This window comes from Nostoc sp. 'Peltigera membranacea cyanobiont' 210A (assembly GCF_002246015.1).
In the GTDB taxonomy this organism is placed as follows: domain Bacteria; phylum Cyanobacteriota; class Cyanobacteriia; order Cyanobacteriales; family Nostocaceae; genus Nostoc.
In genome coordinates this window covers 1,023,998-1,120,392 of the sequence record NZ_NOLJ01000001.1, presented here as the reverse complement: position 1 = coordinate 1,120,392, position 96,395 = coordinate 1,023,998, and the positions used below count along the sequence as shown (strand labels likewise).

Annotated in this window: 88 protein-coding genes and 4 pseudogenes (1 of these 92 cut by a window edge); 42 read left to right on the top strand and 50 right to left on the bottom strand. The window is 42.0% G+C overall.

Annotated features, from left to right (window positions below; all coding sequences use genetic code 11):
• Positions 1-98: 98 nt before the first annotated feature.
• The 3 genes from CDG76_RS04650 to CDG76_RS04640 all read right to left on the bottom strand — a co-directional run bounded on the left by CDG76_RS04650 (position 99) and on the right by CDG76_RS04640 (position 3,912).
• Positions 99-1,268: a sugar phosphate nucleotidyltransferase gene (locus CDG76_RS04650; protein WP_094347853.1), complete on the bottom strand. Its 1,170-nt coding sequence runs from the start codon at positions 1,266-1,268 to the stop codon at positions 99-101.
• Positions 1,269-1,670: 402 nt separating this feature from the next.
• Positions 1,671-2,501: a segregation/condensation protein A gene (locus CDG76_RS04645; RefSeq protein WP_094347852.1), complete on the bottom strand. Its 831-nt coding sequence runs from the start codon at positions 2,499-2,501 to the stop codon at positions 1,671-1,673.
• Positions 2,502-2,817: 316 nt separating this feature from the next.
• Complete coding sequence (locus CDG76_RS04640) at positions 2,818-3,912, bottom strand: AI-2E family transporter (RefSeq protein WP_094347851.1); 1,095 nt, start codon at positions 3,910-3,912, stop codon at positions 2,818-2,820.
• Positions 3,913-4,039: 127 nt separating this feature from the next.
• Here CDG76_RS04640 and pdxH point away from each other — a divergent pair, with 127 nt between their 5' ends.
• On the top strand, positions 4,040-4,684 hold the full coding sequence (gene pdxH / locus CDG76_RS04635; protein ID WP_094347850.1) for a pyridoxamine 5'-phosphate oxidase: 645 nt from the start codon (positions 4,040-4,042) through the stop codon (positions 4,682-4,684).
• Between the two features lie 155 nt (positions 4,685-4,839).
• Here pdxH and CDG76_RS04630 read toward each other — a convergent pair whose 3' ends face one another.
• The 3 genes from CDG76_RS04630 to CDG76_RS04620 form a co-directional block, all read right to left on the bottom strand.
• Complete coding sequence (locus CDG76_RS04630) at positions 4,840-5,457, bottom strand: FMN-dependent NADH-azoreductase (RefSeq protein ID WP_094347849.1); 618 nt, start codon at positions 5,455-5,457, stop codon at positions 4,840-4,842.
• A gap of 396 nt (positions 5,458-5,853) precedes the next feature.
• A complete protein-coding gene (locus CDG76_RS04625) occupies positions 5,854-6,756 on the bottom strand; it encodes a DUF3153 domain-containing protein (RefSeq protein ID WP_094347848.1) in 903 nt (300 codons plus the stop codon).
• A 375-nt stretch (positions 6,757-7,131) separates the two neighbouring features.
• Positions 7,132-7,674, bottom strand: a complete 543-nt coding sequence (locus CDG76_RS04620; protein WP_094347847.1) for a tetratricopeptide repeat protein — start codon at positions 7,672-7,674, stop codon at positions 7,132-7,134.
• A gap of 170 nt (positions 7,675-7,844) precedes the next feature.
• On the opposite strand from CDG76_RS04620, the gene CDG76_RS04615 reads away from it, so the two are divergent.
• Positions 7,845-8,243: a hypothetical protein gene (locus tag CDG76_RS04615; protein ID WP_094347846.1), complete on the top strand. Its 399-nt coding sequence runs from the start codon at positions 7,845-7,847 to the stop codon at positions 8,241-8,243.
• 119 nt (positions 8,244-8,362) lie between these two features.
• Here the strand turns inward: CDG76_RS04615 and argB are convergent, their stop codons facing one another.
• Positions 8,363-9,259 (bottom strand): acetylglutamate kinase, encoded by an 897-nt coding sequence (gene argB / locus CDG76_RS04610; protein WP_094347845.1) that lies wholly within the window; start codon positions 9,257-9,259, stop codon positions 8,363-8,365.
• Positions 9,260-9,448: 189 nt separating this feature from the next.
• Between argB and CDG76_RS04605 the strand changes: the two genes are divergently transcribed.
• Positions 9,449-10,231, top strand: a complete 783-nt coding sequence (locus tag CDG76_RS04605) for a pentapeptide repeat-containing protein (RefSeq protein WP_094347844.1) — start codon at positions 9,449-9,451, stop codon at positions 10,229-10,231.
• 104 nt (positions 10,232-10,335) lie between these two features.
• Positions 10,336-10,938: a Uma2 family endonuclease gene (locus CDG76_RS04600; RefSeq protein WP_094347957.1), complete on the top strand. Its 603-nt coding sequence runs from the start codon at positions 10,336-10,338 to the stop codon at positions 10,936-10,938.
• Positions 10,939-11,041: 103 nt separating this feature from the next.
• Here the strand turns inward: CDG76_RS04600 and CDG76_RS04595 are convergent.
• The 6 genes and pseudogenes from CDG76_RS04595 to CDG76_RS04570 form a co-directional block, all read right to left on the bottom strand.
• Positions 11,042-11,164 (bottom strand): annotated as a pseudogene (locus CDG76_RS04595) (element excision factor XisI family protein); the annotation flags it as partial.
• Positions 11,165-11,205: 41 nt separating this feature from the next.
• Positions 11,206-12,951 carry a sensor histidine kinase gene (locus CDG76_RS04590; RefSeq protein ID WP_094347843.1) on the bottom strand — a complete coding sequence of 582 codons (1,746 nt, stop codon included), beginning with the start codon at positions 12,949-12,951 and terminating at the stop codon, positions 11,206-11,208.
• Positions 12,948-14,006: an ABC transporter substrate-binding protein gene (locus CDG76_RS04585; protein WP_094347842.1), complete on the bottom strand. Its 1,059-nt coding sequence runs from the start codon at positions 14,004-14,006 to the stop codon at positions 12,948-12,950. The genes CDG76_RS04590 and CDG76_RS04585 overlap by 4 nt, the downstream gene beginning before the upstream one ends.
• Before the next feature lie 296 nt (positions 14,007-14,302).
• A pseudogene (locus tag CDG76_RS04580) lies at positions 14,303-14,449 on the bottom strand (shikimate kinase); the annotation flags it as partial.
• Complete coding sequence (locus CDG76_RS04575) at positions 14,449-14,784, bottom strand: XisI protein (RefSeq protein ID WP_094347841.1); 336 nt, start codon at positions 14,782-14,784, stop codon at positions 14,449-14,451. The gene CDG76_RS04575 and the pseudogene CDG76_RS04580, both read right to left, overlap by 1 nt.
• 90 nt (positions 14,785-14,874) lie before the next feature.
• Complete coding sequence (locus tag CDG76_RS04570; protein WP_094347840.1) at positions 14,875-15,420, bottom strand: shikimate kinase; 546 nt, start codon at positions 15,418-15,420, stop codon at positions 14,875-14,877.
• Between the two features lie 196 nt (positions 15,421-15,616).
• On the opposite strand from CDG76_RS04570, the gene CDG76_RS04565 reads away from it, so the two are divergent.
• Together CDG76_RS04565 and CDG76_RS04560 are read left to right on the top strand one after the other, a co-directional pair.
• On the top strand, positions 15,617-15,958 hold the full coding sequence (locus CDG76_RS04565) for a DUF433 domain-containing protein (RefSeq protein WP_094347839.1): 342 nt from the start codon (positions 15,617-15,619) through the stop codon (positions 15,956-15,958).
• Positions 15,927-16,265: a DUF5615 family PIN-like protein gene (locus tag CDG76_RS04560; protein WP_094347838.1), complete on the top strand. Its 339-nt coding sequence runs from the start codon at positions 15,927-15,929 to the stop codon at positions 16,263-16,265. Before CDG76_RS04565 ends, CDG76_RS04560 begins: the two co-directional genes overlap by 32 nt.
• A gap of 157 nt (positions 16,266-16,422) precedes the next feature.
• Here CDG76_RS04560 and CDG76_RS39550 read toward each other — a convergent pair.
• A pseudogene (locus CDG76_RS39550) lies at positions 16,423-16,578 on the bottom strand (NB-ARC domain-containing protein); the annotation flags it as partial.
• Between the two features lie 563 nt (positions 16,579-17,141).
• On the opposite strand from CDG76_RS39550, the gene CDG76_RS04555 reads away from it, so the two are divergent.
• Positions 17,142-17,336 (top strand): hypothetical protein, encoded by a 195-nt coding sequence (locus CDG76_RS04555; protein ID WP_094347837.1) that lies wholly within the window; start codon positions 17,142-17,144, stop codon positions 17,334-17,336.
• 19 nt (positions 17,337-17,355) lie between these two features.
• On the opposite strand, the gene CDG76_RS04550 is transcribed toward CDG76_RS04555, so the two are convergent.
• The 3 genes from CDG76_RS04550 to CDG76_RS04540 all read right to left on the bottom strand — a co-directional run bounded on the left by CDG76_RS04550 (position 17,356) and on the right by CDG76_RS04540 (position 21,745).
• Positions 17,356-18,054, bottom strand: a complete 699-nt coding sequence (locus CDG76_RS04550) for a hypothetical protein (protein ID WP_094347836.1) — start codon at positions 18,052-18,054, stop codon at positions 17,356-17,358.
• Positions 18,055-18,595: 541 nt separating this feature from the next.
• The gene (locus tag CDG76_RS04545) at positions 18,596-19,216 is read right to left on the bottom strand and encodes a flavin prenyltransferase UbiX (protein WP_094347835.1); all 621 of its coding nucleotides are present in this window, start codon (positions 19,214-19,216) and stop codon (positions 18,596-18,598) included.
• 174 nt (positions 19,217-19,390) lie between these two features.
• Positions 19,391-21,745, bottom strand: coding sequence for a ribonuclease R family protein (locus CDG76_RS04540; protein WP_094347834.1), 2,355 nt, complete (start codon positions 21,743-21,745; stop codon positions 19,391-19,393).
• Positions 21,746-22,720: 975 nt separating this feature from the next.
• Here CDG76_RS04540 and CDG76_RS04535 point away from each other — a divergent pair.
• Positions 22,721-23,605 (top strand): hypothetical protein, encoded by an 885-nt coding sequence (locus CDG76_RS04535; protein ID WP_094347833.1) that lies wholly within the window; start codon positions 22,721-22,723, stop codon positions 23,603-23,605.
• A 421-nt stretch (positions 23,606-24,026) separates the two neighbouring features.
• Here CDG76_RS04535 and CDG76_RS04530 read toward each other — a convergent pair whose 3' ends face one another.
• Together CDG76_RS04530 and clpP are read right to left on the bottom strand one after the other, a co-directional pair.
• Complete coding sequence (locus CDG76_RS04530) at positions 24,027-24,500, bottom strand: hypothetical protein (RefSeq protein ID WP_094347832.1); 474 nt, start codon at positions 24,498-24,500, stop codon at positions 24,027-24,029.
• 620 nt (positions 24,501-25,120) lie between these two features.
• Positions 25,121-25,732, bottom strand: coding sequence for an ATP-dependent Clp endopeptidase proteolytic subunit ClpP (clpP, locus tag CDG76_RS04525; protein WP_094347831.1), 612 nt, complete (start codon positions 25,730-25,732; stop codon positions 25,121-25,123).
• Between the two features lie 478 nt (positions 25,733-26,210).
• Between clpP and CDG76_RS37035 the strand changes: the two genes are divergently transcribed.
• The 5 genes from CDG76_RS37035 to CDG76_RS04510 all read left to right on the top strand — a co-directional run bounded on the left by CDG76_RS37035 (position 26,211) and on the right by CDG76_RS04510 (position 30,304).
• Positions 26,211-26,366 (top strand): hypothetical protein, encoded by a 156-nt coding sequence (locus CDG76_RS37035; RefSeq protein ID WP_179065022.1) that lies wholly within the window; start codon positions 26,211-26,213, stop codon positions 26,364-26,366.
• Positions 26,367-26,612: 246 nt separating this feature from the next.
• Positions 26,613-28,670, top strand: coding sequence for a thioredoxin domain-containing protein (locus CDG76_RS04520; RefSeq protein ID WP_094347830.1), 2,058 nt, complete (start codon positions 26,613-26,615; stop codon positions 28,668-28,670).
• A gap of 109 nt (positions 28,671-28,779) precedes the next feature.
• Complete coding sequence (locus CDG76_RS04515; RefSeq protein ID WP_094347829.1) at positions 28,780-29,376, top strand: molybdenum cofactor guanylyltransferase; 597 nt, start codon at positions 28,780-28,782, stop codon at positions 29,374-29,376.
• Between the two features lie 231 nt (positions 29,377-29,607).
• Positions 29,608-29,775: a hypothetical protein gene (locus CDG76_RS38140; RefSeq protein ID WP_223265134.1), complete on the top strand. Its 168-nt coding sequence runs from the start codon at positions 29,608-29,610 to the stop codon at positions 29,773-29,775.
• Positions 29,756-30,304 carry a chloramphenicol phosphotransferase CPT family protein gene (locus CDG76_RS04510; RefSeq protein ID WP_262984303.1) on the top strand — a complete coding sequence of 183 codons (549 nt, stop codon included), beginning with the start codon at positions 29,756-29,758 and terminating at the stop codon, positions 30,302-30,304. Before CDG76_RS38140 ends, CDG76_RS04510 begins: the two co-directional genes overlap by 20 nt.
• Positions 30,305-30,411: 107 nt before the next feature.
• On the opposite strand, the gene CDG76_RS04505 is transcribed toward CDG76_RS04510, so the two are convergent.
• From CDG76_RS04505 to CDG76_RS04485, 5 genes are all read right to left on the bottom strand, one after another.
• Positions 30,412-31,911: a family 10 glycosylhydrolase gene (locus CDG76_RS04505; protein WP_094347827.1), complete on the bottom strand. Its 1,500-nt coding sequence runs from the start codon at positions 31,909-31,911 to the stop codon at positions 30,412-30,414.
• Between the two features lie 584 nt (positions 31,912-32,495).
• The gene (gene psb27 / locus CDG76_RS04500; RefSeq protein WP_190240755.1) at positions 32,496-32,900 is read right to left on the bottom strand and encodes a photosystem II protein Psb27; all 405 of its coding nucleotides are present in this window, start codon (positions 32,898-32,900) and stop codon (positions 32,496-32,498) included.
• A 247-nt stretch (positions 32,901-33,147) separates the two neighbouring features.
• Positions 33,148-33,828 (bottom strand): phosphatase PAP2 family protein, encoded by a 681-nt coding sequence (locus tag CDG76_RS04495; protein ID WP_094347825.1) that lies wholly within the window; start codon positions 33,826-33,828, stop codon positions 33,148-33,150.
• 9 nt (positions 33,829-33,837) lie between these two features.
• A complete protein-coding gene (locus CDG76_RS04490; protein WP_094347824.1) occupies positions 33,838-34,593 on the bottom strand; it encodes a COG4705 family protein in 756 nt (251 codons plus the stop codon).
• Between the two features lie 135 nt (positions 34,594-34,728).
• Complete coding sequence (locus CDG76_RS04485) at positions 34,729-35,496, bottom strand: COG4705 family protein (protein ID WP_094347823.1); 768 nt, start codon at positions 35,494-35,496, stop codon at positions 34,729-34,731.
• A gap of 303 nt (positions 35,497-35,799) precedes the next feature.
• Here CDG76_RS04485 and CDG76_RS04480 point away from each other — a divergent pair, with 303 nt between their 5' ends.
• A complete protein-coding gene (locus CDG76_RS04480) occupies positions 35,800-36,285 on the top strand; it encodes a PepSY domain-containing protein (protein ID WP_094347822.1) in 486 nt (161 codons plus the stop codon).
• A gap of 23 nt (positions 36,286-36,308) precedes the next feature.
• Here CDG76_RS04480 and CDG76_RS04475 read toward each other — a convergent pair whose 3' ends face one another.
• Together CDG76_RS04475 and CDG76_RS04470 are read right to left on the bottom strand one after the other, a co-directional pair.
• Complete coding sequence (locus tag CDG76_RS04475) at positions 36,309-37,541, bottom strand: sensor histidine kinase (protein WP_094347821.1); 1,233 nt, start codon at positions 37,539-37,541, stop codon at positions 36,309-36,311.
• Positions 37,542-37,599: 58 nt separating this feature from the next.
• Positions 37,600-38,274: a response regulator transcription factor gene (locus tag CDG76_RS04470; protein WP_094347820.1), complete on the bottom strand. Its 675-nt coding sequence runs from the start codon at positions 38,272-38,274 to the stop codon at positions 37,600-37,602.
• A gap of 403 nt (positions 38,275-38,677) precedes the next feature.
• Here CDG76_RS04470 and CDG76_RS04465 point away from each other — a divergent pair, with 403 nt between their 5' ends.
• Positions 38,678-40,363 (top strand): alkaline phosphatase family protein, encoded by a 1,686-nt coding sequence (locus CDG76_RS04465; protein WP_094347819.1) that lies wholly within the window; start codon positions 38,678-38,680, stop codon positions 40,361-40,363.
• Positions 40,364-40,507: 144 nt separating this feature from the next.
• On the opposite strand, the gene cofH is transcribed toward CDG76_RS04465, so the two are convergent.
• The 3 genes from cofH to CDG76_RS04450 all read right to left on the bottom strand — a co-directional run bounded on the left by cofH (position 40,508) and on the right by CDG76_RS04450 (position 43,555).
• A complete protein-coding gene (gene cofH / locus CDG76_RS04460) occupies positions 40,508-41,650 on the bottom strand; it encodes a 7,8-didemethyl-8-hydroxy-5-deazariboflavin synthase subunit CofH (RefSeq protein WP_094347818.1) in 1,143 nt (380 codons plus the stop codon).
• Positions 41,651-41,922: 272 nt separating this feature from the next.
• Complete coding sequence (locus CDG76_RS04455) at positions 41,923-43,092, bottom strand: hypothetical protein (protein ID WP_094347817.1); 1,170 nt, start codon at positions 43,090-43,092, stop codon at positions 41,923-41,925.
• A gap of 271 nt (positions 43,093-43,363) precedes the next feature.
• Positions 43,364-43,555 (bottom strand): CbtB domain-containing protein, encoded by a 192-nt coding sequence (locus CDG76_RS04450; RefSeq protein ID WP_094347816.1) that lies wholly within the window; start codon positions 43,553-43,555, stop codon positions 43,364-43,366.
• Between the two features lie 695 nt (positions 43,556-44,250).
• On the opposite strand from CDG76_RS04450, the gene CDG76_RS04445 reads away from it, so the two are divergent.
• The 5 genes from CDG76_RS04445 (at position 44,251) to CDG76_RS04425 (ending at position 48,882) form a co-directional block, all read left to right on the top strand.
• The gene (locus tag CDG76_RS04445) at positions 44,251-45,276 is read left to right on the top strand and encodes a multicopper oxidase domain-containing protein (RefSeq protein WP_094347815.1); all 1,026 of its coding nucleotides are present in this window, start codon (positions 44,251-44,253) and stop codon (positions 45,274-45,276) included.
• 161 nt (positions 45,277-45,437) lie between these two features.
• Positions 45,438-46,475 carry a helix-hairpin-helix domain-containing protein gene (locus CDG76_RS04440; protein ID WP_094347814.1) on the top strand — a complete coding sequence of 346 codons (1,038 nt, stop codon included), beginning with the start codon at positions 45,438-45,440 and terminating at the stop codon, positions 46,473-46,475.
• A 165-nt stretch (positions 46,476-46,640) separates the two neighbouring features.
• On the top strand, positions 46,641-47,075 hold the full coding sequence (locus tag CDG76_RS04435; RefSeq protein ID WP_094347813.1) for a ferritin-like domain-containing protein: 435 nt from the start codon (positions 46,641-46,643) through the stop codon (positions 47,073-47,075).
• A 118-nt stretch (positions 47,076-47,193) separates the two neighbouring features.
• Positions 47,194-48,162: an FTR1 family iron permease gene (locus tag CDG76_RS04430; protein WP_094347812.1), complete on the top strand. Its 969-nt coding sequence runs from the start codon at positions 47,194-47,196 to the stop codon at positions 48,160-48,162.
• 282 nt (positions 48,163-48,444) lie between these two features.
• A complete protein-coding gene (locus CDG76_RS04425; protein ID WP_094347811.1) occupies positions 48,445-48,882 on the top strand; it encodes a hypothetical protein in 438 nt (145 codons plus the stop codon).
• A 12-nt stretch (positions 48,883-48,894) separates the two neighbouring features.
• Here CDG76_RS04425 and CDG76_RS04420 read toward each other — a convergent pair whose 3' ends face one another.
• Both CDG76_RS04420 and polA read right to left on the bottom strand, forming a co-directional pair.
• Complete coding sequence (locus CDG76_RS04420; protein WP_094347810.1) at positions 48,895-49,821, bottom strand: ABC transporter substrate-binding protein; 927 nt, start codon at positions 49,819-49,821, stop codon at positions 48,895-48,897.
• Between the two features lie 385 nt (positions 49,822-50,206).
• The gene (gene polA / locus CDG76_RS04415) at positions 50,207-53,149 is read right to left on the bottom strand and encodes a DNA polymerase I (protein ID WP_094347809.1); all 2,943 of its coding nucleotides are present in this window, start codon (positions 53,147-53,149) and stop codon (positions 50,207-50,209) included.
• Between the two features lie 552 nt (positions 53,150-53,701).
• On the opposite strand from polA, the gene CDG76_RS04410 reads away from it, so the two are divergent.
• Positions 53,702-54,403, top strand: a complete 702-nt coding sequence (locus tag CDG76_RS04410; protein ID WP_094347808.1) for a choice-of-anchor E domain-containing protein — start codon at positions 53,702-53,704, stop codon at positions 54,401-54,403.
• A 320-nt stretch (positions 54,404-54,723) separates the two neighbouring features.
• Complete coding sequence (locus CDG76_RS04405; RefSeq protein ID WP_094347807.1) at positions 54,724-55,575, top strand: Cof-type HAD-IIB family hydrolase; 852 nt, start codon at positions 54,724-54,726, stop codon at positions 55,573-55,575.
• Between the two features lie 180 nt (positions 55,576-55,755).
• Here the strand turns inward: CDG76_RS04405 and CDG76_RS04400 are convergent, their stop codons facing one another.
• On the bottom strand, positions 55,756-56,610 hold the full coding sequence (locus CDG76_RS04400) for a DALR anticodon-binding domain-containing protein (RefSeq protein ID WP_190240754.1): 855 nt from the start codon (positions 56,608-56,610) through the stop codon (positions 55,756-55,758).
• Between the two features lie 525 nt (positions 56,611-57,135).
• Here CDG76_RS04400 and CDG76_RS04395 point away from each other — a divergent pair.
• Positions 57,136-57,855 (top strand): Crp/Fnr family transcriptional regulator, encoded by a 720-nt coding sequence (locus tag CDG76_RS04395; RefSeq protein WP_012412419.1) that lies wholly within the window; start codon positions 57,136-57,138, stop codon positions 57,853-57,855.
• A 56-nt stretch (positions 57,856-57,911) separates the two neighbouring features.
• Here CDG76_RS04395 and CDG76_RS04390 read toward each other — a convergent pair whose 3' ends face one another.
• Together CDG76_RS04390 and CDG76_RS04385 are read right to left on the bottom strand one after the other, a co-directional pair.
• Positions 57,912-58,958 carry a PstS family phosphate ABC transporter substrate-binding protein gene (locus CDG76_RS04390; RefSeq protein WP_094347806.1) on the bottom strand — a complete coding sequence of 349 codons (1,047 nt, stop codon included), beginning with the start codon at positions 58,956-58,958 and terminating at the stop codon, positions 57,912-57,914.
• Positions 58,959-59,248: 290 nt separating this feature from the next.
• Positions 59,249-59,764 (bottom strand): annotated as a pseudogene (locus CDG76_RS04385) (ABC transporter substrate-binding protein); the annotation flags it as partial.
• On the opposite strand from CDG76_RS04385, the gene CDG76_RS37030 reads away from it, so the two are divergent.
• Complete coding sequence (locus CDG76_RS37030; RefSeq protein WP_190240766.1) at positions 59,715-59,879, top strand: hypothetical protein; 165 nt, start codon at positions 59,715-59,717, stop codon at positions 59,877-59,879. The pseudogene CDG76_RS04385 and the gene CDG76_RS37030 sit on opposite strands and share 50 nt — an antisense overlap.
• Before the next feature lie 92 nt (positions 59,880-59,971).
• Here CDG76_RS37030 and CDG76_RS04380 read toward each other — a convergent pair whose 3' ends face one another.
• From CDG76_RS04380 to CDG76_RS04370, 3 genes are all read right to left on the bottom strand, one after another.
• On the bottom strand, positions 59,972-61,018 hold the full coding sequence (locus CDG76_RS04380; protein ID WP_094347805.1) for a PstS family phosphate ABC transporter substrate-binding protein: 1,047 nt from the start codon (positions 61,016-61,018) through the stop codon (positions 59,972-59,974).
• A gap of 28 nt (positions 61,019-61,046) precedes the next feature.
• Positions 61,047-62,450, bottom strand: coding sequence for a serine/threonine-protein kinase (locus tag CDG76_RS04375; protein WP_094347804.1), 1,404 nt, complete (start codon positions 62,448-62,450; stop codon positions 61,047-61,049).
• Positions 62,451-62,755: 305 nt separating this feature from the next.
• Complete coding sequence (locus CDG76_RS04370; RefSeq protein WP_094347803.1) at positions 62,756-63,769, bottom strand: LysR family transcriptional regulator; 1,014 nt, start codon at positions 63,767-63,769, stop codon at positions 62,756-62,758.
• Positions 63,770-63,981: 212 nt separating this feature from the next.
• Here CDG76_RS04370 and CDG76_RS04365 point away from each other — a divergent pair, with 212 nt between their 5' ends.
• From CDG76_RS04365 to CDG76_RS04355, 3 genes are all read left to right on the top strand, one after another.
• Positions 63,982-64,698: an NnrU family protein gene (locus CDG76_RS04365; RefSeq protein ID WP_190240753.1), complete on the top strand. Its 717-nt coding sequence runs from the start codon at positions 63,982-63,984 to the stop codon at positions 64,696-64,698.
• A 606-nt stretch (positions 64,699-65,304) separates the two neighbouring features.
• Positions 65,305-65,691 carry a thioredoxin family protein gene (locus tag CDG76_RS04360; RefSeq protein ID WP_094347802.1) on the top strand — a complete coding sequence of 129 codons (387 nt, stop codon included), beginning with the start codon at positions 65,305-65,307 and terminating at the stop codon, positions 65,689-65,691.
• 198 nt (positions 65,692-65,889) lie between these two features.
• Positions 65,890-67,998, top strand: a complete 2,109-nt coding sequence (locus tag CDG76_RS04355; RefSeq protein WP_094347801.1) for an NAD(P)H-quinone oxidoreductase subunit 5 — start codon at positions 65,890-65,892, stop codon at positions 67,996-67,998.
• A gap of 113 nt (positions 67,999-68,111) precedes the next feature.
• Here the strand turns inward: CDG76_RS04355 and CDG76_RS04350 are convergent, their stop codons facing one another.
• Both CDG76_RS04350 and CDG76_RS04345 read right to left on the bottom strand, forming a co-directional pair.
• The gene (locus CDG76_RS04350) at positions 68,112-68,981 is read right to left on the bottom strand and encodes a hypothetical protein (protein WP_094347800.1); all 870 of its coding nucleotides are present in this window, start codon (positions 68,979-68,981) and stop codon (positions 68,112-68,114) included.
• Positions 68,982-69,047: 66 nt separating this feature from the next.
• Entirely contained in the window at positions 69,048-69,314 is a 267-nt protein-coding gene (locus CDG76_RS04345; protein ID WP_094347799.1) for an addiction module antitoxin, read from the bottom strand.
• A 601-nt stretch (positions 69,315-69,915) separates the two neighbouring features.
• Between CDG76_RS04345 and CDG76_RS04335 the strand changes: the two genes are divergently transcribed.
• Positions 69,916-71,493, top strand: a complete 1,578-nt coding sequence (locus tag CDG76_RS04335; RefSeq protein WP_094347798.1) for an NAD(P)H-quinone oxidoreductase subunit 4 — start codon at positions 69,916-69,918, stop codon at positions 71,491-71,493.
• A 149-nt stretch (positions 71,494-71,642) separates the two neighbouring features.
• Here CDG76_RS04335 and CDG76_RS04330 read toward each other — a convergent pair whose 3' ends face one another.
• Positions 71,643-72,632 carry a DUF4351 domain-containing protein gene (locus tag CDG76_RS04330; protein WP_094347797.1) on the bottom strand — a complete coding sequence of 330 codons (990 nt, stop codon included), beginning with the start codon at positions 72,630-72,632 and terminating at the stop codon, positions 71,643-71,645.
• A 27-nt stretch (positions 72,633-72,659) separates the two neighbouring features.
• A complete protein-coding gene (locus CDG76_RS04325) occupies positions 72,660-75,263 on the bottom strand; it encodes an ATP-binding protein (RefSeq protein WP_094347796.1) in 2,604 nt (867 codons plus the stop codon).
• A gap of 412 nt (positions 75,264-75,675) precedes the next feature.
• Here CDG76_RS04325 and CDG76_RS04320 point away from each other — a divergent pair, with 412 nt between their 5' ends.
• The 4 genes from CDG76_RS04320 to CDG76_RS04305 all read left to right on the top strand — a co-directional run bounded on the left by CDG76_RS04320 (position 75,676) and on the right by CDG76_RS04305 (position 77,975).
• Complete coding sequence (locus tag CDG76_RS04320; protein ID WP_094347795.1) at positions 75,676-76,398, top strand: Uma2 family endonuclease; 723 nt, start codon at positions 75,676-75,678, stop codon at positions 76,396-76,398.
• Positions 76,399-76,549: 151 nt separating this feature from the next.
• On the top strand, positions 76,550-77,260 hold the full coding sequence (locus CDG76_RS04315) for a hypothetical protein (RefSeq protein ID WP_094347794.1): 711 nt from the start codon (positions 76,550-76,552) through the stop codon (positions 77,258-77,260).
• A 143-nt stretch (positions 77,261-77,403) separates the two neighbouring features.
• On the top strand, positions 77,404-77,637 hold the full coding sequence (locus CDG76_RS04310; protein ID WP_094347793.1) for a DUF433 domain-containing protein: 234 nt from the start codon (positions 77,404-77,406) through the stop codon (positions 77,635-77,637).
• The gene (locus tag CDG76_RS04305) at positions 77,634-77,975 is read left to right on the top strand and encodes a DUF5615 family PIN-like protein (RefSeq protein WP_094347792.1); all 342 of its coding nucleotides are present in this window, start codon (positions 77,634-77,636) and stop codon (positions 77,973-77,975) included. The genes CDG76_RS04310 and CDG76_RS04305 overlap by 4 nt, the downstream gene beginning before the upstream one ends.
• Before the next feature lie 71 nt (positions 77,976-78,046).
• Here the strand turns inward: CDG76_RS04305 and CDG76_RS04300 are convergent, their stop codons facing one another.
• Positions 78,047-78,280 (bottom strand): type II toxin-antitoxin system HicB family antitoxin, encoded by a 234-nt coding sequence (locus tag CDG76_RS04300; RefSeq protein ID WP_094347791.1) that lies wholly within the window; start codon positions 78,278-78,280, stop codon positions 78,047-78,049.
• A gap of 293 nt (positions 78,281-78,573) precedes the next feature.
• Between CDG76_RS04300 and CDG76_RS04295 the strand changes: the two genes are divergently transcribed.
• Together CDG76_RS04295 and CDG76_RS04290 are read left to right on the top strand one after the other, a co-directional pair.
• Positions 78,574-79,548: a hypothetical protein gene (locus tag CDG76_RS04295; protein ID WP_094347790.1), complete on the top strand. Its 975-nt coding sequence runs from the start codon at positions 78,574-78,576 to the stop codon at positions 79,546-79,548.
• 2 nt (positions 79,549-79,550) lie between these two features.
• Entirely contained in the window at positions 79,551-79,955 is a 405-nt protein-coding gene (locus CDG76_RS04290; RefSeq protein ID WP_094347789.1) for a hypothetical protein, read from the top strand.
• Positions 79,956-80,093: 138 nt separating this feature from the next.
• On the opposite strand, the gene CDG76_RS04285 is transcribed toward CDG76_RS04290, so the two are convergent.
• The 6 genes from CDG76_RS04285 to CDG76_RS04260 all read right to left on the bottom strand — a co-directional run bounded on the left by CDG76_RS04285 (position 80,094) and on the right by CDG76_RS04260 (position 83,169).
• Entirely contained in the window at positions 80,094-80,537 is a 444-nt protein-coding gene (locus tag CDG76_RS04285; protein WP_094347788.1) for a DUF29 domain-containing protein, read from the bottom strand.
• Between the two features lie 34 nt (positions 80,538-80,571).
• Entirely contained in the window at positions 80,572-80,829 is a 258-nt protein-coding gene (locus CDG76_RS04280; protein WP_094347787.1) for a BrnA antitoxin family protein, read from the bottom strand.
• Positions 80,830-80,906: 77 nt separating this feature from the next.
• Positions 80,907-81,173 carry a DUF5615 family PIN-like protein gene (locus tag CDG76_RS04275; RefSeq protein ID WP_223265129.1) on the bottom strand — a complete coding sequence of 89 codons (267 nt, stop codon included), beginning with the start codon at positions 81,171-81,173 and terminating at the stop codon, positions 80,907-80,909.
• Positions 81,170-81,394 carry a DUF433 domain-containing protein gene (locus CDG76_RS04270; RefSeq protein ID WP_094347786.1) on the bottom strand — a complete coding sequence of 75 codons (225 nt, stop codon included), beginning with the start codon at positions 81,392-81,394 and terminating at the stop codon, positions 81,170-81,172. Before CDG76_RS04270 ends, CDG76_RS04275 begins: the two co-directional genes overlap by 4 nt.
• 13 nt (positions 81,395-81,407) lie before the next feature.
• Complete coding sequence (locus CDG76_RS04265; RefSeq protein WP_094347785.1) at positions 81,408-81,686, bottom strand: LapA family protein; 279 nt, start codon at positions 81,684-81,686, stop codon at positions 81,408-81,410.
• Positions 81,687-81,744: 58 nt separating this feature from the next.
• Positions 81,745-83,169, bottom strand: coding sequence for a phosphoglucomutase/phosphomannomutase family protein (locus tag CDG76_RS04260; RefSeq protein ID WP_094347784.1), 1,425 nt, complete (start codon positions 83,167-83,169; stop codon positions 81,745-81,747).
• A gap of 146 nt (positions 83,170-83,315) precedes the next feature.
• Between CDG76_RS04260 and CDG76_RS04255 the strand changes: the two genes are divergently transcribed.
• From CDG76_RS04255 to CDG76_RS04240, 5 genes are all read left to right on the top strand, one after another.
• The gene (locus CDG76_RS04255; RefSeq protein WP_094347783.1) at positions 83,316-84,179 is read left to right on the top strand and encodes a PD-(D/E)XK nuclease family protein; all 864 of its coding nucleotides are present in this window, start codon (positions 83,316-83,318) and stop codon (positions 84,177-84,179) included.
• Positions 84,180-84,276: 97 nt separating this feature from the next.
• On the top strand, positions 84,277-84,996 hold the full coding sequence (locus CDG76_RS04250; RefSeq protein ID WP_094347782.1) for a hypothetical protein: 720 nt from the start codon (positions 84,277-84,279) through the stop codon (positions 84,994-84,996).
• A 64-nt stretch (positions 84,997-85,060) separates the two neighbouring features.
• Positions 85,061-85,267: a hypothetical protein gene (locus CDG76_RS38135; RefSeq protein WP_223265128.1), complete on the top strand. Its 207-nt coding sequence runs from the start codon at positions 85,061-85,063 to the stop codon at positions 85,265-85,267.
• A 141-nt stretch (positions 85,268-85,408) separates the two neighbouring features.
• Complete coding sequence (locus CDG76_RS38130) at positions 85,409-85,753, top strand: hypothetical protein (protein ID WP_223265127.1); 345 nt, start codon at positions 85,409-85,411, stop codon at positions 85,751-85,753.
• A gap of 76 nt (positions 85,754-85,829) precedes the next feature.
• Positions 85,830-86,522, top strand: a complete 693-nt coding sequence (locus CDG76_RS04240; RefSeq protein ID WP_094347781.1) for a hypothetical protein — start codon at positions 85,830-85,832, stop codon at positions 86,520-86,522.
• A 347-nt stretch (positions 86,523-86,869) separates the two neighbouring features.
• Here CDG76_RS04240 and CDG76_RS04235 read toward each other — a convergent pair whose 3' ends face one another.
• Positions 86,870-88,540 (bottom strand): transglutaminase-like domain-containing protein, encoded by a 1,671-nt coding sequence (locus tag CDG76_RS04235; RefSeq protein ID WP_094347954.1) that lies wholly within the window; start codon positions 88,538-88,540, stop codon positions 86,870-86,872.
• A 435-nt stretch (positions 88,541-88,975) separates the two neighbouring features.
• On the opposite strand from CDG76_RS04235, the gene CDG76_RS04230 reads away from it, so the two are divergent.
• Together CDG76_RS04230 and recF are read left to right on the top strand one after the other, a co-directional pair.
• Positions 88,976-91,834 carry a cation-translocating P-type ATPase gene (locus tag CDG76_RS04230; protein ID WP_094347780.1) on the top strand — a complete coding sequence of 953 codons (2,859 nt, stop codon included), beginning with the start codon at positions 88,976-88,978 and terminating at the stop codon, positions 91,832-91,834.
• Positions 91,835-91,917: 83 nt separating this feature from the next.
• Positions 91,918-93,039, top strand: coding sequence for a DNA replication/repair protein RecF (gene recF, locus CDG76_RS04225; RefSeq protein ID WP_094347779.1), 1,122 nt, complete (start codon positions 91,918-91,920; stop codon positions 93,037-93,039).
• 62 nt (positions 93,040-93,101) lie between these two features.
• Here recF and CDG76_RS04220 read toward each other — a convergent pair whose 3' ends face one another.
• Positions 93,102-93,572, bottom strand: a complete 471-nt coding sequence (locus CDG76_RS04220; protein ID WP_094347778.1) for an MgtC/SapB family protein — start codon at positions 93,570-93,572, stop codon at positions 93,102-93,104.
• A gap of 629 nt (positions 93,573-94,201) precedes the next feature.
• Between CDG76_RS04220 and CDG76_RS04215 the strand changes: the two genes are divergently transcribed.
• Positions 94,202-96,395: the 5' portion of a putative PEP-binding protein gene (locus CDG76_RS04215; protein WP_094347777.1), read on the top strand. Its footprint extends 155 nt past the window's final position; the window shows 2,194 of its 2,349 coding nt (coding positions 1-2,194); its start codon is at positions 94,202-94,204; the stop codon falls past the right edge of the window.

The following is a 96,395-nucleotide window of genomic DNA, read 5'->3' as shown; positions in this document are numbered from 1 at the left end:
TGGGGACTGGGGACTAAAAAAGAGTAAAGAATGGGGACTAGATAGGAAAGTTTTTCCCAATACCTAATAGCTAATACCCAGTCCCCAATACCCAGTCCCTAACTTACGTTCGTCCCCAACAATTCCTCTATCGCTTGTCGCTCAACAGGGGTATGTGATGGTGGTGTCTGACGAGCGTCGGTAATCAGCCAGTCTAAAGCAGCAGCTTGAACATCAATCGCAGCGCCAGTTTTATCTACGCAATAACGTCCAAATACCAGTTTATCGACTAACCGGACTCCAGGGCCCAAGCGCGACCATTCAAAAATCACGCTGTTATCTACTGTTGCGCCACTACATATCCAACAATTGGGGCCAATCATCGCTGGTCCGACAATTTTAGCTCCGTCTTCGATTCTCGTCATACCGCCAATATAAACGGGGCCTGTGATATCCACTTTGTCCCAATTGACAGCGACATTTAAGCCCGTGTAGATGCCAGGGGCGACTTCATGACCAGGAATTTGCACATTTTTGATTTCACCCAGCAGCACACCACGAATCGCCCGCCAATAGTCTGGGACTTTACCAATATCTACCCATTCAAAGTCCATCGGAATGGCGTAAAAGGGGGCTTTGATTTCTACCAATTTGGGAAATAATTGGCTACCAATGTCATATTCAACATCAGAGGGAATATAGTTAAAAACCTCTGGCTCAAAGATATAAATACCTGTGTTGATGTTGGTGCTGAGGGCTTCTTCAGTTGAAGGTTTTTCTTGGAAAGCTTTGACACGACCATCTTCGTCAGTCACAACCACACCATAGCTAGAAACTTCTTCTTTGGGGACAGATTTAGTGATAATGGTAGCGATCGCTCCTTTGGATTTATGCCATTTAACAGCCGCAGTTAAATCCAAGTCAATTAAAGCATCACCGCACAAAACCACAAAGGTATCATCAAAAAACGGTGAGAAGTCCTGGATGCGGCGCATCCCTCCAGCAGAACCGATTGCTTCTCCCTCCAGTTTACCCTCGTCATCAATTTTTCCTTCAAAGGAATAGGCAATCTCCACCCCAAACCGCTGACCATCACGGAAATAGTTTTCTATTTCCTCAGCCAAGTGACTAACATTGACCATAATTTGGTCAAATCCATGTTGGCGTAACAGTTCCAGCAAGAACTCCATCACTGGCTTTTGCAGGATGGGAATCATTGGTTTGGGAATTGTATAGGTAATCGGACGCACGCGAGTACCCTTGCCAGCCGCGAGAATCATCGCTTTCATAAAAATTTATCCCTCAACCACAAGCCAGTTTACTTTCATCGAGTGATACTTAATCATCAGTTTTTATTTCTTCTCTAAGTCATCCCCCAGAATAGGGATAACAGGAATTTAGTGGTTATTACAACCATCGGTATACTTAGATGACAAGCGATCGCTTATCTTTTCAATTTACTCGGATTTTGGGGCTGAATCAAAAATCTATGACAATGTAGGCAGCAGCTATCCTGGAACCAGGAGGAAAATCCCATAAAATAAATTCCTATTTTTCTCACAAGTCAGCCTGAAATCTTGATGCCAAGGACTCACTTTGCTTCCTGCTTCACTTCGACTCCTTTCAACTCAGCACGGGCTAAACGCCCCGCTGACGCTAACAGCACTCAGCACTCAGCACTCTTCATGGACTTAGTTCATCGGATTCTCAAAAGGCTTGCCGATATGATCTGAATCTCTAATTAAGCGAATTTTAATTTCATGATAAAAATCCTCTTGAAATAGCTCTACCTTCGATTGAGCCGAGAGTAATAGTAGTGCCCAGAAAACGCTAACTAGGTTACTGTGTTCAGACTCGTGTCCAGACCCATTTTGCTTGAAAAGCTTTGTCTTAGTCCACAATTCTACAAGTTGTTCTAAATTCACCCAATTGTGTTCTAAACTTAGCTCTCTTGCCGACAATTTCAACACCTGCTCCAGTTCTCCAGCGACTTCTGTCAGATTTTCTTGGTGAGCTAACTCCAGCGCCTCCCGCATACTTTGGACGCTAGGTTGACGCCTGGGACGGATAGGTTTGCTGACTTTTTCTACCAGTTTCAGTTGGTTCGCCATAATCTGCAATTGCTCGATTAACTCTTGCAGAGTCACCCGGCGCTTTGGTGGCGGCATTGCGGCTGGACGACGACGCAATTGCCGTTCTAATGGTAGACGATGACCCTGATGTAATACACCGTCTTCACCTTCTAAGAGGGCATCATCTTCTATACCATCTTGTGCATCTCCGACTGTTGACAATTGCATCAAGGTATTGGCTTTAAATAATACCAACATTGATGCTGATAAAAATGCCTGTCCAGATTGAGACAAGTCGGCTTCATAGCCTCTTGTTATTGCCCCTGGTGCCATCAGTTCTAAATAGCGGTCAATCACCTCAATCACTTGGACATCCCAAGGATCAATTTCCCCCTGCTCGGCTTGGTAAATCAAAAATGTGATTGTTTCTAACAGCTCGGAAGCTTCCATCAACAGGTTCTAAGTTAATTAATTAGAATCAAAATACTGTAAATTCAACACTAAACTAATTGACTATTGGCAAAGCGTGTACTGTATAAATTCGCTTGTGCTTCTTTTACTCAGAAATCGCCTGCTGCCAGTATCCTCTAAAATTTGTAATCGATCACCATTGTGAATTGTGATATTGGATTGTGCAACTTTTGAGTTGGGCATTGGGCGGGGAAGAGGAAAAGGGGACAAGGAGAATTAGGGACAAGGGGAAAGACTTGTTCAAGAATTCCCCCTTGTCCCCTTGTCCCCTTGTCTCCCCTGTGCTTCTGCTACCTTAATCAGGGGGCGGATCGTGACCAATAGTGACAGTTGAGACAAAATCACTCGGCTTACCGCTCTTACCGCTCTTAATAGCATCGAAAGTGCCTTTAATGGTACCAGCAATGGGAACAGCAACAAGTGTCCCTAACAACCCAGCAATCTCAAATCCCATCAAAATAGCCACAAAAATCCAGATGGGATTCAGTCCGATAAAATTGCCGAGTAACCTGGGAGCTAACAAGTTATCTTTAAGCTGCTGCATGAGAATTGCCGCGATCGCAACTTGAACTGCCAACCACCAATTTTGCAGTAGTACTAAAATTGTCACCAGACCAATACCCAGAGATGCCCCAATAAAGGGAATAAGTTCTGAGATACCGATTAATATGGCAAACAACAGGGCAAAGGGCACTTTCATCACTAAGAAAATTGGTGTCAGGGTTAGCACCATGAACAATCCTAGTAATAATTGGCTGAGGAAGAAGTTCTGGAAGTTTAGGCGCAAGGATGTGGTGAGGGGATCTCCAATGTTAGAAGGCAAAAGATTGATCAGACCATGCCAGACGCGATCGCCATATAAAAGCATATAAAATGCAAGCACGATAACTAACACTACGTCAAGTAATCCTGACAGCAGTGTGCCAGCAAATCCCACTGCACCAGAAGCTAGCTGTTGCACCACATTCTGAATGTTGGCATTGATTTGACTGCTTACAACCCTCAGATCGACTGGCAAACGTCGTTGCTTTGCCAACATCTCAAACTGCTCTAGGTTTGCTTGACTGGCGGTTAACCAATCAGGGATCTTATTTAACAGTTGGATTGTTTGGTCAATAATCAACGGTACTAGGGTGACGCCCAAAATCCCAAGCAGTGTTAATGTTGCCAGTAAAACTACGATCACCGCCTGAGTGCGGGTGATCTGGGCACGTTCAAAGAACTTAACCGGGTAATTTAGGAGAAAAGCCAGAATCGCTGCAATGAGCAAGACGGTAATAGGATGCTGGAAATAGCGAAAAAGCACAGACAGCAGCCAGACATTGAGAGCGATAATCGGACCGCTCAGACCATAAATTAACAAGCGTTGAAGGGAGGCTGAACGGCGCATCTGAGGCAACCTATTTTAGATATTTATTCAGAGAATTTGTAAAATTCTTGATGGCACTGATTATCATCATAGATATTTTTGACAAAGATATATATAAGCGTATCTGATAGCAAGGAAACAAATCACAATGGACAAAACGGTAGCTGACCTTCGCAAAGACTACACCTTGGAAGGTTTAAGCGAACTCGAAGTAGAACTCAATCCTTTTATCCAATTTAAAAAATGGTTCGATCAGGCTCTAGCAGCACAACTCCCCGAACCCAATGCCATGACTATTGCCACAGCCACACCAGACGGTAAGCCCTTAGCTAGAATGGTGCTGCTCAAGGATTTTGATGAACGGGGCTTTGCCTTCTTCACAAACTACAACAGCCACAAAGCACAACAACTAGCAGAAAATCCCCAGGCGGCTTTAGTCTTTTGGTGGGCAGAACTGGAACGTCAAGTCAGAATTTCGGGGTATGTGGAGAAAGTTTCCGAAACTGAATCTGACCAGTATTTTGAAAGTCGCCCTGCCAAAAGTCGCTTGGGTGCATGGGTATCTAATCAAAGCGAGGTGATAGAAAGCCGAGAAGTTCTTGAGCGACGCGTGCAGAAATTCCAGAGCAAATATGAAAATCAGGAGATTCCTCGACCGCCTCATTGGGGAGGCTTACGAGTTATCCCTACAGAAATTGAGTTTTGGCAAGGACGCCCTAGCCGTCTGCACGATCGCTTACTCTATAGCCGTTTAGATAATAGCACTTGGAAAATTGAGCGATTGTCACCCTGAAGAAGAGGTAGGGGGCAGAGGGGCAGAGGAGACAAGGGGACAAGGGGGACAAGGAAGAGAGAGAAGACAAGGGAGAAACTTGTTCAATAATTCTCCCTTGTCCCCCTTGTCCCCCTTGTCCCCCTTGTCTTTTCTCCATGTCTCCTCTGCCCTTCTTACCACTGGGCGATCGCGTCTTGAATTGCTGCCCTTGCTTCTAATAGAGATTGGGTACGGGCATCACCTTCATTCAGGCTGTTAGCGTTAATAAATTGAATGTCTGTAAGCCCAATAAAGCCGAAAATTGCCCGTAGGTAGGGTTCTTGGAAATCATAGGCAACGAAAGGAGATGTCGGGCTAAAGTCACCACCGCGAGCTGTGATGATAACTGCTTTTTTGCCCTCGACTAACCCTCTAAAACCTTGAGCATCTACAGCAAAAGTCCGGTTAGCGCGAACAATTTGGTCAATGTAAGCCTTAAAAGTGGAAGGTATATTGAAGTTGTACATTGGCACTCCAAAGACGTAACGATCGGCTGCCAAAAACTCATCAACCAGTTCGTCAGAAATCCTAAGTGCCTCGGTTAATTCTGGGGTATGGGTTTCTGGTGGTGAAAATGCCGCCGCAATCCAAGCTTCATCAACGTGAGGAACTGGGTGACGCCCTATATCTCGATAGGCGATCGCATCTTCGAGATGTGCTGCTTTCCAACCACTGACGAATTCCTTAGATAGTTCTCTGGTGTGCGATCGTTCACCACGGGGGCTGGAATCAATATGTAGAATGTTTACCACCAAATATCTCCTGATTAACTAGGATTTACTGCTTTTACTTTTTTTGAGTCTCTATTTCAAAGCATTACATTAGATACTAAAAGTAATTAGTTACTAAAGTAAAGTAGTTACCATAAAGTAAGTATTGGATAATTTTGGCTAACTTATCGATGTCTGCTTCTACAAATCTTGATGCTTTGCTTCAGTAATAAAGGATTAAATTCAAACTGATATTTATCAAAGTAATGGTCAGATATCTGACCAGAACGTAACCGAAACTCGCCTTTAAAATAGGAAACACGAACAATTTCTTTGGCTAATTCGCTATGACTCATTTTTACAAAAAGCTGGGAAAAAGGTAGAAAAGCCGATGGAAAATGCATCGGCTTCGCTAACAAGATTCAACAGATAAATAGTCTACTGTTCCTGGATTGCTGCTGTTTTGGGAGGAAACTGAATTCTTGGATCTGGCATGAAATTATATCTCAAGTACAATCCTCCCGAAACAAACAGGATAATTAACAACCCACCTATACCAAGGGGACTGGGAAGCCAGAAAACAGCTTCTATGTGGTTTAGCTCTCCAGGCTGGAGTTTCCACACTAATTGATTGCCATTTTTTTCTGGCTCAATCGCAGTTTCAGTTAGTTGAATATTTTTGGCTCCCCAAGGAGTCTTCAAGCTAAATTCCAAATCGAGAATTGAACCAGCATTCGCCAGAACATTACCTTTGCTGGCAATTAGAGAGAGCGATCGCAAATCCAAATCATAAATTAACCGATTTCGGACTAAAAGTAAAAAATTATTCTGCTCCAAGAGGACGTTTGATTCAATTTTCGGCAGTTCTGAGCCAGATTCGTTCTGTACAGACTCAGAGGGTTGATTCGCACGGGAGTTAAAGAATTCATTGAACTTCTCTTGCAATTCCCTACCATTGCTAAAAGGAATTGTCACGATGATTTCTTCTTGGGAAACTCGCTGTGCTTTACCATCAAGTTGACGGGCGCGGCGTTCTATGCTCTTTAACCATTCGTACACAGAATCGCCACTAAAACTCGTTAGCCGTTCTCCCAACTTAATATGCTGTACTAGTTCGCCACTATTTGAGTTGTCAAAATTAAGCCCTACATCGTACTTCACACAGCCAGTCAGTAGCAAAGATGTTAATAGCACGAGCCACAGAATAGGATTTCGCATGGGAAAGACCCGGTTCATTCGATTTCGACCATTCAGTGGTGAGAGAAATTTTATCTTTGCCAACACAAAACTAAACGGTCTGACTAACCACAAGAAAATCTTTCCGAAAATTGAAGAATTCATAACTATAAATCTCCCCAAAAGTCAAACTTTTTAACCAATCTTGACTTCTTAGTATTGTTTGAGATTCCTGGAATACCATTTTGATTTCTCTGGGACTGGGTAAGAAAATATGAGTAAGATTTGGATCTGAATCGAATGGCACTAAGAAAAGATACATACAGCCCTTGCTCTGACTGGAACAAGCCTCTAGGCAGGGAACCCATTCTGGGAGGGCTGCCGCCTCCGATCTTCTTGACAAGAGGCAGAAGCCCACTTTAAATACATTCCCAGCCTCCAGGCTGGGAACAAGACGACACAAGCCTTTGGGCTTTTCTTAGTACAATTCGGATCTGAATCTTCATTCAAATCTTCCCAGTCCCCAATCCAAAATTGTTATCAGCCAGGAGTTCCTGAAAAATTCAACCAAACCAAGTACGAGATGGTTAAACCAATGGCAATTAGCGCCACCCAGATAAAGCGATTATCTCTGGTATTGACCTGACTGAGGTCAACAAATTCTGGCTCGGCAGGTTTAGGCTTTTGCTGGACAGAAGATTTTGGAGACTTAGCAGGTACAGAAATTTTGAGTTCATTATCGGCTAATGCACCCAAATCGGGGATTTCGGTCATCCATTCGCTTGGTCTTTTCAGCTTTGGTGCTTTTAAGATATAAAGCATCTGCCGCGCTTGTTTGCTGATTTCAAAATGGGCATGGCGTTTGAGTCTTTCGCAAAGAGCGATCGCATCATCCGTGCGTCCAGCCGCTTCATAAGCTGTCACTAGATGAATTTCTACTTCGCCCCCAAGGCGAGAATTACGAGCTAACAGAGCGCTGGCCTTTTCTAAATTTTCTACGGCTTCACGGTATTGCCCATTCTCAAAGGCAATTTTCCCAGTCTGGTAGCGGGTTTTAGCAATTTCTAAACTTTCTGTACTCACGTCTTATACAAAAATTAGCACTATTTTCATTTTGCCAATGCCAGCAATCTTTTTGGAATCTTTTCAAAAGCTGGCAATCTGAAAGTGGATAAACTTCTAAAATTTTAAGTAAGTAGCTGCGACTATTTTCTAATTAAAAATTCCGGTATCAAATGCAGGTGAGCAAAATTATGTTGAAAATCAAGCATTCGCAACTGAATTGGCTCTTAGCAGGTATGACTTTAGCAGTGATGGGTGTAAGCGTTGCTCCAGCTTCCGCACAGCGTGCGTTCGGGATTGATGGTGGTTATGGAGTCAGGCGATCGTCGCCTTCTGTGGGTTCCTTTATTTATGGTAGTCCGATTCCCATGCCTATGCCTGTAGACCCAACAACGGGACTAATGATACAACGCAATCATTACCGCGATTATTCCTATCCCCAGGTAAGGCAAAACATCAGAAATTCCACCCTGATTAATCCCATAATTCGAGATTCAACCCTAGTTAATCCGGTAATTATCAATAATTCATGGCGTCGTACACCATTTAGCGGCGGGCGATCGCGGGTTATTATTACCTATCCCCGTTAGCAAGCAGAGGGGCAGGGGAGCAGGGGAGGTGAATATCAAATACTCGTCCACAAGTAAAAAACGAGTTTTAATTTACCCAAAATTACAGTTACAAATCATTTTCCCAGCCTCCCCTGCCTCTACGACGTAAACTGCGAACCGAGAATCATCGTTCCAATCCCAACATCAGTAAAGATTTCTAGTAATAGGGCGTGGGGAATGCGACCATCAATGATGTGTGCTGCACGAACTCCTTGAGCAAGCGATCGCACACAACAACTCACTTTGGGAATCATCCCACCACTGACTATACCATTAGCAATCAACTCGCGGGCTTCGCGGATATCTACTTTCGGAATCAAAGTAGATTGGTCTTTGTAATCTTTTAAAATTCCACTAGTGTCGGTCAGTAAAATTAACTTTTCTGCTCCTAGTGCTGCGGCTATTTCTCCAGCTACAGTATCGGCGTTAATGTTATAAGCTTGCCCCGTCTCATCTGCGGCGACGCTAGAGACTACCGGAATATAGCCATTGCTAGCGAGGGTGTCCAAAATCTTGATATTCACATTGCTGACTTCCCCCACAAAACCGATGCCTTCTTGACCTTGGGGACGGGCTGTAAATAGATTACCGTCTTTACCGCAAAGTCCGACAGCCAATCCACCAGCTTGGTTAATCAGGGAGACAATTTCTTTGTTAACTCGACCAACTAAAACCATTTCCACCACATCCATTGTCGCGGCATCAGTGACTCGCAGACCATTTTTAAATTGTGGTTCGATTCCCAGTTTATCTAACCAACTGTTAATTTCTGGGCCACCGCCGTGGACTACAATCGGACGCAAGCCCACGCAGGATAAGAATACAATGTCGCGGATAACTTTGTCTTTGAGTGTGCTATCTTTCATCGCTGCGCCGCCATATTTGACAACAACAGTGCGACCGGCAAATTGTTGAATATAAGGTAGTGCTTCGCTTAATACACGCACACGAGTGGCTTCATCTTGCCTGATGTATTCAGAATCGTTGTCCGTCATGAGGAGCCTAACAGAGAGAGTTAAAACCTATTTCAGTCAGTGTAGAAGACTTTGTAACTCGTCACAATCTCTGATGCCAAAGTTGAGTATGTTTGTACTGATAAGCCATAGCTGTTTAGTTAGTCTCAGAAATGTGAAAATCTATAAAAGAAGGACTAGCAACCAAAATCGAAAATTATCAGGAAAAATATGGATACACCGATTCTTGATCGGCTAATTGAAGAATTAAAAGTGATGCCTGAAGACTTGCAATATCGAGTGCTGGAGTTTGCCCGAACTTTAGTAGGTTTGCAAATTCATGGTGTTCCAGGTAAAGAATTATTAAATTTTGCAGAAACAATTTTTCCTGCAAATGTTGATTTATCTCAAGCTATCCCAATTATCTCTGGAGTAAATTTATCTGGACATCACAAATATCTTTTATCTTGCAGAGATTTACACTCTCTTAATTTAAGTAGAGCTAACTTAAGCGGTCTTTACATGAATGATGTTAATTTGAGCGGTGCAAACCTTAATGAATCTAATCTTAGCAATACTCGTTTAAGTCATGCAAATTTAAAAGGTGCAAGTTTAATAGGTGTTAACCTTACTAAGGCTTCTTTAGGTGGTGCTAATTTAAGGAATGCTGATCTTAGCTATAGCATCATGACTAATACCAATTTAGTAGGAGCATTTTATAACTCAGAAACTATTTTTCCTAATGGGAGTGATTTATCAAAAGCTATATATCTTGAGTCGGGTGCAAATCTATCTAATATCTTTTTCACAAAAATTAATTTAAGTAGAGTTAATTTATCTAACACAAACTTAAGTAATTCAATTTTAAAGTATATTGACCTAAGTTATGCAAACCTTAGTAATGCTAATCTAACTAATGCCAATTTGGAAGGCGCGATTTTAGATGGTGCAAATCTGGAAGGAGCAATATTCAGTACAACTATTATGCCTGATGGTAGTGTTCGGAATAACTGATACTAAATAAATCACTGCCGCCAGATTACCCGACACAACATAACAGCGATCGCCCCTTCAAACCTCTAGAATTGAAATCATTCGCCTGAAGCTAGGGAATGAAAATGACCACGCTGCTAATTCAAACTGAAAGCACACCCCTAACGGTAAATTTCCCCTCCCTTGTGCAGATGACAAATGAGCAGTTCTATGAGTTTTGCCAAGCTAATGGAGATTTGCGAATTGAGCGTACTGCCAATGGGGAAGTCATCATTATGCCACCAGCTTTTTCAGATACGGGCAACCGTAACTTTAACATTGCTGCACAGCTTGGGTATTGGACAGAACAAGATGGCACTGGCATAGGCTTTGACTCCAGTGCAGGTTTTACACTACCCAATGGAGCGATGCGTTCCCCTGATGCTTCTTGGATTGAACTGGAGCGCTGGAATATCTTAACAGATGCACAAAAAGCTTCATTTGCACCAATTTGTCCCAGCTTTGTAATTGAGTTACGTTCTTCCAGTGATCGCCTGATAAAATTACAAGATAAAATGCAGGAGTACATCGATAACGGTGCATCATTAGGCTGGTTAATCGATCGGCAAAATCGAAAAGTCTACATTTACCGTCCGAATCGAGAAGTTGAAATTTTGGATAATCCCGAAGCAGTTACGGGTAATCCAGAATTACCAGGGTTTATCCTACGAATGACCAAAATTTGGTAATTTGAGTCTTCCTAATGAGAAACTTGTGTTTTGAGAACGTTAGGAATTGCTCCAAGTATTCGCTGAGAGTAAAGTCGTGTTCGTTGTTCGAGGAGCGATCGCATTACGCTACGCCATAATCTGTATAGTGACGCTTATATGGAGCTTGCAAACCCAAGACAATATCCTCTCGCGGTACTCCCATCATCACTAATTCCTCTGCTGGATTGCGATCGGCTAAATTCTGAAAATTACAAGACTAAATGCCGGAGTACTGATTTGATAATCCTATGCCGCTTTCACTTGATACGCAGCCTGTTGAACTGGAATTTCAATGATGAACTCTGTGCCATTGCCTGGACTAGAAATACAATTCAGAGTGCCATGATGTTTATCAACAATTACTTGACGAGCGATCGCCAAGCCTAATCCAGTTCCTTTGCCAACTCCTTTGGTGGTAAACAAATGCTCAAATATTTTTTGCTTGACATCATCTGTCATGCCAATTCCATTGTCTTTAATTCGGACAATAACTGATTGTTGATCCTCTGTTAGTCCTATTTTGATCGTAATTCGATTTGGATGTTGTTTGAGATATTCATAACTTTGCCTTTGATTCGATTCTTCCAGAGCATCGATCGCATTTGCCAGAATATTCATGAACACTTGATTAAGCTGCCCAGAAAAACAAGTGATCGTAGGAATCTTATCGTATAATCGCACGACCTCAATCGCTGGACGTAACTCATTGGCTTTCAGGCGATATTTGAGGATCAGCAGGGTACTATCCAGTCCTTGATACAAATTAAATTGCACTGGATGCTCTGTGTCTGATCGGGAAAACGTCCGCAAGCTGGTACTGATATCCCCAACTCGATCTGTTGCCCCTTTCATAGACAAGATCAGTTTCGGCAAATCTTCAGCTAAAAACTCCAGGTCAATCTCCTCTGCATGGTCTTGAATATTAGATGAGGGATTAGGATAGGCTTGTTGATAGTGGTGCAAATGGTTCAGCAAATCTTGGACGTATTCAGTTGCGTTACTGAGGCTACCTTTAAGAAAACCGACTGGATTGTTGATTTCGTGGGCAACGCCAGCCACCAGATTGCCCAAAGCAGACATTTTTTCACTTTGAATGATTTGCATTTGAACTTGCTGCAAGTCTTGGATTGCTTTCTCTAAATCTTGGGCTTGCTGCCGTAATTGCGCTTCTGATGCCAATAAAGCGGCTTCTGCTTGTTTGCGCTGTGCAACTTCTTGTTCAAGTTGCTGGTATGCCTCTACTCGTGTAGCAGCTGCTTGAATCGTATGGGCAAGGAATTGGATTTCGTTATCTGGTAATCCAGTGGGCATAACAAAATGGTCAATGCTTTGACTGTCAGTAACGGCTTTATTCAAACGTTGGAGTGGATGTAAGACCGATCGCTGAATCATCACCGTCATCAGTGCTAGAATCGCTGACATCCCAACGAGTAGGGTAAAGGTAGAGGTAGAGAAGGTTTTCCACGCTTGCTGTTGTAGTTCTTCGACATCAAGAATGGCGATCGTCATTCCGCGTCGGTTTGCCTGACCAAACATGGTGCTGCTAAAGGGCAAAATTTCTACTAATACGGCCTTACCATCAATTGTGGTTCTCAAACTCGTTTCTGAACCCGTTTGAGAAACCTGTTCTAATACTTGAGTCAATTCTGGATGAATCGAAGCATAGGGCGGATTTTGTAATGCGTCTCCACTCCGAGCCAGGGTTTGTCCATTGGGACTAACGATCGCCACCTCCACGACCGTTGGTAGTGTAGCGTAGTTTTGTACCACTCGCTTGATAATGCTTCTATTCCCTAGTTCGATTAATCCTTCCGTGGAAAACCCAACCCCCTGGGTAATCGATTGGGCACGTTGTTCTAGTTCTTGCTCTAGCTTTGATTGAATCAAGAAGAAGTTCAATCCCAATGTGGTTAAGCCGACTGTTGCTAGAGAAATGCCAAAACCCATCAGTAGTTGATGGGATAAATTACTTTTAGATAACTTCTGGCTCATGACTTCCATTCTGCCATTGCTTCATTGACAAGGGTTGGATCTATCTCTACGTCTTGCCGAATCACCCGACCATGACGCGGATCTGCTTGGAGAAGTTGGACAATTTCTGCTTTTGCTGAATTGAGACGACCATCTGCTGCAAACATCCGCTTGTTCAAAGTAATATCTCCTTTTTTTAGCCCAGCATAATCACTGGCAAAAGACTCACCACTTTGTCCTAGTTTTTTTCCAACTGCGTTAAATACTTCTGTCGGCAGGGTTTCAACTGCGTGCATTACATCAAACCATGCCAGCATGAATTGCTTTAGTTCCGCTTTTTTAGCTTTCATCATGTTGTCACTGGACATCAAGATATCAATCACCAGACTGTCTACTTGTTTTGTGGTGTGAATCACATTGCCCTTGATGCTCTTCGCTGTTTCTCCTAGCATCGGTTCCCATAGCACAGCAGCATCGATCTCACCTGTGCCAATTTTCTGGGCTGCTACTTCATTGGAGTAATCCAGAATTTGAACTTCAGAGGGTTTAATTTGATGGGCTTTTAGAGCTTCCAGCAAAATTAAATGGTTGACGGTTCCTAACTTTGCTCCTACTCGTTTAGCGCGTAGCTCTTGCAGCGATTTAATTCCTGTCTTGGCAACAATCCCATCAGCTCCAGCAGAAATATTTGTTGTGATTAACACCACGGGTTTACCATTGCCCGGATCAACCTGCATCACATCCCAGAGGGAGACAAATGCTGCATCTAATCTTCCTTGCATAACAGCCCGGCTGGAATCTTGCTGGTTATCAAATCGCACAAACTCAACTTCTAGCCCGCGCTGCTTGAAGATATGTGAGGGTTGGGCATAAAGTGCAATGTCAAATCCTACCCAGCTTGTAATTCCCACCCGGAGCGGTTTGGGAGATTGGTTTTGCCCAAGACTACAGGCATTGATCACAAAAGTCAGGGAAAGGGCGATCGCAAATAAACAAAAAAAGGCAGGCTTGATACCTAACCTCAAATTTTGCTTCCACCAGATACTTAATGTGTCAATAATCTGGGCAACTTTCATGACTTACCAATCTAACTTTGGGAAAACTGTACTCAATGTTAAGAGTTCCCAAAAATATAGTGGGTATAACATTCTATGGAAAAATGTTCAAAAAAACTGCTGGAATAAGTACAAGCTGTTATCCAGATCGAGCATTCTTTAAGAAAACTCTATGAACAAGCCTAAAGAATAAATCTTAAATATTTTACTTACAAGAAATTCGCTCTCAAACAAGTTGTCAGTTGATTGACATTACGCCGACTGAAAAATTTAGTTTGATACTAAATTCGTGTGAAGCCATCACATATTTCTGCCAGCTAATGAGAAACTTGTATTTTTAGAACGCCAGGAATTCCCTCAAGTACTCGCTTGGCAACATCTTCAGGTGTATCTCCCTCTCGCTCGGTGATATGCAAATCGGCTTGAGAGTAAAGTGGTGTTCGTTGTTCGAGGAGCGATCGCACTACGCTACGCCATAATCTGTATACTGACGCTTATAAGGAGCTTGTAAACCCAAGACAATATCCTCTCGTGGTACTCCCATCATCACTAATTCCTCTGCTGGATTGCGATCGGTTAAATTCTGTTGCAGCCAGATTTTGCCATCTTTAATATCAAAATGCATCGCGCATCGATAAATACGATTAAATCCTTGCCAACCGACATTCATCCATTGATAATGATTGCGTTCTGTGTCTAAAATCAGTTGGACTTCGACATTGTTATCCGAGACATCATCACTGGCATAGTTCGTCAACAATGTTTTGACATATTCTTGGTATTTTGCTAGTTTATCCACTCTACAATCACCTCATCTACTGGATTGTAAACAATTAAACTGATTCATGAAAAATATCTTTTGCAGACACAGTTAGATTAATATTCCCTATTAATGAGAAACAGTTTTTTTTAGTACGCCAGGAATTGCCTCAAGTACTCGCTTGGCAACGTCTTCAGGTGTATCTCCCTCTCGCTCGGTGATGTGCAAATCGGCTTGAGAGTAAAGTGGTGTTCGTTGTTCAAGGAGCGATCGCAACTTAGCTTTAGGATCGGCATCTTGCAGCAGTGGCCTTGTGGTATCCTCAGCTAAACGGCGGTAAATTATCTCCACTGGCGTATCTAGCCACACTATCAAACCGTGGTGCAAGTAACCCCAATTTTCTCGCCGCAATACAATGCCCCCACCAGTGGCTATAGTCAACTTTGTAAAAGCACAAACTTGTGAAAGTACGTCGCTTTCTAACTGGCGAAACCTGGCTTCACCAACTTGTGCAAATAACTGATTGATAGATTTACCTGTTGCTTGGGCAATGACATCATCGGTATCTACAAACCCATAACGCAGTTCTTTTGCTAGTAAACGCCCTACTGTCGTCTTACCAACGCCCATAATCCCAATTAAGTACAGGTTGACTCCTTGTAATAAGCTGCTCACCAGTTGCTTCGCTCCAATTCTGAGTGCTGAGTCACAGTTTCTAATTATAAACTTAACGACTCATACGTGCGTATTCAAGCAATGCCTGGGTTAAGTTGTGCCAACGCACTCGATCGCCCACAACATTGGAAAAGCGATCGCTAATAAGATGATAATTATAATATAATTTGTTCTTATAGGAGCGTTTCTTGATAAGATGTCCAAAATACCAGTAATCTCAGAACACATTGAAATTACTCCGGGTGTGTGTGGGGGTAAACCGCGCATTGCTGGACACCGAATTAGAGTGCAAGATATTGTTATTTGGCACGAACAGATGGGGCTTTCCCCTGACGAAATCGTTTATCATTATCCCAGCATCACTTTAGCTGATGTCTATGCTGCTCTAGCTTATTACCACGATCGTCAAGATGAGATCAGGCAAGAAATTGCAAAAGGAGAAGCCTTTGTCAGAGAAGCACAGGCTCAAACTCCTTCGATTTTGCAAGAGAAACTAAAGAATCGAAATGACACAAAAAATTCGATTCCACCTAGATGAAAATGTCAGTAATGCTATAGCAGAAGGCTTACGTCGTCGTGGGATTGATGTGACAACAACATCAGAAACAGGACTGATAGCTGCATCAGATGGAGAACAGCTTTATTTTGCAATTTCTCAGAATCGGGTAATTTTCACCCATGATGATGACTTTGTGATACTTCATCAAGGTGGCTTGATTATGCACTCAGGAATTATTTACTGTGCTCAAAATCGGCGCTCAATTGGGGAAATATTGAAGAGTTTAATTTTAATCTGGGAAGTTCTTGAGCCAGAAGAAATGAGATATCAACTTGAATTTCTCTGAAAGCTTTTATTGTTTTACTTAAATGTAAAAAAGCGATGCGATACTTTCTGGTGTCCGTTACGCACAGCTTGTTTAAGAGCAGGGGTATACTAACGCATCTTGGGCGACTCCAGTTTTTCACCTTGATTGAGTATCTGACTTGGTTACTCAGCATTTATTCTATGTATTTATCTAATCAATTAGAAAGATAAACTCTAGCAGTATTACTGCGATGACTTTGATAAACTCCATTATAAATTTCCGCAGAAATACAATTGCAAAGTAGACATCTCAGGAATTTATTTTCAACGGGCGTTAAGGGTTTTTCCTTTGCAAATTCAAAATTTTCGTGTAACTTTTATAACTTTATATTGTTTTATCTTATACCAATATATCTTCTATTTGAGTTGAATGAATTACTGTTATTACTATTACGAATGTATTTAAAGTAACTTAGGCAATAAACTAACGATTCTTCGTGAAATTACCATCAGTAATGACCGACGAATTTCTTAGGAATGTAGTAATTTTTCTGAAGTAACTAGGTAATTGCTGCATAGCGATCGCTATGCTTAACCAAAAAATTAACATAGCTTGTTTGAAACTTTATCCAAGCAATATCTGTCTATCTAAATAATTAGGGTTTTTACTCTGATGGTTAATTTTAAGTATACACAATACTGTGTTCCTAACAGCACAGGGTCGTTATTCTAAAAGTTCAGTTATAACAAGACCCGCTCAATTAAATGTTTCTAATAAAGGTGTAAATAATGACTGATTTACCGCGATCGCCCAAAAAAAGCTTGCAAAGAAATTGAAGTTTCGACACAAAGACTACTGCATATTCCACCCCGATAAGCCTGAATGAATAAATATAGAATGAATGAGGTGTCAACCATGACTCGAATTCGTGACGTTGTAGAAAGAGCTTTAGCAACTGGTTATTTGACAGTTGCAGCTGAAGATCAACTACGACAACTGTTGACTACCCGATATGACTTGGAAGATTTTAATGCTTTCATGACTTTGCAGGAAGCTGCCATGACTGGTAAGGTCAAGCAGGAGTCTAGAGAACGGTGTGGCATTAAATAGAGATGTAGCCTGCTACACCTCACCGACGGGGGCGTTTACCATCATCTTCAAAATCATCATCATCAAAAAATTCCCAATCATCATCATCGGCTTGATTGGTAGTTGGCGGCTGGTAAGGGGGGATAATTACTCGGTAATCAGCATCATAAATTGATTCAGTTTTTCCCGCAGCCGTATTTTTTGGCTCGCGGTAGCTATAGGAGTAAACTGAACCAGAGCGAGAACTGCTTTTGGCTTCTGATTGACGTTCGTAAGTTGTTGAGTCTGTAGGTTGTTGAGCTTGAGAATTGGGAATAGGCGCTTCCTCTGACTTTTCATCAAAGTTCCAATCATCATCTCTACTGCTATTTGTCTCCCAATCATCAAATCCCTCACTGCTAGGCTCTTCTCTTTTACTAGCTGGTGGTGGAGGACTGGCAGGGCGAGATGTCGGTTCTTCTCTCCGAGTTGCCTTCGCACGACTTGAAGGGGTGGTTGCTCTGTTAGGAGTTTGGCGTTGTCCTGCCACAAAATAATTGGATAAATTAAATAAGGTAGCAATCAATATCGATGTGAAAGCACCAGTGGCAGTACTGAACAAAATCCATATCGCTAATGGTAATGGTTGAGTTCGCACGCCCAAAAATACTAGCGATAGGGCAGGTGAGAAATTTTGGACTAATAACAGCGTTAGTCCTCCCAGTACTGCCACCAATAGAATTAAGCGAATTACAGCCATAGCAATTTTGTCAGTTGTCAGTTGTCAGTTATCAGTCAGTGGTCAGTTATGAGAGAAGGCAGAAGGCAGTGTTTCGACTACGCTCAACAACCAGGCAGGTGGTCACTGAGCGTAGTCGAAGTGAGGCAGGAGGAAAGAATTATGATTGATTACTTTCCTTCTCTACAAGAAACTGCGCCAACGACAAGCTCAGGAACCATATTTCTGGGTATTTACCCACTTTAAAAAGAAAATACTGGTAGAGACAATACATAGCGCATTAGCGTAGCTGCACAGAGTGCGATACAAAGCACCCAGACAAACCGCCCCACCTCCGGTCTTGCTTGAATGCCACGCTTTGCTTTTAAACGTGATTTACTCCTGCCTTCTGCCGACGCTCTCTGCGAGACGCTACGCGAACGCGGACTCGCTAACGCTGCGCTATCCTGCCTCCTGCCTTCTACCTCCGATTACTCTTCATTGACTACTGACACTATCAGCCATCTCTATCATTACCTTTTTAGGACTATTGTGAGATTTACAATAGAATCCACTGAGGTTCTTAACGACGACCTTGCCACCGCTGAATTGGGATACAGTCAATATCTAGTTGATCTAAAGCACGGGCAACTACAAAATCAACTAAATCCTCGATGGTTTGGGGATTGTGATACCAGGCGGGAATAGCGGGGACAATTCTCACTCCAACTTCTGCTAAAGAGGTTAAGTTACGTAGGTGGATGAGACTAAAAGGCGTTTCACGCGGGACAATAACCAGCTTTCGCCCTTCTTTGAGTTGGACATCCGCTGCCCGTTCTAGTAAATCGGAACTCAAGCCAACTGCTAGCTTTGCCACTGTACTCATGCTGCATGGAATAATCATCATCCCCAGAGTGGCAAAGGAACCGCTGGCAATTCCAGCTCCAACATCGCTCCAAGGATGACAGCGGAGTTTACCCAAAAGTGCAACACCAGCTTGCTCTCGCCAGAATTGTTCTTGCCCAGTTGGTTCTGATGGCATCCGAATTTCCTGTTCTGACTGCCAAACCATGTAAGTTGATTTAGAGGCAACCAATTCAATACTATACTCCGCTTCTAGCAAAAATTTGATCGCGCGAACAGCGTAAATCAGACCAGATGCGCCCGATACGCCTAAAATTAAAGGTTTGGTGTTATTTGACACGTAAGGGTTGGTTTATGAGAGGCAGGGGGCAGGGGGCAGGGGGAAAGGTACAAATCTCGCCTCTTGTCGGCGAAAGCACTGCTGCTCCTTTTCTCCCTTGGTTGAGAGCAATAACCGCAAGTAGGGTAGTTTTTCTCCCCCGCTCCCTGCTCCCTGCTCCCCTGCTTTTTCACTTTACTCATCTTCAGAGTAAGGGTCTAGGTCATCAGGCTCCATATCATTTGGTAAGTAGAGGTCTGAAAGCTCTTCACGGGAATCATTGCCAGTTAACCCTTTAGCGACGCCATCGCTGCCGACTGTTACCAAATCAATTTGCTGACGGTAGTAATCGACACTTTTTACTTGTACGGCGACGCGATCGCCTAATCGATAAGAAGCGCGATTTTTGCGCCCAAATAGTGCTTGTTGTCTGGCGCGATATTCATACCAATCATCTTTGAGAGAACTGACGTGTACTAATCCTTCTACCCGCAAAGGCACACCAGGATTACTGCTGGACTCCACTTCGGCGGCTGGTACTTCAATTTCCACAAAGAAACCGTAGGATTGCACCCCAGTAATCACGCCTTGAAATACCTGACCGATGCGTTGCTTCATCAGTTGGGCTTTTTGCAGTCCTGCTAAATCGGCTTCAGCTTCTTGGACTTCTTTTTCTCGGTCGTTGATTTGGACAATTACCCTAGTCAAATCGCTTTGGAGTTCTTGTTGCAATTCTGGGGGTAAAACGTTCCAGTTAATTTCCTCATGGCTGGAGGAGTGGCGCAGATTAACGCGCTCTCTGACACGGGTATTGCGGCGATCGCGTCCGTTTTCGAGTAGCGTGTAATATACTCTCTGCATCAGCAAATCTGGGAAACGCCGCAAGGGAGCGCTAAAGTGGACATATTGCGGTAGTGCCAGACCAAAGTGAGATCCTTTGGTGGTACTGTATGCAGACGGCTTAAGTGTATCTTGTAATAAGTAAGTAAGAACTTGCTCAGAGGGAGATTCAGCAAAAGCTGTGGTCAAATGTTGGTAATCTAAGGGTTGGATATCAACTTCTGGATCTAATGTGAGGTCAACGCCTAAATTGACTGCCAATTTCAGCATTTCCTGAACATCTTCAACATCAGGAGTACCTTGGACTCGCCAGATAGCGGGAACACCAAGAGCATTTAAGTGAGTTGCAAAAAGTTGGTTAACTAACAGCACCAACTCCGTGAGTAGCGATCGCACTGGTAAATCATTCACCACCACAGCGCCGAGAATCCCCTCATCATAATAGGCGTTTTGGCTAGGCGGCAGATTCAACTGGAGGCTACCACGAGTCAAGCGTACCTGTTTCACAGCTGTTTGCAAGCTTTGGAGGTTTTGCAGTATTTGGGAAACCTGTGATGATTTATCTTGAGCTTCACCTGTGAGAATTGCTTGGGCCTGTTCAGTAGTCAGTGCAGTCTCGACATTGATGACGCTGGGTTGAATTTCCCATTCCAGCACTTCTCCCGATTGGGGATCAATGGTAATTAAAAAAGAGATGGTTAAGCGATCGCTCCCAGGTACTAAAGAACAGCGTTCAGCTACTGCTGGGGGCAAGATTGGCAACACCAATTCTCCTAGATACACTGATTTGCCCCGTTTGAGTGCTTCTCTATCTAGGGGTTCGTCAGGTTGGACATAGTGAGAAACATCGGTGATATGAACGCCCAAAAGCCAATTTCCGGCTAAGTTTTTTTCTAAACTAAAAGCGTTCTCTATAATTTTGGTATCGCTATTTACCCCTTCAATCGTGAGAGTAAACAAATTACGCAAATCTAGCCGATTTTTCAGGTCTGCTTTGAGGAGCTTTTTGGGCAACCTTGCAGCTGCTTCGAGAACATTATCTGGAAAAGTCCGGGAAAGGTCGTGTTTACACGTAACTAAATCTATATCAGCAGCGGCTTCGGCATCACTGCCGAGGATTTGCACCACTCGACCAAGGGGAGGATATTGTGCCAACGGGTAACGCAAAACTTCCACATGAACCAGATGATCGATCGCTTCTTCTAACTTTGCCCCGTTAGATTGAATCTTGAGTTCAAACAGCAATCGATCGTCTAAAGGCACAGCCCGAAAACCAGTTTCTACCTGCTTTATTCGTGCCAGTAAAGTGTGGTTAGAGCGTTCGAGAATCAGCTTCACCTCCCCTTCAGGAGAGCGACGGCGACTGCCTTCTTTCAGAACTCTCACCAAAACGCGATCGCCATTCCAAGCATTACTCAGATGACTTTCGCGGATGTAAATATCTTCGGCTCCTTCCACATCTTGAATAGCAAAGCAAAAGCCTTTACTAGAACAACGGAGTTTTGCCTCGATTATTCCCTCTTCTGAGACACGGCGGTACTTGCCCCGTTCCTTCACTAAAATACCGATTTTTTCAAGAACATCTAAGGCAATGTGAAGTTTTTGTAAACTTTTTTCATCTTCACAGCCAAGTTTCTTTTCTAAAACCTTCCGAGCTACCAATTTATCATCGGTGAAATTGGCAAGGAGTGTAGCGATTGAAAATTCCATGCAGTGAACCGACCTTTGGTCAAAACATCATTTGTTGTTTAATCTGGTTCTTTTCTGTATACCCTCACGGCTTACAGAAACAAGCTGGAAACTAATTGCCCTGAAGCAAGCTTCCTCAGTTCTAAGGAAAGGAAGCCCGACCCAGTAAGAGCGGGAAACTACTCCCGCAGTTCCTTTGCAAAGAAGCCGACCCACGGACAACTCTGGGCGTTTACGAACTTCTCACTGCACGATGCTCTCAGAATTTGCCTGCGTTCAACTCCCTTCACCTAACCAAACTTAAGATTGCACGCCTGATTAAAATCTAGCCCCGCTAGTTAATTACGCGACGGGTTTTTGAGAAGCTGGGTTTAGAGAATCCATACTGCCCAAAAGCGCTATGCAGGGGAGCCACTGCGGTCCTGGGGTCTCCCCAAGTGGAGCAAGTGGCGTGGAAACTACAGGTGTTTGATTGTCTAGAGAGAAGGTAATTTTACGCCATTAGACTCTGATGTTTAACTAAGAGGAACTGCTGGTGAACCCAATTTTCCCACATGTAGAATCGGTAACAATTAGGTAAGCAGCTTAATGAGCAGCGAGGGCGAACCTTATCTCCATTATTGTAGATTTAGAGGGCACTTCCAGAAAATAGTTCTAGATATCGACTTGGGTAATCAGTATAGCATTGCAAGCAAGACTACCCAGATAAGTTAGCATTGACCAAAATTTTCGTCAAAAAATAGCTACTGCTACAATTGGGACACTAAGCAAAGCAAGAATATCACCTTGACGGCTCAGAGCAGAGAATTATACCTACTCATCGCCTGCCAAGAAACTGATGACACATAGTAAGCAATTAAAAATGAATAAATGCAATATTGGCAGGCATCCTGGGTATCGAGTGGATGTAAATTAAAGTAAGGGCATCTGATCTCGCTTGAACATCCAGGCAGTATCAACCCCGTTATTAAAAATATTTAGATTGGTAGCAGTATTATGTTGGCTCAATTCCAGAGCTTGTATCCCCAGGGCAGTTTGATTTCTGAATTAGTGCAAATTTTTCAAGGAAAATATATTGTCCGGGCAAGCGTGCAAATTGAAGGTGTAACCCGTGCTACGGGTATGGCAGCAGCAGAAACAGTAGAAGCCGCAGAAGACCAAGCCAGAACTAGGGCACTGATAGTTTTGGGTATTACAAATGCGCCACCAGAATCAGTGGCATTTACCTCAAATTCAGTTTCCCCAGCACAGCTAAATCCTTCCTTGAATACTAAAGGTGGATTGAGTGAGCCTGCTGCTTATTCCTCTCCAAAAGCTGAGGATTTTGTTAGTAGTCAGTGGCCAGCAGTCAGCGACAAAGAAATATCTATACCGCCTCCCAAAGAACGGAACATCAAACCAGAAGTAGTAACAAGTAGTAACGAACAATACGGGTACAGCAATGCTGCGCCTCTAAACGATACCTATAGCCAGGATTTAGGTCAAAACTTTCCTATGACTGCCAAGCAGGAGCTAGAATTCGACCCTCCAGTTGAGAACTTGGAAATAAATTTTGATAACCAGCCAGAAAATCAAACCTTTCCGGCAATTTCTGCTAATAATGTCACACCATTTACACCCCGGAGTTACAGCCCTCAAGAGAATGCTGCCACCCCATCAGTGACAGGAAAGAGAAAGAAAAAAGCTGAACCAGTGGATTTATCAGATGTAATTGCTAAAACAGATGTCGAACTTCAGCGTTTAGGCTGGACACCAGAACAAGGACGGGAGCATCTGATTGAAACCTACGGTAAGCGCGGGCGGACTTTGCTGACTGAAGAAGAATTACACGGATTCCTCAAATACTTACAATCTCAGCCAGACCCAATAGCGGGATTTTGATTTGTCATTTGTCATTTGTCATTGGTCATTAGTCATTTGTAATTAGGACTTACGCACACTCTATGAATTCTCGGCGCTCTTCTCTTCGATACGCTGCGCGTTGGCGTCAGCCTCTCGCAGAGAAGGCGGTTCGATAAATTAAGCTTTTTAGCAATTTTTGCATAACTTCTAGTAATAACTAATATGAAGTTGCCAAAGATAGTATTATTTTGAGCGGAAATAAAAACTGTCATTGACTATGCCTAGTGTGCGAATTGAAATTGTGCCGCACCTGGGCTATCCAGAATTGACTCGTCTAGAACTTATTCATTGACAAAGTAGACAATTAGGGGGTTAGGGTTAACGAGGGAAAAATACCCTCCTGAGTCGAGAAAGATCAAAAGCGCGATCGCGCTTTTGATCGACGAGTTTACAGGATTGACTACACCCGTGCATCTACACTGACTTGATACTGAACTTTGTTTGCGCTAAACTGTCTGCTGCGGATAATGATGAAGTAATTTCCTGCGGCTAGATTCTGGCGTGTAATTTGGTGGGAAAATGAGTCGCGACTTTGGCCAATCACTTCGCCTTGATTGCGATCAATTTGACCATTGTTGTTTGAATCCCTAACTAATAACAAATCTGTCCGTCCTCCGTTCGGGGCAACGCCTTCGAGTCTTAAACGTAAGTTAGAGCGCCCCGTGAGTAGCACTTTTCTAAAGTCTTCTAAGTCATCGGTGGTAGTCACATCGCCTTTGATCTGAAGAAATCCTTGACCACTATTCAAATTCCCCTCGAAATCGGCTGCAAAAATGCTATTGTCGTTATCGGGTGTTGCAAAAGCTGGGGAAACGAATCCACAAGTCAATAAAGTTAGCAACGTTAGCTTGAGACTTGATTTTAAGCAATTCATGATGTTTTTTCCTGAAGATAAATGTATTGATTTTTGGTATTACGCACTGTACAAAATGACTTAGTGTCTTTGTAACCTAAATCTAAATTAAGCTTTTAATAAAAAAACTACAGTCTGAAAAAGACTTTAATAGTATGAAGTTGAAAATAAAATTCAAATTGCTTGGTATTATTTAGTCACAAAAAGTTTGTTTTGATAACATGGCTTTACTCCAGCAAACTAGTTTTGAGGCTATTGTAGAGCGACAAATTATGGTTCTTCCCAACTTTTGACGATCCTATGTCAGGATCGAAATGTGTATCTTCAGACAATTAAAAGTTGGAATTTCTTCTATAGACTTCTTGCATAAATCAAAAAAAGAACCCCACCCCGCCTTTGACTTACGTCAAATTCTCCCCTCCCCGCCTGCGGGGAGGGGCTGGGGGTGGGGTGTTAGGGACTTTTGCAAGAGGTCTAATATCTGCTACCGGATCAAGACTACCTTCATCTCGACAAATAGGATCTTGACCCTTTAAAATCGAGTTTTGAAATCAAATAACCCCTCTTCAGTTATGAAAAGGGGTTATTTTTGGGTTTAAGAGAATTAAAAGTGGTAAATCACCATTTACCAACCGTGAGTATTAATTAACAGCAGCAACGGCTGGACGGCTACCAGCGGCGTGACGGTCAATCACTTGGTCAATCAAACCGTAGTCCCTGGCTTCCTCTGGCGACATGAAAAAGTCACGTTCAGTATCTTCAGCAATGCGCTCAATTGGTTGGCCTGTATGTTCAGCTAAATAGTTGTTTAGCCGTTGCTTGTGGTACAAAATTTCCCGCGCCTGAATTTCAATATCAGTCGCCTGTCCTTGAGCGCCGCCTAAAGGTTGATGAATCATAATCCGAGAATGGGGTAAACTCATCCGCTTACCCTTAGCACCCGCGCTGAGGAGAAAAGCACCCATACTCGCTGCCAATCCGGTACAAATTGTACAGACATCAGGGCGAATATGCTTCATAGTGTCAAAAATGCCCATACCAGCCGTCACCGAACCACCGGGAGAATTGATGTACATATAAATGTCTTTCTCCGGGTCTTCAGCATCCAAATACAGCAGTTGGGCAACAATCAAGTTGGCAATATTGTTATCAACTTGTTGTCCCAAAAAGATGATGCGCTCACGTAACAGCCGTGAGTAGATGTCAAAGGCGCGTTCACCTCGACCCGATTGTTCAATAACGATAGGAATCATGGAAGCGTGTTTGTGGCTACTTTAAATACATTTTATCGGTGACAGCACGAAACTGGGGCTGATCTCTACTATTCCCAAGTAGATATAAGTAAATCTTGGCTATTCTGTCTTTTTCAACAAAGGAGCAAAATGTGATTTTGCAATAGATTCAACCTCCAAGGGCACTTTTTAGCAACAAAAGCTGTCTAAGAAAATATCCCGGTTTAGGGAAGAATAAATCAAAAAACTTCAATTGTCGCCAATCTTATATCTCGGACTTTGCTGTACAACCTTGGCGATGTATTGATTAGACCGATAACCGAAATCCGACTTGCTTAGGGAATTATGTTAACTATCAGTAACATTTTAAACATTTTTTTAGGATTTCCTTTGGCATTTATCAAGTGATTTTTGTTAGATTCGGTAAATCGGGAGTACGAGGTGTATTTAGAATAACCAGTCGTAGTTGAAATGCTATCCATTCAGAGAGAGACGTGCCATGCTGGAAAAACTTATACAAGCCGCCATCATCACCTTCTTGCTCCATCTGATAGCAGGACTTAGCCCAAACACTTTAATTCAAACAAAGACAGCATCACCTATGCAAGAAACGCCACCAAATATTGTTAGCTTGCTATTGCGATCTTTTCAATAAGAATGTTTCAGAAGTTGCACAGGTATAAGTAAGTTACCGTAAATAAACCCAATTATATAGATGCTTCCCTTGTAGTTAGCGCTAACTACAAAACTGCATTTTTTTACACCAACTTACTAGGCGATATTAAAAACAAAGGGATAATTCGCTCGTTGAGTTTCTTACTTAATGTACATAGTTGTCTAGGCTAACAAGCCTGAGAACAGGCTAGACTGAGCAAAGAAGGCAACTAACTTGCGTTTGATTATGACTAATCGCCTTGCTGAAGCTAAGAGCCTCTATCTCCGCAAACACGCCGAAAACCCCATTGATTGGTGGCCTTGGTGTGACGAAGCACTTGCAACTGCAAGGGCGCAAAATAAACCGATTTTTCTTTCCATTGGCTATTCTAGTTGCCACTGGTGTACTGTCATGGAAGGCGAAGCTTTTTCTGATATTGCGATCGCTGACTACATGAATACCAATTATCTTCCCATCAAAGTAGACAGGGAAGAAAGACCAGACCTCGATAGCATCTATATGCAAGCTTTGCAGATGATGAGCGGTCAAGGGGGTTGGCCTTTAAATATTTTTCTTTCCCCAGAAGATTTAGTGCCGTTTTACGCTGGTACTTATTTTCCTGTAGACCCGCGCTATGGTCGTCCGGGATTTTTGCAGGTGTTGCAAGCGCTTCGCCGTTATTACGATACAGAAAAACAAGAATTACAACAACGCAAAGCCTTAATTATTGAGTCTCTGCTCACGTCTGCGGTGTTGCAAGACGGTACAACAACTGAGCTTGAAGACCATGAATTACTCCGCCAAGGTTGGGAAACTAGTACAGGTGTAATTACTCCTAATCAATCTGGTAACAGTTTTCCGATGATTCCCTACACAGAATTAGCACTGCGGGGAACTCGATTTAATTTTGAATCTCGCTATGATGGCAAGCAAGTTTGTACCCAACGGGGACTAGACTTATCACTGGGCGGCATTTATGACCATGTAGCTGGTGGTTTTCATCGCTATACTGTTGACCCGACTTGGACAGTACCCCACTTTGAAAAGATGCTTTACGACAATGGACAGATTGTCGAGTATCTGGCTTCTTTATGGAGTGCAGGAGTACAAGAACCAGCCTTTGAGAGGGCAGTTGTTGGGACTGTACAATGGCTGAAGCGGGAAATGACCGCGCCAGAAGGTTACTTCTATGCTTCTCAAGATGCCGACAGCTTCACAGAATCCACGGCAGTAGAACCAGAAGAAGGAGCCTTTTACGTCTGGAGTTACAGCGAATTAGAACAACTGTTAACGCCTGAAGAATTAACGGAATTACAACAACAGTTTACGGTGACGCCTAACGGCAACTTTGAAGGACATAATGTTTTGCAAAGACGGCATTCAGGTCAACTGAGTGCAACGCTGGAAAGGGCACTGAGTAAGCTGTTTACCGCTCGTTATGGCGTTAATTCTGAGTCGCTGGAAACATTCCCCCCTGCTCGTAACAACCAGGAAGCAAAAACTACTAATTGGCCAGGTCGCATTCCCTCGGTGACAGATACAAAGATGATTGTCGCCTGGAATAGCTTGATGATTTCCGGGCTAGCTAGGGCTGCTGGGGTTTTCCAACAACCTTTGTATCTGGAATTAGCAGCACGAGCGGCAAATTTTATCTTGGAAAATCAATTTGTCGATGGGCGTTTCCAGAGACTCAACTATCAAGGAGAACCAACTGTTTTAGCGCAGTCTGAAGATTATGCTTTGTTTGTTAAAGCTCTCTTGGATTTACAAGCTTCCAACCCTGAGCATAAGCAATGGTTAGAAAATGCGATCGCTATCCAAGATGAATTTAACGAATTTCTTTGGAGTGTAGAGTTAGGTGGTTATAATAACACATCAAGCGACTCTAGTCAAGACTTAATTGTTAGAGAGCGTAGTTACGCAGATAATGCGACACCATCAGCCAATGGAATTGCGATCGCTAATCTTGTCCGTCTCACCTTACTCACCGATAATCTAGATTATTTGGATTTAGCAGAACTTGGTTTGAAAGCTTTTAGGAGTGTAATGCATCGCGCTCCCCAAGCCTGTCCCAGCTTGTTTACAGCTTTGGATTGGTATCGTAATTCTACCTTGATTCGTAGCACCACTGAGCAAATAAACTCTCTGATCCCCAGATTTCTACCAACGGCTGTATTTGCCATCACATCTGATTTACCAGAGAGAAGCGTTGGGTTAGTTTGCCAAGGTTTGAAGTGTCTTGCACCAGCAGAAAGTGTAGAACATTTATTGCAGCAAGTAGAGAAAAGTCAGAATAGGGGATGATGGGCATGGGGCATGGGGCATGGGTCATGGGGCATGAGGTTATTCTCTTTGTTTGTTTAGTGCCTACTCTCCAGTTCTTAGTACCCAGACCCCGATTCGATGTATAAATATGACGACCAGAAGCGAATTAACAGCAATTGTATTAGCAGGCGGTAAAAGTTCTCGGATGGGTCAAGATAAAGCTTTGATTCCCATTCAAGGAGTGCCATTGTTGCAGCGAGTTTGTAGCATTGCTCAAAGCTGTGCTGATGTTGTTTATGTACTAACTCCCTGGCCAGAACGCTATCAAGATTTGCTTTTGCCTGGTTGCCAGTTTATCCAAGAAGTGCCTTTGTCTGGAGAATCTTTAGCCCACGGGCCTTTAGTTGGTTTTGCCCAAGGACTAGCCGAAGTGCAAACAGAATGGGTATTACTGCTAGCTTGCGATTTACCAAGATTGCGGGTTGAAGTGTTGCAAGATTGGGCAAGTAGACTTGATAGTGTAGGGGATAATGCGATCGCAGCTTTAGCTTATCATCCCAAAGGTTGGGAACCTCTGTGTGGTTTCTATCGCCGTCGCTGTCTGCCACAACTCCTAGAGTTTATCAACCAAGGCGGGCGATCGTTTCAGCAGTGGCTTCGGCAATATCCGGTAGAAGTTTTGCCATTAGCAGAACCCGAAATGCTATTTAACTGTAATACACCAGACGACTTGGCTTTAAATTGAGTTGGAGAGTGGGGACTTAATCGTGAACTGAACCTGCGGAAACTCTGGTATAAAGTCATTTTTCGGATATCGAACAGAATTCATTCTGAATTCTGTAGAACTGGCGGATAGCGCAGCGTAAAGCCTTCTCTTTTCCCAAAAGGAAATGCACCCGCGTTCGAGAGGCTTCTCTTTCAGAGACGCTACGCGCAACGTCTTGATTCTGAATTCTGAATTCTGACTCCTGAATTCTTGCCTATTCAACGTTTTAGCCCTAACGTGGAACTGCTAACTATATGTATTAAGGATGCGAGGAGGAATCATGGGGCAGACACAGGAGCTTGGACAGATTATCATCCTGAATGGTGTCCCGCGATCGGGGAAGTCGAGCATTGTCGCAGTGATTCAGGAGACATTTGATGGTCTGTGGATGAATTTGGGTGTTGATAGATTTATGCAAATGACTCCCGCACGATACTTGCCTGGGATCGGTTTACGACCAGGGGGAGAACGCCAGGACATCGAAGCCCTTGTTCCCATTCTGTACAGCGCTATGTATGAGTCTATCGCTGCCCACAGCCGTTTGGGTCTGAATGTCGTGGTTGATGTCGGACACCATGACGCCTACGCAATAGAGCGGGCCATTCTGGCTGATAGTGCCCGACGTTTGAAAGGATTGCCGGTTTTGTTCGTAGGTGTTTACTGCCCCATCGAGCTCGTTATGGAACGACGACAAAACACGGGGTGGAACGTGGGAAGTACATCTGACTCCCCGATACCACATCCGGTTCAGTTATGGCAACGTGAAGTCCACATCCCTGGCATCTATGACCTTGAAGTGGATACCTCTTTGTTAAGCCCAGGTGCGTGTGCCGAGGTGATACGCCAGCACCTCGCAGATAGTCCAGCACCGTCGGCATTCCAACGACTCGCTGCACAATATACTTAAGCTGTATTTATGACTGCGATCGCTATATTTGGTATGAATTTGTAAAGTGTGTGATTCTATAAGTTGAAAGGGAAATTCAATCCCTTTCCACTAATTCTGTAGGCAGTCTACTTAACTCGACAGAATTTGCGATCGCTATCATTCTGAGGATATTGCCAAGAATAGGCAAAATGGCTAACTCCCTTCAGTTGGGGGGCAAATTGGCGGAGTGCTTGCATTTGCACTTCTAGGGATGGACGATTACTAACAGATTTTCCCCACTGACCGGCTAAAGCCGGGATTATCTGCGTACCCGGTTTTGCCATACTCAAAACCCGTTGCACTTGCGACACGATACAACTAACATTACCGCAATTCCCATAAGCCATAGGATGCCACTCTAATGTATTGGGGAACCGATCCCAAGGTTGCAAACGAGAATCATACCCTTGTCCTACAGTTTGGTTGCCATCAGGAAAAAACACCACTCCTGTAGAAACACCTTGCTGCTTTGCTGGGTAACTAGCGATGGTGACAAAATCTAGAATTCCTTGCATAGCATGGGCAACGGCAAGCTGCCACAACTCCCATTGTAAAATTGGTTGTCTATCGGTTGCAGGCAGGATTGACTTTTGCGCTACTGGGAGAGTGCGTCCTTGCCAAAGAGGTTCTCCTTCCTGGGGATAAAGTTTATCAACTTCAGCGACATCTCCACCAGTGACGAATCCCTTGCTTAAAAAGCGGCGAATTAAGTCCAGCGCTTTGTAATTCTGTGCCCGTTTAAATAAAGCTTCTTGGGTTGCAGGACTAAATAGCCATAAATCTGAAACTTTGGTGGCGATGGAATCACTTCCAGCTTGGCGGGGATAACGCACGTAATCGAATAGCAAGCCATCTGGACGACGGCGCAAAACTTCTTGTACCAATTGGTAGTAGTCGCGTTTTGCTTGTGGGTTGTAGGGGTCGATAAATAGTTGAGAGCCATTATCTACTACATATAAACTCGTTTGACCTTTGCCATTACGAGCGATCGCACTTTCTCTATCTCGGCGCTGGGCGTAAGTATAGCCGAAATTTGTGGTAAACATCCAAGCATAGACCTTCAAACCACGTTGCCGACCTTTTTTAATTGCCGTGGCGAGTATATCAATGTTTTCTGCCCCTGGAGTGCGAATCACAGCAGGCCAAACCGTCGGATTAGCTCTTGCTGGTAATAGTACCTGCCCATCGTAAAATACTTCTACATAAACTTGGTTATAGCCACCATTAACAATCCGATCCATAATCTGATCGATTATTCCTGGCTGAATGTCACAGGGATATAAGCGTAACCAAAGGGCTTGGGTTTGCGGCCAAGTTCGAGAGCGACATTGCTTTAATTTCTGCGCCTGTTCTTGTATTATGCTTTGGTAGCGCGTTTGAGCATCTTGTTTGCCTTTGAGCGCTAACAAACGTAAGCTTTCTTTTTGTTGTGCCGCCGCTGATGATAGCTGACAATACTCAGTTCCTTGCGCCTTCGCTGGTTCGCTTCCCAAGTTGGGGAGCAACAAACTACTAGTAAAAACAACAGCGAATAAGCGCCGCCAAAATAATATCGATCTTGCAACCTTCAAGGGACAGTTAGACATACCTACCAGTAGATGAACAAATTCAAAAGAGTTTCAGACAGGGATTTAAATTCCGACTGTGACTTGCTTACCACAGGGTAACTGAGCAAAGACAGAGTGGCTCTAACTCTGAGCTACGTGTTGACGTTCGGTCTTAAAGCCTTTAATTTGCGATAATCATCGATCCCAATTCAAATAATTCTGAGCAACGTGTATCGAATTATATAGTTAAATACTAAGGGTTTGAAAACCTATTTTTTTAAGACTCTCAAAGGTCTATTTCTGTTGCCGTATTTTTGTATAGCGGTTTCCAGTGCATGAAGTAGATATTAAAACTTCACCCTCAATGTGAATGCGTCGGCTTGCATTATTGTTACAGCATTTTTCAAGTAAATGAGCTATAAAATGCAGGACTTACGCATCAGATATAAAGAGTTTCTGCCTCCTGCCGACGCTCGCGGACTCGCTAACGCTGCGCTATCCTGCCTTCTGCCTGGTTGTTGAGCGTAGTCGAAACACTGCCTTCTGCCTTGACAAACAAAATAGTCAGGAGTCAAAACTTTTGACACCTGACTATTGATGATGGAGTAAGCAATAGTTAATAGCTAACCGCCACGTTTCAACGCCGTCTCTACCTGCTGTAACTCTTTCTCTAGACGATTTTTGAGTTTTTCGGGTACAGGACGATTTGGGTAAGAACTGTAATGTCCAGCTAGGGAATTGAGGGCTGTTCGTATGGTTGTAAACGAGCCAAGACCAGAAACAGAGTTAACCCGCTGGTAGCGAGCTGAAAAGTCATTAATTTTTTGACGCGCTTCTGCTTGAATTGCTGCCTTATCTGGTGAATCTTGTGAAAGATCCAGAGCTTGTCTCATAATATTGACCACAGCTAAGGTGTCTTGACGATAATCCCCAGTCAAACTATCTGGACTGCCAGAACAACCCATTAAGCCGATAGCTACAACCAAAACCAGCGCAAGCAAACGCGACCAATAGCGCTTCATATGCATTAAGTAAAAGAATACGTAAATCAACGTCCATCCTATCTTGGATTGGTAACTTGGGGATCAATTGAGTGAAGAGTGAAGAGTGGGGAGTAGGGAGCAGGGCTGTTTCATTCCCTCAAAGGCGCTCATCTACAACCATCTTGGGCAAAAATCAAGTGATTAAAAAATCTGATTAGACAATTATCGTTGCTATGTTTTCTCTGCGAAGTATGGAATTAGAGGTTGATAGGATTTAATCAACTAAGTTTCCCTACCTCAATCTTTGCAATTTCAGCATCGTAATACATATCATCAGCCACAAAAAACCGACTCCATAACCTGCAATTATGTCTGTGGGCCAATGGACTCCTAAATATAAGCGGCTGATACCAATAGCAGCAATTAAAATAACTGTCGAACTGTAAATAATTTTAGCAAAATGAGGATAATGAATTGCTAATTCGTAAGCAATAAAACCATAAAGCACCATAGAACCTAGTGCATGACCGCTAGGAAAACTAAAAGATTTTTCAGAAATCAAGCGATGCCACAGTTCAGGACGAGGTTTAGAAAAAAGCAACTTTAGCCCTGTATTTAAAATTAACCCTCCCAAGCAAACAAATACAAAAATTTTTGCTTCTTCTCGGTAACGTTGCCACCAAAGTAACAAGAAAGTTGTGCCTGCAACTATAACCACTGTACTAGGATTACCAAGATTTGTAATAAACAGCATTAAATTATCTAAATGCGGATTGGCAAACTGATGTAGCCATAACAAAAAACTAGTATCAAATGCAAAAGCTTCTCGCTCCAAAACCTCTTCAGCTAATTTTGCTAAAACAAAAAGTATGAGCAGACAACTAGCAAGTCCAACAATACCAATTGTGGCAATTAAGGGAGCAAAACGAGGATGTATATGACGCAACCAGAAACTAGAAATTTTTCGGAGCATACTTAAATCTCATTTATCATTAGAAGTCCTAGCCACTGTTAGTTTTTTCTGATTTAGAGTTGTAAATATAATACAAACTCCAAGTATTGACACAAGGACTATAGATGAGCCGATAGTACCAAAATCGAGGCCACCTTTTGCGTGTGGTTTTGTCAGAATATCCCCCAGTGTTGCACCAAATGGTCTGGTTAGGACAAACGCAATCCAAAACAACATGACTTGGGAAATTTGGGTATAGTAATGTGCTGCTAATACTAGGGCAAGCAAACCAGCAATTAGCAGCGCTCCTCCTGCAAATCCAAGACCAGAACTATCAGCCAAGAAATCGCCCAAGGCAGTACCCAAAGTATTTGAAAATAGAATTGTAGTCCAATAAAGCAGTTCAACTTTAGGCGTTTTGATGTTGTTAACAGATAGAGATCCAACACTGAATCGCCAGAATGCCAAAATAGCGAAGAGAATGGTAACTAAAATCGTAGTCCCCACAGCATAGCCCAACCCTAAAGTGCGATCCATGAAATCTGACATTGTTGTGCCAGCTGTGCTAGTTGAAAGGATGACTGTCCAATAAAGTAATGGGTTATAGCTTTTCGAGATTAATTGAGTTGCAAGAGTAGTTAAAAACACTGCAATCAATATAAGAGAACTAACCGCATAGCCCACATTTAGCGTCATCGATAAAAGGTCTCCTGCTGTTTCTCCCAGAGTCGTGGCACATATCTTCATGATCCAAAAGAAGGCAGTGATTTGTGGAAGTTTACTCATTTTAGCTCCTACTTACTGTCGGGTTATTATAATTTATTGGAACTTACGATTTCACCGTAGTGGAAAGAGTCAATAACCACCAAATTAACAGATCGCAAACATAAAAATGCCCAAGATCGAGAAGGCGATCGCTAATTAATCTTGTCGCTCAATCGGCTGTAAAGCTAATTTCTTTTGCTTAAGACTTAAGTAAATAACCAGGCTGACGATTATAGAAAGAAAAAGCATACTGGTTCCGACAGTACCAAAATCAAAGCCACCATTTGTAGTAGATTGGGATAGTAAATCACCTATAGATGCTCCAAGTGGACGAGTTAAGATATAAGCTAACCAGAATGCCAAAACTGCATTCATCCACAAGTAATAATAACTAATCGTTATAATTGCAATTGAAGCACCAAATACTAGTGCTGATTGTGCATAACCTAGTCCCAAAGACTCTGCCAAGAGGTCTCCTGTTGCAGTGCCCAAGGCAAAGGTAAACAAAACAGCTACCCAATAGAAAAGCTCTCTTTTAGCTGTATTGATGGAGTGCATGGCTAATGTCTTTTCGTTTAAATACCAGAGCGCAAAAACTACCAACAAGGAAACACTAAAAATTACAGTAGTTGTTACCAAACTAACTCCAAGCTCGTCTACTAATCTATCAGTGATCAGTGTGCCAACAATACTTATCAAAACAACCACAAACCAGAAACTTGCTGGGACATAACGTTTAAGCTTAAACTGATTCAACAGCGCAATCAGTAACACACCGCTCATAATGTAAGATGTAATGCCTAAACCAAGGTTTAGGGTTGCTGACAGAAAATCTGCTGCGGTTTCACCTACTGTGGTTGCCAAAACCTTAATAATCCAAAAGTAAATTGTCACCTCTGGAACCCTGTTTAAAATTTTATTCATAATCTTTCTCCTTCTTGATTTTTCCATAGAAATGAAATTTCATCACATCTTGAAGTTACCTGTATTGTCAGAAATTGCTGAGTTATTGTACTTTACACAGTAAAAGTCAAGAAATAGTCAAGATTTTATTGAACAAGTAATTTTCTCCTAATATAGGCACTAGAAATAACTGAAATGTCTCATTAAAAATTAATTTCACCACTTGATATTAAATTTGTGAATTTAAAACCAATCTTGACTATTTCTTGACTTTTATTACCTACTGTGGAAATACAAACCCAGACTTTAAGGGATTTTACAAGTATGAAGACTTCAACAAAAATTATTTTGGCAGCAGCTTTTATTGGTACTTTGGGATTTGCTGGCTTGTCGAGAGTTGTTTCTGCAAAACAACCACAATCTTTCGTAGCAATTGTGCCTCAGCATCATCTTGTTACTAAAGTTGCTGAAGCTAGTGATGGTGACGGTGAAACAAACGACGATGCACAAGAAGCGGCAAAACTGCAACCCCTAGCTAAAATTACAGCCCAACAAGCACAACAAGCAGTTGAAGCATCTGTGGGAGGTAAGGCAAAAAGTGTCAAACTCGAAAATGAAGATGGCAACTTAGTTTATTCTGTAGAAATTGGTCAGCAAGATATTAAGGTCGATGCTGGTAATGGCAAAGTTCTCTACGCTGAAAATGCCAATCAACAAGATGAGAAGAATGAAGCTACTCGTCCGAAGAGTAGTATTCAAGTTAAAGAAAGTAGTGATGGCGATCGCGAAACCAATGATAATGGTAAATAAGTAGGGAACTTAAAATCAAATTGTTAAGAAGTTGGTAAACGCACAGTAAAACAACTACCAACTCCTAATTGACTCATAACACTAATTAATCCACCGTGATTTTGGGCGATCGCTTGAGCGATCGCCAGTCCTAAACCAGAACCACCAGACCAATAAGAACGAGACTGATCTGCTCGCCAAAAACGCTCAAAAACCTTGTCGATATACTCTGGTGCTATTCCCACACCTGTATCTTGCACGTTGACATAAAGCTGGGAACCGACACGACTGGTTTTAATTTCTACTACGCCTCCCGATGGTGTGTAGTAAAGGGCGTTTTCAATTAAATTAGTAAATAGTCGCGTTAATTGAACTAAATCACCTATTAGCTGAAGATTAGCAATTAATTGAAATTTCAAGTTAATTTTTTTGCCTTCAGCTTGAGGTTTATACAGTTGTATTAGGTTCTCTAATATTGACATTAAATTGAGAGTATCCCTATTTTGATTGGAAACTTTATCAGTGCGTGCTAACATCAGTAAGTCTTCAGTAAGGCGAGTCATCTGGTTAGTAGCGTTAGCGATCGCCTGAAACTTTTCTGCATCTTTTGGCCCGATTTCTTCTGGATATTCTAACGGTAACTCAGCATTAATTTTGATCGCCATTAACGGACTGCGTAGTTCGTGGGAAGCATCAGCGGTAAACTGTTTGAGCCTTTCAAAACTCTCCTCAATAGGTTGCATTGCTTGACGAGTTAGGAAAATTCCGCCAATACTACTCAGAACTAAAGTTACAATAATCCCACCACCTAATCCCAAGTCTAGTTTTTGGAGGGTTTCATCAAATTCTTCTAAAGATTGACTCACCCTAACATACCCAACTAGCTGACCATTATCGCTAGCAATAATTGGTACAGTTACTACTTGGATAGGAATTTTACCAGTCTGAAATTGTACTATTTTGTTTGGTAAAAAAGGTAAAGTTAAAACAGTTTTTCCTTGTTGGTTAATCAAATTTCCTTGAGTATCAAACCACTGCAAAGCTTGATGATAAGCAATTAAGTCTTGTGGACGAAAATCACTTTCAACCGTTAGGCGACCTTTTTCAAATTCTACATTTGCAGCTGCACCTTTCCCTATAGCTAAGAGTTTATCTGTGATTTGCTCATTCAGGCTACGAGTGAAAGCAAATCGGACTGCGATCGCAAATATTCCCAGTAGCGATGCAAATACAACTAAGTAAGACAACAATAAACGATATCTGATTCTTTGAAACACATTATTTCCGCCATAAATTTGTTAGTTTCCATTTGCAAAACTGATAACTTTTAATATTTTACTTGTGTCCTAAACGATAACCAATGCCATAAATATTTTCAATCAAGTCTTCTGAACTTCCAGATGCTCTAAGTTTATTCCGCAAATTTGTAATATGAGTTTTAATACTTCCTTCTCCCGAAGATTTATCAAAATCCCACAGTTTATCAAGAATTGCCGAACGACTTATAACTTGATTTGGGTTTTTCAAAAAATATTCTAATATCATATATTCTTTAGGAGTTAATAATATGATGTTTCCTGCATAAGTAACTTGTTGAGTTGCTGGGTCTAGTTGCAAATCACCGTGGATTAAAATCTGGGGGCGAATTTCTGGAGTTCTTCGAGCTAAAGCCCTGATGCGTGCTGCTAACTCTTTTAATTCAAATGGCTTAACCAAATAATCATCAGCACCAGCATCGAGTCCGATAATTTTGTCAGCTGTTGTATCTCGTGCCGTCAGCATTAAAATCAGAACATTAGATGAAGCGGCGCGTAAACGCTGACATAGAGTAATTCCATCTAATTTAGGAAGCATTAAATCTAATAAAATTAGCTCATATAATGCTGATTGCGACCATTCCCAAGCTGCCAACCCATCAGTTGTTATATCCACAATATGGTGTTGTCGTCTTAAAAATTCGGCTAATGGCTTCGCAATGCGATCGTCATCTTCTACTATCAAAATTCTCATAATGCTCCACCTTTAAATTATTAGGGCTTTCTAACACGATCAAAGGTTATCTTATCTACAAGATTAAGCTTAATTTTTTTATCATATATTCTTAACTTTAGCTTAATATGACCTGATTAATGTTTCGTATGAGCGATCAAAATATGCGACACCAATCAAGGTGATTCATAAAACAATAAATTCCTAAATTAAATAGTTACTTCAACAGGGGTAACAACAAATAGAGGAATTTAAACTTTTGCTATTTAGTAACCGAATACCTTTGTAACCAAATACATTTCATAACTTATCGTATTGTTTTAGTTTAGTAAAATTTGGCTCTATTGCTGTTGATTCATAACGCTAATAACCACAAGCCTAGAACAATACATAGGGTACTTTTTCAGCAAAGGAAATAAATAGGATGACTCGATTTAGCAATTCTCATCTACCTACTGTTTTTAAAGCAGTAATTTTTAGCACAGTTATTTTATCAGGACAGACATTTTTACAATTTAATAACTCAGCAGCAACAGCAGCCAGCCTTTACCAACATGTATTGCTCTTATCAGTAGATGGACTACATGATGCTGACATCGACGATCCTTTGCTTCAACCTTATTTATCGAATATTAAGAATTTGCAAGCGAATGGTGTTACTTACACTAACGCCTTTACCAGTACACCCTCGGATTCTTTTCCTGGTGAATTGAACTACTTAACAGGAGCAAGTCCAAAAACTACAGGGGTTTATTACGACAATTCATATAGTCGCTCATTATTAAGTCAAATCGGGAGTCCTACTGGTACTGGAGTTCTATTTGATGAAAGTATTGATAAAAACCCAAATCTTATTAGTGGAGGTGGTGATTTTGGAAAAGGTAGCATTGATTCAAGTAAGTTGCCTGTAGACAGCACCGGAAAACCGATTTATCCTCATAACTACCTGAATGTTAATACAATTTTTGAGGTAGCTCATGATGCCGGGTTACACACCGCATTTATTGATAAACATCCTGCCTATGACCTTGCTAATGGGCCTTCAGGCAAAGGTATTGATGACTTTTATGCTCCAGAAATCAATGCTAAAGTAGCTTTGGAGAACGGCAAATTAGTCGATCAATCAACAGCCCAAAATCCTAGCAATCTCACATTTAAAACGACAACTAAAAGCACTAGTCTTACAGAAGCTTATGATGATTTGAAGGTAAATGCGCTTTTAAACCAAATAGCTGGTAAGAATTCTCAAGGAACGACTACTCCGGGAAATCCTGCTATTTTTGGCATGAATTTTCAAGCTCTTAGCGTCGCCCAGAAAGATGCTACCAGTAATGGTGGAATTGCTGCTGATGGAACACCTTCACCAGGATTGATTGACGCCTTAAAACATACAGATGCTAGTATCGGGAACATAGTTAATGCATTGAAGCAACAAAATTTGTTTGATTCAACATTAGTGGTCTTGACAGCAAAACACGGTCAAAGTCCCCGTGAGGGAACAGCTACCCTAATTTCTGAAAACACATTTACAGATGTTTTAGAAAAAGCTGGGATTACCGTAAATCATGCAACACAAGATGATGTTGGGTTGTTTTGGCTTGCAGATCAAAGCCAAGCTGATACTGCGGCAACTCTTTTAAAAAATCTCAAAAATCCGGCGATTAATGAGGTGTTATCTGGTGATGCACTACAACAAGCAGGCTTTGGCAATCCGTTGTCAGATGACCGGACACCAGATTTCATTATCAAATTGAATCCTGGATATGTGATTTCAGATGGTACAAAAAGGGCTGAACATGGGGGTTTTTCAGATGACGATACCCATGTTGGATTGATTGCTGCTAGCGGGATTTTAGCTTCTGGACTCAAAGGTACAATCCAAACGCAGACGGTAAAAACAACTCAAGTAGCTGTTACGGCTTTAGATGCGTTGGGGTTAAATCCTGATTTATTACAGGGTGCGGTGAAGGAAGGTACTAAAAAATTACCAGGGTTAGGAATTTCTGATGCCCGTGCAGTTCCAGAGCCAAATACAAGTCTTGGCTTGTTATCTTTTATGGGCTTGATGTTAACTGTCTCTCTATGGAGGCAACGCAAGCAACTCCGTTAAGTGTTGAAGATTAGCTTTTTTAACCTGATCTGTATAATCTGTTTTTTCTCTCATCTCTCTGTGCCTCTGCGGTTTAAAAGTAATTGATTTAACCACAGAGGCGCAGAGAACACAGAGTAAGGAGATTGAAGGGGAATTTTTTTCCTAATTCCTAATTTTCTGATAAAGAGTATCTCGTTGTTGGTAAGGTCTTCCTAAAGAAGCGATCGCAGTTTGCAAAGTTTCCACTTCCATACACGTACCACCCAAAGCACCTGCCATTGTGGTAATATGCTCCTCCATCAATGTGCCGCCGATATCGTTGCAACCCCAAGCTAAGGATTCTGTTGCACCTGCAAGCCCCAGTTTTACCCAACTCTGCTGATGGTTGGGAATCCAATTACCTAAATAAATCCGCGCCACAGCTCCTAATAGCAGTGCATCACTTAAAACTGGTTGATCGCGTCCGACACGACGACGTAAGGATTTGGGTGCTTCTTGACCAACGAAGGGTAATAAAATAAACTCTGTGATCCTGGCTGGATATCCCCGATTGATGGCGGTTTTTTGGAGCGATCGCAATTTTTCTAAATGCCCAATTTGCTGTTCGTGGGTTTCAATATGCCCAGATAACATGGTGCTGGTAGTATACAAGCCTAATTTGTGAGCGGTGCTGATAATTTCTAGCCAAGTGGCTGTGTCAATCTTTTCTGGACACAATATCCGCCTTACTTCATCGTCTAATACTTCAGCTGCTGTTCCCGGCATTGAGCCAACACCAGCATCGCGCAAAGCAGTAATCACCTCAGCATATTCCAGTCCGTCCAGTCTGGCGATAAATTGTACCTCTTGGGGAGAGAAAGCGTGTAAATGTATCTGGGGAAATTCCTGTTTAATGGTTTCTACGACTTTGAGATAATAGGGCAAAGATTTACCATTTATCAGTGCTTGTGGATTTAATCCCCCCTGCATACAGATTTCTGTCGCACCCCGTTTTACTGCATCTGTCGCTTTTTCCAAAATTTGCGCCGAATCTAACCAGTAGGCATCGGCATCACCATCATCTCGACGGAATGCACAAAAACTACAGTGCTGCTCACAAATATTAGTAAAGTTAATATTACGGTTAATTATGTAGGTGACAGTATCGCCTGCTTGAGTGTGGCGGAGTGTATCGGATGTAGTACATATTGCTGCGATCGCCTCTGGTTCTGTTTGTTGTAACAATACCACTCCCTCTTCGGGGGATAAGTCATATCCCATCAAAGCACGTTCAAGAATTGTTTCAAACGCAATTTTTATCAGCATTACTTTCTTAATTTCTTGGTAAATCTTAATTTTATGAGCTTGTAAATAATAAAATTCTACTTAATAAATATACCAATTCTCGAAAATTCCAAGCTCAAACATAAATTTTACCTTTAAAGCTCTTGCAATAGCTTACCTTGTCCGATTACACTACTTTTTATAGTCTATACAACCCATTAACAAAAAAAATAGTGTGGTTTAACCACAACTATTTTGATTAAGTAACCTATATCTTTGTATTAGCAGGAATCTTTAGTACAACTCTGATATTACTAATTTGTCTTTGCTTGTGGTTTTCGTCGATGTTGTATTAGCAATCCAATCGCCATACCAATACCGACAAAGGCTGTAAAGTAGAATAAACCAATCAATCGGATGTAAATTGGTGGTGCGATCGCTTCAACTTCAACTTCTTGCGCTATTTTCACTGGTGCAAATTGACGGCTAGATCCTGGTAGAGGAGTGGCTTCCACCTCGATTTTGTGGGGTGAACCATCAAAAAATTGTTCAAGCCATATTAACTTCCCTTGTTCGTCGGGAATACCTTTGTAGTCAAAGACTGTTAAATTGTGTTCTGTAGCGATCGCTTTTACTTGCAAAGCTACATCTGTTATAGGCTGTCCGGTTTCAGCATCTTTCACCTGTAACCCTAAATTCGCAAGTTTTCCGACAGTTGCGTTTTTATCTCCCTCAAGGTTAATTTCTAATCCCTGAGATTTTTGAGATGATGGTGCAACGGCTTCGGTACTATTTAAGCTATGTCCACTGCCATGAGCTTCCGCAACTTCTGCACTAATGTTGATAACTATTAGAGTTATTATAGCCACTACAGTTAATGCACTTAATAAAAGGCGGACTGACTGTGGTGCAATTTCTCCTTGTTGTAGTTCTTCTTGTCCACCAATAACCCAACCGCCCAACAATCCAAGTGACAGTAAAATAGCTGCAATAATAACAAAATATTTATATTTTATTGGATTTTCGCGGACATTTAGATTTAAAGTTTGTTCATAAGCAGCAAAGGTATTTGTTACCAAAGGTGATACTTTAACTAACAGTTTATAATTACCACGGATGGGTAACATCTGCTGAATTTCTAGCTTACCATCAGGTGCAGTAGCATTCATTTGCAACAATTTTGTCCCCTCAACAATGGGGAAATCTGTTGTTAACCAAGGATTACGTGGCGGTGTCAGAATTTGTAAACTAATTTTGGCATTTGCTAAAGATTTACCCGCAGCATCAACAGCTTGCAATGTCAGTTTAACGGGAGATTGTGGTTTTTCTGCCTCTGCTTCAAAGGGAAGAATACGTTCTAAAGGTGGGTTGGTGGAAAGCAAGACTCTGGATGTAGGAATTTGGGAACTTACCACAAAGGAATAAAGAACTGACAAAGTAATACAAATAGCACTGATAACTCCAAAAAGCCGATATTTTTTCATAAAAGCTTACGGTAAATGTGAAACTTATCTAATTTCTACAACTGAAACTTTCATAGTAATGGATGAAAGTTACTCCAGATTATTATTAAGCATAAAAATTCTAGCCAACGAATTAGTCAGATATCATCTTAAATTAAGGTGATGTAGAGATGATAAACAAAGCATCTCTACAAAACCTAAAAGTTATTTACCAGCAAAAACACTGGCGCGAAATCCGCGTTATTTTAGCGTCAAAGCTTCATGCACCTAAAAATCTTGGGATTATGATAATTTAGTGACATGCAACGCCTAATGTGTGGTGACGCGCTGAGTGTGCTGTGTTATGAACCGCAGGATAGGTGGAGAACAAAACAGTCCAGATAACTAAAGAAGATAGCATCATATAAAGTGTTACCTGCACAGGTTTGGATAAGGTAATACCTGCGGTCTTCTGCAATAGTGAAATATGAGAAAAAGTAGTCATTTTTGACCTCCTAATAATAAATTTGGGTAATTCATCAATCAAAGGGCATAACGCCGCTTGATTGCAAAAAGATATACCATCAACTTTGTATTTGACAAGTGTGTATCAAATGTCTTGTGTAATTCGACTTTAGTGAATACTATACTATCCTTTGACATTCGCTGATCGCGATGCAGAAATCTACACAGAAAGTCCATACAAATAACAAAAGAATGACACATGGTTTTGAGTGATGGCATTTTCAGCGCTGCTAACACGAAGGTAACAGATAAAAATTAAAAATTCTCATATTACCAAGCATTCAAGATTCCTTGAAGAAACGTGATTTATGTTATCCCTAAACCAATTAAATACACTACAGATTAACAACAGTTTCTTGCTCGCGTCTATATTCAAGGTGCTATTATACTCATTGTTTATACTCTAAGTACTGCTGAAGCAATCAGCATATCAGGAATAGGTATGAACCAGTTAGTTTTATTTAAACATTATTTATACATAACTAAACGTATAAATACAGTTAAAATTAAGAAAATATTGCGAGAGTTTTTAGAGCTTGATCTAGATTTAACAACTTAACTGACAATTTATAAGCACTTAAAAATTATTGACAATAATTATTAATTCCTCTAATATCTAAAAGCAATTGCAAAAGATTTGCAATTCTTTTTTGGTGCTAACTGTAACTAAATGTCATGCCCAACAACTTCGCTCTAAGTAACGGAAAACCTTGGAGCCGCCGTCAATTGTTGAAGCTGGGCCTAGCCGGTGCTGGAATAACTGGTGCCGCTGGACTTTGGCAGATGCTAAATCTACAAAGTAAGTCAATCGTTAAAGTGCCACCATTCGATAGGTCAGCACCAGACGATGTTACTAACCCAATGAAGATGTTAAGGGATTTTGATTATGGGACGGTGAAGCAAGAAAATGGGCGGACTATCCGGGAATTTCAGTTAACTGCTGGGTCTTCCATCATAAAACTCAATAGTGTTGTCTCTTACAACATCTGGGATTTAAACGGTCGCATACCAGGGCCAACGCTACGGGCCAAACAGGGCGATCGCATCCGGGTACTATTTCTCAATAATGCGGGACATTCTCACTCTTTGCATTTTCATGGCGTTCATCCCGCAGAAATGGATGGTGTTCGCCCAATCAGCAATGGTAATGCCACAATCTACGAATTTGATGCTGAACCTTATGGCGTTCATTTATACCACTGCCATATTGAACCAGTCACCCGCCACATCGCTAAGGGACTGTACGGAATGTTTATCATCGATCCACCGACTCCCCGTCCCCCGGCTGATGAAATCGTACTAGTGATGGGTGGGTATGACGTGAATGATGATAGCCATAATGACTATTACGCCTTCAATGGTCTGCCCCACTATTACATGCATAACCCGATTCAGATTTACAAAGATCAGTTGATTCGGCTGTATGTCCTCAACATCATTGAATACGATCCGGCAGTGACGTTTCATCTCCACGCCAACTTCTTTGATGTCTATCGCTATGGCATGACTATGACTCCTAGCGAGAAAGCAGATGTGATTACGATGGGTGTCGCAGAAAGGCACATCTTAGAGTTTGCTTTTCGTTACCCAGGTAAGTATATGTTCCATCCCCATCAAGATGCGATCGCAGAAAACGGTTGCATGGGTCAATTTGAAGTACTTACTGAGAGCAACTCTCAAAATCCTCTTAAGAGTTCCTGACGATATTATTTAATTAATTTATTAAAGTTTAGGTAAGTAGTTGATAAAAAATCGCATTATATGCAACAGTAAAATCTATGACAATCTGTCAAACAAACTACTTTCTAGTAATAGTTTGAAATGTTTCAATTAATACCTTTAAAGTTCTGTGAGGAGAAAAGATGATAAAACTTCGTTATATCTGTTTAACAGCAGCAGCAGCTGTAATAGTTAGCTTGAGTTCCTGTAGTGGTACACCAACCGCAGAAAATCCATCAGCACCAGTTACTAGCCCTCCAGCCACAGAGGCAGTAAGTAATAGCAGTCATAGTGGTCACGGTGGCAAAGAAAAAATTAACATTAACACTGCTATATTGTCAGAATTGGATAAGTTTGAAGCCAAACTAGGTGTTCCGGCTTTATCGAACAAAATCCAGGCAAGTCGTCCTTATGGTAGCCCAGAAGATTTAGTTACTAAAAAAGTAATTACTCAAGAACAGTTCGACCAAATTAAGGATCAAGTTGGTGTTCAGGAAGTGGTACTCGCAGGTGAGGCAAAAGATGTTGACTATATGTCTAAATTAGGCTTAATGAAAGGGCATCTTTTAGTAGCACGAGAACTTCTGGATCAGAATCAGCCGAAACAGGCAGAACCTCATATTGGGCATCCAGTTGAGGAGATTTACGTTGATGTAGAAGAACAATTAAATGAGCGCAAAGTCAAAGAATTTAAGACAACTTTGGTAAGTTTGCAAGATTTAGTGAAATCTAGTCCGAAAGATAGCAAAGTTAAAACTAATTTTACCTCTTCAGTGCAAGCAGTTGATGGAGCGATCGCAGCTTTGCCAGAAGCTCAACGCTCAAAACCAGGATTTGTGCTACAGGTAATTAACGAACTACTAGATTCAGCCAACTCCGAATATGGTGCGGCGATCGCAAATGGTAAAGTAGCCGCGCCAATTGAGTATCAAGACTCCCGTGGTTTTGTCTTTTACGCCAATGAATTATACAAAGGAATTTCTAGTCAAGTAGCTCAAGCAGATCCCGAAGCACACAAAGCGATCGACACTAGTTTTACTGAACTAATAAAAGTTTGGCCCGCCGCCATCCCACCAGCAAAAGCAGTCAAAACACCTAATGATGTTACCAAACTGGTGAAAACCATTGAGGAAAACTCTCAAAAAGTGGTTGACAAATCCAATACCCAAGCACAGCGATAACACTTTAATTTAATGGGAAGTATAGGTTAAGGAGTTTAAAATAGTTAGAAGTTAAGAGTTAGGAGTTATGAATTATGAGTTATGAATCTCAAACTACTAACTCTTAACTTCCAACTCCTCACTCCTAACTAATTACACTCCCTTCGTTACTTTAACTAACAACTGATGCAAGAACTTGACCATAAAAAGACTATTGACCTGCTGAACGCCATCATGGAATTTGAACTAGCAGGGGTAGTGCGCTACACACATTATTCTTTGATGGTAACTGGCCCTAACCGTATTCCAATTGTGGCTTTTTTCAAAGCGCAGGCAAGTGAATCTTTACTTCATGCCGAACAAGTGGGAGAAATTCTCACCGGTTTAGATGGGCATCCCTCCCTGAAAATCGCCCCAATGGAAGAAACCTACCAGCATAAAGTCAAGGATATCTTGGAAGAAAGCTTATCCCATGAAAAAAAGGCATTGGAACTGTATAAAACATTGCTCGAAACTGTCACCAATGCCAGCATTTACCTTGAAGAATTCGCTCGCGGTATGATTGGACAAGAAGAGATGCATAATCTCGAACTGAAAAAGATGCTACGCGATTTTAGCTAATAGTCATTAGTCCTTAGTCATTAGTCATTAGTCATTGGTTATTAGTCAAAAAAATTCAAAGGACAACTGACAAAAGACAAAGGACTAATGACAAAGGACAAAAGACAAAGGACAAAAGATGAATTTTAGTACTGCTCTACCTACTTTTGTAATAACACTTCGAGAAGGAGTGGAAGCTGCCCTTGTTGTTGGCATTGTGCTAGCTTTGCTGAAAAAAGCCAAACAATCTCGACTCAATTCTTGGGTATATGCTGGTGTCGGCGTTGGCATTGTCGTCAGTGCCTTAATAGGTGTGCTATTCAGTTGGGTAATTCAAGTACTGGGAGCAGCGAATCCTCAATACACCACCGTAGTTGAGCCAGCGCTAGAAGGTGTGTTTAGTGTATTAGCGATCGCAATGCTCAGTTGGATGCTAATCTGGATGACTAAACAAGCCAGATTCATGAAAGCTACAGTTGAGGGAGCAGTAACAGAAGCGCTGACACAAAACTCAAATGCTGGCTGGGGTGTTTTTACTTTAATTTTAATTGCCGTTGTCCGCGAAGGCTTTGAAACTGTTCTCTTCGTTGCAGCTAATTTTCAACAGGGATTAATGCCAGCCTTGGGTGCTATTGCTGGTTTGGTAGCGGCAACTGCTATTGGAGTGCTGCTATTTAAATGGGGTGTCAAAATTAACATCCGCCAGTTTTTCCAGGTAATGGGCGTTTTATTAGTGTTGATTGTCGCTGGGTTGGTAGTTTCAGCTTTGAAACACTTTGACGAAGCCGTAGGGAATCTTGCCCTGAGCAGTCGTGCCACAGAAAATCTTTGTTTTTATTACGAACGCTTTACTAAAGTCCACTCCTGTATTTTGGGGCCAATGGTTTCCAATACTTCCACAATCTTACCTGACGAACAGTTTCCTGGCATTATTCTCAAATCTTTATTTGGCTATAGAGACAATCTCTATCTTGTGCAAGCAGTGGGATACGTAGGATTTTTACTCACCATTGGAGGACTGTATTTCCGCAGCCTTGGGAGTGCTTCTTCTGAAGGTAAAAAGAGTGTCCCTTTTGGTCAAAAACCAATTAGTTCTGCAAAAGATTAAAAGCAAAGTCAGTTACCTCGTTTGCAGTCTCCCGTATTCCCAGTCTATGACTGGGAATCACCTTTAGGATAGCTACGCTAATGTCAATTCAGAAGTAGCTGCCTTAGTTAAAGTCACAGTTAATATTTTTGCCATTGTAATTGAAAACATTTGTATTCAATTAATACCAATTTTAAAAAAAACAATGCAACAATTCAATTATTTGTAGAGACGCGATTCATCGCGTCTTTAGCCAAGAATGTGTTGCAATCATTAATTGAATTGGGATAATCAAAAAAGGAAATGAGCAAAATTTTTATATTAAATTCCTTACTGTTACTTTCTCAAATACCCAATCAAGAAGCAAAATTTTTAGATTTAAAAAATAAATTAGAAAAAAAAGGGTTTCAGGTAATCATTGCGCTACCACCAAAGCGAGGAGCTTATGGGTTACTAAGAGAAACTGACAAAAAAATCTGGATTAATCCCGTAGTGTTTGAATTACATATTGGAACTCAAACACTAATCCATGAAACTGTTCATGCAGCCCAGGTATGTGCCGGAAAAGGAAAAATAAAAGCTTTAGGTTTAGACATTCAACCAAGCAATTATGCTCGACCATTTTTTAGACGCTATACTGATGTTAAACGACAAGATTTAGAAAAAGAAGCCTATGCAGTCCAAACTCAACCTAACAGTTTTGAATTAGCTATATCTCTTCTTCAACAACACTGTAAATAGCTACTATGTGCCCTATGGTGCAAGCAACGCTTGCTTAAGCTGCTGACAAGCCTTTTCAATTGCATCTATACTACCTGGATTCACCAAACCAAAATAATCAAACACATAGACTCGGTGATTTTTAGTTGCTTGCAATTGCTGCCAAAAAGCTTCTTTTTTCAAAGAATCTAAAAGCGCCGCTTCCGAATTTCCTTGTGGAGGATTAACTAAAATTATCACCTCTGGATTTGCTTCTAAAACTTTCTCCGCAGAAAGCGTCACATAGCCACCAACTGGACTTTTTCCTTGTAAATCTCCTGCTATATTTTTCGCCTGGAACTTCGCCAGCAAATCCCCTGCCCAACTGTTTTTGTTCGGCGCTAAAATTGGTTGACGACTAACCAGTGCTAGAGTGGAAGGACTCTGAGTTGGCTTATCTGGCAAGAAAGTTTTATAACGATTTAACAAAGGCTGAGGATCAGCATTAATTAACCCAGCCAGTTTTTTAGTAAGTTCTTCTAGAGATTCCCAGCTATTCACCTTAGTGAGCAAAGTTTGAATTCCTAGCTGCCGAATTTTTTGAATTGGAATGTTAGAAAAACCTTCAGCACCAATAACTAAATCTGGTTTTAGCGCTACTACTTTCTCTAAATTTGGCGGACTTTGGCCTTCGCTAACGCGGGGAATATCCTTGAATCTTGAGTCATTCTTAAATAATTTACTACCAGTGATTCCAACAATTTTTGTTTCATCGAGTCGAGAGATGATATCAGCAGAAAGAGAAGAAAGAGCAACAACTCTTTTTGCCGATCCTTTTGGTAATTGCTGAGAGTTCGGACTAGTAACCTCAGTGGTATTTTCCACTTTGGTTTGTGGTTGCTGAGTATTTGCAGTGGTGCAAGCAACTAAAACTATACTCAACAAAATTGCTAAAGCAGATAAGAGCCAACGACGATGCATATTAAAATTCCTTATATGACTTAACTAGTGACAACATAGCCATATCACCTGTTGAATAAGGGATAGAGAATGAAAACCACGCTGAAAATGAGTCGTTTTTGAGGCTTGACCGCCATCTATATATAGGAAAAGATTATACTACGGCAAATTTACGTATAATAATTATAATTAAGCGTCACACCAAGCCCGATCGTCACGAACAGTTCCTTCATGGCCCAGAACATCTACGACGACCAATTCTTCTTTGAAGCATACGCTCAACTTCCCCGATCAATACATGGCTTGGCCTGCGAGGTAGTGGTAAATAGAAAGAAAGGCTGGCTTTTTACCAATTTGAAGAAAATTTGACAATTATTAATGTAATTTTTCCAATCTCCAGTTAAACTTACTTCGTCTCCATCCAATTGTCACCGACACGCGCATCTACTAGCAACGGCACACTCAACTGCACTGCATTTTCCATCACCGACTTAATTTGCAGTTGTAATTCTTCCCACTCATTAGGGGGGATTTCAAACACTAATTCATCGTGAACTTGCAATAACAAACGCGCTTCATAGTTTTTCAAAACCTCATGCAATCTCACCATTGCAATTTTGATAATATCAGCGTTGGAACCTTGAATTGGTGCATTAGCCGCAGAGCGTAATAAACCCGCATCAAAAGCACCCAAATTCTTCAACTTGCTCAGATCGATATCTTCAGGATTACTGCCTTTTAATTTACGTAAACTGTTATTAGTAAAGTCAAAATAACGACGGCGACCGAAAATAGTTTCTACATAACCAAGAGCGATCGCTTCTTTTTTCACTCGCTCCAAATATGCAAAAACTTTCGGATATCGTTCATTAAACCGCTTAATGAACTCGTTGGCAATGTTTTTATCTATTCCAGTTGAGCGCGAAAACCTGAGAGAACCCATCCCATAAATCACACCAAAATTGATAGTTTTAGCCATCCCTCGTTCTTCTGATGTGATATTTTCTTTTTCAAACACTAATCGTGCGGTAACAGTGTGAACATCTTCATTTTGCTGATATGCTTGCACTAATATCGGCTCTTGGCTCAAATGAGCTAAAATCCGCAGTTCAATTTGTGAGTAATCAGCAGCCACCATTAACCAACCAGCTTCAGGCAAAAATGCCTTCCGAATTTGGCGACTAAAAGCTGTACGAATAGGGATATTTTGTAAATTTGGATTAGAAGAAGATAACCTACCCGTTGATGTTGCTGCTTGATTAAAATCAGTATGCACCCGCTGGGTATCTGGACGCACCAATGCAGGTAATGCATCAACATAAGTAGACTTTAATTTAGATAGGGTGCGATACTCAATAATCGCCTCAACAAACCCAGTGTTATCATCTTCTTGGAGTCTTTCCAGAGTTGCTGCGTCTGTAGAAAATCCTGTTTGAATTTTACGAGAATGTCTAGTACTTAACCCCAATTTTTCAAACAAGATTTGGCTCAATTGCTTAGGAGAACCCAAGTTAAAATTTTCCCCAGCTATTTCAGTTGCTTCCTCTTTTAACCTGGCTAACTCTGTTTCTAAATGCTGCGAAAGTTCTTGTAAATAAGCTGAATTAATCCGAACACCTGTATATTCCATTTGGGCTAAAACAGCTTCTAGTGGCTGCTCTACTTCCACTAATAGTTTAGACAAAGCTGGAAATTGCTCCAGTTCTTTACGCAATTTCGACACTAAACCAAAGGTAGAATAAGCATCCATCCCGCAGTAATCTGCGACGGCGGGAATATCTATATCAGCGATGGTTTTGCCTTTAGGAACTAAATCTAAATAACTTTTAGCTGTCAATCCCAAATATCGCTGCGACAAATCCATCAAATTATGACTTGAATCGGGATTTAGAATGTAACTTGCCAGCATGGGATCAAACACCACACCCGCCAAATTAATTCCTTGACACCTGAGAACTAAGCGGTCAAATTTGGCATTCTGTAAAGCTTTGGGATAATCAGCACTTTCGAGAATTGGGCGTAATGCTTCTAGCGCCAAATCTTTATGCAAATTTTCCCCAGTTTTGTGCCCCACAGGAATATAGGCTACTTCATCTGGTTCCGTTCCCCAACAACAACCAATTCCTACTAATTCAGCATCTCTTGGTTCTAAAGCGGTAGTTTCAGTGTCCCAAGCAACGGGTGTTTCTGGATTAGTGAATTTTTGCAAAAGTTTCACTAACTCAGTTAATTTGGCTTCGGTGTTTATGATGTGTGGTGTAATTGGAGAAGTAGATTGTTGTGGAACTGCGGCTGTATCACTAGCACTGAAAAACCACAAATCATTATCTTCATCAGCGTTGAATTCTAAGTTAGTATTGGGATTACTTACCTCTGTTTTGGCTTCTTGCTTTTCTTCAATTTTCCCACCAAAACGTTGCTGAAGGTCGTTTATCCTGCCTAAAAAAGACTTAAATTCTAATTTTTCTAAAATTGGTGATAAGACGCTTGTATCAAACCCTTTTAATTTGCATTTTTCTAAATCAAATTCTATAGGAACATCTAAAACTATGGTTGCCAAATAGCGAGACTTCTCGGCATCTTCTTTACCCGCTGCCAGTTTTTTCTGAGTTGCGCCTTTAATTTCATCTAACGCAGCATAAACATTCTCAAGTGAACCATAGGTATTGAGCAGTTGCACTGCTGTTTTTTCCCCAATTCCCTTGACACCAGGAATATTATCTGATTTATCACCACAAAGAGCTTTGAAATCAACAATTTGTGAAGGCAAAACGCCCATCTTCTCTTTTACTTGTTCTGCTTCAAATTCCGTGATGCTATTTGTAGAGCGCTTTAGGGCATCGGGACTAAAATTTAGAACAGTGATTTCTTTGTCAGAGTCGATTAGTTGAAATAAATCGCGATCGCCAGTGAGAATCTTCACCCTATAACCAGCCGCAGTGACTCGCTGTGCTAAGGTTCCCAAAACATCATCAGCCTCAAAACCAGGGGCAGTGAAAAAGGGTAGATTGAAGCCATTCAGCAACTCATGGAGATTTTCTAAGTCAGGAATAAAGTCTTCTGGCGTTTCCGGGCGATCGGCTTTATAAGTCTCGTCCGCTTCGTGGCGAAAAGTTGCCTCAGCCAAATCAAAAGCGATCGCCATTGCTTGAGGCTGTTGTGTTGCCATTACCTCCAGCAGACACTTCACAAAACCAAAACATATACTCGTAGGAATCCCTGCTTTAGTACGCAGTCCTCCATCTCGCCCTTTGGCGAAAGCAAAGTATGAACGATAAGCCAGCGAGTGCCCATCTACGAGGATGAACGTGGGGCGTGTTGCAGTTGCAGAAGTCAAAGTTTCAGACATAGCCCTATTTTAGCCAGAAGCTTTGTCACATAGTTAGCAATTTCAGATGCTTGTTCTACTTGGCTTTGGCGACAATAGCCCAGTTTTTGCGTACCAATTGCTCTTGAGTATGATTTTAGACGAATTTATATTTACGCATTTGCAACTTTAGTACGGAAGGCAAGTATAACCAACTTTTGGCAGAGATACCAGCTCAATTAAGTACGTGAGTATAAGCATAGTAACCAGATAGTAACTAGATCCCCAACTTATCACCAGAAGCCGGGGATCTATCTCCTGAGCGTTTTATATTTAATTAGGTTGACCTAGCTTACATCTCAGGAACCAACAAAAACTAGCTTAATATTTCGACATAATATTACCACTATCAAAACCTCTTGCCTTAATAAAACTTTATATGTACCAATCAAAAAGCCTATTTATCGAAGGAATTTGAACATAATAACTTTACATAAAGTTACGTGTATTCATCAAGACTACAAACAAAGTTTCAGAGTTAGAAATAGGTTAGTAATCCCGTAATGATTCGTTTCAGAAAGGCATCTTTTATCCATGACAACAAAACTATTCAACACTCTAGCTGCTGCCACAACCTTGGCAGGAATTGTTGCAACATCTGGAGCAGCTAATGCAGCTTCTCTCTCCTACACTAGTTCCACTAATTACGATTTCACAAATATCATTGATGCACCTCTGAGCGTCCAAAAATTTAACTCCTCTCTGGGTACACTCAAGGGTGTAACGATAAGTTTTACTGGCGACATACTTGGAGATGCAGGTTTTGAAAACAAGAGTCCAACCCCGACTCAGGTGACAGTAAATCTTGCTAGTCAACTCAGCTTAAAACTAAATAATCAGTCTCTGTTTGCGCTCAATCCACAAGATATATCCAGTTATCAAGCTGCTAAATATGACGGTAAGACTGATTATAGTGGCACCTCTGGAAAGACTATTTCTAACTTAACTGCCACACAATCTGCAACTCAGTCTTTCACCAATACCCAATTCTTGCAGTCTTTGACTGGTAATGGCGACATAGACTTTTTGTTCTCAGCTTTAGCCAACTCAGTAGTTACGGGTTCGGGCAACATGAGATCCTATATTGATACTTATGCCAAAGCAGGTATCAAAGTAACTTATGACTACGATGCTAAAGCAGTACCTGAATCCTCTGCCACACTTGGAATTGGTTTAATTGCTGGGCTTTGTTTGTTGTCACAACGCAAAAAAAGCTGGATCAAGATGTTTAATTAATAGACTTTCTTGAATAGGTAGATTTTTTCTATCTTATCTATCAACCAGGCTCTCTAATTAAAATTAAAAAACCCGATTTTTTCGAGAATCGGGTTTTTTATTGCGCTATTAGCCATAATTTTTAAGACTTTTGAAGTAAATCCAAAATCCTCAAAGCAAGTGTGTTGCTCGCTGGGGTCAATCTAAAATCTAAAATTGTGTAAGTCAACATCCTCATGGTAAAGAAATTGGATTGACTAGAGATGCCAATTTTTTCTACTATTCCCCACTGGTCGCTAGAGCCTGTTAACCTCTTACTGGAACTTAAAATCTAGGAAATCATGCAGAAAGCATCTACTGACAATCAGGCTGCTGCAAAAGACATTAAACTACTAGTTTTGGATATAGATGGCACGATCGCTGGACACTCTAATAACATCAGCGAACCTGTAAAGCAAGCAATCTTTGCGGCGCAAGCACGAGGAATTCAAGTGGCGATCGCTACAGGTAGAATGTATCGTTCAGCTTTGCGCTTCCACCAGGATATCGGCTCTACGCTACCATTAATGGCCTATCAAGGAGCCTGGATTCAAGACCCAATCAGCCAAAAAATTCATCGCCATTGGGTTGTATCCAGAGAAATCGCCCACCAGTTACTCGACTATTTTGAACAGCCGGAGTTACGATCGCTTCTATCTGTTCACTTTTACATCAACGATCAGCTATACGTTCGTGAGTTAACCAGAGAAACCAAAATTTATGCAGAACGTTCTGGTATTATCGCGATTCCTGTGGGTGATTTGCGTCAAGCCTTAACGAATGAACCGACAAAAATTCTTGCTTTATCTGATGACACTGACGTAATCGATAAGCTATTAGGAAATTTGCGCCGCCAATACACACCCGCTGAACTTTATATGACAACCTCTGTTGCTACCTTTTTTGAAGCAACTAACGCCTCTGTAAATAAGGGTACTGCCATACGTTACCTAGCCGAAGAATTGCTGGGATTACAGTTAGCCAACGTTATGGCGATTGGCGATAACTTCAATGATGTGGAAATGCTGGAGTATGCCGGACTTGGTGTAGCTATGGGCAACGCGCCAACAGGAGTGCAAGCGATCGCTAAGTGGGTAGCTCCTAGCGTAGAAGAAGATGGGGCAGCAGTAGCAATTGAAAAGTTTTTGCTATAGTGAAGGCATTTTTTAAAATCTAACCCATACAAATCAGAAAGGACACCGACGACTGGCCGTGTTTCGTCTCGGTGCCCTAGCTGGTTCGCTCCTCACACACCTGCTAATGTATCCGAGGTGGTGCATTGAGTCAATAGCTATATAAAAAGTTTTTATTTTTGCCTAAGCGACATTACCGATTTATAACTCCAAAGGCGCAAAAACCCGCAGATTCTCCTCTAGGACAAATCTTAATACTGACTGAGTAGCCATGAGCAATCCGAGTCTAGCTTGGGCTAGCTCTGGTGATGTAATTTTGATCTCACCCCAAATCCGGCAATTAGACCAAAACTTTTCAAAAGCTTGGCTCAAATTCAGCGCTACTTTTTCCCATTTCACAGAACCGCTAATATCAGGGCACTCTATGTTGTCTACCACTTGTATTAATTCGCCAATTAGACGACGCTCATCTGGGTGATTTAGCCGTAGTATTCCGTCGCAATTAAGCCAAGGTAGGGGGTTAGGAAAAATAATATCCCAAAAAGCTGGACTAGTATTTGGAACCGGTTCTCTAAGTTTAATCAACCCCTCTCGATGAGCCAGCAGCACTAACGAACAGCAGCGTGCATGAGCATATTCAACAGCAAACAATGAATTGGGCATTGGGGATTGGGAAAGAGGAGGCAGGTGGTCACTGAGCGTAGTCGTACCACTTCGTGGAAGCAAGCTACGCGCAGCGTCTCCGACAGGAGAAGTGAGGCAGGATAGCGCAGCGTTAGCGAGTCCGCGAGCGTCAGCAGGAGGCAGAAGGCAGAAGTTATTTAATTTTGAATTTTGAATTTTGAATTTTGAATTGATTTCTCCCCCTGCTCCCTGCTCCCTGCCCCCCATCTCCCCCTCTGCCCCTGAACTCCCGACTACGAGACTTTGTAACCAAGTCGCTAAGGTTGAGTGAGTTAATTCAAAATTTATCCAACCTGGGGGAACTATTTGGATGCTAAAAACGTCCTCACAAATCCCTGATAAATCTGAAGCGATCGCACTGGCAAGCTCCATCGCTTTTCGATTCTGAGATTTTGATAGTCGCAGAGACACACCTGAGGTATAGAAAACTCTACTGTCATCTCTACCTTTATATAGAGGAATTTTTTCCCCTTTTATGCACCTGTTTTCTGTATTATAAGTATCAATGCTTAGTGATTTTATTAAATAACTATATAATAGCTGTTTGATTGACGTATAGTTGCTAACTGGTAATTTATAATGCACGTAATATTATTTAAATAGTCATGTAAGATATATTTGTTACATTTATGTCATCTATCTTGCGGTATAAATTTAATTTAGATGAAGAAAAATGAGAAGAGGATAAAATTTGATGAATAATCGATGAATAGTAAGTAAACTTTACTACCACCATTGTACAGTAGGAAGTATAACAAAAGAGTAGAGAGTAATTTGCTTTCTATTCTTTGGATTGGCTGGCGCTGTTAGGCGTTAAGCCTGCCTCGTCAACACAAAGACACTCCTTGCACCCTTTTATTTACGTCTTTGTCTTCAGCCGAACGCTCTTTGTTACCTATGCAATCTCCATCCTCCTTTTCTGAGGCATCACGGCCTTTTTTGACTTGGCAACGCATTCTTGACTGGGCTCAAGAACACTATCGCTGCCGCACCTTTAGCAAAGATGAGCGCATTCCAGCCCGGCCTGGATTGCTGTATTTGGTGCAAAGGGGCGCGATCCGCATGGTAGGAACCGCCCAAGTTAGTGCGACTGCCAGTCAGCTAACGTCTCGACGAATCAACAGAACTCCAGAAGAAGCGTTCTTGGGTTTTGTGGGAGCGGGACAGCCTTTTGAAATTGTTGCCCAATCACCATTCACACTCCAGGCTTACGCCCATGTCGATCAAACTGCGGTGCTGTGGATGTACTGGCATGATTTAGACAATTGGCCTCACTTCCGTCGCGAAGTTATGGATGCCTTTAGGTATCAGCACCAGCGTAAGCTGCTGTGGCTGAGTGCCTTGGGACAACGCCGCACAATTGACCGACTCTTAGGATTTCTCACATTGTTAATTGAGGAATATGGAGAGCCAGCAATGAGCGACACTGATCCTGATGTGATTCGCGGTTATTGTCTGCCCTTTCCCCTCACTCATGCCCAAATTGGTAGCGCGATTGGTTCCACTCGTGTCACCGTCACCCGCTTGATGGGTAAGCTACGTCAACGTGGTTTAATCTTGACTCAAGGGGATAATCTCATTTGCTTACCAGCAGAGTCGATTAATAGAGCTGGTTAAGGTACAGTTCAGAGCGGCGATTTCCGCCACTCTGTCTTGAGTGCGATTCGCAGGTGTCAGCGAATTTTGACAAATCCCGCTTGGGTAATCAGTTGCTGTCCCTGCTCAGTCAGCAGTAAGTTGGCGTAAGCGACACCTGCTTGCTGCTCAATCTGACCATTCTGTTTGACCACCACAAACAGATTACGGGTAATCGGGTATTTTCCTGATTGGAAGGACTCAATGTTCAACTTGTTCCGTTTACCAGGACATTCAGACGGGAGGACAGAAGGTTCTTGGTATGGAGCAATGTATTGTCCTTGTGTGCGCCCCAACGGCAAGGACTTGATTGAGCATTGAGGAATCACCTCTGGGGCAGAAGCGTAATAGATGCTACCAGGACTATCAGCCAATTTTTGCAAGGCTTGGGTGGTTGTGGAGATAAATTCTACATTGGAGCTGAAAGCTTGACCACCCAAGATGTCTTGGACAAAAAGTTCGACAGTACCGCCATCAGCAATGCGGCGGGAATAGGGCTTGATCGGGATATTGGGGCCGCCCACCTGGCTCCAATTATTGACTTTGCCTGTGTAAATTGACTTTAACTGTTCTACTGTTAGTCCTGGAATATTCAGGTTGGGGTTAACTGCAACCGCTAAACCATCAATTGCCACAGGAATTTGTTTCAAACTGAACCCACGCTGCTGGGCACGGCTTAATTCCTGATCTAGAACTGGTCGGGAGGACTGGGCAAAAGCCAGTTGACCGTCTATCAAGGACTGAATGCCAGTACCAGAACCAGGCGATGCATTGCTGGGTTCTACATAGCGCAGCCGTAACTCTGGCCGCGCGGCTTGAATTGCTGGATCGACTACTAGTCGAATCGGTGCCCAAGATGTACTGCCTCCGTAATTGAATAATCCTGTAGGAACATCCTTTACTGAAGTGAAAGTATTGCCACTAGGTTGTTCCGATCCGGCTTGGGGCGTTTTGGTACTACCAGGATTAATTGTATTTAAATCGACACCAGATTTTCTCGTAAACCACCAAAAACCGCCAGCTATTAGCCCGACGGTGATTAGGATGGATAATACAAGAATAGTTGTTTCATTTTTTTGGGACATAATAGTATAATTACCCGCGCGTCCATTCAATATAAGTGCTTGACTTGACAAGTGCTTACTACTTGAGATTGTATTTGGAGGACGGGGATTTTGTTAGCAAATCCTAACTTCTGAGTAATTTAGAAGTCAAGGTATAATAAATTTCATCTGGATTATTCGTCTTTTATCTCAAGGTTTGAGTGGTGGTAAGAATAAATTGACAGTAAGATTTTTCCCCATAAAACTCAATTTCCCATCTTGAGAGGTTTTCCAGGTTAAGTATTGGTTAATTTTTAATTTTTTATTGCTGATTAACGCACTGGTTCAAAGTCATAACCAGTGCGAGAGCGAGAACCAGGAACAATTTTTACAAGTTGGACTGGCGCATTGCGTAGGCGTAGCCCGTCGTAGACATCGCCTGATGCTAAAAACCGAATTGTACCAGAAGCACCAGTAGCAGAAAAGTCAGATGACAAGAGTGCTTGTTGGACTCCAGATCGCGTAGGATTACGTTCTAATGCCGCAATTAGAGCTACAGTGGCATCATAGCTGAGGGCACTTCGCCAACTGACATCACCGCCCCATAACTGCCGCGATTTCTGGGGAAAATCTGACTTAGGATCGCTATCAATATGCCAGGGAACAGCTACTACTATCCCCACAGCTTGTTCTCTGCCCATTTCCAAAGTTTTAGCAGTGTAAACATCATCTCCCCCCAGTAGAGTTAACCGTTTCTGGTTAATCTAAACTACTTGCAGCGCTTTATCCAAAGTTTCAGTGTTAGCAGCCAACATCAACACTTCTGCACCTTGTTTAGTTGCTTGTTCTGCTTCCTGGTTCCTGATTTGGAACGATGTTATTACCGATTTTGGCCCCATTGTTACTAAACCACCAAAAACCACCGCCAACGATGCCAACTGTCAGCAGCAGAGCCAAAGCTAAAATTGTGGTTTCATTCTTTTGTGACATGAACAAGTTTAAATAAAGTAAAAATATTTAATATTTGATTATTTGGCTAAATATAACCATTTTGCTCATTTAATTCTAACGAATCCAGCTTTTTCGATCAGTTCTTGACCTTGAGGTGTCAGCAGCCAATTTGCATAAGCTTCGCCAGCTTGCTGATCTGTTTGACCATTCTGTTTAACGATTACAAATAAATTGCGGGTAATTGCATAGTCTCCACTACGAAATGCTTGACTATTCAACTGGTTACGTTTACTGGGACATTCAGATGGAGATACAACAGGTTGTTGGTAAGGAGGCACAAATTGACCGCTGATTCGCCCTAATGGTAGCGACTTAATAGTACATTGCGGTACAACCTCTGGGGCAGAAGCATAATAAATTGCGCCACTATTCGCGGCTACTTTTCGTACTGCTTCTGTGGTTGTGCCAACATAACTAACGTTAGTACCAAAATTTTCTTTATTTAAAACATTTTCGATAAAGAATTCCACTGTACCGCCAGCTTCTTTGTTGCGAGAATAGATTTTGATTGGTAAATTTGGCCCACCCACTTGTTGCCAATTAGTAATCTTGCTAGTGTAGATGTCTTTAAGTTGGGCGACAGTTAAACCAGGTATGTTGAGATTTGGGTTAACTGCGATCGCAATACCATCAATCGCCACAGGAATTTCTTTCAAACTAAATTCTTTTTGTTTAGCTTCGGTATTTTCTTCAGCTTTAACTGAGCGGGAAGATTGAGAAAAAGCTAGTTGATTATTTATCAACATCCTAATACCAGTTCCAGATCCTGCTTGACCTGAAGCAGGTTGAGTATAGCGTAAAGTAAATTGAGGACAAAGGCTTTCTAGTACGGAGTCTACGTCTTTACGGATGGGTGCCCAGGTTGTACTACCACCATAGTTGAATGTCCCTTCTGGGAGGTTTGGGACGTTACATCTGTTGTTGACAAATTGGTTTATGGGATTACCAGTGTTACCATTCCCGGAAGTTTTAGGAACAGTTCCAGTTAATTGCGCCCACCGTTCCATAAGAAACCATAGACCACCAAAGATTAAACCAATAGTAATGACAACGGCTAAAAAAAGACTAAGTGTTTCGTTTTTCTGAGACATTTATGTAGCTGTTAAGACCAGAAGTTTTTTAAAGTAAGAGAGATAATAATTTATAAATAAGTCGAAATACAGCTGTCAATGAAATAGCTACTAAGCCGGCTCCAACTGCTAAAATCACCACTGACTGAAGGTCAAGACCTCCCCGTAAAAAGGGGACAAAAAAAATAATCGCAAAAGTAATTGTGGGAATAATTAATAAATCGAACTTTTCAATCCACCGCCTGGTTTGGGCAAAAATTAGTATACCTAAAATTACAGATGCAACACTGAAAGTAACTATTGGTGATTTTACTAGACTGAAAAGGGCGATCGCGATCAATGCACCCTGAAATCCACTAAATCCCGCCCCTCCCAATAATTCCAATGTCGAAAACGCTGGTTGAGTTGATGGACGACGGGGAACAACAGGGTTAGAAGCTTGGGGTGGTTGTGGCGGCAGGGTTACAGAGGGCGAATTAAGTTGTGTAGCGGCTTGAGCCGCCTGTGAGTTAAGTGCGCGTAGAACCTCCTGGGCTGACTGGAAGCGCTGATTAGCCGCAGGTAACAGCATCTTGTCTAAAATGTCAGCAAGGTGAGGGTTGATATTTACTTGAGATCGCCATTTCCACTGGTTACTATAAGCATCAAATAGTTGAATTGCTTCCTTATTTGTTAACAAGGTAATCAGAGTTACAGCTAAAGCGTATAAATCCGTAGATGGAAATACTTGCCCCCCAGCCATCTGTTCAGGCGGTGCAAATCCCATAGAATAAATTCCTGTGGAAGAAGCAGCAGAACCAAGTGCAGCATTGGTTACTTGCTTGACTGCGCCAAAGTCTAGTAAGAAAAGTTTACCATCACGACGACGCATAATGTTTGAAGGTTTGATATCTCTGTGGATAATGCCTCTGTCATGGACAAACTCTAGTACCCTCAGAATTCCTTGTAATACTTCTAATACTTGCTGTTCAGAAAATTTGCCTTGTTGAGCTAATTCTTCTTCTAGGGTTTGCCCATTGATGTATTCTTGCACCAAGTAAAAAAATTGGTCTTGCTCTCCTGGTTGCAAGCTATTAACTATCACTGGAAAGAAAGCAAATAAGTCAGGAATTTGCTCGTGATCGTTACCAAGCTGTGATAAAACTTCTGCTTCTCTTTCAAACATTAACTGCGCTTGTTGCAGTTGAGTTAAGGTTAAATTTCCCGATGGTTGAAACTGCTTAACCACGCATTGACGCATTCCCGGTATTCGGCGATCGCGTGCCAAAAATGCTGCTCCAAACCCGCCCCTTCCCAGCAGTTTACTTGGCACATATCGACCATCTAGCATCAATGGCATACCACAGGTAGTGCAATACTTTTGCTGGGTTGTTTTTAGTGTCGTAACATCATCTAAATCGGCAAAATAGTTTTGTGGGCGTGGACAACGCGGACGAGTGCAGTAAACTTCCATTTTCGTGATTAGTCAAAATAATTCGCAATTGATAATATTCGCCTTCTCTACGAGATGCTACGCGAATGGCAAGAAGCAAGCTACGTAATTCGTAATTAGTTCCGGTTACAGAGAAACTAAATTTGTTAATGAGGAACACGAAATTTTTTTCCTGATGTCAAACCCTTGGCTTGCCTACAGCACTCTGCACGAACACAATGGGTTAATAATTACGAATTAAGTTAGCGACAGAGGAGCGTCATTACGAATTATTTGGTCATTTACAAAAAACAAAGGAAAAATGACAAGGGACTAATAACCTGATTTTAGTCTTCACCAGATGAGGTGGGTGTTGCTACCTCCAATGTAGTTAACACTAGACTTTTTTGTGTTAATTTTAACACATCTTGATTCCATCCTGGGTTAGCAAACTGGGGCAAAATTTCTTGACTAAAGGCTTCTGCGGCCTTGGATCTATAGCGATTGGGATTACAAATCAGCCACAGCGTCCGTTTGACTACAACGCCTTCAATGGGAGTACGGTGCAAAACGCCCATTTGTAACTCTTTAGCGATCGCACTAGTTGAAACAAAAGCAGCCCCTAAACCAGATTGCACAGCATTTTTAATCGCTTCAATGGAATTCAATTCCATTTCAACTTTAAAACGTCTGGTATCGATTTCACAGCGTGCTAGCACTTGGTCAATTACTTTGCGGATAGTCGATTGAGAATCTAGAGCAATGAATTGTAATTTATACAGGTCGTCTTTCTGGATTTTTTCAAGTTTGGTAAAAGGATGAAAGACAGGTAAAATCAGCGCTAGCTCGTCCTCAGCGTAAGGAATCACTTCTAAAGATTCTGACAGTTCGCCGGGAATTTCACCGCCGATAATTGCCAGATCGACTTGTCCGTTAGCAACACTCCAAGCAGTCCGCCGGGTAGAGTGGACGTGTAATTGCACTGCCACATCTGGATATTTTTGTCGGAACATACCGATCATTCTGGGCAAAAGATAAGTGCCGGTGGTTTGAGAAGCACCGACAATCAAAGTACCACCTTGGAGATTTTGTAAATCCTCGATCGCGCGGCAAGTTTCCTGACAGAGACTGAGGATTTTTTCACCGTAGTTTAAGAGTAGATGCCCGGCTTCGGTTAATTGGGCGCGTCGTCCTCCGCGATCGAACAAGGGGACATCGAGTTGCCGTTCGAGATTTTGGACTTGTAAACTAACGGCGGGCTGGGAAACGTAAAGACTATCAGCGGCACGCTTGAAGCTTCCTTCTTGAGCGATCGCTTTCAGGATACGTAACTGATCTAAAGTGAAAGGAAGGTCAGACATAAGGCTCAACCCACAAACTTTTAAAGGAGCAGATGCACGTAATAAATCCGGTTTGGCAACAATTAGCCGGACATGATTTGTTGCATATTAAACTTGAAGGCTTGACTCGAAAAAGACAGTAGCACAACATCTTGACTAAAGTCCCCTTTTGAACACTTTGTGGTATTGGTTGTACTGAATTCAGTTTTCTTTAAATTACTTCACCTGTGTATATGCTGCTGATTTCTTGGTTGACACCCAGTCATTTTGTCATACTGGGGTTACAAATAGTTTTTGCGATCGCTCACAGTGGAGGCGCTGCTTTACGCCCTTGGGCAGAAAAATATATTGGCCCAAGGTTTTATCGCATTCTCTTTGCATTAGTCAGCCTACCGTTGGCTGTGATATTAATTATTTACTTTTTTGGGCACCGTTATGATGGTTTGCAAATTTGGCAGGTACAAGGGGTGCCAGGAGTGCGAGAATTTGTTTGGCTGCTGTCAGCAATCTCGTTCTTGTTTTTATATCCTGCTACCTTCAATCTACTAGAAATTGCTGCTATTCAAAAGCCCCAAGTTCATCTCTACGAAACAGGAATTATTCGGATTACCCGTCATCCCCAGATGGTAGGACAAATAATTTGGTGTGTTGCCCACACTCTCTGGCTGGGTACTACCTTTACCCTTGTGACTTCCATTGGATTGATATTGCATCACTTGTTTGGGGTTTGGCATGGGGATCGCCGCTTGAGCGATCGCTATGGGGAAGCTTTTGAAATTGCCAAACAGCGAACTTCAATTATTCCCTTTAAAGCAATTATTGACGGGCGTCAATCTCTCAAATGGAAGGAATTTCTCCGCCCCGCCTATTTGGGAGTTACCATTTTTATCGCTTTGCTTTGGTGGTCACACCCTCTGTTACTGGAAGTAACTAGTAGGGTAGGATGGTAACTTTAGACGATCCCCAGTGTCAGGAGAAAATCCGAAATAGATGGAAATTTCAGCTTATCAATTGCCCCAAATCAATGTAGGATAAATTCAAACATCTATTCAGTGGAGGGTGCGTTCAGTCAGCTTGAGATTTTATATTGGTAGTTGTTGGTCAGTTGCCTTTCCTTGAAAGAAAGTGGCAGATTCAGTCAAATTCCCAAGCGGTCACGGCAATCAGGAGTTTAAGATCCAAAAAAGCCAACGCGACTTCTAAGGTGGCTTTTCTGTCAGAGACACATTAACACGCTCAATTTTTGCCAATTATTCTGTGTCCTGAATATTTTTGTCCTGAATGCATCTATCAGCAGTTACTGACTTGCCAATCCTCCACTGAAGCACTAGCTGAGTCCTAAATCCTGAGTAAAAGCAAGCAACTTAGTATTCATTGCTTGGCAATTAGTCCCAATCCCCGGTTTACTCTAAGAAAAAAAAGAAACGAGTTCCTCATTCAATCCGCTAACTTTAGTTATGGACTTCTACTCAGCAACCAGAACTCGGAACTCAGCACTACTCAATTCAGTACTGATAGCTAGTTTGATATAAAAACCTTATAATCCAAGAGGCGTCATGGTGTTCTCGGTTAGTGAGCGGACATTTACTCAAGAAGTTTTACAATCTCCTATTCCTGTTTTAGTTAACTTTGAAGCACCTTGGTGTGGCTTGTGTCGAGTTATCCACCCGCTGTTGTTAGAATTTCAGTCCCAGTGCGGGGATGAAATTAAATTAGTCGGGGTTAACGCCGATCAAAATTTTAAATTGTCTACTACCTATAGGCTAAAATCACTACCCACTTTACTATTGATTGAAAATGGCACTGTTCGCCATCGCTTGGAATGCTTTCGCGGCAGGGAAGATTTACGTCTAGCTTTAGAAGAGATTAAGGACAGCTACAGCAATTACCCCAAAATCTACAAAAGTTCAAAAACAGTGGACTTAGAGTATCGGTCAGCCTGATGGATATTGGGTGTGGGGCATGGGGCATTGGACTAATGACCAATGACTAATGACCAATGACAGATGAGCAAATCTAAAACCATGCTTAATACCCCACCCAATCAGCCTTGGGTGGGTTATTTTATCCTAAAGGGTGTGTGTCACAATTATTAACAGTTTGGACACGCTAATCAAGAATTCTAAAAGTAGGCGTCAGTGATGGAAGTAATCTATCAGTATGCCTGGCTGATTCCGGTGTTCCCTCTTTTTGGGGCAATGCTGGTCGGTCTAGGGTTAATCTCGTTGAATCAGGTGACAAACCGCCTACGGCAGCTTAACGCTGTGGTGATTATCTCCATGATGGCAGCTGCTATGGGGCTGTCGTTTGCCTTGTTATGGAGTCAAATTCAAGGACACGCGCCTTATCTCCGCACCTTTGAGTGGGCGGCGGCTGGCAATTTTCACCTGAGCATGGGCTACACTATTGACCACTTGACAGCCCTAATGCTGGTGATTGTCACAACGGTAGCCTGCTTAGTTATGGTTTACACCGATGGCTACATGGCTCACGATCCCGGCTACGTGAGGTTTTACGCCTATCTCAGTTTGTTTGGCTCCTCAATGTTAGGTCTGGTGGTCAGCCCCAACCTAGTACAGATTTATATATTCTGGGAACTTGTGGGGATGTGTTCCTACTTGCTGGTCGGTTTTTGGTACGATCGCAAGTCAGCAGCCGATGCCGCGCAAAAAGCCTTTGTAACCAACCGCGTGGGCGACTTTGGTCTATTACTCGGCATTTTGGGGCTGTACTGGGCAACAGGAAGCTTTGATTTTAATATCATGGGCGATCGCCTCGCCCAACTCGTAGAATCAGGTTCTATCAGCAATTTTCTCGCTGTCCTGTTTGCGATTTTAGTTTTCTTAGGGCCAGTTGCAAAATCAGCCCAATTCCCCCTCCATGTCTGGCTACCAGACGCAATGGAAGGCCCCACCCCTATTTCTGCCTTGATTCACGCGGCAACAATGGTGGCGGCGGGTGTTTTCCTGATTGCCCGGATGTACCCAGTATTTGAAGACGTTCCAGCCGCAATGAATGTCATTGCCTTTACTGGGGCGTTTACGGCGTTTTTGGGGGCAACCATTGCCATTACCCAAAACGACATCAAAAAGGGCTTGGCTTATTCCACCATTTCCCAACTTGGTTACATGGTGATGGCAATGGGAATAGGTTCCTACAGTGCTGGACTATTCCACCTGATGACCCACGCCTATTTCAAGGCGATGCTGTTCTTGGGTTCAGGTTCTGTAATTCACGGTATGGAAGGTGTTGTTGGACACGACCCCGCCTTAGCTCAAGATATGCGCTTGATGGGCGGACTGCGAAAGTATATGCCCGTCACGTCAACTACCTTTTTGATTGGTTGCTTGGCAATTTCTGGTATTCCACCCTTTGCTGGTTTCTGGTCAAAAGATGAAATTCTAGGGAAGGCTTTTGAGGCTAATCCACTCCTCTGGTTCATCGGCTGGCTAACTGCCGGGATTACGGCTTTCTATATGTTTAGAATGTATTTCTCGACATTTGAAGGCAAATTCCGGGGTACTGACGAGAAAATCAAGGAAAAACTCAAGAAGGCAGCGACAATTGTTCTGGAGTTAGAGTCAGAAGAACTAGCCCCGAATTTTGGGCCTGGGGCAATGAAGAAAGGAGAATTGGCTGCCACTGGTGAACACCATGACTCCCATGACTCCCATGACTCCCACGGGCATCACAGCGACTCGCCTCACGAATCGCCGTGGACAATGACTCTGCCATTAGTATTTTTGGCTGTGCCTTCGATTTTCATTGGTTTGGTGGGAACTCCCTACGCCAATTATTTTGAAGAGTTTATCTTTCCTCCTAGCGAAACTCTCACCGAAGTTCTAGAAAAGGCTTCCGAGTTCAATCCGACGGAATTCTACATTATGGCGGGTGCCTCAGTCGGAATTTCCTTGGTTGCGATTACCTTAGCTTCGCTGATGTATTTGCGCCGTAAAATTGACCCGGCTGCGATCGCTGCTAAAATCCAACCACTTTACGAGTTATCCCTCAATAAGTGGTACTTTGATGACATTTACCATCGGGTTTTTGTCCTCGGCTTGCGTCGCGTAGCTAGACAAGTTATGGAAGTTGACTTCCGCGTTGTCGATGGTGCTGTTAACCTCACAGGCTTTTTCACCCTTGTTAGCGGTGAAGGTCTGAAGTACCTAGAAAACGGTCGCGCTCAATTCTATGCCTTGATTGTGTTTGGGGCGGTTTTGGGCTTAGTGATTGTTTTTGGTGTTACCTAATTTTAATCGGGGTGGGCAAATGTCCGCCCCTACATTATTTCTTGAATACAAAGTTTTTCTGATGTCTGTTAGTTGAATAATCGGTTGTCGCTGCAATTCGCTGCAACACATTGTTAGAAATTGTCCGACACATCATTATTTATGAGTATTTCATACTCGGTAAGAAAGAAAGAAATGTAAGAACGAATAAGATTACAGAATAAGCGACCTTCAGAAAGAGTGATTGGTTTGCCCTCTTTTAGATCAAGTCCATGCCGACCACCACCACCAGTTGGTGACGAATGATAACCATGTAAACTTTCTAAAGATTTTAATATATACTTGATTGCTGTCCCTTCATTTGCATTGCGGAGTTCCTTCACAATTAGGTTAAAGTATGTCCCTTTTATTATTGTGCCAGATGGTAATTGCTCACCTCTAAAAGCAGTTGTAATTGATTCTAGAATCCAAAGCAGTTCTTGAACTGCCTCTCTAGCCCGATTTTCAATCAGTAGTTGTTCAGAACGGCTTAGAGACTTAGTAATGAGTTGCTTTGCAGACTCAGTAAAGGTTGATGGCGATTCGGCCACAGGGATAGCTTCTTCACCTTCGGATAGCTTCACAAGTTTTGGTGGATGGATTTGATAAGCAATCTTATGTTCAAGACAAATACTGTTGATACGTTCAATGTCAGGGATTGCATATTTATCCCGAAGATTCTCACACGCCTCGTAGAACGCCTCCAGAAACAGGGGTGAGTTTTTAGCTGCCTCTTCCAAAGATGACCGTAAATCTGTGCTTGCCCAACTCTCTGAAGTACTCCAGACACTCGTAGAGCCTACTGCATGGGCAAAACACTCTTTAAAATACTCCAGTAACTCCCAGCGATTTCCCTGAGCTACTATTATGCCAATAAGTGTCTCAAATTCATCAATCGCTGTATTAGGAATAACAGAATCTGGTGAATATTTAAAGCGCCATGAATGAGGAAATTGAAGTGGCATTTAAATGTTATATAGACAACACTACTTGGTATAACTTATTAGAAGTTGATCTTACAAATTTTCCAGCTACTCTCGGAGTAGAAGTAAGACAAATTCAGGTGAGACAACCTGATAAATCACCCGATATCCACCACTTTGACCCGTCGGGATATCACTGTTTTTTGCTCGAACTTTAAAAACAGTCAAGTCTATCCCAGAGATTTGATCGCCGATAAAATTTCCAGCCTCTAGCTGATGGATAATGGGTTGAATGTCAATTTGAATTTGCCGATAGCGTTTAGTCAGAATTTTGAGACGGCGTTTGAAGGGAGGTGTAAAGCGAACTTCTGCCATAAATCTAGGCTTCGATATCGTCCCAAAGCTCTGAAACTGGGAAAGTTTGTCCTGCTGCTGCTTGTCGCACGGACTCTTGCAGATCGGTTAATATTTGTGCTTTTGGCTCTTGTTCATCAATCCAAGCTAAACCACTGACGTTATCAGAACTTATCGAACTTATAAGCTGTTGCCAAAGTTATACAGGGATGAGTACATCTGTTGTTTCTCCATTTACGTTGGTGACATAACGAATTTGACTTTCAATTTGTGCGATTATCATAGGGTTAATTCTCCTGTTATGCTTTTTTTACACTAAATCCTTTTCTCTACAACCACCAAATAGCATATTGTATTTTTAGCGATGGGTTGGATTATGCGATCGTACATTCCTTAAATTCTAGTTTAGCGGCTTTTTTTAGGGTAAATTTTTGACTTGACTACCAGTATTTAAACTGATATTCTGCATTGCCTCAAGTAAAAATAGACTCCTCGGATACAAAATAGGGGATTGCCAATTTAATTAAATCAACCTAACAATGAAGGAAAAATTGCTAAAAAGCTGTTAGTTAATAACTAGTGACTTTTTGCCAAACATGATTTTGATAGCAGATTGATTGTGATGAATATAGCTAATTTCCCCTGGCTGACGACGATTATTCTGTTTCCGATAGCGGCGTCGCTACTTCTTCCCATCATCCCTGACAAAGAAGGCAAAACAGTGCGCTGGTACTCCCTCATCGTAGGGCTGATAGATTTTGCACTAATTGTTTACGCTTTTTATACTGGGTATGATTTCTCCAATCCAGATTTGCAGTTGGTGGAAAGTTACCCTTGGGTACCACAATTGGGTTTGAATTGGTCAGTAGGGGCTGATGGCTTGTCCATGCCCCTAATTATTTTGACTGGATTCATTACCACGCTGGCGATTCTAGCAGCTTGGCCTGTCACCTTCAAGCCCAAGCTATTTTACTTCTTGATTTTGGCGATGTATGGCGGTCAGATTGCCGTGTTCGCTGTCCAGGATATGCTGTTGTTTTTCCTGGTGTGGGAACTGGAACTAGTACCGATATACTTTCTGCTGTCGATTTGGGGAGGCAAAAGGCGGCAATATGCAGCGACCAAATTTATTTTATACACCGCTGGCGGTTCGCTGTTTATTTTGCTGTCTGCCCTGACAATGGGATTTTACGGCGATACGGTGACGTTCGACATGAGAGCGATCGCCTTAAAAGATTTCGCCCTGAATTTCCAACTTGCCCTCTATGCTGGCTTCCTGATTGCCTACGCCGTCAAGTTGCCGATTATTCCCTTGCATACCTGGCTACCTGATGCCCACGGTGAAGCTACAGCCCCTGTACACATGTTATTAGCAGGTATTCTCCTGAAAATGGGCGGTTACGCCTTAGTTCGGATGAATGCCCAAATGCTCCCCGATGCCCACGCTTATTTTGCACCAGTGTTGGTGGTTTTGGGGGTAGTTAATATCATCTACGCTGCCCTGACATCCTTTGCCCAGCGCAACCTGAAGCGAAAAATTGCCTACTCCTCAATTTCTCACATGGGCTTTGTGATGATTGGGATTGCCTCCTTCACGGATTTGGGCTTGAGTGGGGCAGTATTGCAAATGGTTTCTCACGGGTTAATTGGGGCGAGTTTGTTCTTCCTTGTAGGGGCAACTTACGATCGCACCCACACCCTGATGTTGGATGAAATGGGCGGTGTTGCGAAGAGAATGCCGAAGATTTTCGCCATGTTTACCACCTGTTCAATGGCTTCTTTGGCATTGCCAGGGATGAGCGGTTTCGTGGCAGAATTAATGGTATTTGTTGGCTTTGCTACTAGCGATGCTTATAGCTCTACCTTCAAAGTGATTGTTGTATTCTTGATGGCAGTGGGAGTAATTTTAACTCCGATTTATCTGCTGTCAATGTTGCGAGAAATTTTCTACGGAGAAGAGAACAAGGAATTAGTTTCTCACCAAGCTTTGATAGATGCTGAACCCCGTGAAGTATTTATCATTGCCTGTTTGTTAATTCCAATTATTGGTATTGGTTTCTATCCAAAATTGCTGACTCAGATGTATGACGCTACAACTGTACAATTGACGGCAAGATTGCGTGATTCCGTGCCGACATTAGCACAGCAAAAAGATGATGCACTAAAGGTTTCTTTGAGTGCGCCTCAAATTGGTAATTAAGTTGCGATCGCTAGTTTAGTTTAAATATTTATTGCTTTGAGGGTGGGTTTTTTACCCGCCCTTTTTGTTACTCACTGAACTAAGTTAAAAAAATACTGTATGGGGTAAGCGAGTAGATGTGTTTTTTACAATTTTCATAAAAATAGATTTTAAGCTGATTGATTTGTTTGCAACCAGTTAAGTAAATCTTCCATAGCAGTAAAATCTAACAAAGCTTCGCCAAGGTTTTCTAATTGATTTAAAGAAAGAGATTGGATGCGCTCTTGCAATTCTGGTGACAATTCTCCCACTCGTCTTTGTAATAATTTTAAAATCAGCTGTTGTTCACCTTCTTTTTTACCTTCTTGTTTACCTTCTTGTTTACCTTCTTGTTTTCCGCGCTCATAGCCGATGCGCTCACCTGTAGTTACATATCTCATAGTCCGCTCCTGCTCAAATTGTTTAAACTCTTCCCAGAACTGATTTTCCAATGCCTTTGGTAATATCATAACCCAATCAATAAATCGATACAGATTACGAATATCTTGCTCTTCTAAGCCCAAATCATATAGTCTGCGAATTAAGCTAAATTTCCAGATTTTGCGTTGTTCGGGTGATGAGCGTGTCTGCTGCGTTTTCAAATGCGCCATGACGACAGTTGCAAATGGATTATCGCTATTTTCTAATTCGTGAAAGCGATTTTCGTAATCTAAAAGTTTAACACTGCCAAATTCAAAATTTAAGCGAGTATTGGGATAATTGTAACTGTAATTGCTTGGTCGCCATTCGCGGTTTGGATCGCAGAGAATTGCAAGGCTAATCGCTGGTCGATCGAAGCGGTCAAATATGCGAAAGTTGTAGGTAAACATCCGCTTGGTAAAGTTATCTTCTTTTTGTGTCTGAATTTCAACATGGATTAATAACCAAAGTTCTTCCCCTTGAGTTTGCCAAACTTTGACTAATTGATCGGCATATCTTTTGCCCTGTTCAGCTTCACGAGCTATTTGCTGAAATTCTTTATCTAGAAATTCATAAGGACGTTCCCAGTCAATTAATGCATAAGTTTCTGAAAAAAAGAAATCCATTGCTTGGGGAAAATAAGCTTCTATAATTTCTTTCCAAGGGCTATCAAAATCAGCGCGTTCGCTATCAGTATTCATGTCATTTTTCATTTTTCCAGAGTAGCATCAAATTCTGGATAGAGTCGCAGTACTCGCAGTAGCTAGTTTAGAACTTTGATTAATCGGAATCTCAACCCAAAATTCTGCTCCTTGTCCGGGTTCCGAAATACACCAAATAGCTCCGTTGTGTTTTTCTGTGACTATCTGAGCGCTAATTGCTAATCCTAATCCAGTGCCTTTACCTGCGGCTTTTGTGGTAAAGAAAGGGTCAAATAATCGTTGCTTAACTGCTTCGGTCATGCCAGAGCCATTATCTGCAATTTTTACAGTTATGCGATCCAAGTTGCGTAACTGAGTACGAATTACAATCTGGCTCGGTTTAGCTTCTATCTCCTCAATAGTTCGCTTACTGTTATAACTATCTAGGGCATCAATGGCATTACCGATCAAATTCATAAACACCTGATTGAGTTGTCCGGCATAACACTCTACTAAAGGGATATCACCATATTCCTTGACTATTTCAATTCCGGCATTTCCAGACGTTTGTTTGAAGCGATTTTGTAAAATCAGTAGTGTGCTGTCAATACCTTCATGAATGTTGACAGGCTTCATATCTGCTTCGTCAAGTCGAGAAAAATTCCGCAAGGATAGAACTATTTCACGAATGCGATTAGCTCCCATTTTCATTGAAATTAATATTTTAGGTAAATCTTCAGCCATGAAGTCAAGGTCGATCGCTTCTATATGAGCTTCTACTTCAGGTGTTGAATGAGCATTAGATTGTTGATAAAGTTCTACCAGTTCCAACAAGCCCAGTGTATATTCACTTACATGGGTCAAATTCCCGTAGATAAAGTTAACTGGGTTATTGATTTCGTGAGCTACTCCAGCCACTAATTGACCTAAACTCGACATTTTTTCGGTCTGAATCAGTTGGGCTTGGGTTTCTTTGAGATTGTGCAAAACTTGGTTGAGTTGTTCTGCTTGAGTAGTAGCAGCAGCAGTAGCAGCGCGGCTTTGATTATACAATTGGGCTTGGTCAATGGCGATCGCTAACTGGTCAGCCACACCTCGAATAATTTCCACCTCATCATCACTCCAAGGACGAAGCTCTCTACTATGTTCGCAGACAATCACACCCAAGCGACCCGACTGAGTTTGAACTGAAACTGTTAGTAGAGACTTAAAGCCCAATGTCACCAGTAAATTCCGACTCTTGAAATCAAGCCACGAATCTGTCGCAATGTCATCAAAACAAAGCAAATTCCCTTGCATAACAGCTTCACTCAAGGCTTCCACGTTCTGGATGGGAGAACAGCCTAAAGGTTCTGTTAAGTCGGGAGCGCAAGCTTGCTGATTCAGTTCCAAGCTGGTAGATTCATCTTCTTGATGACACCAAAAAAACTGGCATCGATCGATCTGTAACAATTCCCGAACTTCAACTACTACTGTACTCAAAATCGTATTTAGATCCAGCGAGTTGCGAATTTGACTAGATAGACGAGTTTTAAGAATTTTTTCTCGCTCAACTAGCTTTCGCAATTCAAGTTCAGATTGCCTTAACTCTAGCTGGGCCATATTACGATTGACACTAGCTCTTGCTAGTAGCCAAGAACCAATGCCAGTTAATCCTACTAAGCCAGCATATAGCAGTAGCAATTGACTCAAAAATCGGTTTGATTTGGTTGTCAACGTCTCTGGCGACACCCATGAAACAATCTTCCAGTAATAGGATTTTTTAGTATCAATTTGATGTTGGCTTGGTGCAAAAGCCTGTCCTGCTCCCGTACTGGATTTTTGCCCTTCGATTAGTGGGTAGACTGTAGTAAAAGTGAATATTCCTTCAGCAGTTTGGAATTGTCCCGATTCTTTTTGAGAAATCTGCTGCCATGCTTGGGGAAAAGCTTGGCCAAAAGTGCGGTTTTTGCGATTGGGAAACATAAATCCCCATTCATCCTCAGGCTTCGCCCCTTTTAACCAGTAGCCATCGGCATTCAGTAGCATTCCCTGGCTAGAGGCGTTAGCGAAAGCTTGATTAAAATTGTCCAGCAGTTTTGTGCCGAAATAATTTAACACTACAATGCCTCGTTTCTCTCCACGGCGATCAAAAACGGGAGTGCCAAAGCGGATCATTGGCTTCAAAGGTTGTTCAACCTGACCTCGTTCGATGTTGAGGTCAAGGGGAGAGACAAATACTTGTCCTTGGTTTAGCCGCAAAGTGTCATTAAACCAGTAGCGCTTGGCTTGAACTTGCAGTTTTTCTTCAGGGACAATTGCTGGTTCACCCTGGTTAAAGTTGACTCTGACAACTTCCTTACCTGATTGATCTAAAAAGCGAATTTGGTCGTAAAGTTTTTTATATCCAGAAAATAATAAAAATTCTTGAGAAAGTGCCTGTTGTTGTCCATCCACTCCGTCTAAAATTCTTTCTAGCTCGTTTTGTTTAGAGATAACCATCAAATCTGAGACAACCGAGTGAAAGTCTCCGCTGATTACTTTAGTTTGTAAATCTACCTTACGGAATTCATTTGTTTTGAGCAGAACTTTCTCGGTTTGTACCTGTTGGTAATAGATAGTTCCAATAACAACCCCAACTAAAGCTGACAACGGCAAAAAAACCGTTAGGAAGTTTTTGATTAAAACTCGTGAATGGATCTGTGGTGACATATTTGATACTTAGGTACAACTCAAAAATTGGGCTGAAAATTAGCTAATTTCCAGCTGCGCCACGTTTTCTGAGTCAAGGTTGAGAAAAGACTTTTTCTCCTGGTAGGTATAGGTAATCAGCCCAGCTACCAAATTCACCATGAAATTGAATACTCTGCGACTTCTGGAATGTTCTAGTTGAACAAAGTTCGGCCCTTTTTTGCTATTGTCAGTTAGACACTCTGATAATCAGTACCGAAAAACCACGAATCTGATGTAAAGATTTGACACTTATGAGTATTTTGATACTGAGAAGAGAGATACAAGGCGATGTCTACGCCTACGCTAAAAATGCTTCTTTATTCTTGCGCTGCGATCGCACATCAATAGATTACGTACAATCTATCTAGAATCAGATTTGGCAAAACCGCTCATGTTAAACTACAATCCGCTCCATTGTTTGCCATCTTCCGAAGAACTACCCGACTCAGATGATACTGCTGTGGATAATGAACTCCAAAATTTAATTCCCGGCTTGCTAAAAACCATACTAGCTTTGGTTTGGTGCGATCGCTGGGATTGGTTTTTTGGTGTTGATATGGGTATTTATTATCACCCTGACAAACCAGCTATTGTCCCTGATGGATTTCTCAGTTTAGGAGTTAAACGCTTCGTTGATGAGGATTTACGCCTAAGTTATGTGCTGTGGGAAGAAAAGCAACTGCCAATTTTAGCCCTAGAAGTTGTTTCTCAAATATATCGAGAAGAATATAGCATCAAGAAAGAATTTTATGCCAAAGATTTAGGAATTTTGTACTACGTTGTGTATAGTCCCCTGCGGCGGAAAAAGACACCTTTGGAAGTGTATCGCTTAGTTGACGGGGAATATATCTTAATGTCAGGAAATCCCGTTTGGCTACCAGAAATTGGTTTAGGAATTGGGCGAGAACGAGGAATTTATCAAGGTATAGTACGGGAGTGGCTGTACTGGTATGACGAAGAAGGGCAAAGATTGCTAACACCAGAAGAACGCATCAGGGAAGCGGAAGAACGCACAGCTTTTGAAGAACAGCGACGTGTGGAAGCAGAACAACAGGTGAAAATGTTAATTCAAAGGTTGAATGCGCTAGGTGTCGATCCAGAAACTTTGTCTTAGATGCACCAAATTTTGTGATTTTTGCTGCCTTAATGTTAATTAGCTTGTTGGCTAGGGAATTATATCTATAAAGTAACTCATTGCTTGACGGTACAAATCGTCAAAGCTGGTTGCCTCAATAAATATATTTACCAAAACCTTCATCAAAAATATGGAAGTTAAATTAGGATTTGGAGCAGTCCCAAAACCTCAATATGTTTTTGTCAGCAAAGAACCCGATCACTGTTGGTATATGCTATCCGACGATACAAGACAAATCCCAATTTATGAAAGAGCCTTGACTGGGGTGATAACAGGGATAGAAGTTAATAAAAAAGTGGAAACTTCACATGGAGAAGCAGAAAAAACTGATTTGCATATTCTGGCAGACAAACCTTATGTTATCCGCTCAGGAAGTGAATCTTACTTTTCTAAAAGTTTGTTGCTTTCACTTGATGCCCTGACTTCTGAACAATTGCATCATCCATTGACGATCGCAGTCAGTCCTGGAGAGAGAACAATTGTATTTTGTGCAATTTATAATCCAGTCACTTATCGTTCTATAGGTGTTAGTTGGAATGGACACAGGGAAATTGACTGGCAAGCTTTAGGACAAAAAGTAAGTTTAAAAATTAATTGTATTCAAAATTTACATCAAGATGAAATCCAAATATCTGCTAATATAACGGCATCAGAAATTCATGCAGTTTTGATAGCTCAAAGTGACACATATTTAGCCCAATTAAATTGGACTCCAGAACAGGGAAGGGAGTATTTGCAGCAGAGATATGGCAAGCGATCGCGTCTACAACTCACTGATACAGAAATTCTGGATTTCATTGATTACCTTAAGTTACAACTAACCCAAAACTGCCCAACTTAGCTGCTGTTGTGTGAACTTTAGATAATTGCGTAGGCGTAGCCCGTCGTAGACATCGCCCTTTTGCTACACCCAGATGCTAGGGTGGGATAATTGCGATCGCAGAATTAGAGTTAAATAAAAGTACCTGATATTAAAATACTTGCATGAACTCAAGGGTTGATTTGTTGACTCGCATTACTCAAACTCCTGGTCAGTGTGGTGGTCGTCCTTGTATTCGAGGCATGAGAATTCGTGTGAGTGACATTTTAGAAATGTTGGCTGAGAATGTCAGTGTTTCTGAGATTTTAGAGGATTTTCCCGATCTCGAACTCGAAGATATCCAAGCCTGTCTATTGTTCGCAGCACGGCGAACAGACTTTCCTCGATTGACAGCATGAAAATTTGGATTGATGCTCAGTTGCCTCCTGCATTAGCACTTTGGCTGACTGAGACTTTTGACGTAGAGGCTACTGCCCTACGAGAGCTTGGATTACGAGATGCTAAAGATGTGGAAATTTTTGAGGCAGCACGAGTAGCTAAGGCGGTAATCATGACTAAAGACAGCGATTTTGTTGACTTGGCCTGTCGGTTAGGAATACCACCTCAAATTCTTTGGCTTACCTGTGGTAATGTCACAAATCGCAATTTGCAGCGGCTACTTGCGATCGCTTTACCTGATGCAATAGAACGACTGCGGCAAGGAGAAGCAATTGTAGAAATTAGCAGTAGTTCATGAGTAAATTGCTCAACTCATACCAGTGGCTCTGGGAAAATCAGCTGTGACTACATCACCGGAATTAAATGTTACTAAGCTGTCTCTTCACTTTCAGGGAAAATTGAAGCTGCGTACTGTAACGAGAATGATGCTAAATCAAGCTGATCTTCGCGTTGGCTAGCAACTTCTAAGCAGACTTGAATCGCATCTTGCAGCATTTCTAATAGATGTTCGTAGCTGTCTCCCCAAGTGTGGCATCCTGGTAGGGAAGGTACAGAACCACACCACACACCGTCTTCTTGCCAGATAACTGCTTTAATTTTCATCGCCAATTATCTCCACAAGATTGCGACTAATATTCTAGCGTCAAGCCGAGTGCGTAGGCGTAGCCCGTCGTAGACATCGCTTGTCCATTGCATTGAGGTGTTAGCCTCCCACAGGGATCGCACTCAACACGAAAAGGATTGACAACTGCATTAATCGCAGTCTCAAATTTACACCTTCTGAATGTTCATTAGTTGGTATCTCCGGGAAAAATAAGTATAAGGTGATGCCTCTGTTTTATGTTGAACCCGTAGACGAGTACTAACCAAATACTAATCATAATCAGGAGTATTTCATGATTCCATTGATTTTAGGTGCTGCTGCTTTGGCTACTGGAGCCTTCGGAGCAGTCAAGGGTGCTAAAGGCATTGGCAATATGAACCAGGCAAAGGAAATTGGTGAACAGGCTCAACAAAAATACAAAAGTAGCTTGCAAAATTTAAAAGCAACCTGGGAAATTACCAACCAGTCAGCTGAAACCTATGGTCAAATGCAACTTCGTATCAAGCAGAGTACAATTTCAAACTTTATAGCTTTTATTGAGAGAATTGGTCAGCGAGCTTCCCAAAACAATCTGGACATTCTAACTGGATTAGACATCTCCACCCAGCAAATTCAGGAGTATAAAACGGAAGTTATCAAAGCTGAACAGTGGGTGAAAGGTGGTATGAAAACAGCCGTTGCAGCCTCAGTAGCAGGTTCTGGTGCAGTTACCTTAGCAAGGAGTGTAGGTACTGTTACTGTTTCCAAGTTATTTGGATTGTGGGCTAGTGAAGTCGCTATCTCACAAGTTGGTGGTGCTGCGGCTTGGACTGGAGCCATAACTTGGTTAGGTGGTGGTACTAGTATGGCGGTTGGTGGTGCTGTATTGGGAGGTATTACACTCGGACCAGCATTAATGGTTGGGGGTTTTCAACTTGCTGGTAAGGGTGAGGAAGCTTTGACTAAAGCGCGGGAGTATGAAGCTAGGGTAAACATAGAAATTGCCAATATTGAAGCAGCTCAAGATTTTTTATTACAGGTTAAACGGCGAACAGTGGAACTTGCCAATTTAGTGTGTAATTTAAACAACCGTGCTAAATCTGCACTTCAAGAGCTTGAAGCCCAACCTTTTAATCGCGATCGTGATGCTAGGAAGTTTCAAGAAGTAGCACTTCTGGTGAAAGCGCTTGCAGAAATCATGAAAACTCCTGTCTTAGACAGTGAAGGGTATCTGAATCCTAATAGCACGACTATCCAAGCAAAGTATCGTACTTTGGGAGGAAATTAAGCATGTCAGTACACAAAATAGCTACTTTTGCACTCGCAAACCTAAATCCTGCTGAATGCTTACAGCAAATGGTTTCAGCTTGCACCGATTACCTGAAGGTTGCCGAACAGGAAAAGACAAAGAGACGAGAGATTGATGCTTGGGAAAAAGAAACAATCACCAAGATTAACGCCCAGCGAGAGTTGCTGATGGCGTATCTAGATCGCTCTTTTGATGAACGTGCAGAAAACTTTCGCGCTTTATTTGCTGTCGTTGATAATGCGATCGCATCCGGCAATAATGAACAACTAGCCCTTACCTTAAACTCAATCACAGAAATTGCTAAATCAAGTCCTTTCAAAGACCTTGCTAACTTAGCTTCTGTTCGTGCCGCCCTAGATGATCCAGATCACGAATGGACGTTTTAATTTTATAACAGTGCGATCGCTCTGCCACAAATTTCTAAAAAAGTCTGCGTTGTCAGGCTTTTTTCATATAGTGTGAGGCTTACAGTCCTTATTATTTCATAGCGATCGTTATTACTCACACAGCTACAAATACAGTTATCAAATATCGCTTGCTTCCGGTAGCCAGTCTTCATCCAACACTAACTCTAAAGAATATGGATACTCTTCTGGAAACACGGAAATTAGCATTCCCGTTTGCTTGGCTGCTTGGCGACGCGCCCTTTGATAACTTTCCTCAAGTTGCTCTGTAGGATAGCTCTTAAGACTAGAACTATCTTCTATCGCTAACTTAATTTGGGTGCGAGAATCGGTGATGGAATCGAGCCAACTATCTGAGCGACGCTGGGGTTGATATTGCCACTTAAGCAAATGCAACAGCAAGCGAGTTAGTTGACTGGCAATACTCCGACGTTCACTTTTGCCTAAGCCTTCAACCTCTTCAATCAGATATTCTACATCAACTTCATGCCAGCGATGCGATCGCAATAGTTGGGCCGTCTGTTCAATCCACAAGTTAAAATCTGCTTTATAAGTTGCGCTCATAGCCGTTCTCGATCTTAGGCAAGCCAAAATATCCTTATTTTCCAATGCGCTCAAGTTCCTCTCGCAATACTCGCCTTAATGTCTCTTCTAACGGTTCACGGCGCTGCTGAATGTACTCACGCAAGGCATCGTTAATCAAAGTTTGGTAATTTCCACCACCTGCTGCGTGAACTTGGTCACGAAACCATGCTAGTACTTCATCATCTAGGCGAATTGTAATTCGAGTTTTGCCTGCTGGTGTTGATTCAATCCCTCCCCGCTTGCCCTCGCTAAAATCATACTCAGTTTCCATAATTTCCAAATCTAATACAATGTCAAAACTCCCAAATCTGGATTTTTGTCAAAAGCTTGGATATCCTCTATGTGCGATCACAAAATCTCTTCAATCTCTCTGGTTGAACAATTGCCATAACGAATCCAAATCACTTTCGGAGGAAATCCTCGCAAAATGCTCAACTCATTAAAATCAGCATCTCTGGTGACAACAGTAAATCCACTTTGTCGGGCATACTCCCAAACAGTTACATCATCTGCTTGATCTAAGCTTATAAGAAAAAGATGCTGAGAGTTTGGGTACATATCAGCTAGTCGATCAACTAACCGAGGTGATAAGTTATGGTCAAACAATAACTTCATGCTTGCATTGTCAGCATTTGCCGTTCTCGATCGGCCGCATAGCTTAGGCAAGCCAAAATATCCTCTTGTGTCAAATAAGGAAAGTCATCAAGCACTTCCTCGTAGGTCATCCCAGAAGCAAGATAAGATAAAACATCGTATACAGTAATTCGCATTCCTCGAATACAAGGCTTACCACCTCGTTTTCCTGGTTCGATTGTAATAATGTTTTGATACTGCACAGCTATTCAAGCCTCAAAAATCTTCATCATCAACAAAAAATTCGGCATCGTCTTCCAATCGAGAATTACCTTGCCCAATACCAGCAAGCCCCCACAGAGGTTGCAGCAGTGCCATGCCAATTAACCCGACAACGGCACTAAAAGCTAGCACTAAACCCATTGGTATCTGAATCGATTGGAATGTTAAGAATTTTAACGATACGGGTGTGGCATTTTGGACTGAAATAATTGCGATCGCGATTACCCAAACCGCCACAACTAGAGATGTCAAAAAAGGAGCGAAAGTTTTCATATCTTAATAAAATTTATGAGTTAATAATTCTTAACTCATAACTCCTAACTTTGAATTATTAAACTGCAAGTGTTTCTAGTTTAGCAATGGCACTCTTTAACTCTTGGGCGATTTGGGTGAGTTTTTCGGGAGTGTTGGTTTCTAGGTAGACGCGCACCAGTGGTTCTGTACCGGAAGGACGCAGTAAAATCCAGCTACCTTCTTCTAAATACAGCTTAATACCGTCTTTACGCCCCACTTCCTTGACTTTAATGCCTGCTACCTCTGTAGGTGGATTTTTGGTAAAAGAGTCGATGACGGCGGTTTTATGCGCTTCTGTGAGGTGCAAGTCTAGGCGGTTGTTGTAAAGTGGCCCATCGGCTTCAGCGATCGCTTCCTTAACGAGTAGACTTAAAGGCTTACCTTCATAAGCGATCGCTTCAGCCACCAGCATATCGGCTAATACCCCATCTTTTTCGGGAATATGCCCAATAATACTCAATCCACCTGATTCCTCTCCACCGATTAATACAGCAGTTTCGCGCATTTTTTCACCGATGTATTTAAAACCAACTGCTGTCTCGTAAATTTGCAGTCCATTTTTAGCAGCGAAATTATCCAGCAGGTGGGTTGTAGCGACAGTGCGGACTATGGCGCCGGTTTTACCTTTATTTTTGATTAAATGACGTGCTAGAAGTAGCAGCACAGTATTGGGAGTGAGGACGGTTCCTTGTTCATCAACGATACCAAAGCGATCGCTATCTCCATCCGTCGCCAAACCCAAATCAGCGCGATCGCGAACTACTGCTTCCACTAACTCAACTAACTGTTCTCCTTTGGGTTCAGGCATTCCACCCCCAAATAACACATCTCTCCAATCGTGGAAACTTTCTAATTGAACGCCACTATGTTGCAAAACTTCATCTAAATAGCCGCGAGAGGTAGAATACAAAGCATCGTACTTTACCTTTAAATTAGCGCTTCTGATCTTTTCTACATCAAGTAGAGTGTAGATAAATTTCAGGTAATCTGGTTTCGGATCGAAAATTGAAATTGAACCTGATGGGTTGCTCCCAGGCAACTCATCCGATGCACCTTCTATATTTGCCACAATAGTATCAGTAATCTCTGGAGTGGCAGGCCCAGCATAATCGGGTATATATTTAATTCCACAGTAAGGTGCTGGATTATGGCTAGCAGTAAACATTAACGCCCCAGCGGAATTTAGGTGACGGGCATTGTAGGCAATTACTGGTGTAGGGCAATCCCGATCGGTAATTTTTACAGTCCAACCCAAATCTGCTAATACTTGGGCCGCTGTTTGGGCAAACTGGTCAGCTAAAAAGCGAGTATCGTAGGCAATAAGTACTGGTCTATTTTTTGTGTAGGCTGTATCTAAGTAAGTGGCAATTGCCCTTGTTACTTTTCTCACATTGGGGAAAGTAAAGTCATCGGCAATAATCCCTCGCCAGCCATCGGTACCAAATTTTATCTTGCTGGACATTTTTGCTACTTGCTCCGGTACATTATCAGTACTATAAAAGCTTCCCGCAAAGCGTGTGTAGCAGCAACTATCCTCCGAAGTTCTTTTCTAAGGAAGCCTTAGTTTAAACTTCTCCCCACCGTATTTTCTCTCACTGTTTCTGAGCAATGTCAACCCCCGATCGACCTTTTGCCAGTTATCACCTTTGGTCTCTAGTTGCCCCAGCGACTGGGCAAGAACGCTGGCATTGCCAGATGAGACGGGGGTTTATCAAAGCACGGCAACACGAACCACAAGTCAAAGCGCTTTTAACGCAAGCCACCGCGCCTCAGCGGATTGGCATACTAGCTCAAAAAGGCGTTTATGAGTTTCATCATCACAGGCATCTGTTGAAGCAAGCAGATGGTGTAGAAAGAGTTGCCCAGTTACTAAAATTAGGCAACTCAAGCGTTCAAGTTCAGCAACGCGTGCTGCAAATTTTGCACAAATATCACGATGCGCCGTTGCTTTTGGATAAAGATATTATCCAATTAACACCGGGTGATGAAGGCTTTCCCAAACCGATAGTAGTTGAACAAGAGGATTATTGTTTTCGCTTATATGCGGCTATGGACTGCGTTTTCATTGAGTCTGATAGCACTTTACATATTTTGGATTTCAAAACTGGTAAGTCGGCTTTTGACCAACGACAGGCATTAGTTTACTTGTTAGCAGCTCGTTATCTTTACCCCGGACGAAAAGCTGTTGCATCATTTTATAATTTAGAAATATGTAAGAAGTCTGAGTTAATTAGCATTAATAATAGTGAATTAGAATCCTTAAAATTTGAGTTAGCGAATATTGCTCATAAACATCAGCACGATTTGCAAAAATATCAGGAAGAAAATACTAATTTTAGTAAAATATTCCCTCCTAATCCTGGCTCTCACTGCCGCTTTTGCCCATTTAACTCTATCTGTGAGTTTGCCGATTTAAAGCAGCATCAATCATATCCACTGCCCAGTTTAAGAAGTTTAAGAATTAATAGCTAATTAGTTTATTTATTTACCTTGGTTCAATTTTCCAAAAAATCTACTAAATACTCGTATTTTTACTGGACTGATTCTCTTCTCCTATCAGACAACCTAGATGTCAGATACATCGATTTTTATCTTTGGTTGTAAGGAGTTAAGATTAGTGCGGTTAACCACAAATAAATCTGTATTTAGATTAGTAGGAATTTCGACGTTTCTTTTACTTCTAATATTTAAAGGGATTTTACCTCAAACTGTTTATGCATTGCTGTCGTCTCTAGACGCTTGTGCTATTCAACCTGAATGTGCCGCTGCTGGTTCAGAATTAGCTCCTATTGCGAAGGCTCCAATTAGCACAACTAAAGCTCAAAATGAGCAGGTTCCAAATAAAGCTCAGGAGAGATATTGTTCTTTTTATCCACTTAATTTAGTTTGTGGATCACAAGGTCAATCTTCAGTTCTTTATAATTACAAATTTCACCAAACAGTACATTACAGGAGGTCTGGTTTTCCTGACAAATTTGTAACTCATCATTTTCAAAGTTGGCGACCTGTACCGGGGGCAATTAGAAGTCTAGTTAATCAATATGCAGGTCGTGATTTTGGTGGTGGTTATCCTCCATCTGGTGATTATGTAACCTGGATTCGTTTAAATGATGGAGATGGTAATAATCAAACTCGTGGAGTCGTTTATGAATATTCAACTGGCGACACCATAACATGGGATGATTATGCAAATTATTCTAACAATAATATTGAGGGAGAATGGATTAGTGATCTGGTTCGTGCTGATATACTGCCAGATAATTCATCCCCTCGTGATAGGAAAGATTGACTTCAATAAAAGGGCGATGTGGCTGTTCAATTAATAAATATTTATCAAATTAGAGGTTGCTGGCATGAAAGAGCTTTCTACGCTTCTCCAAAAGATTAAAGATAACCCAGTCATATACATAGATAAGCCATCAATTACTTGCCTTAGTTGCTTTGTCGTGGGGTATTTAAGTCAACTAAGTAACTTAGGATTAACTCCAGAAGGCGACCCAATCGAAGGATTTAATGAATGGATGCAAGAAAGAGCAAAAACTGATGTAGCTAAATCTTGAGTTGAGATAATTTTGTTTCTTTGTAGTAGTGAAAGAGATGCTTTCTATAGTTTTTTTGAGTTATTTGAAAAGTTCATAAAGCAGAAAAATAATTAAAAAATTCAAGAAAATAAAGACGTTTTAAGGCTTCGTCAGAATTTGATGTTTCCTCAGTTTGATATTTACAAGGAGATTCTAGGTGCTATAAAGAAAAGACCAGGAATGTATTTAGAAGCTAGTCCAATCACTGAACTAAATATGCGTTTGCGAGGATATAGTCTGGCTCGAAGAGAAGTGAGCGTACCTCCAACAGAGCCAGAAAGGGAATTTGAAGGTTTTCAATCATGGATTGAAGAAAAATATGGAATTAACTCAGGTCAGTCATGGTCTAAAATAATTCTTTTCTTTTCTGTAGACGAGCATGAGGCACTACAGAAATTTTTTGAACTGTTTGAAGAATACTTGAATAGGAACAAGGCTTTAGAAGTAGACGAAATTAGTGGTTAAGCAGGAAGTATTAAAGTGCATTAGCCTACGGCATAATAACACACTCTAGTCCCTAAATTAAATTGGAGTAATCAATATGATGAATCTTTGTACACTTCTCCAAAAGATTAAAGAAAATCCAGTTATGTACATAGATAAGCCATCAATCACTTGTCTTGATTTCTTTGTAGCTGGGTATTTAGGTCAACTAAGTGACTTAGGAGCAACTCCAGAAGGATACCCAATGGAAGGATTTGACGAGTGGATGCAAGAAATAGCAGAAACTAATTTAATTAAATCTTGGGCTAGAATAATTCTATTTCTTTTTCCTGGTGAAAGAAATGCCTTCTATAAATTTTTTGAACTTTTTGAAAAGTTCATCGAACAAAAAGATAATTCAAAAATTCAAGAAAGTGAAGACATTTTAAGGCTTCGTCAGGATTTGTGGTTTCCTCAGTTTGATATTTACAACGAGATTCCAAGTAATATAAAAAAAAGACCAGGAATGTATTTAGGAACTAATTCAATTACTAGACTTGATATGCTTCTGCGAGGATATAGTCTGGCTCGAAGAGAAGTTGGCGTACCTCCAACTGAGCCAGAAAGGGAATTTGAAGGTTTTCAATCATGGATTGAAGAAAAATATGGAATTAACTCAGGTCAGTCATGGTCTAAAATAATTCTTTTCTATTCTGTAGATGAGCATGATGCACTACATAAGTTTTTTGAATTGTTTGAAGAATACTTGAATAGGAATAAGAGTTTAGAAATAGACGAAAATTGTGGTTAATCAGAGAGTATTAAGGTGCGTTAGCCTACTGGCGTGTCAAGACTAAATTTGTGCATTAGCAAACTCTTGTGGGATGGGCTTCTAGCCCGTCCTAATTGGCGGGCAAGATGCCCGCCCCACAAGAAAATTTATTGCAACATTTTAGTCTTGTCACACCACTACTGGCGTGTCAAGACTAAATTTGTGCATTAAACGTAGACGTAGGTTGGGTGAAGCGGAGCGCAACCCAACATATATCAGGATGTTGGGTTACGCAAAGCCTCCACCCAACCTACATTTTTTTTGCAACATTTTAGCCTTGCCACGCCACTACTCGCTTTCTTAGCGCCTTTCTGCAATGCCTAAATTCAAAAAGGCGGTAATTCTTTAAGAATTGTGAACCGAATATGATTAATCGCCAAATCACCAATGGGGATATCTTCTTTGGTTAGCCGTTCGCCTTGACTTGTCACCGTTTCAAAGGTGATACCTTTACCAATTTCAATGTGATACCAGCATAAGCCCATAAAAAATCGCGTCGGATAAGGCCCACCTTCACCTATATCGTCAGGATTGGATTCCATTGGCAACCAACCAAAATTTGGGACGTAGAATTCTAGCCAAACATGATTAAAGTCTGGTTGTAACGGTACTCCTACAAAGTCACTATGCGGAGGACATTTGTACCTGCCTACGGTGCGGCAGGGGATGCCATTTAAACGGGATAAAGCAAGTAAAACGCCGACATATTCCCCACAAGAACCAACGCCCCGCTCTAAAACTGTATCTGGCGTGTCAATGTAAGGTTTAATACCGTAGGATAACTGATCGTAGACGTAGTTGCGGATGCTGTGCATTTTTCGCAGCACATTGGTTTCAGAACCAATTGCTTCTCTAGCGGCACGGCGAACAATGGTAGTATCCATTGCTAAATCGTCGTCATCCACTAAGTAGCGTGTTTGTAATTCTGGGGACAACTCAGGTATATTTTCCACATCTCTGGGTGTGATGCGATACTTAATCCCTCGAACTTCCAAAAGTGCTTTCCAGCCAAATATATGCCGTTCTCCTGGAGCAAGAGAATCAAATTTAAAGACTGCTACACGTTGCCCCTGTACCACTTCTTCGGTGAAGGGTATACCAATAGGTTCAACGTGTTTCACCTTTTGACGCTCAGTTTCGGATGGTAGGGCGATGCGCCATTCGACATCGGGTAAATTAACCTCGTCTAAGGGGGCAATTTCCTCAGCATAAGACATTTCAATCAGATAGCCGTTAGAGAGGGCGTAGCGCTTATCTGGATCGTAATGATAATACAGTGGGTGAATAAAAGTGCGATCGCGGAATGTTAATTCATGACTAGGATCGGCATTGGGGTTGTCCCGGATATAAGGCTCCTCTGAGGCGTAGGCTACGTAAATACTTTCTTTGCCTGTTTCGGCATTTTTATGGATTGCTATGCCTGTGGGACATTCAAAGGGTGTCAGGACGCTGAATTGCAGTTCTCCCGTGGCTCTGTCCATCGCGTAAACTGATTGTTCGATGCGATCGCAAATCCATAGCATTTCTTGGTTGACTGCCAAATTCTCTATCCCAACTCCAGGGGCATAGAATCTGGTAATCTCTTTTCGCGTTTCGCGGTCAAAAACCAGAATGTAGCCCAGCCTTTGGCAACTAACATAAACTGTTGTTTCCCAAACAGCAACGCCATCAGCCGGATAAGGCAATGTTACAAAATGTTCTAGATCCAAAGCATCGAGCTTGCACAAATAAACACTATTTTCTCGGCTTACCCAGAGGGTATCATCCCACGCAGCTAAACCAGTGACATCGGTAAATTCTTCAACTTGATGGGAATTGAGAATTTTGCTGTTGTCAGAGGTGGGATCGATCTCTAGTAGATGCCCTTTGATACTGTCAATAGCAATCAGTCTATCTTTGATGAAAGTAATGCCACACAGGGCAGCAGCAGTAAGCGGTCGAATTGTTTTTTGCCCAAACATCTGGCTAACGGTCAAAGTGGGGAGTGCAAAACTCATAAAACCTTGTGGTAAGTGTAAAAAACCCTCACCTTTAGGTAGGGGAGGAAACATGACTCAAGCGGTTTTACCGCCGTCAGACCAATTGCTGGATATAGAAAATTCTAGTCGAGCAATGGCTTCCCTAATTGGGGTAGATGAAGAGTGGTGAGTTAAAAGACTGCCCACAATGGGCGTTGCTCTTACCAAGTACATCTAGTGGTTCTCGATCGCCACGTTTACGGCGAGGTACTAATAATTATCGGTACAATGTGTTCCGATAAACTCTTTCGTGAGAAATAATACTATGTCAAAACAGGAGGAATTTACAAATGTTAAGAATTACATATACACTCATACAACTGGGCGATCGCCTTAATGTAACTTTAGGAGATGGAATTCCTGCCATCACTAAATTATGATCGAATTTTGTAACCATTTGCTGTGACCTACACGATGTCTGCTAATTCTCTGCCTGAAGGTGCCGCCGTTTGGCATAGTTTAGAAGTTGATAAAGCGCTAGACCTGCTTGATAGTAATGCAGACAGTGGCTTAACACCCCAAGAAATTCAACAGAGATTACAAAAATACGGCCCCAACGAACTTGAAGAAACTGCTGGCCGTAGTACTTGGGAAATTCTTCTCGATCAGTTCAAGAACATTATGTTGTTGATGCTGATTGGCGTAGCTCTAATTTCTGGCTTGATAGACCTATGGAGTTGGCGGTCGGGCACTTTGAAGCCTGGTGAAGTGCCATTTAAAGATACGATCGCTATCTTAGCAATTGTCATTCTCAATGGCATACTCGGCTACGTCCAAGAAAGCCGTGCTGAAAAAGCATTGGCAGCCTTGAAAAAAATGACCTCTCCCTTAGTGCGGGTTATCCGCGACACCAGATTGGTGGAGATAGCAGCCAAGGAACTAGTTCCAGGGGATGTAATGCTGCTGGAAGCTGGGATGCAGATAGCCGCAGATGGGCGCTTGATAGAACAGTCAAATTTACAAGTGCGAGAGTCAGCATTGACTGGTGAAGCCGAAGCGGTGAATAAACAGGCATCACTAAAATTACCGGAGGAAACATCATTAGGCGATCGCCTAAATGTCGTATTTCAAGGAACTGAAGTAGTCCAAGGACGAGGCAAGGTTCTGGTGACTAACACCGGAATGACTACAGAACTCGGCAAAATTGCCACCATGTTGCAGTCGGTGGAAAGTGAACCTACGCCGTTACAGCAACGGATGACTCAACTAGGCAACGTCCTGGTTACGGGTTCCTTGATTCTCGTGGCGATTGTCGTTATCGGTGGTGTCCTCAAGGACGGAGGTTTTAAAAACATCCAAGAACTCTTGGAAGTTTCCTTGAGTATGGCGGTTGCTGTGGTGCCAGAAGGTTTACCAGCAGTAATTACCGTCACCTTGGCACTGGGAACCCAGCGAATGGTGCGCCAAAATGCCTTGATTCGCAAATTGCCAGCAGTGGAAACGTTGGGTTCTGTAACTACCATCTGTTCGGATAAAACCGGTACACTGACTCAAAATAAAATGGTCGTGCAATCGGTTTTTACTAACAACAAAACCTTTCGCGTCATCGGCGAAGGTTACGCTCCCACAGGGGACTTTCAGTTAGATGGTCAAAAAATTTCCCTAGAGGCGTCTCCAGAAATCTCAGCGTTATCAGTAGCCTGTGCTATTTGTAATGATTCGGTATTGCAAAAAGAACAAGGTGATTGGGCAATTTTGGGAGATCCCACAGAGGGGGCATTGTTAACACTGGCGGGAAAAGCTGGAATCGAAAAAGACCAGTGGAACAGTAAATTACCCAGAGTTAGGGAGTTCCCCTTCTCCTCAGAACGGAAGCGGATGAGCGTAATTTCTCAGGTGGAGGGAGTTGCCACAGGTGACGCATCTTCGAGAGGCGTTGACCCGGCGATCGCTAGTTTTCTCCAATCTGAACCTTACTTAATGTTTACCAAAGGTTCCCCAGAGTTAATCTTGGCACGTTCCACTCAAATTCATTTGGGCAATGACACAGACCCCTTGACCGAAGCACAACGCCAAAACATTTTGACACAAAATGACCTGATGGCAAGTAAAGGTTTGCGGGTACTAGGTTTTGCCTACAAACCCTTGGCAGAAATCCCACCAGAAGGTTCCGATGAAGTATCTGAGCAAGGCTTAGTGTGGCTGGGATTGGTAGGAATGCTGGATGCGCCACGCCCAGAGGTAAGGGCAGCTGTGCAAGAGTGTCGAGATGCAGGTATTCGCCCAGTGATGATTACTGGCGACCACCAATTAACAGCACGAGCGATCGCTACCGATTTGGGAATTGCCCAAGAAGGCGATCGTGTTCTCACAGGTCAAGAATTGCAACGGATGACTGACCAGGAATTAGAGCAAAACGTTGACTTGGTGAGCATCTATGCCAGAGTTTCCCCAGAACACAAACTGCGAATTGTCCAAGCACTGCAACGCCGGGGTCGATTTGTGGCGATGACAGGCGATGGTGTCAACGATGCCCCAGCCCTCAAACAAGCCGACATCGGTATTGCAATGGGTATTACTGGTACAGATGTCAGTAAAGAAGCCAGTGACATGGTGTTACTTGATGACAACTTCGCCACCATTGTCAGCGCCACCAAGGAAGGTAGAGTTGTTTACACCAATATCCGCCGCTTTATTAAATACATCCTGGGCAGTAACATCGGTGAAGTTCTCACAATTGCAGCCGCACCTCTAATTGGTTTAGGAGGCGTTCCCCTTACCCCCTTACAAATTCTGTGGATGAACTTGGTGACAGACGGTTTACCAGCCTTGGCATTAGCTGTGGAACCTCCAGAACCGGATGTCATGCAACGTCCGCCTTTTAGTCCCCGTGAAAGTATTTTCGCCAGGGGATTAGGTTCTTACATGATTCGCATTGGTATCATCTTTGCCATTATCAGCATTGCCTTAATGTGGTGGGCTTATCAACATACCCATGCTGCTGGATATCAAGGCGATCGCGATACCTGGAAGACAATGGTATTTACAACCTTGTGTATTGCCCAAATGGGTCATGCGATCGCCATTCGCTCCAACAACCGACTGGCCATCGAGATGAATCCCTTCTCCAATATATTTGTACTAGCGGCTGTTGTTGTCACCACGATTTTGCAGTTGATGCTAGTTTACGTCCCACCCCTGCGAGATTTCTTTGGTACTCACTACTTGAATCTGCAAGAGTTAGGGGTTTGTATTGGTTTCAGTGCCTTAATGTTTGTGTGGATTGAAGCGGAGAAGATATTTTTGCGGATTATGGGCAAGAAGGCTGTCTAAAAAGGAAATTTTAGATTTTAGATTTTAGATTTTAGATTTATCTTCAATCCAAAATCTAAAATTTAAAATCCAAAATTGAACTTATGTACCTAAAAACTCTAAACCTCCGACAATTTCGCAATTATCAAGACCAAAAGGTTGAGTTTACCGCTGCCAAAACAATTTTGGTAGGTAATAATGCTCAGGGAAAGTCAAATTTGTTGGAGGCGGTGGAGTTGCTGGCGACATTGCGATCGCACCGCATGACCCGCGATCGCGATTTGGTTCAAGAAGGGGAAGCCATAGCCCAAATTGATGCCACCCTTGAACGACAAACAGGTGTTAGTGACCTGACCTTAACCCTGCGCCGCAATGGTCGCCGTAGCGTTGCTCTCAATGGCGAATCGATCCGCCGTCAAATGGACTTTCTCGGTGTTCTCAATGCAGTCCAATTTTCCAGCTTAGATTTAGAACTAGTACGCGGCGGCCCGGAAGGTCGCCGCAACTGGCTAGATACACTTTTAATTCAACTGGAACCAGTTTATGCTCACATTTTGCAGCAGTATAACCATGTGTTACGCCAGCGCAATGCCTTTTTAAAAAAAACTCAAGACTTAGCACTGGATACAGAGCAATCAGAACTAGCGGTGTGGGATGCACAGTTAGCGACCACAGGAACTAGAGTAATTAGACGACGCGATCGCGCTATCCAAAGATTAGCTCCCATTGCTACCACCTGGCACGGCAATATCAGCGGCAGTACAGAAGTTCTGCAAATCAAGTACATCCCGAATATTCCTTTAGAGGATAACCATCCAGAAGAAGTACAGCAAGCTTTTTTAGCAAAAATTCAGCAGCGAGCCGTTGCTGAAATGCACCAAGGCACAACCCTTGTCGGCCCGCATCGAGACGAAATAGAATTAACTATTAACCAGACACCCGCTCGCCAATATGGTTCTCAAGGTCAACAACGAACCCTGGTTCTAGCCTTAAAATTAGCCGAATTACAATTAATTGAAGAAGTCGTCAAAGAGTCACCATTACTATTACTAGATGATGTTCTTGCCGAACTAGATTTATCCCGCCAAAATCAATTGCTTGATGCCATTCAAGACCGCTTTCAAACCCTGATTACTACCACTCACTTGGGTTCCTTTGATTCCCAATGGTTGAAGTCATCCCAAATTATTTTGGTGAAAGCAGGAGAGTTAACAATTAAAAATTAAAAATTAAAAATTTATTTAAAGGCATTTTCATCCAGGGATTTATAACGTGCATCTGGATGCCTCTACTCTGATTTTTTGGGATGTTTTTCAAACCTTTTAAAAACGTTGAGCACCAAAAAAGTCAGCATAGCACTGATTAATCCTAACTGCCATAAACCACAGCCAGCAGCAATTCCCAATGCAGACGAAACCCAAATAGCCGCTGCTGAGGTGAGTCCGTGAATTTCAAGTTGCTGTGACTCTTGGGAAGATTGGCGCACAATTTCTCCAGCACCGAGAAATCCTATACCAGTTGCAATCCCTTGAATCACGCGGCTAAGTGCATCAGGACTAGATTGCAGTCCTCCTGTTTGCATGATTATCAAGGTAAATAAGGCTGAACCTAAACTCACCAGCATGTGAGTTCTTAAACCAGCTGGCTTGCGCCTAATTTGACGTTCTAAGCCGATGATTGCTCCAATAAGCAATGCAATACATAGCCGGAAGCTGATATTCAGCCAATCATTAGTTGCAAGGTAGTAAGTGTTTGACAATGTTTAGTCTGATATGGAGAATTCTATATACTAGGTTAAATCGTAATATTTTTATAAAAATAGTACAAAACTATTCTAATGTTTTATTAATGGAGTTTGATCCAATGGGTGTAGTGCAATAGTCTATCTCATATTGGAATCTATCAATTCAGCAATAGTTTTGAAACGGAGAATTAATATTTTCCATTATTAGGATTATTTTTCAACAAGATAATATTATTCTGGTCAATAAATGGAGATTTGCATTGTTAAATTGTGGCAACGATCGTCATTTTGGCAAACTACATGAATTTTAAGTTTATTAAATAGTTGTTTGACTATTTAAAATGACTGAGCCACAAAATTATACCTTAAATTGTTAGATTTAACCTATATACTCAACAATTAAATATGATCCGACCATGTATAAGTAGATCAAATCAGCTATACAGCGTATTTCAAGTTACGGAAGTACACGATGATTCGTCTCAAAGCCAGGTATAAAGCCTGTTTTACTTCTGACTCCTAAATTCTGAATTCTGAATTCTGCTGTCAGTCCTGAGTACTTTTTATTCAGAAGTCAGTGGATTAACCTGATAACATACCAAAAAGAAATGGCTGTGGCTACAAATAGACAACTAACAAATTGAGTGAATAAACTCTACTGGCTAGATCAAATTAAACTACAAGACCGTGCCAAAGTAGGTGACAAAGCCTTTTACTTGAGCAAAATTATCCAGCGTGGCTATCCGGTGATGCCTGGTTTTGTAGTTTCGGCAGAAATTTTGCGGCAATTTCTCGAAAATCTCAATAGTTCAGAATCATTAGTAGCTGACTTACCCCATTCTTCGCTACACCTGGATGTCACTAATTGGCGTCAACTTCAGCAGGTGGCTAGTCGCTTGCGCCAAGAAATTCTGAGTGCGACTGTAACCCAGGAGTGGGTGAGTCCAATTTTCCAAGCCGCTAAGGAATGGCAAACTAGCTGTTTGATTCTTCGACCTTCTTTGACAGTATCAACTGCTACTCCAGGTATAAACAACAATATATCGGGTTTACTGGAGTCAGTATTTTGCCAGTGCGAACCGGAAGCGATCGCACTGGCTCTAAAGCGTACCTGGAGTCAAATATTTCGGGCCCGGAGTCTATTATATTGGCAGCACTTAGGAATTAATCTGCAACAAATTAATCTCGCAGTTTTGGTGCAACCTGTTGGAAATGCGATCGCTAGTGGCTCGCTCACAACCAATTCCTCTGGGTGGGAAATTGAGGCTACTTGGGGATTAGGAATTGCGATAGCTCAAGGCGAAGTACAGCCAGATGTTTATTACATTCAACCGGAAACTGGGGTTGTGCTTGAGCAACAACTGGGCAATAAAATGCTGGCTTATGGCGTTGATGATGCAGCGCCTAAAGTTTTTTCGCAACCCTTGCCGAACTCAGCGTTAACACCAGATCATACCTGTCTGATTACCTATCTACTTCCAGAAGCGCAACAAAAACAGTACTCTTTACAAGAAGAATACTTGCAACAAATAATTGCTCTGGGAACTCAACTGGTAAGCGAACTAGGTAAAACCTTTACCATTAAATGGACTATCGCCGAGCAACCTACATCTGGCAAGCTCTACATCACACAAGTGAGTCCTTCCCAATCAATTTCCCACACACACTTCATTCGGGGACTAGGAGCAGCCGGGGGACGGGTTGTAGCCACTGCCCTGGTAATTATTAATTCGCAACAGAAACCCGAACAATTACCGAAGGGAGTAATTTTAGTAGTACCAACGATTACACCTGATTGGTTGCCATTATTGCAACAAGTTGCTGGCATTATCACAGAACAAGGGGGATTAACCAGTCACGCGGCAATTCTAGCTAGAGAATTAGGTATAACAGCAGTAGTCAACGCAACATCGGCCACAACTTTAATCCAAACTGGCGAACGATTGCTGCTTGATGGCGACAGAGGAGAAGTTTATCGCATCAAAGGAGACTCAAAGGAGGAGATGGAGAGAGGAAGAGAAGAAAATCTTCTTTCCTCACATTACCCCAACCCGAAAGCGTCTCATCCTGCTGTTACGTCTCATCTACCTATGATTGCTACCCAACTGCTGGTTAACTTGAGTCAATCCACTTTAATAGAACAAGTGCAAAACCTGCCTGTGGATGGAGTGGGATTGTTGCGTTCCGAATTGATGGTACTAAATATATTGAACGGGCAACATCCCAATAGTTGGATTTTAAGCGGGCGTCAGGCAGAATTGTTAGAGTTATGGTCTGAGCAGATTATGCAATTTGCTCGTGCCTTTGCACCAAGACCAGTTTTTTATCGTTCTTTAGATTGGCGATCGCAAGATTTACCATCATTGCGTGATAGTTTAGAATCTTCGCCCCAGTCGATGTTAGGTGAACGCGGCACCTTTAGCTGTTTACGAAATCCCGCAGTATTTGAGTTGGAACTGAAAGCTTTGGCGAGTGTACAGGAAGCTGGCTACACCAATGTCAATCTACTGTTACCCTTTGTGCGGACTGTAGAAGAATTTGTCTTTTGCCGTCGCAAAGTTGAGCAAGCTTTTTTAACCGAGGTAGCGCAGTTTCAATTGTGGATGATGGCAGAAGTGCCAAGTGTACTGTTTTTATTACCAGAATATGTGAAAGCAGGTGTAGCCGGAATTTCTATTGGTACAAATGACCTGACCCAATTATTGCTAGGAGTGGATCGAGAACAAGGACAGCTAGCAAAAGTATTTAATGAACGTCATCCAGCAGTTATGGGTGCGATCGCTCAACTGATCCAAATGGCTAGAAGTGCTGGTATACCATGTTCAATCTGCGGTCAAG

Excerpts from the sequence above, each read along its gene's own strand:
- CDG76_RS04650 (WP_094347853.1), bottom strand. The coding sequence starts at position 1,268 with ATGAAAGCGATGATTCTCGCGGCTGGCAAGGGTACTCGCGTGCGTCCG.
- CDG76_RS04645 (WP_094347852.1), bottom strand. The coding sequence starts at position 2,501 with ATGGAAGCTTCCGAGCTGTTAGAAACAATCACATTTTTGATTTACCAA.
- CDG76_RS04640 (WP_094347851.1), bottom strand. The coding sequence starts at position 3,912 with ATGCGCCGTTCAGCCTCCCTTCAACGCTTGTTAATTTATGGTCTGAGC.
- pdxH (WP_094347850.1), top strand. The coding sequence starts at position 4,040 with ATGGACAAAACGGTAGCTGACCTTCGCAAAGACTACACCTTGGAAGGT.
- CDG76_RS04625 (WP_094347848.1), bottom strand. The coding sequence starts at position 6,756 with ATGAATTCTTCAATTTTCGGAAAGATTTTCTTGTGGTTAGTCAGACCG.
- CDG76_RS04615 (WP_094347846.1), top strand. The coding sequence starts at position 7,845 with ATGTTGAAAATCAAGCATTCGCAACTGAATTGGCTCTTAGCAGGTATG.
- argB (WP_094347845.1), bottom strand. The coding sequence starts at position 9,259 with ATGACGGACAACGATTCTGAATACATCAGGCAAGATGAAGCCACTCGT.
- CDG76_RS04605 (WP_094347844.1), top strand. The coding sequence starts at position 9,449 with ATGGATACACCGATTCTTGATCGGCTAATTGAAGAATTAAAAGTGATG.
- CDG76_RS04600 (WP_094347957.1), top strand. The coding sequence starts at position 10,336 with ATGACCACGCTGCTAATTCAAACTGAAAGCACACCCCTAACGGTAAAT.
- CDG76_RS04590 (WP_094347843.1), bottom strand. The coding sequence starts at position 12,951 with ATGAGCCAGAAGTTATCTAAAAGTAATTTATCCCATCAACTACTGATG.
- CDG76_RS04585 (WP_094347842.1), bottom strand. The coding sequence starts at position 14,006 with ATGAAAGTTGCCCAGATTATTGACACATTAAGTATCTGGTGGAAGCAA.
- CDG76_RS04565 (WP_094347839.1), top strand. The coding sequence starts at position 15,617 with ATGTCCAAAATACCAGTAATCTCAGAACACATTGAAATTACTCCGGGT.
- CDG76_RS04560 (WP_094347838.1), top strand. The coding sequence starts at position 15,927 with ATGACACAAAAAATTCGATTCCACCTAGATGAAAATGTCAGTAATGCT.
- CDG76_RS04555 (WP_094347837.1), top strand. The coding sequence starts at position 17,142 with ATGACTCGAATTCGTGACGTTGTAGAAAGAGCTTTAGCAACTGGTTAT.
- CDG76_RS04550 (WP_094347836.1), bottom strand. The coding sequence starts at position 18,054 with ATGGCTGTAATTCGCTTAATTCTATTGGTGGCAGTACTGGGAGGACTA.
- CDG76_RS04540 (WP_094347834.1), bottom strand. The coding sequence starts at position 21,745 with ATGGAATTTTCAATCGCTACACTCCTTGCCAATTTCACCGATGATAAA.
- CDG76_RS04535 (WP_094347833.1), top strand. The coding sequence starts at position 22,721 with ATGTTGGCTCAATTCCAGAGCTTGTATCCCCAGGGCAGTTTGATTTCT.
- CDG76_RS04530 (WP_094347832.1), bottom strand. The coding sequence starts at position 24,500 with ATGAATTGCTTAAAATCAAGTCTCAAGCTAACGTTGCTAACTTTATTG.
- clpP (WP_094347831.1), bottom strand. The coding sequence starts at position 25,732 with ATGATTCCTATCGTTATTGAACAATCGGGTCGAGGTGAACGCGCCTTT.
- CDG76_RS37035 (WP_179065022.1), top strand. The coding sequence starts at position 26,211 with ATGCTGGAAAAACTTATACAAGCCGCCATCATCACCTTCTTGCTCCAT.
- CDG76_RS04520 (WP_094347830.1), top strand. The coding sequence starts at position 26,613 with ATGACTAATCGCCTTGCTGAAGCTAAGAGCCTCTATCTCCGCAAACAC.
- CDG76_RS04515 (WP_094347829.1), top strand. The coding sequence starts at position 28,780 with ATGACGACCAGAAGCGAATTAACAGCAATTGTATTAGCAGGCGGTAAA.
- CDG76_RS04505 (WP_094347827.1), bottom strand. The coding sequence starts at position 31,911 with ATGTCTAACTGTCCCTTGAAGGTTGCAAGATCGATATTATTTTGGCGG.
- psb27 (WP_190240755.1), bottom strand. The coding sequence starts at position 32,900 with ATGCATATGAAGCGCTATTGGTCGCGTTTGCTTGCGCTGGTTTTGGTT.
- CDG76_RS04495 (WP_094347825.1), bottom strand. The coding sequence starts at position 33,828 with ATGCTCCGAAAAATTTCTAGTTTCTGGTTGCGTCATATACATCCTCGT.
- CDG76_RS04490 (WP_094347824.1), bottom strand. The coding sequence starts at position 34,593 with ATGAGTAAACTTCCACAAATCACTGCCTTCTTTTGGATCATGAAGATA.
- CDG76_RS04485 (WP_094347823.1), bottom strand. The coding sequence starts at position 35,496 with ATGAATAAAATTTTAAACAGGGTTCCAGAGGTGACAATTTACTTTTGG.
- CDG76_RS04480 (WP_094347822.1), top strand. The coding sequence starts at position 35,800 with ATGAAGACTTCAACAAAAATTATTTTGGCAGCAGCTTTTATTGGTACT.
- CDG76_RS04470 (WP_094347820.1), bottom strand. The coding sequence starts at position 38,274 with ATGAGAATTTTGATAGTAGAAGATGACGATCGCATTGCGAAGCCATTA.
- CDG76_RS04465 (WP_094347819.1), top strand. The coding sequence starts at position 38,678 with ATGACTCGATTTAGCAATTCTCATCTACCTACTGTTTTTAAAGCAGTA.
- cofH (WP_094347818.1), bottom strand. The coding sequence starts at position 41,650 with ATGCTGATAAAAATTGCGTTTGAAACAATTCTTGAACGTGCTTTGATG.
- CDG76_RS04455 (WP_094347817.1), bottom strand. The coding sequence starts at position 43,092 with ATGAAAAAATATCGGCTTTTTGGAGTTATCAGTGCTATTTGTATTACT.
- CDG76_RS04450 (WP_094347816.1), bottom strand. The coding sequence starts at position 43,555 with ATGACTACTTTTTCTCATATTTCACTATTGCAGAAGACCGCAGGTATT.
- CDG76_RS04445 (WP_094347815.1), top strand. The coding sequence starts at position 44,251 with ATGCCCAACAACTTCGCTCTAAGTAACGGAAAACCTTGGAGCCGCCGT.
- CDG76_RS04440 (WP_094347814.1), top strand. The coding sequence starts at position 45,438 with ATGATAAAACTTCGTTATATCTGTTTAACAGCAGCAGCAGCTGTAATA.
- CDG76_RS04435 (WP_094347813.1), top strand. The coding sequence starts at position 46,641 with ATGCAAGAACTTGACCATAAAAAGACTATTGACCTGCTGAACGCCATC.
- CDG76_RS04430 (WP_094347812.1), top strand. The coding sequence starts at position 47,194 with ATGAATTTTAGTACTGCTCTACCTACTTTTGTAATAACACTTCGAGAA.
- CDG76_RS04425 (WP_094347811.1), top strand. The coding sequence starts at position 48,445 with ATGAGCAAAATTTTTATATTAAATTCCTTACTGTTACTTTCTCAAATA.
- CDG76_RS04420 (WP_094347810.1), bottom strand. The coding sequence starts at position 49,821 with ATGCATCGTCGTTGGCTCTTATCTGCTTTAGCAATTTTGTTGAGTATA.
- polA (WP_094347809.1), bottom strand. The coding sequence starts at position 53,149 with ATGTCTGAAACTTTGACTTCTGCAACTGCAACACGCCCCACGTTCATC.
- CDG76_RS04410 (WP_094347808.1), top strand. The coding sequence starts at position 53,702 with ATGACAACAAAACTATTCAACACTCTAGCTGCTGCCACAACCTTGGCA.
- CDG76_RS04405 (WP_094347807.1), top strand. The coding sequence starts at position 54,724 with ATGCAGAAAGCATCTACTGACAATCAGGCTGCTGCAAAAGACATTAAA.
- CDG76_RS04400 (WP_190240754.1), bottom strand. The coding sequence starts at position 56,610 with ATGGAGCTTGCCAGTGCGATCGCTTCAGATTTATCAGGGATTTGTGAG.
- CDG76_RS04395 (WP_012412419.1), top strand. The coding sequence starts at position 57,136 with ATGCAATCTCCATCCTCCTTTTCTGAGGCATCACGGCCTTTTTTGACT.
- CDG76_RS04390 (WP_094347806.1), bottom strand. The coding sequence starts at position 58,958 with ATGTCCCAAAAAAATGAAACAACTATTCTTGTATTATCCATCCTAATC.
- CDG76_RS04380 (WP_094347805.1), bottom strand. The coding sequence starts at position 61,018 with ATGTCTCAGAAAAACGAAACACTTAGTCTTTTTTTAGCCGTTGTCATT.
- CDG76_RS04375 (WP_094347804.1), bottom strand. The coding sequence starts at position 62,450 with ATGGAAGTTTACTGCACTCGTCCGCGTTGTCCACGCCCACAAAACTAT.
- CDG76_RS04370 (WP_094347803.1), bottom strand. The coding sequence starts at position 63,769 with ATGTCTGACCTTCCTTTCACTTTAGATCAGTTACGTATCCTGAAAGCG.
- CDG76_RS04365 (WP_190240753.1), top strand. The coding sequence starts at position 63,982 with ATGCTGCTGATTTCTTGGTTGACACCCAGTCATTTTGTCATACTGGGG.
- CDG76_RS04360 (WP_094347802.1), top strand. The coding sequence starts at position 65,305 with ATGGTGTTCTCGGTTAGTGAGCGGACATTTACTCAAGAAGTTTTACAA.
- CDG76_RS04355 (WP_094347801.1), top strand. The coding sequence starts at position 65,890 with ATGGAAGTAATCTATCAGTATGCCTGGCTGATTCCGGTGTTCCCTCTT.
- CDG76_RS04350 (WP_094347800.1), bottom strand. The coding sequence starts at position 68,981 with ATGCCACTTCAATTTCCTCATTCATGGCGCTTTAAATATTCACCAGAT.
- CDG76_RS04345 (WP_094347799.1), bottom strand. The coding sequence starts at position 69,314 with ATGGCAGAAGTTCGCTTTACACCTCCCTTCAAACGCCGTCTCAAAATT.
- CDG76_RS04335 (WP_094347798.1), top strand. The coding sequence starts at position 69,916 with ATGAATATAGCTAATTTCCCCTGGCTGACGACGATTATTCTGTTTCCG.
- CDG76_RS04330 (WP_094347797.1), bottom strand. The coding sequence starts at position 72,632 with ATGAATACTGATAGCGAACGCGCTGATTTTGATAGCCCTTGGAAAGAA.
- CDG76_RS04325 (WP_094347796.1), bottom strand. The coding sequence starts at position 75,263 with ATGTCACCACAGATCCATTCACGAGTTTTAATCAAAAACTTCCTAACG.
- CDG76_RS04320 (WP_094347795.1), top strand. The coding sequence starts at position 75,676 with ATGTTAAACTACAATCCGCTCCATTGTTTGCCATCTTCCGAAGAACTA.
- CDG76_RS04315 (WP_094347794.1), top strand. The coding sequence starts at position 76,550 with ATGGAAGTTAAATTAGGATTTGGAGCAGTCCCAAAACCTCAATATGTT.
- CDG76_RS04310 (WP_094347793.1), top strand. The coding sequence starts at position 77,404 with ATGAACTCAAGGGTTGATTTGTTGACTCGCATTACTCAAACTCCTGGT.
- CDG76_RS04305 (WP_094347792.1), top strand. The coding sequence starts at position 77,634 with ATGAAAATTTGGATTGATGCTCAGTTGCCTCCTGCATTAGCACTTTGG.
- CDG76_RS04300 (WP_094347791.1), bottom strand. The coding sequence starts at position 78,280 with ATGAAAATTAAAGCAGTTATCTGGCAAGAAGACGGTGTGTGGTGTGGT.
- CDG76_RS04295 (WP_094347790.1), top strand. The coding sequence starts at position 78,574 with ATGATTCCATTGATTTTAGGTGCTGCTGCTTTGGCTACTGGAGCCTTC.
- CDG76_RS04290 (WP_094347789.1), top strand. The coding sequence starts at position 79,551 with ATGTCAGTACACAAAATAGCTACTTTTGCACTCGCAAACCTAAATCCT.
- CDG76_RS04285 (WP_094347788.1), bottom strand. The coding sequence starts at position 80,537 with ATGAGCGCAACTTATAAAGCAGATTTTAACTTGTGGATTGAACAGACG.
- CDG76_RS04280 (WP_094347787.1), bottom strand. The coding sequence starts at position 80,829 with ATGGAAACTGAGTATGATTTTAGCGAGGGCAAGCGGGGAGGGATTGAA.
- CDG76_RS04275 (WP_223265129.1), bottom strand. The coding sequence starts at position 81,173 with ATGAAGTTATTGTTTGACCATAACTTATCACCTCGGTTAGTTGATCGA.
- CDG76_RS04265 (WP_094347785.1), bottom strand. The coding sequence starts at position 81,686 with ATGAAAACTTTCGCTCCTTTTTTGACATCTCTAGTTGTGGCGGTTTGG.
- CDG76_RS04260 (WP_094347784.1), bottom strand. The coding sequence starts at position 83,169 with ATGTCCAGCAAGATAAAATTTGGTACCGATGGCTGGCGAGGGATTATT.
- CDG76_RS04255 (WP_094347783.1), top strand. The coding sequence starts at position 83,316 with ATGTCAACCCCCGATCGACCTTTTGCCAGTTATCACCTTTGGTCTCTA.
- CDG76_RS04250 (WP_094347782.1), top strand. The coding sequence starts at position 84,277 with ATGTCAGATACATCGATTTTTATCTTTGGTTGTAAGGAGTTAAGATTA.
- CDG76_RS38135 (WP_223265128.1), top strand. The coding sequence starts at position 85,061 with ATGAAAGAGCTTTCTACGCTTCTCCAAAAGATTAAAGATAACCCAGTC.
- CDG76_RS38130 (WP_223265127.1), top strand. The coding sequence starts at position 85,409 with ATGTTTCCTCAGTTTGATATTTACAAGGAGATTCTAGGTGCTATAAAG.
- CDG76_RS04240 (WP_094347781.1), top strand. The coding sequence starts at position 85,830 with ATGATGAATCTTTGTACACTTCTCCAAAAGATTAAAGAAAATCCAGTT.
- CDG76_RS04235 (WP_094347954.1), bottom strand. The coding sequence starts at position 88,540 with ATGAGTTTTGCACTCCCCACTTTGACCGTTAGCCAGATGTTTGGGCAA.
- CDG76_RS04230 (WP_094347780.1), top strand. The coding sequence starts at position 88,976 with ATGTCTGCTAATTCTCTGCCTGAAGGTGCCGCCGTTTGGCATAGTTTA.
- recF (WP_094347779.1), top strand. The coding sequence starts at position 91,918 with ATGTACCTAAAAACTCTAAACCTCCGACAATTTCGCAATTATCAAGAC.